The 111,553-nt window shown below is 42.9% G+C and carries 137 protein-coding genes and 2 tRNA genes (1 of these 139 cut by a window edge); 72 read left to right on the forward strand and 67 right to left on the reverse strand.

The features are described 5' to 3' along the window. Positions 1-62: 62 nt before the first annotated feature. The 3 genes from NAQ_RS00005 to cgi121 are packed head-to-tail and all read left to right on the forward strand — an operon-like array spanning position 63 to position 1,971. Complete coding sequence (locus NAQ_RS00005; RefSeq protein ID WP_100183352.1) at positions 63-812, forward strand: TatD family hydrolase; 750 nt, start codon at positions 63-65, stop codon at positions 810-812. A 31-nt stretch (positions 813-843) separates the two neighbouring features. After that, positions 844-1,176: a hypothetical protein gene (locus NAQ_RS00010; protein WP_100181662.1), complete on the forward strand. Its 333-nt coding sequence runs from the start codon at positions 844-846 to the stop codon at positions 1,174-1,176. A gap of 24 nt (positions 1,177-1,200) precedes the next feature. Continuing rightward, positions 1,201-1,971: a KEOPS complex subunit Cgi121 gene (gene cgi121, locus NAQ_RS00015; protein ID WP_100181663.1), complete on the forward strand. Its 771-nt coding sequence runs from the start codon at positions 1,201-1,203 to the stop codon at positions 1,969-1,971. Here cgi121 and NAQ_RS00020 read toward each other — a convergent pair. From NAQ_RS00020 to NAQ_RS00035, 4 genes are all read right to left on the reverse strand, one after another. Beyond that, a complete protein-coding gene (locus tag NAQ_RS00020; RefSeq protein ID WP_100181664.1) occupies positions 1,960-2,481 on the reverse strand; it encodes a THUMP domain-containing protein in 522 nt (173 codons plus the stop codon). The two genes, cgi121 and NAQ_RS00020, sit on opposite strands and share 12 nt — an antisense overlap. Positions 2,482-2,639: 158 nt before the next feature. After that, positions 2,640-2,927 carry a winged helix-turn-helix domain-containing protein gene (locus NAQ_RS00025; RefSeq protein WP_100181665.1) on the reverse strand — a complete coding sequence of 96 codons (288 nt, stop codon included), beginning with the start codon at positions 2,925-2,927 and terminating at the stop codon, positions 2,640-2,642. 93 nt (positions 2,928-3,020) lie between these two features. After that, positions 3,021-3,662, reverse strand: coding sequence for a hypothetical protein (locus tag NAQ_RS00030; RefSeq protein ID WP_100181666.1), 642 nt, complete (start codon positions 3,660-3,662; stop codon positions 3,021-3,023). 31 nt (positions 3,663-3,693) lie between these two features. Then, on the reverse strand, positions 3,694-3,903 hold the full coding sequence (locus NAQ_RS00035) for a hypothetical protein (protein ID WP_100181667.1): 210 nt from the start codon (positions 3,901-3,903) through the stop codon (positions 3,694-3,696). Between the two features lie 74 nt (positions 3,904-3,977). Here NAQ_RS00035 and NAQ_RS00040 point away from each other — a divergent pair, with 74 nt between their 5' ends. Continuing rightward, positions 3,978-4,256, forward strand: coding sequence for a Fe(2+)-trafficking protein (locus NAQ_RS00040; RefSeq protein WP_100183353.1), 279 nt, complete (start codon positions 3,978-3,980; stop codon positions 4,254-4,256). Here the strand turns inward: NAQ_RS00040 and NAQ_RS00045 are convergent. Next, positions 4,253-4,714, reverse strand: coding sequence for a hypothetical protein (locus tag NAQ_RS00045; protein ID WP_100181668.1), 462 nt, complete (start codon positions 4,712-4,714; stop codon positions 4,253-4,255). The two genes, NAQ_RS00040 and NAQ_RS00045, sit on opposite strands and share 4 nt — an antisense overlap. Before the next feature lie 88 nt (positions 4,715-4,802). Between NAQ_RS00045 and NAQ_RS00050 the strand changes: the two genes are divergently transcribed. From NAQ_RS00050 to NAQ_RS00060, 3 genes are read left to right on the forward strand one after another with little or no spacing between them, the layout of a single operon-like run. After that, positions 4,803-5,804, forward strand: a complete 1,002-nt coding sequence (locus NAQ_RS00050) for an adenylosuccinate synthetase (RefSeq protein WP_100181669.1) — start codon at positions 4,803-4,805, stop codon at positions 5,802-5,804. A gap of 53 nt (positions 5,805-5,857) precedes the next feature. Then, positions 5,858-6,517 carry a hypothetical protein gene (locus NAQ_RS00055; protein WP_100181670.1) on the forward strand — a complete coding sequence of 220 codons (660 nt, stop codon included), beginning with the start codon at positions 5,858-5,860 and terminating at the stop codon, positions 6,515-6,517. Next, on the forward strand, positions 6,510-7,250 hold the full coding sequence (locus NAQ_RS00060; protein ID WP_100181671.1) for an orotidine 5'-phosphate decarboxylase: 741 nt from the start codon (positions 6,510-6,512) through the stop codon (positions 7,248-7,250). The genes NAQ_RS00055 and NAQ_RS00060 overlap by 8 nt, the downstream gene beginning before the upstream one ends. On the opposite strand, the gene NAQ_RS00065 is transcribed toward NAQ_RS00060, so the two are convergent. The 4 genes from NAQ_RS00065 to NAQ_RS00080 form a co-directional block, all read right to left on the reverse strand. Beyond that, a complete protein-coding gene (locus NAQ_RS00065) occupies positions 7,233-7,655 on the reverse strand; it encodes a bis(5'-nucleosyl)-tetraphosphatase (RefSeq protein ID WP_100181672.1) in 423 nt (140 codons plus the stop codon). The two genes, NAQ_RS00060 and NAQ_RS00065, sit on opposite strands and share 18 nt — an antisense overlap. Then, positions 7,655-8,371: a polyprenyl diphosphate synthase gene (uppS, locus tag NAQ_RS00070; protein WP_245871784.1), complete on the reverse strand. Its 717-nt coding sequence runs from the start codon at positions 8,369-8,371 to the stop codon at positions 7,655-7,657. Before uppS ends, NAQ_RS00065 begins: the two co-directional genes overlap by 1 nt. Positions 8,372-8,433: 62 nt before the next feature. Next, positions 8,434-9,585, reverse strand: coding sequence for a DUF373 family protein (locus NAQ_RS00075; RefSeq protein WP_100181674.1), 1,152 nt, complete (start codon positions 9,583-9,585; stop codon positions 8,434-8,436). Positions 9,586-9,662: 77 nt separating this feature from the next. Continuing rightward, complete coding sequence (locus NAQ_RS00080) at positions 9,663-10,160, reverse strand: hypothetical protein (protein WP_100181675.1); 498 nt, start codon at positions 10,158-10,160, stop codon at positions 9,663-9,665. Between the two features lie 236 nt (positions 10,161-10,396). Here NAQ_RS00080 and NAQ_RS10310 point away from each other — a divergent pair, with 236 nt between their 5' ends. The 8 genes from NAQ_RS10310 to NAQ_RS00115 are packed head-to-tail and all read left to right on the forward strand — an operon-like array spanning position 10,397 to position 15,954. Then, a complete protein-coding gene (locus NAQ_RS10310; protein WP_245871619.1) occupies positions 10,397-10,540 on the forward strand; it encodes a DUF5679 domain-containing protein in 144 nt (47 codons plus the stop codon). Positions 10,541-10,600: 60 nt separating this feature from the next. After that, positions 10,601-11,023 carry a translation initiation factor IF-2 subunit beta gene (locus NAQ_RS00085; RefSeq protein WP_100181676.1) on the forward strand — a complete coding sequence of 141 codons (423 nt, stop codon included), beginning with the start codon at positions 10,601-10,603 and terminating at the stop codon, positions 11,021-11,023. Next, entirely contained in the window at positions 11,023-11,319 is a 297-nt protein-coding gene (locus NAQ_RS00090; protein WP_100181677.1) for a DUF424 domain-containing protein, read from the forward strand. The genes NAQ_RS00085 and NAQ_RS00090 overlap by 1 nt, the downstream gene beginning before the upstream one ends. Positions 11,320-11,357: 38 nt before the next feature. After that, on the forward strand, positions 11,358-11,669 hold the full coding sequence (locus NAQ_RS00095) for a translation initiation factor eIF-1A (protein WP_100181678.1): 312 nt from the start codon (positions 11,358-11,360) through the stop codon (positions 11,667-11,669). Between the two features lie 12 nt (positions 11,670-11,681). Continuing rightward, positions 11,682-12,476, forward strand: coding sequence for a serine protein kinase RIO (locus NAQ_RS00100; protein WP_245871620.1), 795 nt, complete (start codon positions 11,682-11,684; stop codon positions 12,474-12,476). Next, a complete protein-coding gene (locus NAQ_RS00105; RefSeq protein WP_100181679.1) occupies positions 12,473-13,039 on the forward strand; it encodes a KH domain-containing protein in 567 nt (188 codons plus the stop codon). Before NAQ_RS00100 ends, NAQ_RS00105 begins: the two co-directional genes overlap by 4 nt. Next, entirely contained in the window at positions 13,032-14,870 is a 1,839-nt protein-coding gene (locus tag NAQ_RS00110; protein WP_100181680.1) for a DNA topoisomerase VI subunit B, read from the forward strand. Before NAQ_RS00105 ends, NAQ_RS00110 begins: the two co-directional genes overlap by 8 nt. Then, positions 14,851-15,954 carry a DNA topoisomerase IV subunit A gene (locus NAQ_RS00115; protein WP_100181681.1) on the forward strand — a complete coding sequence of 368 codons (1,104 nt, stop codon included), beginning with the start codon at positions 14,851-14,853 and terminating at the stop codon, positions 15,952-15,954. The genes NAQ_RS00110 and NAQ_RS00115 overlap by 20 nt, the downstream gene beginning before the upstream one ends. On the opposite strand, the gene NAQ_RS00120 is transcribed toward NAQ_RS00115, so the two are convergent. Both NAQ_RS00120 and NAQ_RS00125 read right to left on the reverse strand, forming a co-directional pair. After that, the gene (locus NAQ_RS00120; protein ID WP_100181682.1) at positions 15,941-16,411 is read right to left on the reverse strand and encodes an Hsp20/alpha crystallin family protein; all 471 of its coding nucleotides are present in this window, start codon (positions 16,409-16,411) and stop codon (positions 15,941-15,943) included. The genes NAQ_RS00115 and NAQ_RS00120 overlap by 14 nt on opposite strands. 42 nt (positions 16,412-16,453) lie before the next feature. Next, entirely contained in the window at positions 16,454-17,644 is a 1,191-nt protein-coding gene (locus tag NAQ_RS00125) for a sensor histidine kinase (RefSeq protein WP_100181683.1), read from the reverse strand. Between the two features lie 112 nt (positions 17,645-17,756). Between NAQ_RS00125 and NAQ_RS00130 the strand changes: the two genes are divergently transcribed. The 4 genes from NAQ_RS00130 to NAQ_RS00145 are packed head-to-tail and all read left to right on the forward strand — an operon-like array spanning position 17,757 to position 19,078. Continuing rightward, positions 17,757-17,972, forward strand: coding sequence for a hypothetical protein (locus NAQ_RS00130; protein WP_245871622.1), 216 nt, complete (start codon positions 17,757-17,759; stop codon positions 17,970-17,972). 37 nt (positions 17,973-18,009) lie between these two features. Further along, positions 18,010-18,363 carry a hypothetical protein gene (locus tag NAQ_RS00135; RefSeq protein WP_100181685.1) on the forward strand — a complete coding sequence of 118 codons (354 nt, stop codon included), beginning with the start codon at positions 18,010-18,012 and terminating at the stop codon, positions 18,361-18,363. Between the two features lie 22 nt (positions 18,364-18,385). Beyond that, positions 18,386-18,784: a hypothetical protein gene (locus NAQ_RS00140; RefSeq protein WP_100181686.1), complete on the forward strand. Its 399-nt coding sequence runs from the start codon at positions 18,386-18,388 to the stop codon at positions 18,782-18,784. Positions 18,785-18,793: 9 nt separating this feature from the next. Then, positions 18,794-19,078 (forward strand): hypothetical protein, encoded by a 285-nt coding sequence (locus NAQ_RS00145; RefSeq protein WP_100183355.1) that lies wholly within the window; start codon positions 18,794-18,796, stop codon positions 19,076-19,078. Here the strand turns inward: NAQ_RS00145 and NAQ_RS00150 are convergent. The 4 genes from NAQ_RS00150 to NAQ_RS00165 all read right to left on the reverse strand — a co-directional run bounded on the left by NAQ_RS00150 (position 19,075) and on the right by NAQ_RS00165 (position 24,711). Then, entirely contained in the window at positions 19,075-19,863 is a 789-nt protein-coding gene (locus NAQ_RS00150) for an S-methyl-5'-thioadenosine phosphorylase (RefSeq protein ID WP_420887485.1), read from the reverse strand. The two genes, NAQ_RS00145 and NAQ_RS00150, sit on opposite strands and share 4 nt — an antisense overlap. Continuing rightward, positions 19,863-20,375: an adenine phosphoribosyltransferase gene (locus NAQ_RS00155; protein WP_100181688.1), complete on the reverse strand. Its 513-nt coding sequence runs from the start codon at positions 20,373-20,375 to the stop codon at positions 19,863-19,865. Before NAQ_RS00155 ends, NAQ_RS00150 begins: the two co-directional genes overlap by 1 nt. 42 nt (positions 20,376-20,417) lie before the next feature. After that, entirely contained in the window at positions 20,418-22,559 is a 2,142-nt protein-coding gene (locus tag NAQ_RS00160; RefSeq protein WP_100181689.1) for a biofilm-associated protein, read from the reverse strand. Positions 22,560-22,623: 64 nt separating this feature from the next. Continuing rightward, complete coding sequence (locus tag NAQ_RS00165) at positions 22,624-24,711, reverse strand: AAA family ATPase (RefSeq protein WP_100181690.1); 2,088 nt, start codon at positions 24,709-24,711, stop codon at positions 22,624-22,626. Between the two features lie 101 nt (positions 24,712-24,812). Between NAQ_RS00165 and NAQ_RS00170 the strand changes: the two genes are divergently transcribed. The 3 genes from NAQ_RS00170 to NAQ_RS00180 are packed head-to-tail and all read left to right on the forward strand — an operon-like array spanning position 24,813 to position 26,507. Continuing rightward, on the forward strand, positions 24,813-25,247 hold the full coding sequence (locus tag NAQ_RS00170; RefSeq protein ID WP_100181691.1) for a hypothetical protein: 435 nt from the start codon (positions 24,813-24,815) through the stop codon (positions 25,245-25,247). A 37-nt stretch (positions 25,248-25,284) separates the two neighbouring features. Next, a complete protein-coding gene (locus NAQ_RS00175) occupies positions 25,285-25,914 on the forward strand; it encodes a helix-turn-helix transcriptional regulator (RefSeq protein ID WP_100181692.1) in 630 nt (209 codons plus the stop codon). Next, the gene (locus NAQ_RS00180) at positions 25,911-26,507 is read left to right on the forward strand and encodes an RlmE family RNA methyltransferase (RefSeq protein WP_100181693.1); all 597 of its coding nucleotides are present in this window, start codon (positions 25,911-25,913) and stop codon (positions 26,505-26,507) included. Before NAQ_RS00175 ends, NAQ_RS00180 begins: the two co-directional genes overlap by 4 nt. Here NAQ_RS00180 and NAQ_RS00185 read toward each other — a convergent pair. Then, positions 26,499-27,635, reverse strand: coding sequence for a tRNA (guanine-N1)-methyltransferase (locus NAQ_RS00185; protein ID WP_100181694.1), 1,137 nt, complete (start codon positions 27,633-27,635; stop codon positions 26,499-26,501). The two genes, NAQ_RS00180 and NAQ_RS00185, sit on opposite strands and share 9 nt — an antisense overlap. 58 nt (positions 27,636-27,693) lie before the next feature. Here NAQ_RS00185 and rnhB point away from each other — a divergent pair, with 58 nt between their 5' ends. Next, positions 27,694-28,317, forward strand: coding sequence for a ribonuclease HII (gene rnhB / locus NAQ_RS00190; protein ID WP_100181695.1), 624 nt, complete (start codon positions 27,694-27,696; stop codon positions 28,315-28,317). On the opposite strand, the gene NAQ_RS00195 is transcribed toward rnhB, so the two are convergent. Then, complete coding sequence (locus NAQ_RS00195) at positions 28,302-28,982, reverse strand: fibrillarin-like rRNA/tRNA 2'-O-methyltransferase (protein WP_100181696.1); 681 nt, start codon at positions 28,980-28,982, stop codon at positions 28,302-28,304. The genes rnhB and NAQ_RS00195 overlap by 16 nt on opposite strands. Beyond that, on the reverse strand, positions 28,963-30,465 hold the full coding sequence (locus tag NAQ_RS00200) for an NOP5/NOP56 family protein (RefSeq protein WP_100181697.1): 1,503 nt from the start codon (positions 30,463-30,465) through the stop codon (positions 28,963-28,965). Before NAQ_RS00200 ends, NAQ_RS00195 begins: the two co-directional genes overlap by 20 nt. A 76-nt stretch (positions 30,466-30,541) precedes the next feature. Here NAQ_RS00200 and NAQ_RS00205 point away from each other — a divergent pair, with 76 nt between their 5' ends. The 15 genes from NAQ_RS00205 (at position 30,542) to NAQ_RS00265 (ending at position 40,263) form a co-directional block, all read left to right on the forward strand. Beyond that, positions 30,542-31,450 carry a dihydroorotate dehydrogenase gene (locus NAQ_RS00205; RefSeq protein ID WP_100181698.1) on the forward strand — a complete coding sequence of 303 codons (909 nt, stop codon included), beginning with the start codon at positions 30,542-30,544 and terminating at the stop codon, positions 31,448-31,450. Beyond that, positions 31,434-32,246: a dihydroorotate dehydrogenase electron transfer subunit gene (locus NAQ_RS00210; protein ID WP_245871624.1), complete on the forward strand. Its 813-nt coding sequence runs from the start codon at positions 31,434-31,436 to the stop codon at positions 32,244-32,246. The genes NAQ_RS00205 and NAQ_RS00210 overlap by 17 nt, the downstream gene beginning before the upstream one ends. A gap of 64 nt (positions 32,247-32,310) precedes the next feature. Then, on the forward strand, positions 32,311-34,041 hold the full coding sequence (locus NAQ_RS00215; RefSeq protein ID WP_100181699.1) for a B12-binding domain-containing radical SAM protein: 1,731 nt from the start codon (positions 32,311-32,313) through the stop codon (positions 34,039-34,041). A gap of 52 nt (positions 34,042-34,093) precedes the next feature. Next, positions 34,094-34,276 carry a 30S ribosomal protein S30e gene (locus NAQ_RS00220; RefSeq protein ID WP_100181700.1) on the forward strand — a complete coding sequence of 61 codons (183 nt, stop codon included), beginning with the start codon at positions 34,094-34,096 and terminating at the stop codon, positions 34,274-34,276. A gap of 236 nt (positions 34,277-34,512) precedes the next feature. Then, entirely contained in the window at positions 34,513-34,671 is a 159-nt protein-coding gene (locus tag NAQ_RS09930; RefSeq protein WP_162858537.1) for a hypothetical protein, read from the forward strand. Positions 34,672-34,706: 35 nt separating this feature from the next. Beyond that, the gene (locus tag NAQ_RS00225) at positions 34,707-34,895 is read left to right on the forward strand and encodes a hypothetical protein (RefSeq protein ID WP_100181701.1); all 189 of its coding nucleotides are present in this window, start codon (positions 34,707-34,709) and stop codon (positions 34,893-34,895) included. Positions 34,896-34,951: 56 nt separating this feature from the next. Continuing rightward, positions 34,952-35,332, forward strand: coding sequence for a fluoride efflux transporter FluC (locus NAQ_RS00230; protein ID WP_100181702.1), 381 nt, complete (start codon positions 34,952-34,954; stop codon positions 35,330-35,332). 591 nt (positions 35,333-35,923) lie between these two features. Next, positions 35,924-36,055, forward strand: a complete 132-nt coding sequence (locus NAQ_RS10355) for a hypothetical protein (RefSeq protein WP_256387154.1) — start codon at positions 35,924-35,926, stop codon at positions 36,053-36,055. Continuing rightward, positions 36,052-36,426: a hypothetical protein gene (locus NAQ_RS00235; protein WP_100181703.1), complete on the forward strand. Its 375-nt coding sequence runs from the start codon at positions 36,052-36,054 to the stop codon at positions 36,424-36,426. Before NAQ_RS10355 ends, NAQ_RS00235 begins: the two co-directional genes overlap by 4 nt. 384 nt (positions 36,427-36,810) lie before the next feature. Beyond that, positions 36,811-37,809: a DNA repair and recombination protein RadA gene (gene radA, locus NAQ_RS00240; protein ID WP_100181704.1), complete on the forward strand. Its 999-nt coding sequence runs from the start codon at positions 36,811-36,813 to the stop codon at positions 37,807-37,809. 41 nt (positions 37,810-37,850) lie between these two features. Continuing rightward, the gene (locus tag NAQ_RS00245) at positions 37,851-38,153 is read left to right on the forward strand and encodes a 50S ribosomal protein L21 (RefSeq protein ID WP_100181705.1); all 303 of its coding nucleotides are present in this window, start codon (positions 37,851-37,853) and stop codon (positions 38,151-38,153) included. Beyond that, a complete protein-coding gene (locus tag NAQ_RS00250) occupies positions 38,153-38,479 on the forward strand; it encodes an RNA polymerase Rpb4 (protein WP_100181706.1) in 327 nt (108 codons plus the stop codon). The genes NAQ_RS00245 and NAQ_RS00250 overlap by 1 nt, the downstream gene beginning before the upstream one ends. Positions 38,480-38,497: 18 nt before the next feature. Then, positions 38,498-39,064: a DUF655 domain-containing protein gene (locus NAQ_RS00255; RefSeq protein ID WP_100181707.1), complete on the forward strand. Its 567-nt coding sequence runs from the start codon at positions 38,498-38,500 to the stop codon at positions 39,062-39,064. After that, a complete protein-coding gene (rsmA, locus tag NAQ_RS00260) occupies positions 39,051-39,752 on the forward strand; it encodes a 16S rRNA (adenine(1518)-N(6)/adenine(1519)-N(6))-dimethyltransferase RsmA (protein WP_100181708.1) in 702 nt (233 codons plus the stop codon). Before NAQ_RS00255 ends, rsmA begins: the two co-directional genes overlap by 14 nt. Beyond that, positions 39,736-40,263 carry a HemK2/MTQ2 family protein methyltransferase gene (locus NAQ_RS00265; protein ID WP_100181709.1) on the forward strand — a complete coding sequence of 176 codons (528 nt, stop codon included), beginning with the start codon at positions 39,736-39,738 and terminating at the stop codon, positions 40,261-40,263. The genes rsmA and NAQ_RS00265 overlap by 17 nt, the downstream gene beginning before the upstream one ends. Here NAQ_RS00265 and NAQ_RS00270 read toward each other — a convergent pair. Further along, positions 40,252-41,286, reverse strand: a complete 1,035-nt coding sequence (locus NAQ_RS00270) for an isocitrate/isopropylmalate dehydrogenase family protein (RefSeq protein WP_100183357.1) — start codon at positions 41,284-41,286, stop codon at positions 40,252-40,254. The genes NAQ_RS00265 and NAQ_RS00270 overlap by 12 nt on opposite strands. An 85-nt stretch (positions 41,287-41,371) precedes the next feature. On the opposite strand from NAQ_RS00270, the gene NAQ_RS00275 reads away from it, so the two are divergent. Continuing rightward, a complete protein-coding gene (locus NAQ_RS00275; protein ID WP_100181710.1) occupies positions 41,372-42,118 on the forward strand; it encodes a metallophosphoesterase family protein in 747 nt (248 codons plus the stop codon). Between the two features lie 40 nt (positions 42,119-42,158). Next, a tRNA-Ser gene (locus tag NAQ_RS00280) sits at positions 42,159-42,242 on the forward strand. 19 nt (positions 42,243-42,261) lie between these two features. Here NAQ_RS00280 and NAQ_RS00285 read toward each other — a convergent pair. Genes NAQ_RS00285 through NAQ_RS00295 form a run of 3 tightly spaced genes read right to left on the reverse strand, consistent with a single transcriptional unit; the run spans position 42,262 to position 43,710 of the window. Beyond that, complete coding sequence (locus NAQ_RS00285) at positions 42,262-42,540, reverse strand: hypothetical protein (protein WP_100181711.1); 279 nt, start codon at positions 42,538-42,540, stop codon at positions 42,262-42,264. Continuing rightward, positions 42,519-43,064, reverse strand: a complete 546-nt coding sequence (locus NAQ_RS00290; RefSeq protein ID WP_100181712.1) for a hypothetical protein — start codon at positions 43,062-43,064, stop codon at positions 42,519-42,521. Before NAQ_RS00290 ends, NAQ_RS00285 begins: the two co-directional genes overlap by 22 nt. Before the next feature lies 1 nt (position 43,065). Next, positions 43,066-43,710, reverse strand: coding sequence for a response regulator (locus tag NAQ_RS00295; RefSeq protein ID WP_162858538.1), 645 nt, complete (start codon positions 43,708-43,710; stop codon positions 43,066-43,068). 131 nt (positions 43,711-43,841) lie between these two features. On the opposite strand from NAQ_RS00295, the gene NAQ_RS00300 reads away from it, so the two are divergent. Both NAQ_RS00300 and NAQ_RS09935 read left to right on the forward strand, forming a co-directional pair. Next, positions 43,842-44,003, forward strand: a complete 162-nt coding sequence (locus NAQ_RS00300) for a hypothetical protein (protein ID WP_162858539.1) — start codon at positions 43,842-43,844, stop codon at positions 44,001-44,003. Positions 44,004-44,065: 62 nt separating this feature from the next. Next, the gene (locus NAQ_RS09935) at positions 44,066-44,236 is read left to right on the forward strand and encodes a hypothetical protein (protein WP_162858540.1); all 171 of its coding nucleotides are present in this window, start codon (positions 44,066-44,068) and stop codon (positions 44,234-44,236) included. On the opposite strand, the gene NAQ_RS00305 is transcribed toward NAQ_RS09935, so the two are convergent. Both NAQ_RS00305 and NAQ_RS00310 read right to left on the reverse strand, forming a co-directional pair. Further along, entirely contained in the window at positions 44,226-45,047 is an 822-nt protein-coding gene (locus NAQ_RS00305; protein WP_245871626.1) for a SirB1 family protein, read from the reverse strand. The genes NAQ_RS09935 and NAQ_RS00305 overlap by 11 nt on opposite strands. Further along, positions 45,047-46,246: a hypothetical protein gene (locus NAQ_RS00310; protein WP_100181715.1), complete on the reverse strand. Its 1,200-nt coding sequence runs from the start codon at positions 46,244-46,246 to the stop codon at positions 45,047-45,049. Before NAQ_RS00310 ends, NAQ_RS00305 begins: the two co-directional genes overlap by 1 nt. 97 nt (positions 46,247-46,343) lie before the next feature. On the opposite strand from NAQ_RS00310, the gene NAQ_RS00315 reads away from it, so the two are divergent. Genes NAQ_RS00315 through NAQ_RS00325 form a run of 3 tightly spaced genes read left to right on the forward strand, consistent with a single transcriptional unit; the run spans position 46,344 to position 48,433 of the window. Then, on the forward strand, positions 46,344-46,817 hold the full coding sequence (locus tag NAQ_RS00315; RefSeq protein ID WP_100181716.1) for a hypothetical protein: 474 nt from the start codon (positions 46,344-46,346) through the stop codon (positions 46,815-46,817). 28 nt (positions 46,818-46,845) lie between these two features. Further along, positions 46,846-47,712, forward strand: coding sequence for a methyltransferase domain-containing protein (locus NAQ_RS00320; protein WP_100181717.1), 867 nt, complete (start codon positions 46,846-46,848; stop codon positions 47,710-47,712). Positions 47,713-47,743: 31 nt separating this feature from the next. Further along, a complete protein-coding gene (locus NAQ_RS00325; protein WP_100181718.1) occupies positions 47,744-48,433 on the forward strand; it encodes a DsbA family protein in 690 nt (229 codons plus the stop codon). On the opposite strand, the gene NAQ_RS10360 is transcribed toward NAQ_RS00325, so the two are convergent. Both NAQ_RS10360 and NAQ_RS00330 read right to left on the reverse strand, forming a co-directional pair. Further along, on the reverse strand, positions 48,430-48,558 hold the full coding sequence (locus NAQ_RS10360) for a hypothetical protein (RefSeq protein ID WP_256387155.1): 129 nt from the start codon (positions 48,556-48,558) through the stop codon (positions 48,430-48,432). The two genes, NAQ_RS00325 and NAQ_RS10360, sit on opposite strands and share 4 nt — an antisense overlap. A 190-nt stretch (positions 48,559-48,748) precedes the next feature. Continuing rightward, positions 48,749-48,946 carry a hypothetical protein gene (locus tag NAQ_RS00330; protein ID WP_100181719.1) on the reverse strand — a complete coding sequence of 66 codons (198 nt, stop codon included), beginning with the start codon at positions 48,944-48,946 and terminating at the stop codon, positions 48,749-48,751. Positions 48,947-49,361: 415 nt separating this feature from the next. On the opposite strand from NAQ_RS00330, the gene NAQ_RS00340 reads away from it, so the two are divergent. Then, positions 49,362-50,429, forward strand: coding sequence for a zinc-binding dehydrogenase (locus NAQ_RS00340; RefSeq protein WP_100181721.1), 1,068 nt, complete (start codon positions 49,362-49,364; stop codon positions 50,427-50,429). Between the two features lie 19 nt (positions 50,430-50,448). Here NAQ_RS00340 and NAQ_RS00345 read toward each other — a convergent pair whose 3' ends face one another. The 9 genes from NAQ_RS00345 to NAQ_RS00385 form a co-directional block, all read right to left on the reverse strand. Then, on the reverse strand, positions 50,449-50,829 hold the full coding sequence (locus NAQ_RS00345; RefSeq protein WP_320410623.1) for a carbonic anhydrase: 381 nt from the start codon (positions 50,827-50,829) through the stop codon (positions 50,449-50,451). Positions 50,830-50,976: 147 nt separating this feature from the next. Then, a complete protein-coding gene (locus NAQ_RS00350) occupies positions 50,977-51,516 on the reverse strand; it encodes a hypothetical protein (RefSeq protein ID WP_100181722.1) in 540 nt (179 codons plus the stop codon). A 252-nt stretch (positions 51,517-51,768) separates the two neighbouring features. Further along, positions 51,769-51,871: transfer RNA gene (locus NAQ_RS00355), tRNA-Met, on the reverse strand. Between the two features lie 60 nt (positions 51,872-51,931). Continuing rightward, positions 51,932-53,497 carry a DNA topoisomerase I gene (locus NAQ_RS00360; RefSeq protein ID WP_100181723.1) on the reverse strand — a complete coding sequence of 522 codons (1,566 nt, stop codon included), beginning with the start codon at positions 53,495-53,497 and terminating at the stop codon, positions 51,932-51,934. Between the two features lie 66 nt (positions 53,498-53,563). Beyond that, on the reverse strand, positions 53,564-54,391 hold the full coding sequence (locus tag NAQ_RS00365) for an SDR family oxidoreductase (RefSeq protein WP_100181724.1): 828 nt from the start codon (positions 54,389-54,391) through the stop codon (positions 53,564-53,566). Positions 54,392-54,437: 46 nt separating this feature from the next. Then, a complete protein-coding gene (locus NAQ_RS00370; RefSeq protein ID WP_100181725.1) occupies positions 54,438-55,010 on the reverse strand; it encodes a hypothetical protein in 573 nt (190 codons plus the stop codon). Positions 55,011-55,070: 60 nt separating this feature from the next. Beyond that, the gene (locus NAQ_RS00375; protein ID WP_100181726.1) at positions 55,071-55,568 is read right to left on the reverse strand and encodes a winged helix-turn-helix transcriptional regulator; all 498 of its coding nucleotides are present in this window, start codon (positions 55,566-55,568) and stop codon (positions 55,071-55,073) included. A gap of 1 nt (position 55,569) precedes the next feature. After that, on the reverse strand, positions 55,570-55,959 hold the full coding sequence (locus NAQ_RS00380) for a hypothetical protein (protein WP_100181727.1): 390 nt from the start codon (positions 55,957-55,959) through the stop codon (positions 55,570-55,572). Between the two features lie 78 nt (positions 55,960-56,037). Next, on the reverse strand, positions 56,038-57,222 hold the full coding sequence (locus tag NAQ_RS00385; RefSeq protein ID WP_100181728.1) for a hypothetical protein: 1,185 nt from the start codon (positions 57,220-57,222) through the stop codon (positions 56,038-56,040). Positions 57,223-57,334: 112 nt separating this feature from the next. Between NAQ_RS00385 and NAQ_RS00390 the strand changes: the two genes are divergently transcribed. The 4 genes from NAQ_RS00390 (at position 57,335) to NAQ_RS00405 (ending at position 62,544) form a co-directional block, all read left to right on the forward strand. After that, positions 57,335-58,015 carry a hypothetical protein gene (locus tag NAQ_RS00390; protein WP_100181729.1) on the forward strand — a complete coding sequence of 227 codons (681 nt, stop codon included), beginning with the start codon at positions 57,335-57,337 and terminating at the stop codon, positions 58,013-58,015. 221 nt (positions 58,016-58,236) lie between these two features. Next, positions 58,237-60,339, forward strand: a complete 2,103-nt coding sequence (locus NAQ_RS00395) for a hypothetical protein (protein ID WP_100181730.1) — start codon at positions 58,237-58,239, stop codon at positions 60,337-60,339. Between the two features lie 175 nt (positions 60,340-60,514). Then, positions 60,515-62,242 (forward strand): hypothetical protein, encoded by a 1,728-nt coding sequence (locus tag NAQ_RS00400; RefSeq protein WP_162858541.1) that lies wholly within the window; start codon positions 60,515-60,517, stop codon positions 62,240-62,242. A 23-nt stretch (positions 62,243-62,265) separates the two neighbouring features. Then, positions 62,266-62,544, forward strand: coding sequence for a hypothetical protein (locus NAQ_RS00405; protein WP_100181732.1), 279 nt, complete (start codon positions 62,266-62,268; stop codon positions 62,542-62,544). 2 nt (positions 62,545-62,546) lie between these two features. Here NAQ_RS00405 and NAQ_RS00410 read toward each other — a convergent pair whose 3' ends face one another. Continuing rightward, positions 62,547-65,057 carry a DEAD/DEAH box helicase gene (locus tag NAQ_RS00410; protein ID WP_100181733.1) on the reverse strand — a complete coding sequence of 837 codons (2,511 nt, stop codon included), beginning with the start codon at positions 65,055-65,057 and terminating at the stop codon, positions 62,547-62,549. Positions 65,058-65,228: 171 nt separating this feature from the next. Between NAQ_RS00410 and NAQ_RS00415 the strand changes: the two genes are divergently transcribed. Next, a complete protein-coding gene (locus tag NAQ_RS00415; protein ID WP_100183360.1) occupies positions 65,229-65,435 on the forward strand; it encodes a hypothetical protein in 207 nt (68 codons plus the stop codon). Between the two features lie 39 nt (positions 65,436-65,474). Here NAQ_RS00415 and NAQ_RS00420 read toward each other — a convergent pair whose 3' ends face one another. Together NAQ_RS00420 and NAQ_RS00425 are read right to left on the reverse strand one after the other, a co-directional pair. Continuing rightward, a complete protein-coding gene (locus tag NAQ_RS00420; protein WP_100183361.1) occupies positions 65,475-66,212 on the reverse strand; it encodes a DNA-methyltransferase in 738 nt (245 codons plus the stop codon). Positions 66,213-66,247: 35 nt separating this feature from the next. After that, the gene (locus NAQ_RS00425) at positions 66,248-66,583 is read right to left on the reverse strand and encodes a Sec-independent protein translocase subunit TatA/TatB (RefSeq protein WP_100181734.1); all 336 of its coding nucleotides are present in this window, start codon (positions 66,581-66,583) and stop codon (positions 66,248-66,250) included. Positions 66,584-66,699: 116 nt separating this feature from the next. Between NAQ_RS00425 and NAQ_RS10275 the strand changes: the two genes are divergently transcribed. Further along, positions 66,700-68,136 carry a CFI-box-CTERM domain-containing protein gene (locus tag NAQ_RS10275; protein ID WP_177585537.1) on the forward strand — a complete coding sequence of 479 codons (1,437 nt, stop codon included), beginning with the start codon at positions 66,700-66,702 and terminating at the stop codon, positions 68,134-68,136. Here NAQ_RS10275 and NAQ_RS00435 read toward each other — a convergent pair. The 3 genes from NAQ_RS00435 to NAQ_RS00445 are packed head-to-tail and all read right to left on the reverse strand — an operon-like array spanning position 68,133 to position 70,736. Next, positions 68,133-69,281, reverse strand: coding sequence for an MFS transporter (locus NAQ_RS00435; protein ID WP_100181735.1), 1,149 nt, complete (start codon positions 69,279-69,281; stop codon positions 68,133-68,135). The genes NAQ_RS10275 and NAQ_RS00435 overlap by 4 nt on opposite strands. Beyond that, positions 69,278-69,967, reverse strand: a complete 690-nt coding sequence (locus tag NAQ_RS00440; RefSeq protein WP_100181736.1) for a class I SAM-dependent methyltransferase — start codon at positions 69,965-69,967, stop codon at positions 69,278-69,280. The genes NAQ_RS00435 and NAQ_RS00440 overlap by 4 nt, the downstream gene beginning before the upstream one ends. Positions 69,968-70,007: 40 nt before the next feature. Next, entirely contained in the window at positions 70,008-70,736 is a 729-nt protein-coding gene (locus NAQ_RS00445) for an archaeal proteasome endopeptidase complex subunit alpha (protein ID WP_100181737.1), read from the reverse strand. Positions 70,737-70,889: 153 nt separating this feature from the next. On the opposite strand from NAQ_RS00445, the gene NAQ_RS00450 reads away from it, so the two are divergent. After that, positions 70,890-71,240, forward strand: coding sequence for an ArsR/SmtB family transcription factor (locus tag NAQ_RS00450; RefSeq protein ID WP_100183362.1), 351 nt, complete (start codon positions 70,890-70,892; stop codon positions 71,238-71,240). Here NAQ_RS00450 and NAQ_RS00455 read toward each other — a convergent pair. Beyond that, positions 71,231-71,599: a PPOX class F420-dependent oxidoreductase gene (locus tag NAQ_RS00455; RefSeq protein WP_100181738.1), complete on the reverse strand. Its 369-nt coding sequence runs from the start codon at positions 71,597-71,599 to the stop codon at positions 71,231-71,233. The two genes, NAQ_RS00450 and NAQ_RS00455, sit on opposite strands and share 10 nt — an antisense overlap. A gap of 87 nt (positions 71,600-71,686) precedes the next feature. On the opposite strand from NAQ_RS00455, the gene NAQ_RS00460 reads away from it, so the two are divergent. The 8 genes from NAQ_RS00460 (at position 71,687) to NAQ_RS00500 (ending at position 79,563) form a co-directional block, all read left to right on the forward strand. Further along, positions 71,687-72,958, forward strand: coding sequence for a Glu/Leu/Phe/Val family dehydrogenase (locus NAQ_RS00460; protein ID WP_100183363.1), 1,272 nt, complete (start codon positions 71,687-71,689; stop codon positions 72,956-72,958). Positions 72,959-73,011: 53 nt separating this feature from the next. Next, positions 73,012-73,530, forward strand: coding sequence for a hypothetical protein (locus NAQ_RS00470; RefSeq protein ID WP_162858542.1), 519 nt, complete (start codon positions 73,012-73,014; stop codon positions 73,528-73,530). Further along, the gene (locus tag NAQ_RS00475; RefSeq protein ID WP_100181741.1) at positions 73,530-74,213 is read left to right on the forward strand and encodes a type 1 glutamine amidotransferase; all 684 of its coding nucleotides are present in this window, start codon (positions 73,530-73,532) and stop codon (positions 74,211-74,213) included. The genes NAQ_RS00470 and NAQ_RS00475 overlap by 1 nt, the downstream gene beginning before the upstream one ends. 43 nt (positions 74,214-74,256) lie before the next feature. Then, positions 74,257-76,368, forward strand: coding sequence for a 3-hydroxypropionate--CoA ligase (locus NAQ_RS00480; protein ID WP_100183364.1), 2,112 nt, complete (start codon positions 74,257-74,259; stop codon positions 76,366-76,368). A gap of 34 nt (positions 76,369-76,402) precedes the next feature. Continuing rightward, a complete protein-coding gene (locus NAQ_RS00485) occupies positions 76,403-77,164 on the forward strand; it encodes an enoyl-CoA hydratase/isomerase family protein (RefSeq protein WP_100181742.1) in 762 nt (253 codons plus the stop codon). An 80-nt stretch (positions 77,165-77,244) separates the two neighbouring features. Then, a complete protein-coding gene (erpA, locus tag NAQ_RS00490; RefSeq protein ID WP_100181743.1) occupies positions 77,245-77,595 on the forward strand; it encodes an iron-sulfur cluster insertion protein ErpA in 351 nt (116 codons plus the stop codon). Between the two features lie 108 nt (positions 77,596-77,703). Further along, the gene (gene dnaG / locus NAQ_RS00495) at positions 77,704-78,852 is read left to right on the forward strand and encodes a DNA primase DnaG (RefSeq protein WP_100181744.1); all 1,149 of its coding nucleotides are present in this window, start codon (positions 77,704-77,706) and stop codon (positions 78,850-78,852) included. A gap of 33 nt (positions 78,853-78,885) precedes the next feature. Next, entirely contained in the window at positions 78,886-79,563 is a 678-nt protein-coding gene (locus NAQ_RS00500) for a DUF120 domain-containing protein (protein WP_100181745.1), read from the forward strand. On the opposite strand, the gene NAQ_RS00505 is transcribed toward NAQ_RS00500, so the two are convergent. The 10 genes from NAQ_RS00505 to argC form a co-directional block, all read right to left on the reverse strand. Then, the gene (locus NAQ_RS00505) at positions 79,560-80,174 is read right to left on the reverse strand and encodes an FAD synthase family protein (protein ID WP_100181746.1); all 615 of its coding nucleotides are present in this window, start codon (positions 80,172-80,174) and stop codon (positions 79,560-79,562) included. The genes NAQ_RS00500 and NAQ_RS00505 overlap by 4 nt on opposite strands. Before the next feature lie 37 nt (positions 80,175-80,211). Then, positions 80,212-81,246: a diphthine synthase gene (gene dph5, locus NAQ_RS00510; RefSeq protein ID WP_100181747.1), complete on the reverse strand. Its 1,035-nt coding sequence runs from the start codon at positions 81,244-81,246 to the stop codon at positions 80,212-80,214. Continuing rightward, positions 81,246-82,376, reverse strand: coding sequence for a M20/M25/M40 family metallo-hydrolase (locus NAQ_RS00515; RefSeq protein ID WP_100181748.1), 1,131 nt, complete (start codon positions 82,374-82,376; stop codon positions 81,246-81,248). The genes dph5 and NAQ_RS00515 overlap by 1 nt, the downstream gene beginning before the upstream one ends. Positions 82,377-82,380: 4 nt before the next feature. After that, positions 82,381-83,226, reverse strand: coding sequence for a lysine biosynthesis protein LysX (gene lysX / locus NAQ_RS00520; RefSeq protein WP_100181749.1), 846 nt, complete (start codon positions 83,224-83,226; stop codon positions 82,381-82,383). Next, on the reverse strand, positions 83,223-83,390 hold the full coding sequence (gene lysW/argW / locus NAQ_RS00525; protein ID WP_100181750.1) for an alpha-aminoadipate/glutamate carrier protein LysW: 168 nt from the start codon (positions 83,388-83,390) through the stop codon (positions 83,223-83,225). Before lysW/argW (NAQ_RS00525) ends, lysX (NAQ_RS00520) begins: the two co-directional genes overlap by 4 nt. A gap of 2 nt (positions 83,391-83,392) precedes the next feature. Further along, on the reverse strand, positions 83,393-84,574 hold the full coding sequence (locus NAQ_RS00530) for a LeuA family protein (protein WP_100181751.1): 1,182 nt from the start codon (positions 84,572-84,574) through the stop codon (positions 83,393-83,395). Positions 84,575-84,692: 118 nt separating this feature from the next. After that, the gene (gene lysM, locus NAQ_RS00535; RefSeq protein ID WP_100181752.1) at positions 84,693-85,112 is read right to left on the reverse strand and encodes an HTH-type transcriptional regulator LysM; all 420 of its coding nucleotides are present in this window, start codon (positions 85,110-85,112) and stop codon (positions 84,693-84,695) included. After that, entirely contained in the window at positions 85,099-86,283 is a 1,185-nt protein-coding gene (locus tag NAQ_RS00540; RefSeq protein ID WP_100181753.1) for an aspartate aminotransferase family protein, read from the reverse strand. The genes lysM and NAQ_RS00540 overlap by 14 nt, the downstream gene beginning before the upstream one ends. After that, complete coding sequence (locus NAQ_RS00545) at positions 86,280-87,080, reverse strand: [LysW]-aminoadipate/[LysW]-glutamate kinase (RefSeq protein WP_100181754.1); 801 nt, start codon at positions 87,078-87,080, stop codon at positions 86,280-86,282. Before NAQ_RS00545 ends, NAQ_RS00540 begins: the two co-directional genes overlap by 4 nt. A 3-nt stretch (positions 87,081-87,083) precedes the next feature. Continuing rightward, the gene (argC, locus tag NAQ_RS00550; protein WP_100183365.1) at positions 87,084-88,136 is read right to left on the reverse strand and encodes an N-acetyl-gamma-glutamyl-phosphate reductase; all 1,053 of its coding nucleotides are present in this window, start codon (positions 88,134-88,136) and stop codon (positions 87,084-87,086) included. Between the two features lie 84 nt (positions 88,137-88,220). On the opposite strand from argC, the gene NAQ_RS00555 reads away from it, so the two are divergent. Further along, positions 88,221-88,472, forward strand: a complete 252-nt coding sequence (locus NAQ_RS00555) for a hypothetical protein (RefSeq protein WP_100181755.1) — start codon at positions 88,221-88,223, stop codon at positions 88,470-88,472. On the opposite strand, the gene lysX (NAQ_RS00560) is transcribed toward NAQ_RS00555, so the two are convergent. Genes lysX (NAQ_RS00560) through NAQ_RS00570 form a run of 3 tightly spaced genes read right to left on the reverse strand, consistent with a single transcriptional unit; the run spans position 88,473 to position 90,697 of the window. Further along, positions 88,473-89,330 (reverse strand): lysine biosynthesis protein LysX, encoded by an 858-nt coding sequence (gene lysX, locus NAQ_RS00560; RefSeq protein ID WP_100181756.1) that lies wholly within the window; start codon positions 89,328-89,330, stop codon positions 88,473-88,475. Then, a complete protein-coding gene (gene lysW/argW / locus NAQ_RS00565) occupies positions 89,331-89,498 on the reverse strand; it encodes an alpha-aminoadipate/glutamate carrier protein LysW (RefSeq protein ID WP_100183366.1) in 168 nt (55 codons plus the stop codon). Positions 89,499-89,509: 11 nt separating this feature from the next. Then, on the reverse strand, positions 89,510-90,697 hold the full coding sequence (locus tag NAQ_RS00570; protein ID WP_100181757.1) for an argininosuccinate synthase: 1,188 nt from the start codon (positions 90,695-90,697) through the stop codon (positions 89,510-89,512). Between the two features lie 167 nt (positions 90,698-90,864). On the opposite strand from NAQ_RS00570, the gene NAQ_RS00575 reads away from it, so the two are divergent. The 3 genes from NAQ_RS00575 to NAQ_RS00585 are packed head-to-tail and all read left to right on the forward strand — an operon-like array spanning position 90,865 to position 93,391. Continuing rightward, positions 90,865-91,878, forward strand: coding sequence for an ABC transporter substrate-binding protein (locus NAQ_RS00575; protein WP_100181758.1), 1,014 nt, complete (start codon positions 90,865-90,867; stop codon positions 91,876-91,878). Continuing rightward, positions 91,866-92,636, forward strand: a complete 771-nt coding sequence (locus tag NAQ_RS00580) for an ABC transporter ATP-binding protein (protein WP_100181759.1) — start codon at positions 91,866-91,868, stop codon at positions 92,634-92,636. Before NAQ_RS00575 ends, NAQ_RS00580 begins: the two co-directional genes overlap by 13 nt. After that, positions 92,633-93,391, forward strand: coding sequence for an ABC transporter permease (locus NAQ_RS00585; protein ID WP_100181760.1), 759 nt, complete (start codon positions 92,633-92,635; stop codon positions 93,389-93,391). The genes NAQ_RS00580 and NAQ_RS00585 overlap by 4 nt, the downstream gene beginning before the upstream one ends. A gap of 288 nt (positions 93,392-93,679) precedes the next feature. On the opposite strand, the gene NAQ_RS00590 is transcribed toward NAQ_RS00585, so the two are convergent. The 4 genes from NAQ_RS00590 to NAQ_RS00605 all read right to left on the reverse strand — a co-directional run bounded on the left by NAQ_RS00590 (position 93,680) and on the right by NAQ_RS00605 (position 98,478). Further along, positions 93,680-94,462, reverse strand: a complete 783-nt coding sequence (locus NAQ_RS00590) for a 2OG-Fe(II) oxygenase (RefSeq protein WP_100181761.1) — start codon at positions 94,460-94,462, stop codon at positions 93,680-93,682. Further along, positions 94,463-94,747 (reverse strand): hypothetical protein, encoded by a 285-nt coding sequence (locus NAQ_RS00595; RefSeq protein WP_100181762.1) that lies wholly within the window; start codon positions 94,745-94,747, stop codon positions 94,463-94,465. Positions 94,748-94,837: 90 nt separating this feature from the next. Next, complete coding sequence (locus NAQ_RS00600) at positions 94,838-95,932, reverse strand: MFS transporter (RefSeq protein ID WP_100181763.1); 1,095 nt, start codon at positions 95,930-95,932, stop codon at positions 94,838-94,840. Between the two features lie 56 nt (positions 95,933-95,988). Then, a complete protein-coding gene (locus NAQ_RS00605; protein WP_100181764.1) occupies positions 95,989-98,478 on the reverse strand; it encodes a methionine synthase in 2,490 nt (829 codons plus the stop codon). Positions 98,479-98,679: 201 nt separating this feature from the next. Between NAQ_RS00605 and NAQ_RS09940 the strand changes: the two genes are divergently transcribed. Beyond that, entirely contained in the window at positions 98,680-98,838 is a 159-nt protein-coding gene (locus NAQ_RS09940; RefSeq protein ID WP_162858543.1) for a hypothetical protein, read from the forward strand. 8 nt (positions 98,839-98,846) lie between these two features. On the opposite strand, the gene NAQ_RS00610 is transcribed toward NAQ_RS09940, so the two are convergent. The 3 genes from NAQ_RS00610 to NAQ_RS00620 all read right to left on the reverse strand — a co-directional run bounded on the left by NAQ_RS00610 (position 98,847) and on the right by NAQ_RS00620 (position 100,990). Beyond that, the gene (locus NAQ_RS00610; protein ID WP_162858544.1) at positions 98,847-99,122 is read right to left on the reverse strand and encodes a hypothetical protein; all 276 of its coding nucleotides are present in this window, start codon (positions 99,120-99,122) and stop codon (positions 98,847-98,849) included. 139 nt (positions 99,123-99,261) lie between these two features. After that, positions 99,262-100,206: a homocysteine S-methyltransferase family protein gene (locus NAQ_RS00615; protein WP_100181766.1), complete on the reverse strand. Its 945-nt coding sequence runs from the start codon at positions 100,204-100,206 to the stop codon at positions 99,262-99,264. 13 nt (positions 100,207-100,219) lie between these two features. After that, complete coding sequence (locus NAQ_RS00620) at positions 100,220-100,990, reverse strand: methylenetetrahydrofolate reductase (protein WP_162858545.1); 771 nt, start codon at positions 100,988-100,990, stop codon at positions 100,220-100,222. 73 nt (positions 100,991-101,063) lie between these two features. Between NAQ_RS00620 and NAQ_RS00625 the strand changes: the two genes are divergently transcribed. The 3 genes from NAQ_RS00625 to NAQ_RS00635 are packed head-to-tail and all read left to right on the forward strand — an operon-like array spanning position 101,064 to position 102,320. Beyond that, entirely contained in the window at positions 101,064-101,621 is a 558-nt protein-coding gene (locus tag NAQ_RS00625) for an NUDIX hydrolase (protein ID WP_100181768.1), read from the forward strand. 56 nt (positions 101,622-101,677) lie between these two features. Continuing rightward, entirely contained in the window at positions 101,678-101,836 is a 159-nt protein-coding gene (locus NAQ_RS00630) for a 50S ribosomal protein L39e (RefSeq protein ID WP_100181769.1), read from the forward strand. Between the two features lies 1 nt (position 101,837). Then, complete coding sequence (locus NAQ_RS00635; protein ID WP_100181770.1) at positions 101,838-102,320, forward strand: 50S ribosomal protein L31e; 483 nt, start codon at positions 101,838-101,840, stop codon at positions 102,318-102,320. 281 nt (positions 102,321-102,601) lie between these two features. On the opposite strand, the gene NAQ_RS00640 is transcribed toward NAQ_RS00635, so the two are convergent. The 3 genes from NAQ_RS00640 to NAQ_RS00650 all read right to left on the reverse strand — a co-directional run bounded on the left by NAQ_RS00640 (position 102,602) and on the right by NAQ_RS00650 (position 106,248). Next, complete coding sequence (locus NAQ_RS00640; protein WP_100183367.1) at positions 102,602-103,546, reverse strand: FtsZ/tubulin family protein; 945 nt, start codon at positions 103,544-103,546, stop codon at positions 102,602-102,604. 70 nt (positions 103,547-103,616) lie between these two features. Then, the gene (locus NAQ_RS00645; protein ID WP_100181771.1) at positions 103,617-104,885 is read right to left on the reverse strand and encodes a tRNA (N(6)-L-threonylcarbamoyladenosine(37)-C(2))-methylthiotransferase; all 1,269 of its coding nucleotides are present in this window, start codon (positions 104,883-104,885) and stop codon (positions 103,617-103,619) included. Position 104,886: 1 nt separating this feature from the next. Beyond that, on the reverse strand, positions 104,887-106,248 hold the full coding sequence (locus NAQ_RS00650) for an aspartate ammonia-lyase (protein WP_100183368.1): 1,362 nt from the start codon (positions 106,246-106,248) through the stop codon (positions 104,887-104,889). 131 nt (positions 106,249-106,379) lie between these two features. On the opposite strand from NAQ_RS00650, the gene NAQ_RS00655 reads away from it, so the two are divergent. After that, positions 106,380-107,714 (forward strand): multicopper oxidase domain-containing protein, encoded by a 1,335-nt coding sequence (locus tag NAQ_RS00655; protein WP_100181772.1) that lies wholly within the window; start codon positions 106,380-106,382, stop codon positions 107,712-107,714. A 69-nt stretch (positions 107,715-107,783) separates the two neighbouring features. Then, on the forward strand, positions 107,784-108,716 hold the full coding sequence (locus NAQ_RS00660) for a D-2-hydroxyacid dehydrogenase (protein ID WP_100181773.1): 933 nt from the start codon (positions 107,784-107,786) through the stop codon (positions 108,714-108,716). A 92-nt stretch (positions 108,717-108,808) separates the two neighbouring features. On the opposite strand, the gene NAQ_RS00665 is transcribed toward NAQ_RS00660, so the two are convergent. Both NAQ_RS00665 and NAQ_RS00670 read right to left on the reverse strand, forming a co-directional pair. Beyond that, positions 108,809-109,186, reverse strand: coding sequence for a hypothetical protein (locus NAQ_RS00665; protein ID WP_162858546.1), 378 nt, complete (start codon positions 109,184-109,186; stop codon positions 108,809-108,811). A gap of 194 nt (positions 109,187-109,380) precedes the next feature. Continuing rightward, positions 109,381-110,652, reverse strand: a complete 1,272-nt coding sequence (locus NAQ_RS00670; protein WP_100181775.1) for an ArsB/NhaD family transporter — start codon at positions 110,650-110,652, stop codon at positions 109,381-109,383. Between the two features lie 180 nt (positions 110,653-110,832). Between NAQ_RS00670 and NAQ_RS00675 the strand changes: the two genes are divergently transcribed. Further along, on the forward strand, positions 110,833-111,553 hold the 5' portion of the coding sequence (locus tag NAQ_RS00675) for a hypothetical protein (protein ID WP_100181776.1). 137 nt of this gene lie beyond the right edge of the window; the window shows 721 of its 858 coding nt (coding positions 1-721); its start codon is at positions 110,833-110,835; its stop codon lies beyond the right edge, outside the window.

Below are 111,553 nucleotides of genomic sequence, written 5' to 3' on the forward strand. Positions count from 1 at the left end.
AAAAATTCCACACACTAATGGATTTCTGCACACTTAAGTATGCAGAAAATTTCCCAAAAATCATGCTTTATGACGCACACATCCACCTATCGGATCCAGAGTATGAAAGCGAAATAGGTCTGATCATCAACTCGATGCACCAAATCGGCGTCAAAACATGCGCAGTATCAATGGATGTCCAGTCATCTAATGTCACACTGGAGCTTGCCAAAAAAAGTAATCATGTCTTGCCGTTCATTGGGATTCACCCAGAAAAGGCATCAGATGATCTGGATTCAATGGTATCGCTAATTGAGCAAAATGCCAAAGTCATTTCAGGAATAGGGGAAATAGGCCTTGATAAAACCTACACAAAAAACGATAACGAGTTTGCAAGACAAAAACAGGTCTTTACCAAATTGCTAGACTTGGCAGAAAAACACCACAAGCCAGTATCGGTACACTCGCGCGCAACACTGGATGAAATATTCCAAATTATTCCATCTTACAAAATTCCAGGATTTTTGCTGCACTGGTTTGCGGGAAGCAAAAAACAGCTAAGGCAAGCAATGGATCTTGGATGCTATGTTTCCTATGGTCCAGTATCTGTGTATTCACAGGACAAACAAGTCCTAATCTCTCTTACAAACAAAGACAGAATCCTAGTGGAAACGGACGGACCGGTAAGATTTTCGCGCTGCTTTGATATGAAGTCCGCTCATCCAAGCTTTATTCCAAGCGTTGTGTTTTGCATATCCAAAATACTTGGAATGTCGTACGGCGAGGCTGAAGAAATGCTTGAAGCGAATTCAAAACAATATTTGGGAATATAGGTATAATATACCCCACAAAGGAATTCCCATCGTGGATAGAATAAAGAGACTCTCAATGCAAGTCCTTGATCAACACAAAGACAAGTTCACAGTAGACTTTGCAGACAATAAAAAAATTCTAGACCAACTAGCAGTTGTACGCTCTAAAGGCCTCAAAAACGAGATGGCAGGCTACATCACAAAGCTTCTCAAGCGTGAAAAAGACTACCTTTCATCAAAGGAAGCACCAGTTGAAGAGGAAGACGTAGAGGAAGTTGAAGAAAACCAAGTAGAGGCAGCCGAAGAGGAAATAGTACAAGAATCAGAAACACAAGAATCCGAGATTCCTCAAGAAATCACAGTCGAGTCCGGCGAAGAATCTTAAGCAATACCTTTCTGTCGTTATACAATGATTACAATCAAGCTCTTAGGTGGCGCAAAAAAATCATTTGGCAAAGACCTAATGCAGGCAGATCTTGACAATACCTCCATTTCAAAATTATTGGAATATCTCTTATCGATAAAGCCGGCAAACACACTGGAGCTAGACACCAAAAACGTCCTAATTGCGGTAAATGGGGCAGACTCATCCGCACTGCAGGGCCACAACACTATACTGCACTCGGGAGATGTGGTAAGTATCATACCAGTAATACATGGTGGTGCAAGAACCCAGTTTGTCATACAATCAAAGAATGTCGAGCTGTTCCATATCAAAAACAAAAAGGGCAAAAACTATGACTATCTGAGTGTGCTGCGAAAAAAGTTTCCAAGCATAACAATAGAGGGTATATCATCGAGACAAATAGCAAGCATACTGCACGTCAAAAAAATACTGAGCGTATCCATGTATGCAAAAAAGAACAATTTGTTATTGTCAAAAAAATTCGAGACTGACATTTTGCTTAGGTTTGCGGCAACCACACAAATCTCGGCCGCAATAAAGCTAGTAGGCATTGAAAAAACAGACACATTTACCATAATTGCAGTTGGCTCAAAACTCCAACTTGACAGGATGCGTTCGCACTTAGAGGAACGTCTAGTGGATGTGATCTATTCCAAGAACATATCACACATCCAAAAACAATCTCACATATCAAAAAAGCATCTGGGAATAATAGATTCAAAAAACCCGCTTGAAGACCTGCTAGCAGAAAAGGCAGCAGTATTATTCCAGTGAGCCGCGTTTTTCTCTTTGTATGCTCAAAATGTCTACTTCTTTGAGCACGGAAACGCCGGTAATTGCGCCCAAGATCTCTACTAGTATGATCCAGTCGTATTTTTCCAGTGAGACCTTGTTTGGGATCTTGTTTGCAATCTGACTGATTATCTCGCCTGATGAAATCTCGGAATTTCTTTTCTCTATTGTTATGCGATATGTCTGGTTTTGTGCAATTTTTTCTGATTGTTTTATTGCAGCATCTGAGATTTCTGTAACATCTGTCCTTGTCACTGAAAATATTGGAATTGCGCGCATTGTGTATCTAATAGACCATGGCTCGTCTTCTAGCTTTTCTCGAATCTTTTTTATCAGATCCAGAGGGTTTGCGCTGGTGTCTATATACAAAATTCCGGAAAATTCTGTCATGGAAATTTTGGGGTCCTCATCACCAAGCTCGGACAACAATTCCTTGATCTCCTCGGTGGTTTCGCCCTCAAAGTGTCTTGCACAAGTAACTAGGACATTCAATGAGTACAAGCTAAAATCCAGTACATATTTAGCTTGATTAAAAATTAAATAAAGAAATTCTATACTAGTATCATGAGCACAGAGCCTGATCTCGAAAATGACTTTGAGGACGACTTTGAAGATGCTGAAGACGAAGAAATAGAAGATGAGGATTTTGATTAGATAGTCAGACCGAAACTGTCTGCGAATTTGTTAAACGTGTTGTATGCTTGCAGGAAATCTCTCCCGGTGCTGCTTATTTTGTACTTGCATGCACCATCGGAATTGGTCTGCTCTAGTAATCCCTGAGACACCAAAGTGCCCAGTATCTTTGATATTCTCCCATGGGAGATGTTTGCCTTTCGTATCAAATATGTGATGCTTGCACCCTCTTCGTCTGGCAAGTCGTCGCGGGTTGTAGTTAGAATATCTCCGATTATTTTCATGTGGGTTCTGTATACTTGCATTTTGACAAATTTTTTGTAAAATTATTGTTGAATATATTGGCAGGATAAGATTTTTTGACAAAATAATGTCATTGAGCTAAATTTGAGCCTGAGCTAGAGATTTTCATCGAACTTTATCTTTGTCAGGGGAACCTTGGTAACCGGAATAAAGAGCAGGCCTAGTCCCGTGATTTTGATGGAAATTGACACTATATTCAGTATGGATTGCGGAAATACAAAATAATACCAACCCAAAAACTCCCCAAATCCCAACAGTGCAAGGCCAGCTGCCACAAATATGGCAGTCTTTCGCCTACTCTCAAAATACGACATCATTGTTTCAATTGCGCCGTACGCTAGCAGGATAAACGAAATGGAGCGAATCACGTTTTCTATTGATGTAAATGAAATCAAAAACAGTGGCAGTATTCCAACTGATCTCAGATAATTTGATCTTGGAAAAAACGACTTGATTGTATGGGAAAACGCAATGAAAAAGTATCCAAGTGTCTGCACCGCAATCCCAATTGTCTGAATCCATCTCTGCGGCTCTTTTGGATCAAATACGTACGCATCAAGTGTTATGCCAAGCCACATTATCATAAAGCCAATTCCAATTGAGAAAAACGCAAGTGTTAGCCGAAATAAAGTTGGGCTGCCAGTGTTCCTAAATCCAATGTATGACAGTATTCCAATTATGATTCCTACGGCAAATCCTACCAAATTCAAAATGCTTTCTAAAAAAAATACTTCCATGTACTTTGTATTGGATATTTGATTTTAAAAGTTAGTCCCATTCATCAAGCGTTCCGGCAGTCTGCCCCTCAGTAGAACCCGCATAATCGCCCAAAATGTCTGAATATGTCACGTCATTATGCGCAACATACTTGACATATTCGCCATATGACATTTCCAAGTTACAGTCTTGGCATGTCACCAAAGTAAAGTCTTGCGCCAAGTCTGCATTGCCTTTGCATTTTGGGCACTTGATCTTCACACAGAATGTACTCTAATTCTGTTATTATTCATTGCCAAAAAAAGAATAAATTGACTACACATGGAGCAAGTTTGATGGCGCGAGTTTGCACAAAATGCAAAAATGAGATACCTGACTCTGAGCAGCTTGACGCAGTGGGCGGAACATATCCGTGCTGTACCAAATGCTGGGAGGAATGGAAGACCTATAGAATAATGGTCATGAATGAGCTAAGGCTGGACATGTCGCTGCCAGACCACAGAAAACTGCTCAAAAAGAACGAAAAGATCTTTGTCGGGGTATTGTCGCCTCAGGGAGACGTAATCGACTTTTCCAATGAGGACAACCGCAAACCAGACAAGCCACAGGCCTAAAGACCGAGCCTTTCCTTTGCGCTATTTGGTATAATCAAGAACAGCTGCCTTTTTTGCTGCTCTGATAATCCAGAAAATATCTTTTGGACAGATTCCGCTATAGAGTCTTGGCTGGACTTGTCCAGCGACAAGAACACCTCGAGAATCCCGTCCAGGTTAAAGAGAATCAGTTTTTGCGGGTTTCTGAGGACTTCGAACACATATGCCGATGCAAGTCCGATTCGCTTCTCCTCAGGCATTGCAGATAGGATCTCAAGCCACGTGGCAAAAAGCTTGGCAAAGTTTGGAAACGGAATTGTGGGGCCTGCCTCCAGCGCATTGTTGATTATCTCCATCTGATCGGGTGCAGACAATGTGAAAAACTCTTCCATTCTTTTTTTGAGGATTGGCTTTCGCAAAAAATCTGGTAGGTTTGCCAAATTTACTATGATGTTTCCTGCAAAGTTTGGGTGCGACAATCAAAAGTCGCTTTGTGTCGGGGCGTTAAAAATTTAGATCGCAATTCCATAACTTGGCTTAAATTAAAGCTCAAAATCTCATCCATTGATGCCCTCGACTGTTGTAGTTGGTGGATTTTTTGGAGATGAAGGAAAAGGCAAAATCATCTCATATCTGGCGCAAAACGACAACCCAAGCATTGTAGTCAGGGGAGGGGCAGGACCAAACGCAGGCCACACAATAGAGGATGGCAACAAAAAATACAAAGTTCGAATGCTGCCCAGCGGATTTTTGAACAAAAAGGCAAGACTGATGATAGGTCCAGGCGTTGTGGTACATCCGGATGTCTTGCACAAGGAAATTGAGGAATTTGGAACTGCTCAGAGATCCTTTGTTGATAATAACTGCGGCATAATAGAAAAAACACACACCGATGCAGACGGCGGAGGCAGGCTAAAGGAAAAAATCGGAAGCACCGGTTCTGGCACGGGTCCTGCAAATGCCGACAGAGCCATGCGTACGCTAAAGATGGCCAAAGAGATTCCCTCACTCAAGCCGTATCTAATTGATGTGGCACAGGAACTCCACACAGCACTGGATGCAGAGGAAAACGTCCTAGTTGAAGGCACACAGGGAACATTTCTCTCACTGTGGCATGGGACATACCCATTTGTCACATCAAAGGACGTCACAGCCTCAGGAATATGCGCAGACATTGGACTTGGCCCAAAAAATGTCGACGACGTAATGGTCGTCTTCAAGTCTTATGTTACACGCGTAGGCACAGGAACACTCCAGGGTGAGCTGCCAATGGACGAGGTGGCAAAGCGTGGCTGGTCGGAAATAGGCACAGTAACAGGCAGACAGAGGCGTGCAGCCGAATTTGACTTTGCGCTTGCCAAGCGTGCAGTCATGCTCAATTCCGCAACACAAATTGCGCTCACAAAACTAGATGTATTGTTCCCAGAATGTGCGCACAAAAATTCATTTGAAGATTTGAGCGCAGCGGCAAAAAAATTCATCACAGATATAGAAGACAAAACAGACGTGGCAGTCATGCTGATAGGCACAGGCCCAGGCGTTACTGATATCATTGACTTGAGAGAATAATTGTTTGGATAATTTTTGCTAAACTTTATTTTGCCAATTGTTTTACTGGACTCGTGGAAAAACCAAAATCTCCTAAATACATTCAACTAGCCTCACAATTAGAATTCTCACGCCTAGTTTCTGCGCTGGAGCGAGTTCCACGCGTATCATTTATGCACGAGCACGACGGCAAAAAAATTCTTGCAATTCAGATGGACCTGCTCAAAGAGCGCCCAATCATATACTATGTACCACTGGACAAAAACGGCCACTATTTGGCATATGGCTTCAAAAACGGCAAAGAGGAAACATCCGTAGTCGATGCAGTATCAGAGCCGACAAAACTATACTCTCCAATAGTCAAAATCAAGGAACTACCGCCATCGCTTCGACAGCACTCTGATGAGCAGCTGGAAAAATACGAGCTAATCGAGCTTGAAGACTTGGCAAGCCTTGCAAAAATAAGCCATGGATACGAAGAAGCGCCATTTCCGCTGTTCTCATTTCCGCGGGGAGACAAGTGGCTAATTGGTGTCTTCATGAACTTTAACGAAGACGGCCCATCATATTTCTGCCATGTCACACTTGATTCCGAGCCGACACAGCCGTTTTTGAAATATTCAATGTTCAATGGCAATGCGCCTGTCTTTACCGACAACCTAAATGAGCACGGCTATTCGTACATCAAAATAATAAAGCTAGTAGAAACACACCCACTAATCCATTATGAATAATTTTTCAGAGCGAATCAAAAAACTAGCTCGACAAAAAAGCCCGCTTATTTTGGCAAATGACTATGACGATCAAAAAAATCTAGAATCTCGAACCCTAAAAAACATCAAGACACTATCTGATTATCTTTGTGCAATCAAGTTTAACTTTCATGTTTTACTACCATTAGGAGAAAAACAAATAACCAAAATCACAAAAGCAGCACATCAAAATGGATTGCAGGTGATTGCAGATATCAAGCTAAATGACATTGGAAACACAAATCTGGTTGCCGCCAAAACATTGTGGGATTTGGGCTTTGATTGTATAATAGTAAACCCAATGATGGGCCCAGGAAACCTCCAAAAACTAATCGAGCTGTCTCACAAGAACAAAAAAGGCGTCATTTCGCTGTGCCATATGAGCTCCCCTGAAGCCAAGGTAACGTACGAGCTAGGCGTAAAACTAGGCTCAAAGAGCACACAACTCTACAAATTATTCCTAGAATGGGCAACAAAAATGTCCGCAGACGGAATCATTGTGGGCGCGACATTTCCAGATATCATACAATACTGCAAAAAGCAAAGCCGTGGCAAGCTAAATGTATTTTCGCCAGGGATCGGCACGCAAGGTGGCGATATTTCCAGTACGGTGTCTGCCGGCTCTGACTATCTGATCGTCGGCAGAACAATTCTTGGATCAAAAAACCCGGCACAGACTGCCAAAGAAATGGTAGGCCTAGCTTGCAAAAACTAGGGATTTTGATTTTTGCAGTAAACTTTTTGCATTCTGGTATGTTGTCTTGGAGTGTGCCAAGTCATATTCGAGCCAAACATGATCCAAGTGCTCGTGCGATATTGTAACGTCACTTGTCTTTGTTGTGCCCAAGAAAAACACCACTTCTTTTTTGACTAGCTTGCCGTCATACTGGTAGGTGTAGTGGATTTTTTCCTCAAAGCCGTCGATAAATTCAATGTCGGTAATTCCAGTTTCCTCTCTTGCTTCTCTAATTGCTGCCTGCCTTTCATCCTCTCCTTTTTCTATTCTGCCCTTGATAAAGTCCCAGTGGCCCGACGGATAGTGCAAAAGCAAAAACAGTTTTCGATCTACGTCTTTTCTAAACAAAACAATTCCGGCTGATCTCTCAGATGTCTCTTGCATTATTTTCCAATCCTTCTGTTTCTTTTCTGAAATGTCCTAATTGCCCGAAGCAGATCAATCTTTCTGAATTCAGGCCACAAAATATCCATAAAAATTAGCTCACTGTATGCTCCCTGCCAAAGCAAAAACCCACTCATTCGCTGTTCTCCGGATGTACGCAATATCAGATCTGGCGACTGCTGGGGCAAGTGCGCAGTATACAGGTTTGCCTCTATTACGTCTTTGTTGATGTCATTGACACTGATACTACCGTCCTTGATTCGAGCGGCAATCTTTTTGACTGCATCTACCAGCTCGTTTTGTCCTCCATATGCAATTGCAATATTCAGATAATGATTGTCGTATCCTTGCGTGGCTTCGTCTAGTCTTTTGAGAACATTATTTATGGAATCTGGCAACAATTCGGTTCTTCCCATAGCCTTGACGCGCATCTTGTTTTTGTGAATTCGCGGGTCTACGTACAATTTTTCCAGCCTTTGCCGAATCAACTCGTAGAGGTATTCCAACTCATTGTCTTTGCGATCCAGATTTTCAGTAGACAAAACATACAGAGTGATGATTTTGATGTCTAGTTCTTCGCACCAATCTAAAAAGTTCTCCACTGCGTCGGCTCCCTTGAAGTGGCCTTCCTTGGACATTGTCAGTGCTTTTTTTGCCCACCTTCTGTTGCCATCCAGTATTACTGCAATGTGGTTTGGGATGGTGCCGCACCTGATCTCATTTTCGAGTCTTTGCGTGTATAATTTGTAAAAATAGGAGAGAAACGGTTTTGCTTTTTCTATTCCGATAAGACTTCTCCTCCCTTCTTTTTCCTGTATTTTCGGAATAAGAAGGTAGCAGATATCAGTGTTATTGCCAGGCCTGCCAAGAATGGCGGAATCAGGGTAAAGGAGCTCTCATCATTGACTAGCAGATTTGTAAACTGGTATACCGTTGGATATACTGAAACTAGCACAATCATGCGTAAAATATCGGTAATCTGCCTGAGGCTTCCCTTTAGCCAGTTGCTTATCAAAATTCCTCCAAATATTGCGCCTATTCCCATCCACAAAAATGGCAATGCGCCTGCAATGAACTGGCCCAGTGTCACCTTGTCTGCAAATATGTTTGGAACACCTGAACCCAAAACTTGTGGGTCCAAAATGTTTGTGTGGATTGCAGAAAATCCAGACAATATCGATGCCAATGCAATTGTAATGCCAGTTACCACTGTGAACATTCGAATCAGGCCTGCAGGTGTAGGCTTTGCCCAGTTGGACCAGGCCCTATCTACATCAAATGCGCGGATCAAAAATGCACCGCCCAATATACTGACTAGTACTGCAAAGATTTCTTGTGTATATCCGGATATGGTGCCGATTCCGCCAATTAATAGCAAAATTCCAGGCAATCCCAAAAAGAACTTTGAATATTTTGAATCATAAACGATCATCTTTAGATATTTTCCAAAGACCGCATAGGAATACTCGACACTCCTACTTACTCGCATCACGCATCTTTGGACAGAAACAATTGGCACGACATTTTGTATTATAGGTATGACACTTTCGTCATCTTCGCCATCTGATACAATGACTGCGCCGTTTGCCGAAAAGCTGGATAGCACCGACTTTACCTCGCGAATTATTTTTTCGTCTGCCTGGACTCCCCTGTCACTTACTCCTGCAACCACGATTACCTCTGTTTGGTAGCCTTTGCTGATCAGGTCTTCGTACGTCTTTATTGCATAGAAAATAGAGTTTGCATCGGCATCCTCTGGGTCCTGCAGTGCAAGCTTTTGTGCAGCTTCGATGCATGCGTTTCTGCCAACTACTGGTGTTAGAACACCAGCTTTATCGCCAACATCGTTGTCCCTGTCTACACAAATCACTAGCAACCTGCTTGTAAGTGGCGTATCCAGTTTCTTTTCTATTTTAGAGTCTAAAGACAATACGACTATACATTGCAAAATTACCTATTAACGATTTCCAACCATTCAAAATATTACAAATAGGAATCTAGGCTCATCTAGGCTGGACGGGAGTCGTTTGATGCGGCAAGCGAGTCCTGTGCCTGGGTTAGGTATTGCTCTAGTTTTGCCTTGTCTTCTGTTATGTCTGATGCCGGGTCTGACTTTAGCTTCTCTGCAATGACTGTCGTCTCTCTGAGATAGGTGTTGTATGCTCGAAGCGAGTCTGCAAGTGCCGAATAGCTTTGCATCCATTGTTCTGGCACATCTGGCTCTGTTATGCTGATTATAATGGAGCGAATCTGGCCTGACGATATTTCTGCAATCGCGATATAGTTTTCCGGTGTGATTTGACCTGATAACATCTTGTCAAATTCAATCTTGTCGGATTCTGAGATTGCCTTTTGCTGATCAATTAGTGCGTCAAGCTCGTCACTGGGATTTGAAATCACAATGCTGGACTGGTTGTTTTGCGGAATGAACCAAACTGCAAAACTTGCCACAGTGATGGCAGCTAGCACCCCTGCAGTTATGATGAATCCTTTTTTTGATTTCAACTCAATCCAAAAATTGCACCCTATAATATAATTGAAATCCACAAAAAATTGACATGATTTTTGCCAAAATTTTGCATTTTGTCTGATTTGATGTCATAATTAGCAAAAACAGGCCAATCCAATTTGGATCGAAATTCGCAACTAACTACATCTCACAAATGCAGACTAGTCCATCGTATAGTAAAATAATTTTTACCGTTTCTTGCTAAATACACGCATACTGTAGACCAATCACAATGGCTCAAGCTTACTGTGTAAAATGCAGAGCAAAAAGGGAAATTAAAGATCCTAAACCAACAAAGCTAAAGAATGGTCGTCCAGCTGTTAAGGGCGTTTGTCCAAAATGTGGTACCAACGTCTTTAGAATCGGCGCTGCTTAAGCTAAACCACTCTTTCTTTTTGACTTAAGCTCATATAGACAGAGCTGTCTCTATTTCTTATTGACCAAGGCAGACTATGAAAAGCTCCTAAAGCGAATCCAGGACAAGATCTCCGAAAAACAGACCGATGTCGTGGAGAGATTTGAGCTTCCATCGCCCAATGTAATGTGGGAAGGCCAGCGCACCATATTGCACAATTTCATGGACTTTGCAAAAAAGCTGAGACGAGACCCAGACAAGGTTCTGCAATATTTGGCAAAGGAATTTGCAACCCCAGCTGAGCGGAGCGGAGACAAGGCAATCTTTGTTGGAAGGCGCGAACCACACGACTTTGTGAACCTGCTTAACATTTACGTCAAGGATTATCTTGAATGCCCAACCTGCAAGAGCCCAGATACCAAAATAGAGCGAGAAAACAGAATCACCTTTTTGATATGCGAGGCATGCGGCGCAAAATCATCACTCAAAGGTAAATACGCATAATGCGATTCTTCGTCAAGACATCTAACTATCAAAACAGCAACATGCTAAACATGTGCGATGAAGACCTTCTAGGCAAAGTAATCAAAAACGGCAAACTGCAAATCAACATCAGCAAAAGCTACTATGGCCAAAGACTAGTTGAAAAAGAAGAAGCAGAAACACTACTACAAAACTGCTCCGTCTTGAATTTGGTTGGCACAAACACCATACAAATGTCTGTTCACCTCAAAATTGGCTCGCAACAAGGAGTCAAGACAATAGACGGCGTTCCATTTTTGATAGTATTCAAAATGTAATACACACAATTATATACAAAAATTTCAACCCAATACCATTGGGAAAGCGTAAGGTTCTAAACGAAAGTGAGCTAAAAGACATCCAGCTGCCACAGCAAGGCGAGATGTTGGGCAGGGTCATCAAACTCTTAGGAAGTGATCAAGTGCTTGTAAAATGCACAGATGAGAAAATCCGAAGAGGAAGAATTCGTGGAACACTCAAGCGCAGAATTTGGATTAGAGACAATGATGTTGTGATCATTGCGCCATGGGATTTCAAACAAGACGACCGCGGCGACATTACCTGGAGATTCACGCTGTCCCAGGTGGACTGGCTCAAAAACAACGGTCATTTGCCAAAAGAATTCTAATGATGTACAAAATTGTCTGAAGACGATTTTTCTGGAATAGAAGAAATAGAAGACTATGACTCTAGGTTTGCAAAAATCTTTCCAAAGCAAAAGCGGCGCAAGCCCCAAGACGGATTCAAAAACAACAAGGTAGTCAACCAAGTCCTTGACAAGACTACAATGTTTACCATGTATGAGATGATAAACGCCAAGATAATCTCATACGTAAACGGCATAGTAAAGGCAGGAAAAGAGTCTGCCCTGTTTTGGGCAGTCGACCCAGAAGGAAAGGATGTGGCACTCAAGGTATATCTGACATCGACTTCGAGTTTTAAAAAACGCGCACCATACATCTTGGGTGATCCAAGATTTTCCCACCTCAAAAAGGGCACGAGAAACATGGTGTACCTTTGGGCCCAAAAAGAGTTCAAGAACCTCAAACAATGCATCCGACACGAGCTGCCTGTGGCAAGACCACTCCACGTATCAAAAAACGTGCTTGCGATGGAGTTTGTCGGCAAAGCCGGAGTACCTGCACCGACACTGCATGAAATCGAAGTCGATGAAAACGATTATGCGCAAATAATTGACTTTATCACAAAACTCTACAAAAAGGCAAAACTCGTCCATGGCGATCTCTCTGAATATAATGTGTTCAAGACAGAAGGCGGCCTAGTCGTTTTTGACTTTGGATCAGCAGTTGACACAATACACCCAAATGCTCAAAACTTTCTTGAAAGAGACATTAAAAACATGTCATACTTTTTTGCAAAAAGAGGACTAACGGTTGCAAATCCGACTGACGTCCTTCACACAATAACATCATGAGCTTTGATAAACTAGTAAGAATTCCAGTGGACCGAGTAGGCGCACTAATTGGAAAATCTGGAAAAGTCAAAGCCCAGATAGAAAAAACATGCTTTGTAAAACTGGAAATAGACAGCGAGACAGGCGAAGTGGAAATAGTAACGGACGGCCAAATAGATCAGATCCAGCCGTTTAAGGCAGTAGAACTAGTCACCGCGATAGGCCGCGGATTCTCGCCAGAAAACGCAATGAAGCTAATGAGGGAAGATTATGTTTTGCATGTGATGGATCTGAGAGACTTTGCAGGTAAATCCCAGCAGCAAATTGAAAGGATAAAAGGAAGAATAATCGGAGAGGGAGGTAGAGCAAGAGCAAACATGGAAAATCTAACCAATACTAGTATCTGCGTTTATGGAAAAACTGTTTCAATAATTGGAGAGCCAATTCAGATCAAGCTGGCAGTCTCTGCAATATCATCAATTTCTTCTGGAAGCAAGCACGGCTCTGTCTATGGAAGGCTGGAAGCAAACAAGAGAAGACAAAAAATAGAGCGAATGCAGTTGTGGGAAAACAAAGATGTCTAAGGAAACCTTTAGCCAGATTTCGCCAAGCGAGTTCTTTTACAGAAATAGGGACCTTGCTGGATTTTCCAATCCCACACGTTCACTATACACTGCTGTTAGAGAATTTGTAGAAAACGCACTGGATGCATGTGACCAAAGAGGCATACTGCCAGATGTAAAACTGATAATTCAACCAGTAGACCCAGAAAAGCCAGACCCAAAACCATACGTCCTAACTGTTAAGGATAATGGCCCAGGAATGGATTCAAAGCAAATCCCGCTTGCGTTTGGAACTGTACTGTATGGCTCTAAATTCGGCCTCAAGCAGGCACGAGGCATGTTCGGCCTAGGTGCTACAATGGCAATTTTGTACGGACAAATCACCACAAACAAACCAGTTGTGGTGTCCAGCTCAGTTGACGGCCAGACTTCACATGAATATTCAATGATGCTTGACATTCAAAAAAACAAGCCGGTCATACTAAAGCACACAACAAAAGAGACTGGCAAAAAAGGTCTAAATGTCTCAATAACACTAGAAGGTGACTATTCCAAGGCAGGCTCTAAAATCAGAGACTATGTGTACCAGACTTCGCTGATTACGCCATATGCAACAATATCGTTTGATGATCCAAAGGGAGAGAAATTCCAATACAAACGAATTGTTGATACAATGCCTGCGCCTCCGACAATAATCAAACCGCACCCGCACGGAGTCGACGTTGAAACCATACGCCGAATGATCGTTGACACTCATTATGAAATCCCGACACTAGATAACTCCATGATAGAAAAGGTACGCAAAGAACTGGGCCTTGCAAAAAAGAATCTAAACTTTGAGGGAATAATGCAGAGGGCAGAAAAAAAATGGGCATCACTATCAAGACCTGTCAGAGTAATAGTTGCACTAATGTCGTTTTTGCAAATGGACTTTGAGAAAGTAATGAAAATAAGAATTGATGACGTGGACTTGGCAAACAAGCACCTCACATACTGGGACTTTGGCGAATCAAAATCTGTAATGATAGACATGCCAAAATCCAGTCCGTACTATAAACAACTTGCAAACACAGTGGCTGGTGAGACACTTGGAACGTTTCTCACAAAAAGATTCCAAAGAGTAGGACCGTCCACCGCAGACAAGTTTGCGGAATTTGCAAGCCTAAAGCCTGAGAAAAGAATCGGCTCCTTTACCAATGAGGAACTAGTACAGCTAAGCGATTCGCTGCAGAGATACGAGGACTTTTTGGCGCCCGACCCGAGCTGCCTTGCACCTCTGGGCGAAGAGCCGTTACGCAAGGGAATTGCCCAGTTTTTCAAGCCTGATTTCTTTGATGTGATACAAAGAAGCGCCTCTGCGTATTCCGGCTTTCCGTTTGTGGTGGAGATGGGAATTGCCTATGGGGGCGAGATCCCGGCAGGAAAAATCAGTGTGTACAGGTTTGCAAACAGAATCCCGTTGTTATACGATGAGGGAAGCGATGTTGTATTGCAGGTGGTAAATGAGACGGACTGGGGCAGGTACAAGCTCAAAAACGACTCACCAGTGGTTATTGTAAGCCATATTTGTTCCACTAGAATTCCATACAAAACAGTAGGAAAGGAAAACGTAGCAGACAGGCCGGAAATTGAAAAAGAACTGCGACTTGCTTTGCAGTTTTTGCTAAGAAAGCTCTCCTCATACATGTCAAAGAAGGGCCTAGCAGAGGCAGAAAAGAAGAGGAGCAACTTATACCAGAAATATCTTCCATTAATTGCGCAATTTGCAACTGAGCTAGCAGGAAAAAATAAAGAGCCTGACTACAAAAAACTAATCAAAGATCTGAATACAAATGTCAAAACCGAAGAATAAAGCAGAAAAAATCGCAGCGGCAAAGTACGAGGCACTACGGGAGCTGCTAAAGTCAGAAGGTACAAAAATCTACAACGACTTGGAAAAAGGACAATTTCCGCAATTCTATGTGCCAAGCAGATCCGTTAGCAATATCGTATATGACAAAAAACTGCGCCAATATGTTCTTGGCAAGGCTGCGGGGCTTCGCAGCTCGCGCAACATGTCACAGCTACGATCATTTACGCAACTAATCTGGCTCGCATTCTTTGCAAACAGGCTGGTCCAAGAAAAAAAATCCTCAACCCTGAGAGACATTTACTATTCATCGCAAGCCTTTGAAATCGACTTTGAGGACCAGCCAGAATCTGACAACATTATTGTGGACTTGGAGGCAGTCTTGGCAAGACCACGAGAGGACCTACACATATTCCCAGAGGAGCGAAGCAGCGTCTTTGGTGATTTGACTATAGAATATACCGTTCCTGGATATGAGGGAAGAAGGACAAATCTGTCTGACCATCCTGACGGCTATCTGATTGGCCCTAGCTTGTCCAGCGCAGAACTAGTAGATACCAGCGCAGAACTAGTCATTGCCATAGAAAAAGGTGGTCTGTTTACTAGATTTGTAGAAGAAAAGGTCGACAAAAAATTCAAGGCAATCATTATAGATACTGCAGGACAGGCTCCGCGTTCCACCCGATACCTGCTAAAAAGATTGCACGAGCAAATGAAACTTCCAGTCGTAATTCTAACGGACGGAGACGTCTATGGGGAGCACATTGCAATGGTAATCAAGTCTGGCTCTGCAAACGCCGCACACCTCAGAGAACTAACTGTTCCTGACGCAAAGTGGGTTGGCGTGTGGGCATCCGACATTGAAAAGTACAAGCTTCCAACCATCCCTATGACAGAATCTGACATTAAGAGAATCTATGATTTGCAAAAAGACCCAAGATATCAGGAGGGGGTCTGGAAAAAGGAGCTGGAAATATTTCTAAAAATAAAAAGAAAGGCTGAACTAGAAGCCTTCTCAAAATATGGTTTGACAAACATCACGGACAAGTACTTGCCAGAAAAACTGGAACTGGCTAAGTCTCTGTAGTCTTTCCGATTCGCAAAGTCAGAACGCCGTTTCTGTACTTAAAGTCAGAAATCTGCATTCCAGAAGCTCCTTCTACTGGAACCTCTTTTGAAAATCCGCCCGCTGCGCGAATATACAATACACCTTCTACTAGTCTTACCATGATTTTATCGTCAGGTCCTGGTACCTCTGCTACAAAGACAATCTCGTTTTCGCCCTTTATGACATCATAAACCCAGTTCTTGCTTTCTGTCTCGCGTGCAGTATACTTGGGCTTTTCAGTCCTAGTCATTTTTTTGATGACAAATCCCCAGTAAATCATGGTGGCAGCTGCTATCCCAATTAGGATGAAACTTACTGCACCCTGGCCGTACCGAAGTGACATGATGTACACTATGCCCAGAAATAGAATAATCATGATCGGGATGATAAAATTAATTGATTGCTCATTAGAGTACGTCCTTTTGTAGCTTGACAACTTGATTGAATTGCGTTTTGCTAAATATAAAGTAATTATGCTCTATAGGGGCAAAGTTATGGTAAATGTAGTGGGGTTGTTTGTAGCTGAAATAGTGCCCCTGTGTTGCTCTATTATGTTCTTGCAGCTGGCAAGCCCTAAACCGGTCCCTTCCTGCTTTGTTGTGACTAGCGGATCAAAGATCTTGCCCTGAACGCTGGATGATATTCCGGGGCCGGAATCTTCTACTTTGATCTCTATATTGTTCTGCTTTTTCTTGGCGCGAATGTTTACCGTGCCCTTGTTTTCGCCTATTGCTTGGATTGCATTTAGTATTATGTTGGAAAAGACGATCTGCATTTTTTGTGAATCGCACAACACAACAATGTCGTCTTTTGGGAAATTGATGGTAACATTTGTTGGAATCATTAGTGTTTGGAGTGCAGAGATGATTGTTTCGTGTAGTGAGGATGGTTGCTTTTTTACAATCGGGCTTCCCTTGACATAGTCTAGGACTCCGTCGATTTGGTGCGTCATGCGGAAAATTGATCTCTCGATCAACTCGATTCTCTTTAGTGTCACTTCGTCTAGATTTTTGTTTGTGACTTTGATCAGCTGCGCAGTTCCCTTTACTACCGACAGTGGATTTTTCAGATCATGGGCAAGCCTTGATGCTAGCTCCCCTATTGCTGATAGTCTCTCTGCCTGGATTAATTTTTCCGTTTTTTCTCTGACTTCGCCCTCTAGGACGGATTTTTGGCCCTTGAGGTTTTTTTCTAGGCTGTTGAATTTTTTGAGATTTTGTTCCAGCATTATCTTGAATTCATCCGAGTTTCTTCGCTCTTCTTGCAGCTGGCTTTCAAGTGCCAAAATTCGATTCTGCACCTGTTTTTCAACTATTTCTGTGATGTCTGTGATGATTTTGTCGGACTCGAATTCCTTTCCTAGGATCTCAAACTCTGTATTGTTTGTCTGAACAGGTATTGGCTTTCCAACCGGGACTAACATTCCTAGCTCCTTTTCAAAATTGGTTTGCATCTTTTTAATAGAGTCTATTTTTGATTTTTGATCTGCAATATGCTTGGTTAATGAATTGATGTACTTGTTGGCATCGCGTATGTCGTCGCCAAGGTTTGTGAACTGTTTTTCTGTGGAATTTTGCGCAGGATCTTTTTCAAAAAATATCTCCTTGCCTTGCTTGTCAGAGGCATCGGTCTTTTTATTATCATCTCTGCTGATGTACTTGCGATTCAATAATCAAATTTCCCTGATGTGAAATTAAGGTGGGTTTTGTACGATCCGAACAAAACACCTTGAACTATGCTTACAAATCTTGATTTTTATTATCGCGCAAAAAACTACACCTGTGGACAAAGCTAAAAGTCCAATGAAGGGAATATTTCTAAGGGGCTCTATTATTGGCGCAATAATCACAGTTCCGTCGCTGGTTGCGTTTTTTGTCGCTTGGTTTGTTACCGGAGACAAGTATACCTCACTCATAGTGGGTGTGGTGGTGCACTTTATTGGAATGGGCTTTACTCTAAAACTATCAAAAAAATTATTCAAAATAAAGCAAAACTAGTTCAGATTTAATTATTCAAGTACAGTCACAAAATACAATGAATCTGGATAAAATAGAACGTGACTTGATTCATGAAGTCAAACTCGAGCCAATTGAGGCAAAGATCTTTTTGCTTGTGACAACCAAGGGTAAAATGTCTGCAGACAGAATCGCATCCGAACTTGGGTTGGACAGCAACACAGCACTGCAGGCGGCAAAAAAACTGGTCTCACTTGGCGGATTCATTGACATGTCTGAGACGGAATTTGAGGCAATGCATCCAAGATTTACTGCAGTCAACATGTATCGCAAAATGTGCGCCAGAGAAAATATTGAATTTAAAAAAAATCTCATAGTGGATAACATTGGCGTTGCCTTGGAGGTGCACTATGAGCGTGCAAGAACTAAATAGTGCCTTTTTGCGCCAAGAACCAATGAGTGTTGACACTGAAACCTGCAAACACGAGATCACTTACTTTGGAGTAACAAACGTAAATGTTGACTCTAGAACAATAGGCTCGGTGGATGTCTGGCGTTGCGCTTTGTGCAAAAAGAGGTTCTGCGAAGAAAAACAACTGGGAATCGACTCCATTGTGGATTATGTCGGCATGCCAAAAATAGAGCCCGATGAGAAATGGGCAGTCTTGGTGCGCAAATTATTCAAAGGAAAAGACAGGTGGAAGCTAGTCCGACTAAAGCAAAACGGCACACTCAAGGTGGAAAATCCGGACGACAAGGTAATTGAGATTCCAGTCCGGGATTTCAAAGTAGATGATCCTCATCATGTAAGCTTTCTAATCGATGATAACATCAACAAGGCAATAGAAATCTAGGTGCAAGGCTTGGACGTTGCGGTTCACATCAATAATGTCAAGGGCAACCAAATGGCGGCCAAAATCACAGGCACGTTTACCATAGACAACAACACATTCAAGTTTTCGGCAATTGCGTTTGGCAGAATTGGCGGGCACAACATTGGCGCAAAAATCTCCAAGGCAACCGAAAAAGCATTGCAAAAGCTAGGCTATGATTCCAACGAAGTAATTGATGTTCTGCAAAAGAACCTAGTCTCCGGCAACATCACGCTACCTGAGGGCTTGAGCAGAGAGTCCTTTGCGGATTCCTAGAACTGGGCTTCTTCTAGGGCTTTTGCGCAGGAACATCCACGATGCTCTGGTATTGCGTCTGGAATTGATGTGAGCAGTCGCTTTGTGTTTTCTACGTTTTTGTGCAATGTCTCGATTACTTCTTTTGCGGTGACTGGCTTTTCTGCCCAGACATCATAGTCAGTGACAGTAGAAATTGACGCATAGCAGATTTGCGCCTCTCGCGCTAGCTGGCACTCTGGTACCAATGTCATGCCAATTATGTCTGCACCAGTTGACTTGTAGAACTTTGATTCTGCCTTTGTGGAAAATCTGGGGCCTTCTATGCAGACATAGGTTGAGTTTTTGTGAACTGAAATTTTTTGCTCGCTTGCCGCATTTAGTATGGCCGATTGCAATTCCGGGCAAAACGGGTCTGCAACCGAAATGTGAATTACTTTACCTTCCTCAGAAAATGTTCCTTTGCGAGATTTTGTAAAATCAATAAACTGGTTTGGCAAAACAAAATGTCCTGGGGCAATCTCTTCTTTGAGACTTCCTACTGCGGACGGTGCAATTATTCTAGTTATTCCCATTTGCTTGAATGCCCAAATGTTTGCTCTGTAATTGATAAGGTGTGGCGGGATGGTGTGCTTTTTTCCATGTCTTGGCATGAATGCAACTTTTTTGCCCTTGAATATGCCAACCGTAATAGAGTCAGATGGCTTGCCAAATGGCGTGTCGACTGTGATCTCTTTTGCTTCCTTTAAGAGGCCGGAATCATAAATTCCGGTTCCTCCAAAAATTCCAATGTCTGCTTGTTCCACTAGTATCTCACCAGGGACTCTGTTCTGTATTTTGAAATCTTTTTGATTCCACCCAATTCTGTTAGCTCCACCATGAATGCAAAGCCGGTTACTTGGCCATCAAGTCTCTCGATTAGCTCAGCTGCTGCCTTTGCGGTGCCTCCTGTGGCAAGCAAGTCATCACAAATGACTACTCGTTGGTCTTTGTTGATTGCATTTTTTTGGATCTCCATTGTTGCCTTGCCATATTCTATTGAATATGATCTTTTGACTGTCGCACCCGGGAGCTTGCCCTGCTTTCTGATCATTATCATGCCCTTGTTGTATCGTAATGCTAGTGCGCATGCAATTGGAAATCCGCGAGACTCGATTCCTGCAAATACATCTACGTCATTTGTATGGTATCGTTTTGCAAATTCATCTATGCAATGCGACATGGCAGACGGATTTTTTAAAATCGGGCTGATGTCTCTAAATAAAATTCCCTTCTTTGGAAAGTCTGGATATTCTGTGATGATGTTTTGAAGATTCACAAGTTTGTGGGTTTGGCAGAGTAATAAAAAGGGTTTCCTGATTTATTGCAGATCAAATACAGTCTCTGCAGTTTCCGTTCCAACGGTTGCCTTGATGGTGTACTTGCCTGGCTCCATTCCCTGCGGTACTGGCCACAATGTCTGGAAACCGCCTTCTTTGGTTGAGCTCATGCTCAGGTCTATTATCTTGTTGTTCTTTGAATCCGATATTGTGATGACTACTGTCTGGGTCTTTCCTCCACCAATACCTGTAATCGTCATGTAATCGCCTGCCTTGTACGGTGTGGTCTTGTCCGTTTTGATGTTGAATGTCTTTGTTGCGGTTCCAGAAACTGTGAACTTGGCATCTGCGAACTTGGCACCGCTTTTTGCTTTTATTATCCAAGGTCCTTGCTTTGCATCGCTTGGAACTCTGAATGTTCCCTCAGAGAACTTGCCTTCCTTGTCGGAGAAGATGTCTTTTTTCTTTATTATTTTGCCCTCTGGGTCTGTCATTTCTAAACTCAGAATTGCGTTTGGATTAGTAGAGCCCAAAACCAAAATGTTGTCGCCTGGGAGATACTCTGGCTTTGTTGCTTGAATTGAGATATTTCCTGTAGTTGTTTGAAGGCCCACGGAGAATACAAGACTCGCCTCAGATTGTGGGTGCTGGATCACTACGGTGTAAACTCCTGACTTGTATTCGCTTAGTACCAAATCGTGTTCTTTACTGCCGTCAAGACCTAATGAGATGCTTTCTGTAAGTTTGACTTTGTCGCCAGGATCAATAACCAAAATGGATATTGTTGATTTGGCAGGACCATTGATTGTAAGCTTGGCAGTCTCTGATGATGCATAATTTAGCTTGTCGAATTTGGCAATAATTTGTGGGCTTGGGAGCTCGCCTAGTCCGACTCGAACTATCTCTGTTTCATCTCCCTGAGTCAAAAACACCACATAGGTTCCTTTGGTGGATGTAGCTACAGTTTGATATTCAAATGCAAATGTGCCGGACTCGTCAAGCTCTAGCAAATCCGAAAAAATTTCTTTTCCTATTGGATCGTTGATCACAACTTGGAGTGTCTGGCTAGGCTTTGCCGTTCCATTGAAGAGGAATTTTTCACCAGGATCGTATTTTGTCTTTGATGAATCTGTTTTGATTATCTTTGTTATGGATATGCTAAGGGATTTTGTAATGGTGTTGATGCCGTCGCTGAATTCTACGTTTCTTGTGCCTAGTGGTGCATCTAGCGGTATTACGGTTTCGTGCTGCCAGTTACCTTGTGTGTCTACTGAGACTACTGCTTGGTATTGCTTGTTGCCTTCCAAGTCTTTGCCTGTTATAGTTACAGAGCTTCCGGGCTTGCCTGTTCCTCTTGCAGTTACTGTCTGGCCTGGCTCTGCTATTGCGACATAATTGTCAACTGTGAGTTTTTTGATATTTTGCGGTGCTGCAATTTCTTCTGATTTATCGATTCTTATGCTGATTGTCTTTTTGTTTCCCTGCGAGTCAGCAAGTGACAGATCGACTCTGTCCGCCTGTATTGTAAGTGGGATCTTGGCAGTCCCAACAACACGACCGCTTTCATCGGTTTGGATGTCTTCTAACCTTTCATTGTTTATTAGGAAGTTGAGCACGGTGTTTTTTGGGAATCCCTCACCTACTATTCTGATACTGTCTCCGGTTTTTGGAGATTCTGGAATTATTTTGAATGTTGCACTTTCAATGTTTACTGGTTGTGCAGGCTTGTCTGGTTGTTGTGGTGTCTCTGGTGTTGTCGATTTTGCTTCCTGACCTGGCGTGACTTTGCCAATTGACAGCTCATTTCCAGCACTGTCAGATGTTTTCCAATTCACTCCGGGGCTTTCGATTTCTGTCTTTATTCCAAACTTGACAGACTCTCCTGGGCCCAATGGCTCCGCTGATGTGAACACTAGGACTCCTTGTGGGTTTTTTATTCCGGTCCAACCCTTTTCTGCCTTGAATGACTTGAAGGTGCCAGAATCTTTGCCGAGCCATAGCTTTACCGTATAAACTGGAGATGAATCATTGTTTGTAAATTCCAAGAGTGTGGTTTTTTCAAAAGCTGTACTTTTTGCGCCAGTCTCTGCGCTTGCTAGGCCAGAAGCTGAAAATATGAAAACGGTAAAAATTCCTAAAATGGCAAAAACGGAATAATTCACGTGCAATCTACCTGCCTTCACGAATATTGTTTATTTACTCTTTTTGAGCGTTGGTGATGACTTGTGCGTAAAATACTTTAAGCAGCTATCGAGGCTTGCTTCGCTGGAACTTGGTCAGGCCCACATGGGCAGTCATGTTTTGGTGCTGTCTTATCCTCTCTGCAATAAGTCTGAACAATCCTCGGAACTGGTCCTTTGTCTTGTCTGAGAGGAAATCCGCTTCTTTTAGTGCAATTTTTTCGCAAATGTATCGAGCGATTTCTTCAATGTCAAAATCGTTCCAGCCGTCGTCTCGGTGTTCGTACCAAATGTCTTTGAGGCTTTCGATTATTCCTTTTTTGTTTCTAGCCAGAACCTCTTCTCTTGTTAGGTTTCGGAATCCTTCCTTTCTTAGCTTGATTTCATATGTCTGGTTTACTGCATGCAAATAGTCTTCTGGTAGTATGAGGTCTTCTATTGACTCAATTGACTTTCCGCCCTGTTCTAGGTATATGATTTGCATGTCTGTAAACTCGTTTGCCTTGAGCTGTTCTGCTATTTTCTTTGATTCTAGGGTGTTATCTAAAATCACAAAGACATTGTGGCCGTGGTTTCTGTAGAATATGGCAAGTGGTAGCGTAGAGTTTTTGCTGTATGACGCAACAACGTTTAGCGGATTCATCGAAATATTTGGATCCTCTAGGAACTTGTCAAATGAATTCAGAAACATTGCATCTGACATTGTCTCTACTATTATGACTGGTCGAGAGTTGGTGCCAATTTCTCTGTCCACAATAGATTCTACTAGTCCTCGTGACAAGCCATACAAAATTGGGATTAGTGTGGCGTCGTCAGCATTCCAGTAATCATAGTGGATTCTGCTGAGGTGCTTTCGTTTGTCCAACTCCACTACAAGCAGGTTGCCTGGAGTGTAATCAAATATCATAAATGGCGAATGGGTTGCATATAGGACCTGGTTTGAGCCTGCCAAATTCTTGAGAAGGTCAGATATTCCCATTTGTTGTGCTGGGTGAAGGTTTCTTGCAGGCTCATCCAAAAGCAAAATTGCCTCTTTGAGCTCTGCTCGCTGTGTTTCTGCTGCAAAGTTTACAATGAATGAAAATGTCCACTTGAATCCTTCAGCTCTTCTGCTTAGAAGACCTGTGTTTGTCACGGTTCCATCCCTGTGCACATCAGATATTACGACACTCATGATGTTGCCTGGGTTGTATCGCAGATCAACATGGATTGGGTCGCCCTTCCACGCCGGATTTAGTCTGTCAGTTAATCTTCGGCTTGCAGTGTTTAGGAGCTTGATCAGCTTTGGCGGGCTGGATTTGTATTCTTCAAGTTTTTCAGTGTCCAGCTCTGCCAGATAGAACAAGTTTCGGACTGTTTCGGCCTTGTCAAATTCCTCATAACCTGCACCTTCCAGCTTTTGTGTTTCCTTGATGTATTCGTCGAGATTTATGTTGCCATAGATTTTCTTATAGTCAGAAAAGTAGACAAATCTTGGATGCAGGTGTTCTAGGACAAAGTTCTCTAGCGCTGTTTTTTCCGTAGCTCCAACTAGTAGCTCATCGTAGGTCTTTTCTCGCTCTTGGTAGAATCTTGACCACTCTGAGAGAATGTATGGCTCATCAGCTGCAAGCATGTTCAACGAATTGTTAAAGACTGTCATTTCGCTGAGGAATGTCTCTCTGTCCTTTGGTGGAGGACCTTCGAAGAACTTGGTGTCAAACTGAATCCTAATGTGGTTTGGTATCGCGGAGATAAAGTTTAGAATTTTCTCTGTATAATTTTCCCAGGAATTTAGCGCCTTGTCTTTTTCCTCGCTTATTTTTACAGAGCCAAAGTCATACTGGATCTTCTGACTCTTGTTGGTCCTAAAGATCCTCATGGCTGTGATCTCTGGCAAGTGCGGGAATCTTTCCTTGATTAGTTTGGTTTCTTGGCCGGTTAGATGAAAGTCGCCTTCGACTATGACTATTTCTGACTTTAGCTCCTCTGTCATTTCATCGCACAAATCCAACTCAGATACTCGCTCGTCTCGGTTTAGCAGAGTCAATGCCTGCAGAATTGTGGTCTTGCCGCTTTCGTTTCGCCCAACAAATGCTGCCAGGTCGCCAACTTTGATTTCGCCAGAATCGTGAATGCATCGATATGCACGCACTCGGAATTTTCTTAATCGCATCTAGCGCACATCTGGGGTGGCAACGATTTAACTTATTCGTCATTGTGATACGCACAAAAATTGCTATAGATATAAAAACACAAGATGCCAAGAAAAACTAAATGGCATCAAAAGGCATCGCGATTTTCATAATTCCAATAATTTTCTCATTTGTGTATGGGGGAGCAGTCCTCGGAACGGCGCTTTCTGGACAAATGGACGCAGTGCAGACACACTCTGGTGGCGCTATTGATATTTTGGACTTGCAATCTCAGTACTCTAGTGGAGAAAAGACTAGTGTGCAAATCTCAGTTGATGACTCTGCATATGATTGCGGGGATCTGTACATTACCATTTATGATGTCTCCGGAGGACAAAAAAAGGCAGTGAAGCAGGGTGCATTCTTTGATCAGTGTTATGGAGAATCTGGAACCCTGCCAATCAATGACAAATTTTCAGAAACAATTGACGCAGGACAATACTTGCTTGAAGTTCAATTATTTGACAAAAACGGAGACAAGTTCCTTAGCGCATCTCAGAGATTTAGCGTACAATAATGCGATGTTATATATTGTAAAACAAGCGTGATTCATCATGGCAAAAAAGGCTGCTGAGAAAGATTCTAAGAAAGACAAGAAAAAAGAAGAAAAGAAAACCAAGCCTGCAAAGGAAGAAAAAAAGACAAAGGCGGCCAAAGAAGACAAGAAAAAAGACAAAAAAGAAAAACTGGTCAAAAAGGAAGCAAAAGAAGAAAAAAAGAAAAAGAAGGAAGAAGAGGAACCAGAAAAAACACTAGAAGAGCAACTAGAAGAAGAATTAACAGATGAGGAAATTGAGAATTTCCAAATCGATAAAGTTGACATGGAAAAGCTCACAAACCGTGTCTGTCTGTTTTTGGCAAATTATGATGACGGCATTGTTCAAAGCGAATTATGGAAGAAATTCAAACTTACTAGCCGTGATGGCTCTAGATTGGCGCTAAAACTAGAAAGAATGGGAATCATTACCCGTGAAAAAATTCTTGAAAACAAGAGATGGACCTATGTTCTAAAAATCAAAAAGACTCCTGTCAGCACTGACTCTATTGAGAATGCACCGTGCTTGGTGTGTCCTGTAGAACAAAAATGCTCGCTTGATGGCGAAGTGAGTCCACGAACATGTCAGTGGATTGAAGAGTGGTCAATCAATGAACTCTCTAAACCAAAGAAAAAGAAAGAACAATGAAACTACTAGATGCAAAACGTGATCATTATAGAAAGCTAGCAAAAGAGCAAGGATATAGAAGCCGTGCAACATACAAACTGCTTGAGCTAAACAATTCGTATAGGATAATTGGTCCCGGATTCAATGTTGTGGATTTGGGATGCGCACCGGGTGGATGGTTGCAGGCTGCAGTAAAGCTTGCAGGCAACAAGGGACGGGTCGTTGGAATTGACACATCATACATGGACGAGGTAGATGGTGCTCACTTTATCAAAGGAAGCGTAGAGGACGAATCCGTTGTCGATGAAATCATCGAATATCTTGGAACAAAGGCAAACGCCGTAGTCTGCGATATTTCTCCGCAAATTACTGGCCACTGGTCAATGGATCATGCAAAACAAATCTCTCTGAATTATTCCTGCTCCAAAATAATGGATAGAGTATTGGCGCAAAAAGGAAATGCACTGTTCAAGGTTTTTGATGGCGAATACTCTATGGAGTTTCGTGATTATCTGAAAAAGAAGTTTGCCAAGGTTCATCTAAAAAAGCCAAACGCCAGCAGAAAACCAAGCAGCGAACTGTATTTTGTCTGCCTTGGATATGGCCTAGGCTGAAAAAATCTCTTTGATCTTGTCTATTTTGGAATTAGTCCTAAATCCAGTTGGATTAAACGAGGTGGGGCTGGCAGAAAATCCGTTTTGCTGCAGTCTTGATATTATTTGGTCTAGCGGAATTGGTGCTGACTTGAGACGCTCGGCAATCTCATCTAGGGTGTAGTAGCAAGCAGGCATCTCGGATTCAAGTAGTGCTTTTTGGATTGCCTTTTCGCATTTTTTATCCACATAATCTGGAATGTTCTGAATCATCTGCGCAACAAAGTCTTTGTCAAATAATTTGCCGATCCAAAGGGGGCCTGCCAACTCTATTGTACTAGAACACAGCTCACAACTGGATATTGACTCTGATGTTGCGCGTCTATTTCCACAGTTTTTGCAGTGGGCAATGTATCCGATTTGGTCACGCGTGTCTGGCTTGTTTAGTATTCTAAGATAAACCCGATAATAATGCTGGTTTGTCTCTACAAACATTGGCGTTGCCTCTACGTCTAGTCTGGCTGCAACAGAAATCGTTAGGCCTAGGATCAATCGAATTGATATTTCGTTGCTGTATGCTGTCTTGACTGGAATTCCGTGGTATTTTTTCTTGCAGGCATCCTTGAACAATCCGTGCAGTACCTGTAGATCTGTTGCGGAAACTGATAACATCCCCTTGTGAACGGTTGCCCTAATTCCACAGTCAATGTATTTTGCAGGAGAACCAAACGGATCAATGTCTACAATTGCCCCGCGACTGCCCTTTTTTGAAAATGCGTTGAAAAACTGGCAAATGTCGTTTTTTGATACTTGATAATTTGCCAGATTGTTTATCTCGGCAGATTTTTTTGATAATTCTAGGGCACTTGGGTTTAGGTCGTTTACAAAGACCTCAGTACCTGGTATCTCGTTTGCCACACGCAGTCCGCGTGCGCCAAGGCCAGAGAGTCCATCTAAAAATAACTTTTGACCTTCAAAGTTTTTCAAAAACGTGGAATAAACAATAATGGAAAAATCGCGGCTCAGCTTTGCCCTTGGGTTGAAAAACGCAATGTCTCGCGGTGGGACCTTTTGCTCCAAAGCCCCCCTTGGAATTAGGATCTGCGTTTTTCCCTCTGTAATGGTTGTGATTTGGTTGTCTATCTGCAATTGATCGCAAGTATTTTTCTCTAAAACGGTTTAATACGTATCTGTTCGAGTCAGACTCGTGCTGGTTTGTGGCGTAGATGAGGCAGGAAGGGGCTCCATGCTAGGTCCTTTGGTTGTTGCAGCAATTGCGATAGAAAAATCAAAAATTCCGGAACTAGAAAAAATTGGAGTCAAGGATTCCAAGAAACTATCTCCAAAGACACGAGAAACACTATACAAGAAAATAATCAAAATTGTAGATGATTATCAAATATCAAAGGCAACCCCAAAACAAATAGATCTGGCAGTAAACCAGCACAAGCTTAACAACTTGGAATTGATTCACATGGCCAAAGTCATAACAAAACTGCAACCTTATGTTTCATATGTTGATTCATGCGATGTGAATGCAACACGATTTGGAAAAGAGATCGCCAAAATCACACACAGTAAAATAAAGTCATACCATCATGCAGACTCTAAATTCGTCGTAGTCTCTGCGGCGTCAATTATTGCCAAGGTGACTCGTGACAGAGCAATTGCAAGCCTTGCAAAAAAACATCCAGTGGGAAGTGGATATCCTTCTGATTCCAAGACTGTATTGTTTGTAAAAAACTGGTTTTTGCAAAACGGCAAGCTGCCCAACTATGTTAGAAAGAGCTGGGCTCCATCAAAACTGATTATGTCTCAGCCCTTGGCGTGATATTTTGCCACGACTAAGCCGTGGTCTTTGTCGTATGGTTCTAGCGTCATGTCTTGTATGATCTCAAAGTTATTTTGGAGTTTTTTCATCTCGCTTTGAATGACGTTTTTTGGTGACTGGGTGACATCAATGCTTCTTGTTTTGATTACTAGGAAGAGATATCCGCCGTCTTTGAGGTATGCCTGGCAGTTTGTTATGGCGATCTCTGTTTGATCTGGCTGTGCTATGTCAGAATAGACGACATCTACCTTGCCGTACACGGAAAAATACTGTTTTGGGTGTCTTGCGTCCTGCAATATTGGTACGACATTTTTTCTAAAATTTGCAACCCTGTCTAAAAAGTCCCGAGCTACTCTGCTTGCATGCTCTACTGCAAAGACTATGCCATTATATCCCACAATGTCTGATATGTGAGATACTGTTGTACCTGTAGATGCGCCTAGATACAAAACCTTGGTGCCATGAGTGATGGGAAATACATCTAATCCAATATACAGAGCAGCTGCTAGCTTGCTTCGAAACGGATCCCAAATTCGATATTCTATTTTGGACTTTTTGTAGAGTTTCTCACCATAAACAGTATTTCCTTCAACATAATTTTCAGTGGCTAGTCTTTTTTGGCCGTCAAGTCTTAGCCAAATAAAATCAGAATCTTCGCTTTCCAAACTTTTTTCGCTTGCCGGAATCCCCTCTAAATTCTCTACGAGGGCCGTCTGATTCTCCTCTGGATCTGAATCCGTCACGTCTAGAATCCCTATCTCTGAAGCTTTGATGTGGCTTGTCATCTCTGAATCCTTGGCGTGATCTATCATCTCTATCTCTGAAACTATCACGCGGCCTATCGTCCCGATTTCTATTCCTAAAACTATCACGCGGCCTATCGTCCCGATTTCTATTCCTAAAACTATCACGCGGCCTATCATCACTTCTTCCAAAACCTCTAGAATCTCTATCTCTTGGTCTTCTGTCTCGTCTATCGTCTCTTCTTCCAAAGTCGTGATGTCCTTCTCTTTGTGGTTGCGGTGGACGCTCTGTTGGCTCTTTGTATTTTTCTCCAATCTCTGTGACTCGAACATTTAGCTTGTCCAGTAGAGTCTGGTTTAGACCTGCACCGTATACATCAACACGTGCAGCAATTGCTGCCTTTGATGCAATGGCTCGAGCCATCTTGCCTCTCTGCCATCGTGGTGCGGCATGAACTATTGGATGCTGGAACAAAATTCCATGTTTTGGTGGCTGAGTTCCGGTCTTTAGTGCCCGGAATAGAGCTTTTTCTGCGCCAAGGACTTGGATAGTGCTTGCAGGAAGTGTCGCCAATTTCTTGATGCTGCCCGCTTTAGCCAAAATTCTTGCCCCTACTGCAGTGCCAAGTATAGCTGCAACGTTTGGAGCAATGACATTCATCTGAGATTCAATATGGGATTCAATTGCATTTCTTGCCTTTGCCATGTCAAGAATTTGTCTTGCTATGGATTGCACTATGGCAAGATTTTCTTGGGAAATGTCGCCACCCTTGCTCTTTTGCTGAATTACAGAAAGCATCTGGACTTTGGAATCCGGAAAGCCTGCGTCTTGGTAGACTTTGTCTGAAAGAGAAGATCTGTTTCCTGCCATGACAATTTGCGCATAACCATTTATGCTGTCTATAATGTTGTCTAGCTCCGGAAAGTGCAGGCCGTACCATTCTCGCAGTCTTGATGATAAACCGTTAATCATTACGTCCATTTCGTCCAGCGCATTGATTGCCTGGATGATGTGCAGGTCTGGACTCTGGGATACCTCAGTAACTCTTGATGCCGATAGCGATAATGCAAAGTCTCTAAGCTTCGACATGGCGTCGCCGATATTTTTTGCAAAGCCAGCGTCAACTAGGACTTGGGGCTTGTTTGCCTGGATTTCATCCATCTGCTTTTCGTCCATTATCTGGACGTCAAGCGATTCTTTTTTGAGCGCCTTGAGCAATGCGTCATCGCTTATGAAAAATCCTGCGTTTAGTTCTCTGAGATAATTAATGACGGAATTGTTTTTGAGATTGCCCTTTTTTGCTTCCACAAATTCCGATGCTGGGTTATCAAAGGCAAATGATTTGGAAACTGTATTGTTTTGTGAAACTACAATGCCAAGCTCTGTTACTATAACAAAATACACAATGCAGGTTTGATCTTCGGATTAAAAAAGCTACCATAAATCAACTATTATAAGACAACAAAATCAACTCAATCAAGTGACGCCTGACCTTTCTGTATCGATTGGCCCAATCAAATTTGGCAGGCCTGCAATGCTTGCTTCGGGAATTTTGGGCATATCCCTTGAGGTTTTCAATCGAATTTATCGTAGCGGGGCAGGTGCAGTAGTATCAAAATCACTTAGCAAAGAGCCATGGGAAGGCTATCCAAATCCTACAATAGTTGGAATCAAGGGAGGATACCTAAATGCGGTCGGACTCTCAAATCCCGGTGCTCCATATTTTGCAAACATGATAAAGTCAAACAAGGATGTGCCAATCATAGTTAGTTTGGTTGGCTCTATTGAAGATGAATTTGAATTCATGGTGCAGCAGTTTGAAGGTTGCAACGTTGCGGCGTACGAGCTAAACCTGTCTTGTCCCCACGTGGAAAAAGTCGGCCTCGAAGTCGGCGATGATCCAAAACTGGTGACGAAGATTGTATCTCGAGTCAAGTCGGTCGCAAAAGCACCAGTGATTGGCAAGGTAGGCCTTGGCACTACAAACTATCTGGATACAGTCAAGGCGGCAATCGACGGAGGAGCAGACGCAATCACAGCAATTAACACATTGCGCGCAATGGGAATAGATGTAGAGACGCAACGACCAATACTGAGCCACAAAATTGGAGGGCTGTCTGGTCCTGCAATAAAACCCGTGGCAGTCAGATGCGTCTATGAAATCACATCAAAATACGACATTCCAGTAATTGGGTGCGGGGGCGTCTCTACATGGGAGGATGCACTAGAGTTTATCTTTGCGGGGGCATCTGCAATCCAAGTGGGCAGCGCAATAGGTGATGGGTGGATTGACGTTTTTGGAAACATCAATGACGGTATTGCAAATTACATGAAGAAAAAAGAATATTCAAAAATCTCGGAGATGGTGGGCCTTGCAAAGCGTTTCTAAGACCCCATCCATTAGAACAATTGAAAAGGTAATAGACGAAACCCCGACTGTCAGAACTATAATAATATCTGATTCAAATCTGGCAAATGTTCTGCCTGGACAATTCGCAATGGTGTGGATTCCGGGTGTGAATGAGCTGCCAATGAGCATAATGATTACCGAAGAAAACGGCAAAGCCGCATTTACTGTTCGAAAGCGTGGCGTGTCATCTACTGCCTTGTATGACCTAAAGGTAGGCCAGCAAATCGGAGTACGTGGCCCATACGGCAATGCATTTGACATCCGTGACGGCAAAATTGTACTCGTTGGTGGCGGCACAGGCCTAGTCCCACTGATGAGGCTGGCAAAATTTGCAAAGCCGACAAACGATATCACAATACTGATGGGCTCTAAATCCAAAGACGAAGTATTCTTTGAAAACCTGGCAAATAGAATTCTCAAGGACAAAAAGCACCAAGTAATAGTAACTACTGAGGATGGCTCGTACGGGGAACGAGGATTTGTAACAGATGTCCTAGAAAGACTAGTTCAGAATACCAAGTTTGACGCAATTTACACATGTGGTCCTGAGATAATGATGCACAAAATCGTCCAGCTTGCAAATTCAAAGGGGATCTTTGTCCAAGCGTCACTGGAAAGAATGATGAAATGCGGAATTGGAATCTGTGGAAGCTGTTGTATGGATGAAGTATTGGTGTGTCATGATGGTACGATCTTTGATGGAAAATTCCTGGCAAGCTCGCAAGAATTTGGTCACACTCATCGAGCCAAGTCTGGAATCTTGGAAAATTACTAATCCGACAAAATACCGGCGTAAAACTACCTAAAGGTTTAAAATAAATAAAAAAAGAGACGCGTCAATGGCAAAACCAAAGATCGTACTGACAGCAGACCGCACTCTGATGTCTAACTATAGGGGAATCTCACTAGCTACCTTCTTTGGATGCGCGCCAGCACTGGATCCAAACCGAGATCACAATTCTTTTTGGTACAAAATTCTAAAAAACCAAGTAACACCGAAGGTTCTCTTTGACTTTATTTGTAATCCCATTCCGCACAACAACGGAGTTGCAGCTTATGCCCCATATGGCCTTCGAAAAGTAGAGGCGGGTTTGTTACGTGATGGATTTGCAAGAGAGGACGTGGTAGTTGCCCATCCAGACCATGTTGAGAAATTCATTGGTCCTGAAACCCAAGTAGTTGGCACATATGAGATGGACCCACTTGGAATGGGACCAGTCACCATGACATTTACCTATGGAAGAAAGCAAATGTCATACGACGAATATTACAATATCTATTTACACAAAAAAATCATAGAGGCAAAGAAAAAATCCGGCAGCAATGCCAAAGTGATATCTGGCGCTTCTGGAACATGGCAGTACAACTATGACCCAGAAAAAATAGAAGAGCTTGGCATCTATGCTATTTTAGAAGGTGAGCTTGGAGGAATTGCACCAGAAATCGACGGCCATGCAGGACGATTCTTCAAGTACCTAATTGACGGCGAATTTGAAAACATGAATCCATTCCGAAAGCGAAGCGATTTCAAAGTTGATATCAAGGAATTTGAGAGAAACGGAAGAAAACTGCATGGAAGATTTGTGAATTTCTGGGACAGACCGGAAATTGACGAAATCCCTGAGATTGTCGAGCCATCAATGCACGGCATGATAGAAGTAATGAGGGGATGCGGACGTGGATGCAAATTCTGCGATGTGACCCTTAGAGCATTAAGGTATTATCCTCCAGAGAAAGTAAAGCGCGAAATTGAAATCAACATCAAAAAGGGTGGACTGCGTAACGCATGGCTTCACTCTGATGATATTTTCGTATATGGAATGGATCCGAGAACAAACAAGCAGATGGAGCCAAACCGCGAGGCGCTAGAGGAACTATTCCAAGCAGTAATGGACGCAGGAGTAACACACACCAACCCCACACACGGAACACTAGCAGGAGCTATAGCAGACGAAAAATTGATTCCAAATCTCTCAAAAATAATTCATGCCAGCCCATCAAATCTCATTGGGGTACAATGTGGATTTGAGACAGGCAGCCTAAGACTGATCGGCAAATATGCAGACCGCAAACTTGCGCCATTTATGCCAGAAGAATGGCACTGGGTGGTAAAAGAGGGAGTAAAGACGCTAAACGAGAACCACTGGGTTCCGGCATTTACACTGATTATGGGCCTTGACAATGACGAAACCCCAGAAGATTCCTGGGAGACAATTCAGCTAATCAGCGAGCTGGAGCGAGAGCAGCCAGATTCCATGTTTACAACAACCCCGCTGACATTTGTCCCAATCGGACTACTGGAAAAATCAGAATTCTTTAACATTGGCAACGAGATGAGTCCTGCACAGCTAGGTGTCATGTACAAGACCTGGCAGCACAACTTCAAGTATGGAATCCAGAAATTCATGACCAAGACTGGAACCCGCCAGACCTCTGTCCAAAAACAGTTCTTTAACATGCTTGCCCGCTCTTTGGGCGGCGTCCCGCTGACTGCGATGGAAAAATACGCAAGAAGAAAGGGCAAAGAGCACGAAAAGGTAATCGAGACTGTCAAGGCAAAGTACTGGTAAACCACAATTACCACTCGCATTTATAAAACCGAATTTCTAAACAAAATACACAATGGCAACCCACGGATCTATTACAAAAGCAGGAAAGGTAAAGGGCCAGACACCAAAAGTTGAGGGTCGAAAGCGAGTAGGAACAATATCCATATTGCGCAACAAGAGCAACTTTAGGAAGAGATTTGCACTGCACCGAACTCCTGGTCAAAACAAACCTGGCCAAAGAAAACGAAAACGCTAGGACTATTTCTTTTTCATAATTCATACGCAATCCTAAATTACTAGGTGTCGCCACACTGATCAAACAGAATTGGCAAGCTAACCGTTTGGCGGTTAAAATGGGCCAAGACTTGGGACGTGCGAATCCCCGAGTCTTTGCTCATATTTCCAAAATTGAAAATGCATCCATGATTTTAGCTAATAAGCTGGCCTCGTGGACAACACATTTTTTAATTAACAATATGAACTTCATATCACATGAAACAATGCAAGACCTGCGGAGAACAATTTGACGGAAACGCCCGCGAGTTTTGCTCTTGGCAGTGTGAGGAAAACCACGTAAAATCACTGCGAAAAAAACTGGATGATGCGGTAAAGACCGACCGCGGCCACACGCAAAAGCTGAGCAAACAGTAGAAGACTTTTTATTTCATTTTTGGATTATAGAAAACATGAATGGCAAGCTGAAATTCTTGGTATTGCTAATGATACTGCCACTATTGACAATAGCAGTAACCAGCATGCCGGAAGCAGACGCAGAGGGTGGGGAAAAATCTTGCTCAAAGAAGGACAAGTCTGGAAAAACCATGTCTTCTAGCGCATCTAAAATGTCATATAAAATGAGCAAAAAATCACTCTGACTGGTCTGAATTATCAAACCTTCATTTAGAAATCTCATTGATTTTTGTTATGTGTAATGAAAGGACTGGAACTTGGCCTGCTTGCGGCAGGCGGAATATTGGGCACATTTTTGCGATACAAAATTACCGAGTCGCCAATACTGTTTGGCGCGCTCCAAGTAAATGTCCTAATTGTAAATGTGATTGGCAGCTTTATTCTGGGCTTGTTTTTTGTAGCATCGACGCAATGGAGCCTTGATACAAAATACGTATTGTTCTTGGCAGTTGGGTTTTGCGGGTCTTTGACTACCATGTCTGCATTTGCATTGGAATCTGGTAGTTTAATTGAGAACAAGCAGTTTGGCCTAGTTGCACTTAACATCTTGGCAAATGTAGGGCTGTCAATTGGTGCAATATTTGCCGGAAAATCCATCATGGGTCTTGCAATGCACGCCTAGGCATCAAAACTAATTATTGATTGATGCTGTATTGGGGTGTAATTGGACAAAAAATGTGTTAGATGTGGTCAGTCCTTTGAGTGCCAGGAAAACGAATCTTGCTGGTGTTTTAAGGAAGATAGAGTCAGTCCGGAATATTCGGATTGTGTGTGCAAGAATTGTCTGAAATTACAGTATCGCAAGAAACTGATGGGGATCTAGTTTAAACCCAGTAACACAGGTGTTAATTTTTGATTGTATCAAAACATTCGTAACTCATGGGATATGCTAAAATGTCAACCTAAGTGTGATTAGTTGTAGGTCAATCTTAAATCAAAGATTGGCGTATTATACTATCATGCCAGATGTAAAAGGTTACGTGTTCTGGGCATGAGCAAGTCCATTTACTATCTACCTTGATTACATCATAATCTCGGTTAGTGGTCTGCGAGTGAACGTGATAATGATAGTCTGAAACTCTGATTAGGTCTGATTTCAAGGCTATTTCTTTGCCTTTCTGCTCTCTCATGTTTTCCATACTACTAGTAGTATTGTAACATTATATTAATATTTCTGTAAATATTTAAATAATGTTAGTAGTATTTGTTATCCATGGGTGAGAAGAAGGTCACATCTATCAAAATAGAGGAAAGCCTACACGATAGAGCCAAAATCGAAGCTATAAAGCGAAAGATCACTCTAGCCGAACTGATAGAGGAAGCGTTGAAGAAAGAAATCAAATGAAACTCTTTGAAGATTATGAAGATATTTTCCACAGGGCGTTAGACCATTACGAAGATAAGCTGAGAATGGTTTCCAAAGAAGACGGTTTAGAATCTCTTGTTAGTAATGATCTAAACAAAAATGCGGATGATGTGAAAGAGTTAAGAGAAAATCTGGCCCGATATGATGATACTGATTTAACAGAATGGGCTAGAAAAAACCTCTGTTTGGCGTTAACTTACTATGTCGATTATCTGAAAAAATCCATTGAGGAAACTAGAACAAATCTTAATGATCTCAACTTAGAGTTTAAACAAACTCAGAAAGAGATCGATCTGGCTGACGAGGCTAAGAAAAAATACTGCCCCGCTGGTTGGAATACCAAAAATTAGTACCGTATAACAAAGTAATGGTACTGAAACATACCAACTTTTTTAAACTAGTAGAACCATGTCTTGATCGCCATGGCAGACAACTGTTCATGCAAAAAAACGTACACCTACGTGTGCAAAGATACCTCGACAGGCACATCTTGCACGCGTATTGACACAGCACCAAAGTGCTCTAGTCAAAGGGTGACTACGTTCATCAAAGTCTGATTAGTTTCTTGAATATTCAAGAACTTTCAGCTACCCCTTATTTTTTCTAGGGGTATTTAGCTTTTTTGGTGGTCTTGGTGGCTATCAACCGAAACTTTACACCTCATAGATCAACCACAGATTTGACAGAATCCTAAATCGACATCTTTAATTAGGTAAGGTACCGTACCTTACGGTATGGTAGAAGAATTAAGACTTGACAGTCTTGACGGCGTAGGCCCAGTCACCACTAAAAAGATGACTGACGCAGGCATACACAACATTATGGACCTAGTTGTCAGAGGTCCAGTCGATATCGCTGAAGTAACTGGCATGGACAAGGAGACAGCAGAAAAGATAGTGACCAAGGCAAGGCAGGTTCTAGTCGAACAGGGCCTAATTGCCAAGGATTTTGTCACTGCAACTGAAATCTACAAAAGAAGACAGGACATTGGCAAAATCTCAACCGGTACACAATGCCTTGATCAGCTGCTAGACGGCGGAATCGAAACCCAGGCACTAACCGAAGTATATGGTGAATTTGGCTCTGGTAAAACCCAGTTCTGTCACACTGCATGTGTGATGGTACAAAAGCCAAAGGAAGAAGGCGGACTTGGCGGCGGCGTACTATATGTCGACTCTGAGAACACCTTTAGACCAGAAAGAGTCGTATCAATCGCAAAAGCAAAGGGATTGGATCCAGAAAAAGTACTGGACAACATCATTGTTGCTCGCGCATACAACTCTGCACACCAAACACTGATCCTCGAGGAAGCTGGCGCTATCATAGAACAACACAACATCAAGCTAATCATTGCAGACTCGGCAGTAGGTCTGTTCAGATCCGAATACCTCGGAAGAGGCACACTATCTGAGAGACAGCAAAGACTAAACCGATTCATGCATCTGTTGGTTAGAACAGCAGAAACATACAACTGTGCAGCAATTGCAACAAACCAAGTTCAGGCATCCCCAGATGTCTTCTTTGGCGACCCAATCAAGGCAATTGGCGGAAACGTAGTTGCACACACCAGCACGTATAGAATCTACTTCAAAAAATCTGGCAAAAAGAGAATTGCTCGTATGGTAGACAGTCCTCACCATCCAGAGGAAGAGGTAATCTTTACGGTTACCGAAGGCGGAATTGCCGATCCTGAGGATGATACCAAAAAGAAGAAGAAAGCCGAAGAGGAATAGGTCTAAGGTTTAAAATAAGGGCTCCAAACCCCTTTTTTTGTATGACTACAAAGAAGCCATCTGGCCACTCTCATGGATTTAGACACAAGTCCAGATCCGCACTAACAAAACAACAACCACGTGGAGTGGCGTTTTTGATGAGAGAATACAAGCAAGGCGACCAGGCACTGGTGATTGTAGATCCAAGACAGCACAAGTCTTTGCCACACAGAAGATACCACGGTAAAGTGGGAACAATAACCGCAGTTGGAAGACGTGCAGTAACCATAGATGTCAAGCTAGGTAACAAGACGAAAACCTTAATCACTAGATTGGACCATATCAAACCGTTCGGTGTGAAATAATGGAACAAGTAAAGAAAAGCCAGCCAATTTCATTGGCGGAAGTAAAAGAGATTTTGGAAAAAGAGGATCCAGAGAAAATGGACCAAATCCAGAGATGGACTCATGATTATGTTACCAAGTTTACCAAGCTTGATTCAAAATCTGCAAAAAAGATCAAGCAGGAACTCAAAAAGGAATGCGGACTAACAGAAGAAGAGGCAGTAGAAATTGTCAATATAATGCCAACAACACTTGCCGAGCTTAGAGCATTCACATTTGGATGGAAAAAACTCATCCTAGCAGAAACACTAGAAAAAATTCTAAACATCATCAAGGGGAACTCTTAGAGAATTAGGTGATCTTTTTTGGAAAGGAGTCATGTACCACCACGCAAGTATGAAGAATATGCATATGTCCTAGACTATGTCACGCGTGGCAGAGCAACCACAGTGCGTGGACGCGAAGGAATAATCATAACCGCAATAGGTGAAGACAGACTGACATTATTAGAGGTCCTGGGAATGGAGGGCACTGCATTTGACATTGGCGAGAGAATCTATATTGGAAAAGAAGGCAGAACAAAAATACAATCGGTACTTGGAAAGCTAGAACACTCGCACATTTCAGCGGCAGCCCAGAGTGAGCTCAAAAATGTCATTACCAGTATTGTATCAAACAATGAAAAAAGATTTGTAGACTACATCAACAACGCACAACCACTGACGCCGAGAATTCATGCACTGGAGTTGATTCCGGGAATTGGAAAAACCTACATGAAGACCATCCTAGAAGAGCGAGAAAAGACAAAATTTACCAGCTTTGCGGACTTGCAGGAGCGAGTTGGCCTCAAAGAACCAATGAAGCACATCATCGACAGAATCATGGATGAGATAACTGGCGAAGTCAAAGTGACACTGTTTGTCAAAAAATAGGCGCCAGAGACTGGGCCAACACTTTCTCAAATCGCAAAACATTGCTCAAAAAATAGTCGACTCTGCACAAATCACGCCGCAAGACACAGTATTTGAGATAGGAACTGGTCCTGGAATTCTCACGCCATTGTTGTGCGAAAATGCAAAATCCGTCATAACAATAGAGGCAGATGAATCATTATACTCTGATGCCATACTCAAATTCTCCAAGATTCCAAAACTGGAGATAATGTACGGTGATGGATTTGGAATAGATGTCGATTTTACCATATTTGTGTCAAATCTGCCATACTCTGAAAGTAAAAGAGCAATAGAGTGGCTAGGACAGAAAAAATTCAAGTGCGCCATAGTAATGGTCCAGAAGGAATTTGCAGAAAAACTGGCTGCCAAAGGCAGAAACATCCATGCAATCTCTGTGATTGCAGATTACTGCTTTGATATTAAGAAAATTGTAAAGGTTGGCAAGAGTAATTTCTCTCCCCCACCAAAGGTTGACTCTGTGGTACTGAGACTGACGCCAAAAAAGCAGATCGGCCAAGAATTGATAGATTCAGTGGAAAAATTATTCTCGCAGAGAAGAAAGACCATATCAAATATTGCAAAATCATTTGGCAAGTCCATACAATCAGATAAAAGACTAGAGGAGCTAAGCACAGACGAGATAATCAAAATTGCAAAGCAACTCTAGGTATGATCCAGCAGAGGACACTTTTTTTCTGGCAGATCACATACAAGACGAAAAAGGCAAAGCGGCGCTAGAAGTTGGCACAGGCTCTGGCTATCTGGCTAAAATTTTAGAGAAAAACTTTGATCTGGTCGTTGCAACCGACATTGACTATAATACAATATCAAGACAGGGCTCGAAAATCCAAAACGGAGTATGTTGTGTTGGTGCAGATGCACTAGGAGCGCAATTTGATTTTATTGTGTGCAATTTGCCGTATCTACCATCAGATGATGTTGTAGATAGAACAGTTGATGGTGGACGGGAAGGCCTCGAAATTCCAATCCCGATAATAAAATCTGCAAAATATAGGCTCAAGCCTGGAGGCAAAATGCTGTACTTGACTTCATCTCTTGCAAATTACACAAAGCTGATGCGAGAGACAGAACTACTTGGATTTGATGTTAGGGTATTGGCAAAAAAGAAACTATTCTTTGAAGAATTGATACTTGTAGAGGCAAAATTATTTTCTTAGCTTTGTCTTTGCAATTCTGCAGATCTCGTCAGTCATTTGCTGTGTTGTGGCAGTTCCGCCGATATCGAACGTGACTGATTTTCCCTCATTGATTACCTGTTCTGTTGCCGCAAAAATTGCATTTCTTATGTCTCGCTCGCCAAGATATTCAACCATCCATGCTCCAGATAGTATAGCTGCAGTCGGATTTACCTTGTTTAGTCCCTTAAACGACGGCGCGCTTCCATGTGCTGCTTCGAACATTGCGTAATTATCACCCATATTTGATGAATACACCAGTCCAATAGAGCCGATGATTCCAGATGCCAATTCCGATACAATATCCATGAACAGATTAGTGCTTGCTAAAACTGCGCCGTTGAATTGTGATGGGTTTACCACTAGTTGCTGCATCATATTGTCGATGTATATTTCAGAAACCTCTAGGCCTGGAACCTGAGCGCCTGCCTTGCAGACCTCGTCCCAGAAAATTCCGTCTGTCATTTTGAGAATGTTGCGTTTTGTAATTGCAACAAACTTGTTCATATTGTAATTTTTTGCCCAACTCATTGCAGAATTGATGAATCTGCGACAGCCAGGACGTGTGATTTTTCTAATTGCAATTGCCGCGTCCTCTGTTAGCTGGACTTCTATTCCGGTATAGAGGCCTTCGGTTGCCTCCCTAAAGCAGACAAAATCCAAGTCGTGGTTTGGAGTGACTCTCTTGTATGTCTTGATTGGCCTGATGTTAGAGTATAGCTCAAATTTCTGTCGCAGTGTTACTGCAACGCTTCGAGGCGCACCTGGCTTTGGTATTGTGGTAGTTGGGCCCTTGAAGCACGCATTCGTCGTTTCCAGTAACCTCATGGTGTTTTCTGGAATGTATGTTGGGTCTTTTTCGCCGTTTTTCTGCCACTGCTCCGAGCCTGCATCAGCTAGTACCAATTCTACCTGGGAGTTGCACTCTTGCAACACCTTGATCATTGAATCGACTACCTCTGGTCCTATTCCGTCGCCCTTGATCACGGTTGCTTTTTTGCCCAATTCAGCTTTGTTGGGCAAAATTTGATTATTTAACTCTAGGCTTGAAAGAAAACTACATTAGCTGATTTTTCTAAAATTACATCAAATGATAATTGTTCAGCTTTCAGACATTCATGTGGGCTCGCAGTTCAAGGAAGAAACATTTGAGCAGGTAATAGAGGAGGTAAACGAGCTCAAGCCGGACGCAGTAATACTTACGGGCGACCTCACAAATGAAGGCCTCACAAAGGAATACGAAAAGTGCAAATCATTGATGGCAAGACTGAAAACCAAAAAAATCATCGCGCTTCCTGGAAACCACGATTACAGAAACACCGGTTATCTATTGTTCAAAAAGCATTTTCCATTTGAGACTGTAAACGACCTTGGCGACGGAGTAGTAGTAATAACAATAGGGACAGCTCGACCCGACAGGGACGAAGGCGAAGTAGGATACAGACAAAACCTCTGGCTAGAGCGAACCATGAAAAAATATGAAAATAAAATAAAGATTCTGGCAATGCATCATCATTTGGTTGGTATTCCAGATACTGGCTCCGCACGAGTAGAGGTAATTGATGCAGGCGATGTTCTAAGAACTATACTTGCAACAAAGGTCAATCTGGTGTTGTGCGGCCACAAGCACAGGCCGTGGATCTGGAACTTCAAAGGATTATCCATAGTGAATGCAGGCACTGCATCGTCTGAGCGAGTCCGGGGATTGTTCGAGAACACCTACAACATCATTACTATAAAGAACAAGAAAATCCACGTCGACCTCAAAATTGTCGGCGGCAAAAAAATCCCACTGGAAAGCATAGTGGAACACTATACTCGTTCCGGCGAAGAATAACGGCTGAATTTATTTACAGATTGGTATTTTCAGACCTTGAGCGGGGGTCGCCTAGCCTGGTAGGGCGTGGGATTGCTAATCCCATGTCCGCAAGGACCCGTGGGTTCAAATCCCATCCCCCGCGCTTACGATTTTTCCTATAACTAACGGAACTTTTCCTGAAAATTGAACCTGTTCTCATCATTTGGCCTTGTAAACATTCTTGAGCGGTTGTATGCCCCAAACACAAACAAAAGATATGCCCAAAGATACGGAATGTCAATTGGGTGTCCTGTGTAGTATGTCTCATCTAAAGACAAAACAAGAAAACCATAATCAGCTGCAACAAAGCAGAGCATGCCGATCAAAAGACATGACAAAAGAAAATTCATCTCACCCCTGAAGAAAAGAACCAGCCCCACTATGATTGGTACAAGTGACATGGCATCTGCAAGTGGATATGAAAGACCAAACACAGTCTCAAAATCATCAAGTTGGATTCACTCCATGTATGGTATATTAGAAATCCAGAAATTACTAGGGAGACTCCTATGGCAAAGACGACCGTCTTGAGTGATATTGCGTTTTTGAACGGTTTGAGGTAGAAAATTGCAAATGCGATGTAAAAAGGATAACCTGCCAACCAGAAAAAGTCTGCCTCCGATGGCCAAGGGTCTACTCTGTATATTATCTCGTAGACTGTCCAGATTCTCTCTGCAATATACCAAAGAACAACAAAAACGACAAAACAAATCCAACCTCTTCCAAAATCCCCGCGGTTTCCTTCTTTGATTAGTAAAAAGATGGATATTGCAACCAATGGAGTTGTTATTATCAAATTCAAAATGTTAGATGTTATCTCTGCATAATCTTGGCCAAAATAGTTAGCAGCTAGAATACTAACTGTGATTGTGGCAAGAAGTGACACAAGGGATTTTCTGCTTGTTAGCAGTATACTGGCGTTCAAACTAGCTGCATATCACTTGTAAAAAATTGGCAATTGGATGCTGGTCTTTGACCTCGGATAGACTTTCTCTGATCGTCTTTATTATTGCTAAAGAACCATTGCCAAACATTTCATGTAGTATATCTTTTAGATATTCTGGGTGTTCTAGACAATCAGAAAAATAACAACCATGCTTTGCATGCAGACGCCTTCCGACCTCTTCTACTGTTGAAGGACTTAGTTTTTGGAGGGCTTGTGTTATTGTAAAGCTGATTAGCGCTTGTTTTTCGTTACTTACCACACTGTTTGTTTCTAGGGCTCTACCCAATAATGATTTTATTTTATTTATCTCAAATGGTTTGAGGAGAATGGCGGTAGGGTTGAGCTGGTCTAGTTTTTCATGATCGTCAGAATCTAAATCTGCAGCTATGATGACTATTTTGGCATATGGACTTGTTTTTCGAATTTCTTTTAGGGCATAAATTCCATCATAGTCAGGCATTGACAAGTCCAAAAACACAAGGTCGGGTTTGTATTTTTTGTGTATCTCGACTGCATCTTGTCCATCATGTCCAACCGCAATGACTTTGACATCCAGCATTTCAAGATATTCTGCAAACACCTTTGCGGTATCCTCATCATCGTCTATGACCGCACTAGTCAGCATTGAATAATGGGGAGCAAATTTAACTATAAAAAACATCGTTTAATTTCAAGGAATCTTCTTTGATCATGCCAACACAGGTATGCATGGCCAAATCCTTAAACTTAATAGACGATTCACAAACCCTTCCTATAATGGGACGTCGAAAGACACAGAAGATAATCAAGACAGGTCCAAAAAATGTCACAACCGGATTTTGCCCAAAATGTCAAACCGTGGGTCGTATTTTCATCATAGGCCAAGTTGGAGCCGAGCACGCAAAATGCGCCTCGTGCAACCAAGAGTTTGATTTGTAGAGCAAACTGGCAAAAAAGTTAACCCATAAATTTTTAAGCTCTTTTTCTGATTGTACGGTGTAATGAGTACTGAAGGCGAGACAATTTATGAGCGCGTAGCCAAACTGGAAGACGAAATAGCGTCACTGCGCAACGAAGTAGATGTCCTCAAAAAAGCACTACGCAACAAGCTGGCACGACACGAAATCTCACAGATAAAGCGCGGCCACGACGTCACATCTATTATTGACTAGACTTTTCCCTAGTGTTTCTGATCAATTCCAAAATAAAATCAACATCTTGAGCCTCTGGCGCAATTTCCAGATACTTGTTTAGGTGGTCTAGTGCCGGCTGGTATTTTTGCAGCCGCTCCAGAATAATTCCCTTGTCGCGTATTTCATCAGGTGATTCTGGCTCTACAGCTAGTATCATATCTGCGCATCGCAGTGCTTTCTCATATGCATAGGACTGGGCGTACGAGTTTTTCAGGTTGCGGATTATTCTGACTAGGATTTTATCCTCTGGTAATTCGTCTAGGAACTCTGGGGAAAACTCGATCTCCTCTCCAAAGTTTCTAAACAAAATGTCCTCTAGGTCGTCTATTGATAATAGATGCCCGCCACTAAACGGATCTAGGATCATCTCTTCATTATGCTTTACCACGACATGGCTTGGAAATCCGCATATTTTCAAGTCAAGGCCTATCCTTCTTGCAATTTCTACATAAAGAATTGACAGCGTGATTGGAATTCCGCTCTTTTTTTGCAGTACCTCGTTGAGGAAATTGTTCTTTGGATTGTAATAGTCGTCGGCGTCTCCATGGAATCCTAGCGTGTCAAAGAGGTGCTCATTTAGCATCGATATTAGGTACGTGGGATTTTTTACATCAGATAGTATCACTTTGAGTGATTTTGCAATTTCGTTTATTCTTTGAATGTTGGATTCAATGTCCAAATCCGGATATTCCAGAATTTGCGCAAGCTTGAGGCATTTTTCGACTAGGTTGTATTTTGGGTCCTGCGCAAACGCAACCCATTCTGCAACAAACGGATCGAATTTTTCCATTATTTCTGGTTGATTCTCTTTAGATATAACTGAGGATCTTTGAGCTCGCGCGTGCTTGGCGGATTTTGCAACAAAGTCTGGAACGTGTTTTTGCCATGACTGGAATAAACCAGACTTGTTAGGTCTTTGCCCATGTGTTTTCTTACCTGGTATGATGAAATGTCTGTCCCCATGAATGTCGTGAGGTACTGGGCAAAATCCTCGTCGTTTGATAAAATGTTTTGAACGCAAAATTCTGCCATTCCCTCCATTGTGGAAAATATTGCGTGATGTCTCTGTATTGGAACGAGCCATCTCTGGTAAATGCCCAATAATTGCGGAATCATTGCTGATATGGTAGGGTCTATCTCTACTTTGGTAAATGTCATCACGTCGGGCCCAAGAACATTGACAATGAAATTGTCAGGATTTAGCGTAAAGAACAGGTTTGCCATTTTTGCTATTGGAAATTCCGGTGGAACGTCTGGCAGCTGCAGATATTCTGATAATTTGCCTGCGGTGGAATCATCCAGATTCAGGATGATTTTTGCCAATTCCTCGTTTATCTGGTTTACCTCGATTACTGCCTGCTTGTTTTGCTCGTATAGGTCATTTTGTATAGAGTGGACCAGCTCTTCTAGAATGGTCATTTTCAGCGCACCGACATAGCCAGACCTTACTCCCTCATATCGAAGTGAATATGGTTTTCCCTGCTTGTACAAAATTATCTGCGGATAGCTGGACAGAACAAAATTATTTACAAATATTGTATCATCCAGATAGTCGCCATAGGTTGTGGAGATTTTTGAAATGTAGGATTTTGCATATGTGGAATAGACCAAAAACTTGGCAGTGTCCTCTTTTATTATTCCTGCAATGGACTGGCGTTCCTGCTTTGCCAGTGCCGCAAATAATTTGTCGACAAATCCTCGAGCGTCCTGAGTTGCAAAAACCTTGCGGCCCTTGATTTTTTTGAGCTCTTCGAGGTCTGGGAACTCTACTCTGATGGTATTATTTGGCGCAATTCCGGTAAATTTCATTATTTTTTGCGCAAGATCTGGCATGATTTTTTGTACGATTTGTTGCGGCGTATCGAACCTTATTGTAAATTCCGGATCCTCTGAGATTCGCGCAGACAAGTTTGCAATGTCTTTTTCCTCATTGATTTCTACGGAAATCTGATCCAGTAGTGCATCTGCAAACTCTTCAAGCTCTGTCAACGAGAATCAGCTTTTGGCAGACAATTTAACATTAACTGGGGTTTGTTTACTTGGTACAACATTGTCCCTATATGACTTGGATTGGTATTGTGATTTAATGCAAGTAAACCAAGAGAAAAAATCAGAATGGGCAAACCTGGAGGACAATTTGGGAAAAGAACCTGCACCGCAATATCTCTCAGTATGCGATGTGTGGAAGGACAGTGTCCATAAGGTTGTAACCAAGCTGGAATATCAAACTCCGATTTACCTGCAAGCATATACTCAGATTCACACGGAATTTCTGCACTGTGTGGACAATCTTTTTGGCACGTGTTATTTGTGGCAAAAGCAGTACTTTGACCGACTGGGACTAGACAAGGGAATAGTCAATGCATACGGCCAGCTCTACAATTCATGGGTTGATCAATACATGCAAGGCCTAGATGCATATGCAAACTACAAAAAAGTCCAGGCAGACATGGCAGTTGATGCCATGAAAGTTGGCAACGAGATGCTGCATTCGTGGATGGACATGTTTGGTAGAATAGTGTCATCTTGGAATTCCTGGGTTGGGCGCACCAACGTTTAATTCGTTTTAGTATTTTCTGAGATTTGGTTTGCTCAAGTCCAGCCTGAGTTATCTGAGATGTGTCAGGTGTCACTCCAAGCTGGAGCTAGAGTCATACAAAGAAAAGGAGCAAATCATAGAAGGATTGTTATCATGCACAAAATGTGGTCTGACATATCCTGTCATTCACGGCATAGCGGTGTTGTGGGATGATTTTGCAGAATATCTGTCAAATCGCGCAAAGCTTGGAGGTGAATTGCTCCTCTCGGCAAAAACCGCACAAATCAAGTCTCTTGTAAAATCTGCATTATCCAAGGCTTCAAAATCCCAAGACCTCTCCATAATTGAAAAAAGATGGGCAGTCATATATCGGAATAATAAAAAATCAAGATTTTATGGTATGATTCAAAAAATACTGCCAAAGGCAAATCTTGCACTAGAACATGGCTGCTCTGTTGGTATGATGACTGGATTCCTTGCAGGAAAATGTGATGTGGTGTTTGGAATTGACAAGTCGTTTTATGCAATACTTGAAGCAAAAAAGACAGGCAGGGAAAATCTGGATTACTTTGTGGCTGATTCTATGGAGCACCCATTTGGCAAAACAAAGTTTGATCTGGTGCTTGGATTGAACCTCTTTGAGCTGGTAGAGCCAAAAAAACTAATCAAAACGCTTGCAAGCCAGGTTCCAAAACACGGCACACTGGTACTATCGGACCCATATGACTATGAGCGTGGCGCAAAATCAGTCAAAGAACCCTTGTACGAAGATACCATACGAAAAGAAATTACCAAGCTTGGATTTTCCATAACCAGCACGACAAAAAAGCCAAGCCACATACAGTGGAATCTAAAGTTGCACCAAAGAGCGAATCTGCAATACCTAGTTGATCTGGTGGTAGCCAAAAGATCTTAATGTTTTTTAGACAAGACAAAAAACCGTCCCTGTGGGCAAGAACAAAAAGGAAAAACCGGTCCGCAAATCAAAGACAAAATTCATAGGAATCGGGATCATTGCCACAATTGCAGCAATAATTGGTATTGTGGCGGCAAGCGGCGGAGTGGATCTTAGCCCAACTAAAACATTGATGGACACAAACAACGGCTCACCAGTACTTGGCTCTGATGATGCACCTGTCACCATAATAGAATTCGGCGACTATCAGTGCCCGTTTTGCCAGAGATGGAACCTGCAGACAAAGCCGTTAATTGAGCAAAACTATATCGATTCTGGCCAAGTCAAGCTCATCTATATCGACCTACCAATAGTTGGAATTGATTCTCCAAAGGCGCACGCATCAAGCTATTGCGCAGACGAGCAAGGCCTGTACTGGCAGTATCATGATCACTTGTACAAGAACCAGGGGCATGAAAACGACGGATGGGCAAGAGCAGAAAAGCTCAAGGACTTGGCATCAACACTGCCTGGCCTGGACTCGGCAAAATTCAACGAATGCCTTGATTCTGGAAAATATGACAGCAGAGTACAACAAAACAAAAATGTTGCAACAAAAAGCGGCGCACGCTCTACTCCGACATTTATCATAATTGGCCCAGACGGGGATGGCACGCAAATCAGCGGGGCACAACCGTATTCAGTATTCCAGTCGGTAATTGAAGAAAAACTAGCCTCCTAGGCAAGCGGCTTGCCACAGGATGCGCATTTTAGGTGTGTTGCAAGTATTGCATATTCCTGAGATTCATTTACGCTGACGCATTGTTTTCCGCCCTCTTTGCAGAGGTGGCAAAATTCTTTAGTCATTTTGTTTATGGGTCAAAAATTGGATAAAGCAATTTGGATGTTTGATGTCAACAAACAATTCAATGTGGTTTTAAAAAAAACATATGGAAAAGCCTGGAAATGACTCCACTATGGTCGGGCATGGTATGGCTTTTCTATAATTGGTTTCTAATTGTGATATTTGAGAAAATTGGTAGATTTGACAAATGTACTATTGCCCGTAATACAAAATTAGGTATTCGTCTTGGCTCTTGCGGGACTTTTTTGCTTTGAGCGCATCTTGGTACAAATCAAAGTGCTCAATTAAGTACAGTCTATTACCTGGTGCGGCAAAGGGGTCGACACCAACCAGATTGAATCCGGATTCTGGCGTCAGTGCCTTCTTTTCATCATCGGTGATTTCTTGCAATTTGATTTTGTTTGTGCTATTGTATTTTTTAGATTTATGTCGACCCTGCCTCTGAATTTAGTATGCCTCGATGGCTTGCCCTAGTTTGATCTTAAATTTTGTGTTTCTTGGCTTTGTTCTTAGCATAAAATTACAACACGGGCATCGCAATCCATCCCATGTGACATAAACCTCGCAAACCTGGCACCTCTTTTGCCCAAAACGATACTTGCCCTTGTTTGGACTGCCCTTTGTTACTCTGTGTTGGTAACACACTCCATTACATGTGCTGCCCAATCTATTACCACCAATCGGAATTTGCTAAAATTCTAATCTTCATATTTTTGATCTCAGAAAAATCGCACTTAAACTGAAGCGTTACAACACATTACAGTGTATTCTTTGTTACTAAATACTGGTGCATGGAACTCAACTCGTGAAGGCACTAGTATACGAAGAATATGCTCCTGACGATAATTATGCAAAAATTCTCAAAGTAAAGGAAATCCCTGATCCAAAACCAAAATCAAACGAAATTGTTCTCAAGCTCAGGGCAGCTGCTCTGAACTATAATGATATTTGGGGAATGAGAGGGGTCCCAATTGCAATTCCGTTGCCACACATCTCTGGCTCTGATGCAGCAGGAGATGTTGTCGCAGTAGGCGAGGATGTAACTAATTTCAAAATAGGAGACAGAGTGGTGACACACTCTAATCTTGCCTGCAGGACATGTGATCTGTGTACATCGGGAAGGGAATTTGACTGTACAAAAAGGCAGGTCTGGGGATTTCAGACAGGACCGTTGTGGGGAGCATACAGTGAGCTAGTTCACCTGCCGGAGACAAACATTTCCAAGATCCCAGAGGGGGTAAGCTACGAGGAAGCAGCGGCCGCATCCATGACAATTCTTACCTCATGGCACATGTTGGTGGGAAGGGCAAAGATAACGCCAGGCCAAATAGTACTCATTATGGGCGGCGGCTCTGGAGTTGGCAGCTTTGGCATACAAATTGCCAAGCTGTACGGGTGCCATGTGATAGCCACATCCAGCAAGGACAAGCTAGACAAGTGCCTAAAACTTGGTGCAGACTACGCAGTGGACCACAGAAAGGAAGACTGGTCCAAAGAAGTCTACAAGATAACCAAGGACATTGCCGCAAAAGAGGGCAGAAGACCCGGGGTGGATTTGACATTTGACCATATCGGCGAGACTCACTTTAACAAGCAACTATCACTGCTCAACTATGGCGGCACGCTTGTAACGTGCGGCGCAACAACTGGCTATGACGCAAAAATTGATCTAAGACAAATCTTTTTCAAAGGAATCAATGTTCTTGGCTCGACTCAGGGAACAAAAGCAGAGATGGAGGCGGGACTGTACTGGATGAGCAAGGGCAAAATCAAAGCAGAGATAGATTCAACCTATTCGTTTGAGAATGCAGCCGAAGCTCACACAAAAATGCTCAAGGGCAATTTCTTTGGCAAAATTCTGATGAAGCCGTAATTATCAGTGTGAATTGTATCTAGACTACTTCTACTTCCCAGTCTTCGTTTATCCATGCACCGACTATTTTGGCCGGGAATTTCCATGATTCAACAATCTCCATGGTGTTCTTGATGTGTCGTATGTGCTCTTGCTTTGAAACCGGGTTTCCTGCGCAATCGTGATGGCCGGAAACTAGGATTAGTTTTGAGCCGTGTTTGCTAACTGAGATTGATACCTTTGACTTGATTTCTTCCATTTTGGCAAAATTTGCAAATAATCTGTCAATTCCTGGCTCTGTTATGGTGTCGACGTGGCCTACGTTGTATTTTTCTTGGAGCCAATGTATTATTGGAAGTTGAATTCTTCCATCCATACAACTAACGGATGTGCAGAACTTGTTAGATCGAAGCATTTCCATCAATCCTCAAATCAAATTTGAAAAAAAGGCGAGAGAGCAAAGTAACTGTCGGTACAGGGAGAATGACTTGATTACCTGAGTGTTCTCTCACAAAATACTAGTGCAGTTAATTCCACTTATACTAGTAGCATTACATTGTATTACAGATTATTCAATCGGAAAAATCAGCGTAATGTTTCCTCGCTTTGATTTAATTTCTAATTTTTTATTAATAATGTCATAGAATAGCTCCCGCACCAGCGTTTCGACATACAAAGACCATTTCTCACCAAGCTCGTGCTGAATGGTGAAAATGTACGAGTCTTGGCTTTGTTCTACATTGTGCTGCATCCATGCCACGTTGAGCCATGCGCGCAAGATTTCTATGAAGTCATTAACAGTGTAATCCCTTTTCATAAAATGCAGAATATTTGAGAATGTTTCCTTTTCAATCACTTTGGCAAGGGTGACTATCTCCTTGTCCTCTAGTCTGTGTATTGCGGCATTGACAAATGGCTTTGTCATTGGAAGTAGTCCTACCTTTCTCTCATATCTGCCCCATAACACGTGATTTGAGAGTATTTTTAGTATGAGTGAATTGAAATTTACTTTTTCATAGTTTGACTCTTTTTTTAGTTCTGCAATCAGTGATGCCGGAAGTCGCAGCGTGCAAACCTGGCTTTTCTTATCAGGCTCTGTGACTACCATGTTTAGGAAACCAGTAATCTCGCATTAAATAGATTCTTAATGTTTTGATTCATGTTTTTGACAAGCCTTTATGGTTTCCTAGTGTGCAATGTATGCATATTTCATAGTAATTATTAGAAATGATTCTGGTACATTTGCAATTGCATTTGCACGCCTTTGTCTGCAATAGCACTGTATTGTATGTACCAGATTAAATTATTCGTTTTATTCGGAATTGCTGGATTAGGACCCGCGACTAGAAACCGTAATGTATGCCGGGGGTGGGTTTTGAACCCACGACCTCCAGATTATGAGTAATGCCCTTTTATCGGAGGGATAGAAGACTGGCACTCTAACCAGGCTGAGCTACCCCGGCACAAAAACGGCTAATTTTATGGCGCAATTAAATGATTCTGCTTTGAAATTATTCCAAAAATTACTGAGCTGCAATATCTTTCCATTTGGCGTCAACGGACTTGACCCAAAGGAATTTTCTCTGCAGCGATGATGTGTAGAGCTTTTCCCAGTCTGCCTTTACTTCATTGGTCCAGGCCTTGAATACGCGCGGATCGATATAGTTTCTAAGCGACGTTCCAAGGTTATAGTCGCGAGTTTTCTCTTGTAGTTCAATTGAGAGTTTTAGCTTTTCCTGTCGGAGCTTGAGTGCTTCTTTTTGCTTTGGTGTTTTAGGAACAGATTCTTTTAGCTTTTTTAGCTGTTCTTTTTTCTTTTCTAGGCCTGCCTCGAAGCTCTTTGGAATCGTCCTTTTGTGATTACACATGATTGCCGCCTGCAAGTTTGCCATTTTTGCAATGTAGAGTTTTTCGTTTTCAGTCTTGTCCTTGACATTTAGCTTATCAGACAGATATCGCTTGACCTCAGTTGTTGCCAAATAAGTTCTGAAAACCTTGGCAGTGAGGCCCTTGACTATGCCACTTAGGAACTCGTTTACGTGCCTTGATGTTACACCGTCAAAGATTTCATCGCTTGGCTTTTTGTTTGATACCAGCTTTTTGATGTTTTCAAATAACATGGCGTCATTTCCCTGCACTGGAATGGTCTCCTCCCATCGGACGCTGTCTTTGCCCAAAAAGTCAAAGTGGATTCCCTTGTCATCTAGCTTGACATGTTCTTTGCGTAGTGTCGTGGCACCTACGGTATCTGCTTCGTCTGGGTCTTTTTCGTCTCCGACTCTCATCGACGTTCTGTATATCAAATAGCAGGCAGTGGCAATCTTGGCCTCTTTGGGATCCTTGGATTTCATGGCGGCAATTATCTTCTGCTCTACTTTGTCTATCTCCTTGCCGAGCTTGGCAGCTTTGTCGTATTTTGCCATGTCGCGCTCTTGCTTGAGGCCTGCAGTGTCTGCAAGCCAAACGTATTTTATCTTCTCAGACAATACATCGGTCCAGCATGCAAGCCACATGGAATCATGCTCGTGCACAATTTTGCCCCAGTTTCCTGGCGGGACCTTTGCTTCTTTTCCTAGGTTTAGCGTAACGTCCTTGTGTGTGATCTTGGGCTTCCATTTTCCGCGCATCGGGTGATCTCCGCGACCAATGAAGATTCCTGGAGGCTCTGCCATGTAGTTGGCCACTTCGACTTCTTTTCCATCCATGATTGCTTTGCCGTAAATTCCCTTCATTTTTTCACGGAGTTCTTTTCGTTTTTGAGCAATTGCCTTTTTCTCTTCTTTAGTTACCAATAGTCTTGAGTCTTTTTCTCGGTCTACAATTTTGAATGCGTCTGAAAAATCAATATCTGAAATGTTCAGGCCCTTGTACTTTCCACCAAAGGTGGCAGCAAAGTCTGCAACAAAGTTCTTCTGAAAAACGGCATCCTGAACATATGGAGTGTCCTTTTTCTTTGCCCACTGATAGATCATCTCCTCTTGGAGCAAGTCTAGCTTGACTGGCTCGCCTTTGATCTTGACTTTGATTCCGCGGGTCTCATAGTCTGGCGGAAAGATGATCCCATTGTGTTGTAGCGTTTTCCATTTCATAATTCGTACCTAGTCTCTGCGGACTTTGATAAAAACTGCCTTTTCTGGCTATATCAAGTTAACCCATCAAAAGAGTTCTTTTTTGAGATAGTTCTCAAACTCAATGTCAGTCTTCATTTTCTTTGCCTCCAAAAACATAATCGCATCATTTCCTACTGGATAGCGCGGCAACGGATTTTTCTCCTTTAGGGCTTTGACTATTGTCTCTGCCACTTCTTTTGGAGGGGTGCCCATTTCTGCCATCATCTTGACTCCTGCCACTACCTTGTTTGTAATATCCTTGTATGGCGAGTCTGGTTTGGCGTTCTTTGGCATTCTCATTGAGCCAAAGAAATTGGTCTTGATCACGCCAGGTTCTATGATTATTGTGTTTACTCCAAACGGTGATAATTCGTATCTGAGGCATTCTGATAGGCCTTCCAGCGCAAACTTTGAGCTGATATAAGCTGGGGATCCAGGAAAGCCAATTCTGCCTGCAACGGAACTCACGTTTACTATGGCACCTGACTTTTGTGATCTCATAATTGGCGCTACCTCCTGGATTAGTCTTGCCACAGCAAAAAAGTTCGTTTCAAACTGCGCCTTTAGCTCATCAATTGTGAGATCTTCGAGACACCCAAAAATTCCATATCCCGCATTATTTACCAAAACATCGATTCGCTTTTTTTCTGTCATGACTTGCTTTATTGCCGATGAGATGGATTCTGGCTTGTCTACATCAAGCGGTATTATTGTAATTGGAAGGTTTTCCTTTTTTACGATTTCTTGGATTTTTGCGCCCTTTTTTGTGTCTCGCATTGACGCGTAGGTGTGATATCCTTCTCTGGCCAGCGCCAAGGCAGTCTCAAAGCCAATTCCGCTAGAGCATCCAGTGACTAGGGCAACTTTGTCCATGATGTCCTTGGTATCATGTTCTTAATTAATCATAAAAAAAGAAAAATTATCTGGCTTCGACTTTTTCCGGATGGAACGAGCCTTCGATTTCCGCATTCTTTATTTTGGCATAGATGTGTACTGTTGGATGTCCTTCACTATCTGGTGTGTATTTTGCGGTGTAGCGACCTGGCTGTTTTTTGTCTTCGACTACTTTGAGTGTGGTCTTTTTGTCATTAAGAGTGATGTCTACTTCCAGTGACTTTGCTAGACCTTTGACTCCAGCGGATTTGTGGTTGTGAGTGTCCTTTGCTTTTTTCTTGGTAGGTTTTTTCTCATCATGGGAGTGCTTTGTTTCCTTCTTGGTTATCTTTTTCTCGTCCTGGCTGTGCTTTGTGGTCTTTTTGTCAGTCGATTTGGCATCATGGCCCTCATGAGATGTGGTTGATTTTTTGTCTGTGGCTGAGGCCTTTGAGATGTTGATCTCAATTGCGTTGGCTTTTCCTGCCACAGGAGGCTCTTTTGTCCAGCCTACCTCTACTTTGTAATCGCCAATTACCTGGTCCTTGTGGGCATAAGCATTGCCTACTAGGCCAATTGCTACTGCAAATACGACTAGGGTTGCTAGTTTTGTATTCATCAAGGTAATTTTGTAAATAAAATAAATAATAATTCTGGTAGAATTATCAAAATAGAATCTCTAGATAGAGCTAAATATGTCTGAGATGTTGTCTGCAGTCCTCTCAAACAGCGAGGTCTGGTGCTTGGCAATTATCTCTCTGATATAGTTAGAGTCTGCCAGACAAAAGACAAGCTCGTTCTCATGCAGTTTTCTGGTTACGATGCCCTGCTCTGTCATTTCTTTGAGGTATACTGATACGGTTCCTTGAGATTTTTCTGCTTTTCTTGTAATCTCTTTGAATGAAAGTTCTTTTTCTAACAGTGACACTATAATTTTCTTCATGGTTGGGTTTCGAAGATCCTTGATTAGCTGAGCTTCCTGATCTTGGATTCCACATGGATAAATCCGTGCAACTCGCGGACTGCGCTGGATTGTTATCTTGCCTGATTCTTCAATTTTGGATAGGTGGTGGCTCAGAACGCCGTTTTTGAATCCAGTCTCGCGCATTATCTCAGAATAGCTGATTCCGGGATTCTTGCTTACTAGTTCCAGTATGGCCTCGACGCGAGTTTCCATTTTAGTCTCTCCTGAATACTCCTATTGAAAATATGCCCAACATTCCTATAATAAGCATATGACTAATTTGCTCCATGGTAATGGTTCCAAAATAGAAAGTGTAGGGCCAAGTCACGTCGATAATCTTGATTATCTCAGATACTACAAACATTGAAAACGCAATTGCGGTTATTGCAAGCTTTCTTGTCTTTATCTTGGTATATGCGTATGCTGCAGATATTGTCAGAAATGTCGCAAGCGAAATTCCTGCTATGTGTAGCGATATGTGGGCAATGTGAAATCCATGGAAAATGTTTGGAATTATGATTGGCAAAAATAATATCCCAATTACTGCCAGTACGCTTACTACGAACATGTTGCTTTTGTGCTCGATAAATGCAGTCAGTGACAACTGGCATTATTGCCAAATTTTGCAATTTAAGGCGACTGGTAGAACTATCAAAAATAAAGAAAAAGAGTGAACCTTCCCTTATGGGAATGTATACTGACCGTTGCTTGTAGGTCCAGAATTGGTATAGTTCCTTGGCGCCTGATCAGCTATTGGGTTTGCTGGGACCGGATTGAGCGTATTGATTGCATTTGCAATGTCTTCTAGAACATTCCAAATGTCCCAAGTGTTGTCTCTGATCTGTCCTATTGCAGTTCTGATGTCTGTTGGGTATGTCTGCTCGTTTGTTCCTGCACTGTTGTCAGGCCAAGCTATTCCCTGAGAGTAACCGTTAGTAGTTGGGCTGGATGTAAAGTTGCCCAGTCCAAATCCTCCGCTGATAGTAGCTGTTCTGTTTGATACGGTTCCACCTGAGTGGGCCTGCAATACATTATTTGTGTAGTTTGTTCCCTGAGACAAAGACAAAGTTTTGATGTTCTTACCGTCAGTCCACATGTTGATGTTTGTTAGCCCTATGCTGGTGTCGTTGTAGTAGTTGAGGCTGCCGTATATGTGGTAAAGAGTCAGGCCTTGCTGGGTGTAGTGCTGTCTGATGCTTTGTCTGTATGTGCCATCGAGTACAAATCCTGTTGGGACTTCGTGTGCTGCTAATGGCCTGGCAAACATGCCAGTTCTGCTATCAGTGTAGCCAAAAGCTCCACCTGAATTTGGTACGCAGTTACGCGCATTTCCAGTCAACACATTGCTGCTTACAGTACCAGAGCTGTTGCACCAAAACCCTGCAGTATTTGCTCCTGGGTTCGTGCCAGAATTGTCATACTTTACACCTCCATAGAGTGCCTTTCCATTATCTGTATAGCTGTAAAGTGTGGATGCTGGGTAAAAGTACGTGTCAACTTTGAGAACTTTACCTGTCGGCGTAAAGTCGTTCTGCTGATAGGCGCTCTTTGTTTGATCCCTGTGAGCATTGTTTAATCCAAATGATGTTTGCATGTGGGTCATTCTGATCTCTAAATCATGAATTCCACCCGTGTATGCTGGCTCGTCAGTCTCGCCTATTACAATTCTGAGCGTATGGTTGCCATTTGTCGGAGCGATACCTGTGCCTGAACTAATGGATCCACCAGAACCCTTGAAAACTCCACTTCCTGGAACAATATCGAAGCTCATATGAGCATATACAGCATCAAAATTAATCATAAACATGACTGAAGAAGCCACAATAGCAACTATCAATAGATGCTTGATGTTTTTTTGCGTTGTCATATTTTGATTTTTAAAAAATTTATACGTATTAAACAAAATTGGTAGAATCGAAAAATTTGTTTGAAGATTCTACTAGAAATCATATAAACAAAATCTCAAGTCAAAAACTAAAATGAAGACCTTTGACACCAAAATGATAATTGCAGTAGTGGCTACTGCTGTGGCATTGGGCAGTTTTACTTATCATTATGCAACTGCCAGTCATGGTTTTGAAACAGGAGCGATAGGTGGAGGGCTGCCTAGTGTTACAAATGTCTTGTTGGCAGGACAAGTTATGAGGCCTGGAGACTATCTTGCAATTGCAGACTTTAGTCCTAACTACGTCAGTGGACATTTACTAGTCAGAATACCATGTGATCCCACGACAAAGAAGCCACTGGTCACCCCGGTTGCTGGGCACATCGATGAGCTTCTTGATAGGACATGGGTTGCTCCAGCACAGCTAAACCTAGTTCCACATGCAAGTTCTGGCGGAATTCGAGGAGTTACGGGAACATGCGTGTATCACTCACACATTCCAGCATTGGATGTTTCCGGCGTAGGCAATCCCGGTGCACCAAGGGTAACTGATATTGGATTGTTAAATCAAGGACAGATTAATGTGGTGTTTAGAACAGCAAATTCCGCATCATTTACGTTACTACGAGTAATGGGCGACATAAATCCGCCAAACCAATATGGTCCAACAGGGTCAATGCCCGCACCATACAACACTGTGAACTTCCCTGAAGTGAATCTTTCAAACCCTCAGGCAAGCGTCAGTATAGACACTGCTGCACACAGCGGCCACTAAAAATGGCTTTTTTTTCACTTTTTTTGATTAGACTATTTGAACAACAATTATCATACGATAATCAAAGTACGAGATCTAACTCACCAAAGATTGACACTCGATTTTTAGCATTGGGAGTTTTACTAGCTCTTGTCTGTTTAGCTCCAACATTAAATGAAGTGCATGGTCTAACTACTGCCAAAAACTGTTCTGGATGTGTTAATAACACAAGCACCCAAATCTTGACAATTTTTAATTTCCAGACAGAGGCTAACCCCTTTCTTGGCGGCAATGCCACATTCATCATAACTCCAAATCCTTATTCCCACACAACCAATGCGACTGATTATCTGGATCTTACTACTTGGTTTAATTTTGTGGTTTCAGACAATGGTCAATTTGATTCAGATCCAATGCCTGGAATAATAGAGCTAGTCGGGGTAAACAATGGCACGTATGGTATAATGCAGATCAAAGGAACTGCTGGATTTGGAACAGCCGTTTATCCCGTGGCATCAGATGAAATCCTGGGAACAACTGGATTCAGCTATGTGATTCAAACCTTTGTCAACTTTACCACGACTACGTCTACTACAGTAGAGCCTCCGTTAATCAGCGATACCATATATGACAAACTCAAAAACACGGGCGGTGCCAAAATAAATGGCGTTGCGATATCTAGCAAAAATGACCTTCCGCCGGCCAAGGTTGTTGTGGCATCTCAGAAACTGACTGCAACTCCGCCTGACCATGTTGTTTTCACCCAGACGTTTTCAACTTCTGCGACTCCATCCACATTAATTAGTACGCTTGGAATTCCGACATATTCGCCTCCAACTGACATCTCATCTGGTACCAGTACTGTGTTCATCCCACCAGTGTATGTGGCACCAGTTGCCAGTAATGGCGGAAATTTCATCCTTACGCCTGTAATGGATACGATAGTGCCTGGTTCCAACATTGTGATCAGAGCAGACAAGGTATCTCAGGGGAGTGATCATCCAATGTTGGAATCAATTGAGCTGCCAATGAACACACAAGGAAGCAATGTTGGAATCAGTGTTAAAGTAGATGATGCTATTCCCTCCAGTTCGCCATCTATTCCTTCGGGATTTGCCAAAATATACTTGGATTTTCAAACAAGTGGCGACATTGATTTTTCTAATCCAAATGTTTACACTGAAGATCCAACCATTCGATTCACATTAGAAAAGGTAGGCTCTGATTGCCCGACTGGTGTGACACTGTATCTTCAACAAGGAAGCAGTTGGAGTACTGTAGGATCTAGTCTGTCTCCATCTTCAACAGGTACTCATACATGCACGTATTCAAAAACAGTTGATCATTTTTCATCATATTTGGTTGGAACAGGAAACACATCAGTTCACACCCATGGTGATAGCTCACACAGCTCTTCCCATTCAAGTACACATGATTCCACATCACATGATGGTCATTCTGGACATTCACATGCTTCCTTGGCAGAGCACGAGCCTGGAGATCACCCGTACGAGCATGCAATACTGCAAATAACAAAGCAGCTGACGATCTATGAAATCCAGTATTCCTTGGAAACCGGAACTGCCCAAATCATAATCGGAACCGCAGGCAGTCTGGATGACATCGAAGTCCAAGTTCACGCACGAAAAACTGGATTATTTACGGCAAAGCTTGCCAAAATGAATCCATTTGAGCTGTTCAACAAGCAAAGCCATGGTGATCTTAACAAGTATGTCTTTGAGTTTCCACTGGATCCCAACGAGACTTACTTTAGAGTATCAGTAGATGATGCAAAATACACACTGGCGCAAACAGTCAACATTGATGGAATCAGAGGCAAGGTTGTGCCGTGGTATGCAGATGCGTCTGAATCATCTGATCACTTGGATCATGATTCTCATGTGACGACCAGTCCAACAGAATATTCCACCAAATTCGATGGGGGAACAAAAACCGTATCGTACAATGACGTGCAATTCCCAATCAAATATGAGATGGCTGGCGCAATCTCTGGCATTACTGTAGATGAAACATCAAAGTCAGTTACATTTCTCTTGTCGGAAATATCTGGAGGAATAGCAACCATTCAAATTCCAAGAAGCCTAGTTGATGCAGTTGGCGATAATTTCATAATCCTAGTTACCGCATCACCGCAAGAGCAAATCAATTATCAAATAATATCCTCGACATCAGATCATTACACGCTGCAAATGGATCTGCCAGAGGGTGCATCATCGCTTACTGTAGTCGGTACCGCGGTTGTACCGGAGTTTGGATTTTTAGCACCACTGGTACTAAGCTTGGCAATAATTCCTATTGTAATATCAAAAAGATTTCGATTCTAGAAAAAACGGGTGAGACGCCAAATGAATGCCAAGAGACTTTCAACAAGCATGTGTCTCACCGAGATACTGCATAAATTATCTATTCAGAATAATTAAGGAAATTGGCAGATTTGCCAAATCCACTGTGTTGAAATTCGTTTCTTCGTTTATTAGATGGATTTACCAATGGCAGACTGTGAAATTACCAATATTGCTTGTTTTTGGCATAATTTCTGTACTGTTTTACGCGCAGCCCTCATTTGGGCACGGAGTTGGAGGAGAAACTCTGCCTCCAGTAGTAATTGATGGCAAAAATGCAACACTTTCGCTTTTTGTAAATCCGCCAACATTTGACAAAAACACAGGTGAATACGAAATTTTACTAAAACTATACGAGACCAACACCCAAGCAGTAATTCCACATGTAACGTATTTTGTGGAAATTAGCAAGGATGGGGAGAAATTACTCAATGAGCGATTCCACGATGACTCTAGCAATTTATCTATCAAGGTTACACCAAAAAACACTAATCAAGTAAAGATACAGGGAAGCAATTTCGGCGAACTGGGATGGATGAAAAACACTGATCTGTTTCCGCTTAAAGTGGAAGGGCCGATTTTTCTCTCAGGCGGATTGTACAAATTCCACATTCAGGTTCTAACTATTAATGCAGATTCGAACAAGCTGGATCCGCCAGTAACGTTTGACGTATCAATTAGCCTTGCAGAAAAAACTGATCATCCAATATCTTACCAAAACAAGGACTATTCCCTTGGTATAATGTCATATTATGATACAATAAGTGAATTTGAGTTTGACGAGCAATCAAGAACAATATCGTTTTCAATGCCGTATGACTGGAGTCAACAAAACATTGCGCAAACAAATGTGGTGCACCAAGAAATCCACGTGCCAAAAACATTTCCGGAATTACTTGTCACGAAATATGACGGCCTAGTCAACGGGATTCCAGTTCCTGAATATGCAATAACAATTGATGACTATACTACAGACAGCAGAGTGGTGCATTTGGTATTGAATCAAAAGGAACTACTCTCAATTGTTGACTCGATACAGGACAAGTCCAAAATGGAGTTTGTCGTATCGCCTAGCGCAGAAGACAAGTTTCCACTCTCTGCATATACTCAGAACGCCGTCTTTCAGGTGGGGTTATCGTGGGAGCCTACGCCAATAATTCCTGAGCAAAAAACGCGATTTTACATAGACATTACCAGGTATTTTGCGCCCAAAATCCAAGAGGACGCAAAATTTGACTTTGTAGTAAAGCAGCACGGAAAGGAACTGTACAGAAAGCCAATAACGGGACTAATTGGCGCACAAGAAAAGACCAATTTCCATGATTACACATTCACAAAGGAAAATCTGGGTCCTGCCATAATATCAATAGAGAGCATCAATGGAGAAAAAATGTCATCTGTTGATTATGTGATTGTGGTGAGGCCGCAGGAAGAAAAAAGAACATTTCCGATTAGAATCCCAAGTACCACCCCTGATGGCACTCAGGGCAAGCACTTTGTTGACCTGACTTGGATTCCAGAAAACCTTCAACCAGGAGAGGCGGAATTCATTTTTACCATTTATGATAGAAATCTGCAGCCAGTACCCAATGCAGAATATGACTTTGTTCTAATACAGAACGGCCAACAAATCTATGAAAATTCAGGAATTGCAAAGGCAGGTGGCAGCTTTGAGAATATGGTATTTTTTGAGCAGCACAAAGGACCAGTAACACTTGCAATACGAAATATAGATCAAAGCGGCGAATCTGTAGATCTTCCAATAGTAGTGACACCTGAATTTCCACTAGGCTTGATACTGGTAATGGTATCGACGTTCTCCGTTGTTATTGTACTTTCAAAACTAAATAAGAAAACCGGACACATTCTACGTTACCCTTTTTAGTCCGATCTCAAGGTCATATCTAAATGCCAAAATCACTAATCGTATTTTCTGTTCTAATGTCCGTTTTGTTAATTACCAGCTATTCTAGCAATTTTGTTTTTGCGCAATCTAACACAAAGATCAAAAACATATCAAGTGATGACAAAAAGAACACTAGCAAAGCAAAGGTGTTTGCAGACGAAATGCGAAAAAAGGTTCTAGAAAAATACCATAATGATTACAAATCAAAAAAGTTAGACTCTAAAAAACAGATTGCGCTAGAGGCAAAGAAAAAGCTAGATTCTAAAAAGTACTCAAAATAGGCTCAAACCAGAGGCTTGTCGCCTTCCGTGGGTTCTATTATTTCTGTAATTTCACCGTCGTTTATTTTCTGCAAAATTTCCTGTGACGCCTTTTTGTGCAAAAACTCGTTATTGTTTCCACACCTGTATGAAAAAGTACATCGAGGACATCCGGCCTCGTTATTGCACGGACATTCTTTTACAATGGAGAGGCTTCGCTCAAATGCCTTTTCGAGTCTGTCGTAGAGTGCATTGCTTGCACCATTTCCGCCAATTGCTCCATCATAGATGAAGATCAAGCCTGATGTGCCAAGTGAGATTCCACCTAGGTCCTGTGACACTCCTCCTGTGACCATGTTGCTTCCTTCTATTATGATGTGCTCTGTTGCATGATATCCGCTTGCCTCTACGTATTCTGGATTCTCAGATGACTCCATTTGTGAGCTGGGCCTTGGTGCATGAATTACAATCCCCTTTGTCACAAAATCATATTCTAACGGCTTGTCCAGCAGTACTTTTTGGCCTTGGGTTACCTCTTGACCCAATTCAATATTGACATAGCCGTAGACCTGTTTTTGTATGTGCAATTTACAAAAATACACCTCGATTCCAAATGCACGCCTTTTTTCGTAAACAGTTTCTATTGTTGGCCACTCCTCAGTTAGTGCTTTGGTGTAATACGGATAGTCGCGTGGTATTGCAGCAAGCTTGGCGTATTGCTTTTGCGGATAATCAAATTCCTTTACCTTGTATCTGGTTCCGGCCAGAAAATAAATCGCAGATTCGTGCAGCTCCTCTAGCGCCATTGGCAAGACTCGCTCGCCTAGCTTTTTGTCGTTATAGAAAATGTCAATGGATTTGCCTATTCCCCTAATGGAATACTCTTCCAGCATTTCTTTGATGGAATCATAGTTTGGCACATAGCGGTTTTCCTGCAAAACCAGCCTGCCAGAGTCAATGTGCTTTTGGATTGTCTCGGAATGCTCTGATAATTCGTGTTTCACAATGGGCTTGTCGCACGCCATCGCAAGGACGTGAAACTCCTCAACAAAGGGGTTTTTGGGGTCAATGTAGGTTTTCTCCACATCCTCAAAGTAGTTGTCTGGGTGGTTCTTGTAGTATTGCGATATTGGGTCATTACCCAATGCCAAAAACGCAAATCCTCGCTGCCCCTTTCTTGCAGCACGACCAATTCTCTGCATCAGCCTGTTTACTGGAATGGTGGATGAAATGACGCCATCCACATTTCCAACATCAATTCCAAGCTCCAGTGTTGGGGTGCACGATATTGACATTATCTTGTCGTCCTTGAATGACTTTTCAACAAAGCTCCTATAGTTTGCCATCAGGCCTGCACGGTGAACTCGGATGTCGATTTTTTTCTTTTTTGCCTGCATTGCCACAAGCTCGGAATTCAGATGTGAGTTTGAAAATACCATTGTTTTGTGTTTTTTTGCCACCAGTTTTTCAAGCAAGTCAATTGTCAGTGCGCGTTGCGTTCGTAGTGATGGAAATACAATTACAAAGTCGGTCTCTCCTTTTTTGCCAGATCCTGTGACTAGATGCATTTTCTCGCCAAAGAGATGCTCGCAAAACTCTAACGCATTATCCAGGGTAGCAGAGGCTGCTACGAACTGGATCTTTTTGCAGACCCGCTTTAGTCTTTTTATGATGTAATGCACATTAGAGCCAAAAATCCCAGAATACACGTGGGCTTCGTCCACTATGAGAAACTGTGTGCTCATCAACAAAGATGCAAACTTTGTTCTATACATCAAATGATAATGTATGACATCAAAGTTTGTCACAATGATGTTTGGCGGATTGTCCAAAATCTCCAGTCGCTCTTTTTGTTTTGTATCACCATCAAAGACTGCGGCAGACAGGCCTGCCCTCTTTGCAATTTCCTGTATTTTTGGCAGCTGGTCGCGCGATAATGCCTTTGTAGGATAGACAAAGACTGCAGAAATTGTGCCTGATTTTGCGTCTCTGGCTATTTTGTGTATGACTGGTATTGCAAAGGCCTCTGTTTTGCCAGACGCCGTAGGTGCAGTGATTACGACATTTGCGCCAGAGATTATCTCTAGTATCGCATCTTCTTGGAATTTGTAGAATTTTGCAATGTTTTTCTCATGGAGGTATTGTGTTACTCCATCAGACAAGCCCATCTTGTCTACTGGTAGGCCAAATTCCGGCTCTGGCTCCTTGATCGTTTTGTAATACGAGATATAGTCCTTGTTTGAAAATAAAACGTCCCTTGTTATGGAGTCTGGCGTGTTGTTGCCTATCATGGATTCTATTTCCTTTTTGTCGCGAATGATTCCTTCTTCTTTTAGCTGGGAGTGCATTTCTTTTTTGTCTGGTGTCTGTCCGCAATCATAGCGGGCCAAAAACTCCAAGTATACTTCGTCAATGTTTTTTGCATAATCGACAATGTCTTGCAGTCCACATTTTGAACATGCAATCATGAATTTTTTGTTAAATGTTTTTTGAATGGAAATGCCGAACTCGCATTTGGGGCAGGAATACCTCAACTCACGCCCCATTAGGGGCAGTATGGATTTATGGTTTGGGTATAGTATTGTAACCCTCCCTACCTGCTGATCGCATGCCTATCATACAAAAAATGGTCAATCTAAGCTCAGCAAAGATGGCAACAACATACACTTGGCCAAGTTATCTATTTGGTATCACACCACGATAGCATGGGAAGTAGTTCTGGAAGCTACCTAAGAGGAGTAGCTGGAATTCACAGAAAGTACCAGGCAGCCCTCAAGCGCGCAAAAAGCAGACAACAAGTTCTTAATGCTTATTGGAAGCACAAAAAAGAATCTGAACGCCTGCTGGCAAAGCATCTCAGAGACGAGATGGGCGAAGTAAAGCGCATCAAGGGCAAAATGGAATACAGATAGGCAAATTGGAATTGGGCTAAAACCCAAATTCCGCACTTTTTATGCCTTGAGCCGATACAGATTCTTTTCTAGTCTCTTTTTTGCAAAGGCGTGATATTTTTTGACAATCTCAAATCCAAGATAATTTCGCCTTAACTGCTTTGCAATCATTGCCACTTGACCTGATCCCAAGAAAGGATCAAAGACAACATCTCCTTCCTTACTGGAATATTCTAGGATTTTTTTTACCAGTTCTGCAGGAAGCTTTGTCGGCGTTTTCTGATCCCCTGTCCAATATTCGCGCTTGATGTCCCAAACATCTTCTTTGTCCATATAGTGCATCGAGCGGCCTTGCTCGGTCTTTTCATTTTTGCCAAATCTCACAAATGGATAGAATCTGCGCTTTTTGTCGTTTTTGCACACATAAACACAATGATAATGCGATGTGACAAACTTTGTCTTGGTCACTACGCCAAACTGGTATTTCCAAATTATGTGATTAATTGTGATAAATCCAACATCGTCTAGTGCATTTAGAATGTCTTTGAGGTTATTCCAACCAGAAAAAACGTACATGCTTCCCGAGTCTCTGAGGATTCTATGCGCTTGCTTCATCCATTTTACGGTAAAATCATAATAGTCCTTTTGCTTGATCTCATTATACCCTTGCATCACTCGAGACGCGGTTCGATTGTAGTTCTGCTTTGTTGCTCTAAAGTCAATTGCAAATGGCGGATCTGTAACGATTAGATCAATTTTGTTTTGGGGCAAAAGCTGCATCCCTTCAATACAATTCATGTTGTAGATCTGATTCAGTGCTAGCTTGGCCAAGTCTAGTTATCCTTTGTGTTTGGTCCAGACATCTTAGATGAGATCATCTTTTGCAATTCTTCGTCTGTTCTTCCAGCAAAATCAATTCCAAGCGTTTTTGCAATAAACTCCATTTTCTGTCGCTCGTTTTGGACTGGCGCTGTAATGTTTGGCGTCGTATTTGTAATGCCTGCAAGCTGGTTTTGAATGTCATTTTTGGTCTTGTTGTATTCACCCATTGCGCGTCCCAGCTTTTTTGTAATCTCTGGAAGCTTGTTTGTACCAAGTAGGGCAAACAGTCCTACAAAAATGATAATTATCCATTCGCTTCCGGCGATGTTTAGCGAATATTCCAGCATGGCATGGTTAGGCTATCTGCAAAAATAAGCCTAGCGAAAGTCTAGATCTGTCTAGCAGTCACTATACAATTCTACACAATCTAATTAAAGATCCAAACACCCCTTGAGAAACTGAATTGAAGGCAATTCTGGCAATTTTAGCCGTACTGATAGGCACAATGATAGTAATTCCAGCCTATGCCACTATAGTCGAGTTCAAAACAGACAAGACCTCCTACATCAAAGGCGACAAAATCCAGTTTACCGGCAAGACAGATGCCGCACATGCAAACAAGATGGTCTCTATCAAAATTTATGGTCCACAAGGCGAGTTTGTCTCGCTTACCGGTGGTCGATCAGACTTTGATTCTATTATTGTCGTAAATCCATTAGACACAACAAAAGGAAAATTTGCAGAAAAATCCGCACAACAGGGAAAGGGAATCTACAATGCCACCATAATTTATGATGATGAGCCGAACTACAAGGGTAAATGGACGATTTTTGATTATTCCTTGGATGGCTCTCCAGTTTCACCATCTGCTGCTCAAATTATGGCACAACAATCGCAACCAAAACCTAGCACACCTACACCCAGTACACCACCTGCTAGCACACCAACCCAACCAACCACTCCTGCCCAGCCAACCCAACCTGCCCAGCCAACTACGCCTCCCACAACACAGCCGGTAATACCAAAATGTGGAACAGGAACCGTATATGACCAGGCAAGCGGCACATGCATTGTTGCGCCAGCTGCAGAACCTGAACCTGAATTAGAGCCAGAAGTAGAACCGGCACCACAAGAAGAAACTAGCGGTCCAAAGAAAACACACATTCCGGGATTCCCAGATCCGACCAAAGACCCACAATACTATATTGACCGATACAACAACGAACCCACATACAAGGAATGGTTTGACAGAAATTTTCCAGATGACTCCATTTATGAAATTCTAGGAGTCAAGGGTCCAAAGAAAACACACATTCCGGGATTCCCAGATCCGACCAAAGACCCACAATCATACATTGACCGATACAACAACGAACCCACATACAAGGAATGGTTTGACAAGAATTTCCCAGATGACACAATCTATGAGATTGTAGGAGTAGACGAGCCGGCACCGCCGGGAGTTTGCGGCCCTGGAACACATGATGAAAACGGAGTCTGTGTCTTGGACAAAAAGCAGGGCCTAGGCCAGTGTGCTATAGCAACTGCCGCATTTGGCACAGAGCTTGCCCACCAAGTCCAGATGTTGCGTGAAATCCGGGACAGCTCATTGCTTGGAACAAATTCCGGTACTATTTTCATGGCAGGATTCAACGACTTTTACTATACATTTAGCCCGACAATAGCAGACTGGGAAAGACAAAGCCCTGCATTCCGCGAACTAGTAAAAATCACAATCACTCCAATGTTATCAACATTGTCAATTTTGCAGTTTGCTGACATTGATTCAGAGCAGGAAATGCTTGGATATGGAATTGGACTCATTCTACTAAATGCAGGAATCTACTTTGTAGCACCAGCTATCATACTGGTAAAAACAAGAAAATATCTGAAATTCTAGGCAGCCCGTGGCTCTAGGTATTTCTTTTTTGCAGCAGAGACTGCTGTTATGCCAAGACCCAATGCAAAAAACACCAGGTACGGCATGGCGTTTCCGGAAAACTCTGAGATCAAGCCTGCAGCAATTGGGCCAATCGACCAGCCTATTCCAAATGTAGTCTCGTACGCACCAATTGTGATTCCTTGCGTTTCCTTTGATGTCTTTCTTAGAATTATCTCCAGTGTAAGTGGAAAGATAATGGAAAACCCAAAGCCCATCAGTAGCATTGCAACAGAAAATTCTAGCATGGAATGAGACACAAACGATATTGCAAGGCCTGCAGCTATGGTGCCAGTTGACGCAACCAAGGTGGCACTAGTGTGGCGCGCAAGTCTGTCTGTTAGTGCCAGTGTTACAACACGAGATGCGCCAAAGACAAAATACAATATTTCTATTTCCGTTGCCGACATGGTCCTATCATTTAGAAACGCAGGATAAATTGTCAAAATCATTCCAAACGAAGAAGCACAATAAATTAAAATCATGATAATGACTGGGAATTTTACCACCTGCTTTATTGCAGAAAGCGAAAACGTGCTGTTTTCTTTTTGGATGTGCTTTTTTGTCAGCTGTATGGAAAAGATAATTGCGGATGCCATCACAAACGTTGCAATCTCAAATAGTGCTCTGTATGATACGTCGAGGCCTTCCAAAAGGAACGTGCCAATTAGCGGCCCAATCATGAATCCTGCGACAAAAAACCCTGTAAACCTTGCAATGTTCTTGACCCTGGCGTTGCCCTCACTTGCACCAGAAATGATTGCCTCTGCAGGTGGCCAAAAAAAAGCATGCGCAACTCCTGTTATTGCACGCAAGATCATCACCTCTGGTACTGTCTTTGCCAAAGAAAGCAAGAACACGGATGCGGTGTTTATTGTAACTCCTATGCACAGCAACACTCCACTGTTGAATCTATGAAGCAACATTCCAACAAAAACCGGAATCAGCATGTATGGGACAAAGTTTGCAAGGCCGATAAGGCCCAGCTCTGCATATGATGCGCCGATTTCGTTTTTGGCAAAAATTGGCACGATTGGATTATGAATACCATAGGATACTCCAATCAAAAGACCCGTGATGTTTAGCAGTAGAATAATTCTATTCATTTGTATGCTGCAACCATTATTGCGCCGCCCATCAGATCAGTGTCAAATTCCACATGCGAGAATTTCTCTAAGAGTAATCCTTTCAGCTTTTTGTTTTGCGGCCAGCGCTTGTATGTGCCGTATAGCGTGCCAAACTTGAGCCCAAGCCTTCCGCCTACAATAAACGCAATTATGGGCAATATTGCCCTCAGATAAAATGAGACACCAGCCCGCGCCACTGCACCATCTGGCTTTCCCAAATCCACTATGACAAACCGTCCGCCTTTTTTTAAAACTCGGTGGATTTCTGAAATTGCAATTCTCAGGTTTATTGCATCGCGCAATGAATATCCGCACAACACTGCATCGAATTGTTCTTCCTTGAATGGAATGTGCTCAAAGACACCACATGACATGTCTGGCGTTTTTGCAAAATACGTGCTGGTGTTCTTTAGCATCGGTACCAACGGATCATAAAGAGTAATGGTGATGTCTCCATTGCAGATCTTCTCTGCGGTCTTGGACATGTTGCCAAACCCCGAGCCCGCATCCAAGATATTATTTCCTGGAATGACTCTGTTTGTGATTCCGCGGATTCGATGTTCTTTGTCTTTTCCCAGTGAAATGTACGAGTTTACCTTGTCATAAATTGGAATTATCTGGCGCAGTACCTCGATTACCTCGCCCCAATAGCTACCTAGGCCCATTGGCTTGGATAAAACTCTGACATAATTTGTAGTAACTAGACTAGTTTGGCTTGGGGTATTTGGTCTTGGCTGCAGCAGAGTATTTTTCAACATCTGCGTCGCTTACCTTTTCTAAAATTCTGTTCTGTTTTGTGATTCGGGACATTTTGATGCTTTTTTCCTCCTTTGCCTCTGCTCGCAGTTCTATTGCGGCAATTGCTAGAGCAGATGCGTCCTCTAGCGACATCTCGTCGGCATAGTTTTTCTCCAAGAATGTGTTTACGTCGTCGGCTCCTGCGCCAATTGCGACTGCTGCATACGAGACAAACGTTCCTGAAGGGTCGGTAACGTAGATTCTGTTTCCACTCTGGTCCACGCCAGAAATGATTAGTGCTACGCCAAATGGCCTCACACCTGAATACTGAGTATATTGATGGCATCTGTCTGCTAGGTGCTTTGCCACTGTTTCCACTTCGACTTCCTCGTCATAGATCAGCTTGTGGCTTTGGGAAAATGTTCTTGCATCATCGACTTGGACTCGGGCATCTGGGATGTAGCCGGCTGCTGCAATTCCAATATGATCATCTACTTGGAATATTTTTTGTGTAATGCCGGAAACTTGGAGTTTTCTTGGGATCTCTTCTACTGCCATTACTACTCCGTCCTTGCTTTTGACACCTACTGCGAGTGTTCCGCGCTTTACTGTTTCAATTGCGTACTCTACTTGGTATATTCTTCCATCTGGTGAATACATCGTAGGCGTCATGTCGTATCCGCGTGCTGGCATCATAATACAAAAACTAAATTTTTTGTCAATTTAAGCGTTAGTTGGGTGATTCAGCCTCCGGCCAGTGCAAATTGGAAGAGATTTGGAAATAGTGTTTTAAGCAAAACCCGTCTTGATCGTATCGTGAGCCTAGAGCAGCTGGATCAGATCAAAGAAATGGTTGCCCGCAAATCTGGATCTGCAAGGATACCGGATCGCGACGCAAAGCGGCTTCTCCTCTATGTCTTTACAGGCACTAGGGGCGGATTTACCAGACTTCAGATAATTAGGATATTATCCGATACTCCAATGAACCCAAACCAGCTTGCACAGGAAATGGGCCTGGACTACAAGGCAATTGCGCATCATCTCAATGCTTTATCCAAAAACAACCTGGTCACAAAGCTTGGAGAAAAATACGGAGCTACGTATCATTTGTCTAATTATTTGGAGGCAAACATCTTGGCGCTAGATGACGTAGTTGCAAAACTTGCACGACAAATGTCCCGCAAAATAGTCTATATCTGAATCGCAATTACAACTGGGTCTTCTTTTTTGATGAACATGCCTACAAGCTTTGCTCGCAGGCCGTACTTTTTGTGACGCAGTTTTATTGCGTTTTGTGTCTCGGATTCGGTTGCAAATCTTGCTGTTCCGTCAATCCACTCTCCTTTTGACTCGCCGCGCATTCCGCAAGGCATTATCTTTACTGACTGGTTGTTTTTGAGTCGCTTTACCTTGCCGGTATTTTTTGTGGTCAGAACAAACACTAGCCCGTCTGAAACCATAAACCAGACTGGTGTCTTGACTCCCTGGCCATTCTTTTTGTAGGTCTCCAAATTGATGTACTTGTGTTTGTCTAGGATTGCCAAGTTATCAGAGCTCATCACTATGTGATGATGCGATCAAATATTTTAGGGTAAACAATTCTCAACAGACTTAAATAGAATTTGGATTCAGGGATCTCGATCAAATTGGTTCAGGCAGATCCATTCAAGAATGCATTAAAACAACTCGATGATGCTTGCTCAATTCTGAAAATTGACAAAGGCACTAGAGACTATCTTGCAGAGCCAAACAAAGTCTTGCGTGTAAAGCTTCCAGTGAAAATGGACAACGGAAAAATCCGAACATTCATTGGATTTAGAAGCCAGCACAACAACGACCGCGGCCCATACAAGGGAGGAATCAGATACTTTGATCCAGAAGGCGGAGTCGAATACATGGAAAAGGAAGTTAAGGCGCTGTCGTCTTGGATGACTTGGAAGTGCGCAGTAGTCGACGTACCTCTGGGCGGGGGAAAGGGCGGAATCTTTGTCAATCCCAAAAAAGAAAAGCTATCAGAAGGCGAACTTGAAAGACTGACAAGAAGATTCGCGTATGCAATCTCTGAGATAATCGGCCCACAAAAAGACATTCCAGCACCCGACGTGTATACGACAGGCAAGGAAATGTCACAGATAATGGATGTTTACGGCAAACTAGCTGGCAATGAATATCAGCCAGGAGTAATCACCGGCAAACCACTATCGCTTGGCGGCTCTCTTGCAAGAAACGTTGCAACAGGATTGGGATGCGCATACTGTATCCGAGACGCTGCAAAGACAATTGGGCTGAAGCTCAAGGGAGCAAAGGTTGTCATTCAGGGATATGGCAACGCAGGAACATTTGCTGCAGAATACCTAGAGAAGATGGGTGCAAAAATAATCGCAGTAAGTGACACAAAAGGCTCTATCATAAATCCAAAAGGCTTGGATTCCAAAAAGGTCCTGGAATTCAAAAACAAGACAGGCTCCGTAGTGGGATATCCAGGAAGCAAGAAAATCACAACAGAACAACTGCTCACAACAAAGTGCGACGTCTTGGTTCCAGCAGCATTGGAAAACCAGATCAACGCATCGATTGCAAAAAAACTGCAATGCAGAATCATTGCCGAAGCTGCAAATGGTCCGACAATGCCGGAAGCAGACCCAATCATTTACCAGAAAAAGATCCTAGTCATTCCCGACATCTTGGCAAACTCTGGTGGTGTTTGTATCTCTTATTTGGAATGGGTACAAAACAACATGGGATATTATTGGTCGTTTGACGAAGTGGCAAAAAAGATGGAAGACCACATTACACGCGGACTGCGCGACACACTAGCACTGTCCAAAAAGCACAAAATCGACATGAGACGTGCAGCAATGGTACTTGCAGTGGGACGAGTTGTAGAAGCATTCAAAGCTAAAGGCCTCTGGCCATAAACTTTTCTATTTTTATCATAACCTAAAATTATGCCTAGTCTGACGCTAAATCCATGGCAAACAGGCACACCATAATAGTAATTGCGTCAATTATCGTAATTGCAGGCTCACTTGGATATTCGTCAGTTAATGCCATTTCCGCCCACGGCTTGGAGTTTTCGTGGCCTGGCAAGTCGTTTGACTTTCTCTCTGTTATGACTGACAAGACTGTAAATGTGTGCAATCCATCTGGCTTGCCTGCATCGTTTTCCAAATACTCTTTTACGATATTCTATGACGGAAATGATCTTGGCACATTTAGCACCGGCAGGGGAGGCCTGGGGCCAAACAGCGACGGAGTTGTGTTTGGCAAATTCGAGTCAGGCGACGACAGAATGGCAAGCCTGTTCTTTTCATTTTTGGACACTGAAACAGGCGGAACGGATGTGACTAGAATAAACACTGACAAAATCAAAGTTACCACACAGCTGGAGTCCACCATACTTTGGGTAGTGCCGCATATTATCACACAGGAATATTCTGGCGTGGAATTCATTAATATGATAAACAAGCCGACAAGCTGCGAAAAATAATGTCTGACGTGCTGGTGATAAAAAATGCGGGCCTAGAAGGCCCAGGTACAATAGGGGAGCTGTTAGAGTCTGACGGATATAATCTACAGATAGTTTCTGCAAAAAGGCAAAAGATTCCAGAACTGGATCATGCAATGGTCTTGGTCCTGGGCGCACCAGAGAGTGCAAACGATGATCTGCAGTATCTCAGAGACGAGATGTCGCTAATACAAGCAGCAGTGCAAAAAAACATTCCGACACTTGGGGTCTGCCTTGGCTCGCAGCTCATCGCAAAAGCATTTGGCGCTAAAGTATATCCTGGGCCAAAAAAAGAGATTGGATTCTACCATGATGTAACACCAGACAAGGCGGCAAAATCGAGCCTGTTTTCTGGCATGTCTGATCCGTTTTCTGTATTTCACTGGCATGGCGACACATTTGACATTCCTTCAGGCGGGCAGCGCCTTGCATATTCTGAATTATACAACCAGGCATTCCAGTATGGCTCGGCAGTAGCGGTGCAATTTCATCTGGAAGTGGATTCGGAGATCATACGATCCTGGCTTGATAACACGCAAGAAAATCTGAATGTGTCATATCTGGATCCAAAAAAAATCCGATCAGACATTGATGATAATATCAACACAATACAACAAAACATGAAATTATTTTACAAAAACTTCAAGTCAGAATTCAAGCTCTGACACAAAATTTAATATATTGAGCGAGGGTGTGTCCGATCACCTTATGAACACGCAAAAAATTTTTGATGAAACAATGAAGACAGACCACAAGGTCATAACAGAAGAAGTCTCTAAATCAATTCTAAAATCATACGGAGTCAAAGTCCCTCCATATGCACTTGCAAAGACTGCAAAAGAAGCAGTCAAGGCATCGAAGAAAATAGGTTTCCCACTAGTAATGAAAATTGTCTCGCCGCAAATCCTGCACAAAACAGATGCAGGGGGAGTCAAAGTCGGCGTTGCAAATGAAAAAGAGGTAAGAAAAACTTTTGATCAAATTCTAAAGAGCGTCAAAAAATACAACAAGAAGGCCGAAATCAAAGGAGTCCTCCTAGAAAAGATGGTCCCAAAAGGAGTCGAAATGATTGTAGGACTGCAGGTAGATCCGCAGTTTGGTCCAGTTATAATGGCAGGCCTGGGCGGTGTCATGACAGAGGTATTCAAGGACGTGGCATGGAGAATGCTGCCAATCACGGAAGCAGACGCAAAATCCATGATAGAGGAACTAAAGTCATCCAAATTATTCAAGGGCTTCAGAGGAAGCGCGCCAATCAACATGGACATGGTGGCAAAGGCCCTAGTCCAAATAGGCAAAATAGGCACGTACAATGCTTCCTACATCAACAGCATTGACTTTAACCCTATAGTGGTGTATCCAAAGTCCTACTATGTCGTTGACGCAAAGATAATCCTGGCAAAAGAGCCAAACAAAAACGCAATATCTACTGCACAGCCAAACGCCGAATTCATGGAGAAGTTTTTCACTCCTTCCTCAGTGGCGCTGGTTGGCGCATCTGCAACACCAGGCAAAGTGGGCAACTCTGTACTAGATAGCCTTGCAAAGCACGACTACAAGGGTACAGTATATCCGATTAATCCAAAGTCGGAGGAAATACTTGGGGTAAAGTGCTATCCTACAATTGAGGCAATCCCGGGAAACGTAGACCTAGTAGTGGTCTGTGTTGATCTTTCTGTAACACCGCCAGTACTGGAATCCTGCGCAAAGAAGGGAATCCACAATGTCGTCATAGTATCTGGTGGAGGAAAGGAGCTTGGTGGCGAGCGAGCTGCATATGAAGCCCAAGTAAAGGAACTATCAGAAAAGCACAAAATCAGAATTATCGGTCCAAACTGCATTGGAATGTTCAATGCCGCAAACAGGCTGGACTGCGCATTTCAGGGCCAGGAAAGAATGGTCCGAGCAAAACTTGGAAACGTCGCGTTACTATCGCAATCTGGAACCATGGGGATCAGTTTCCTAGAATCTGCTGACTCGTTTGGCCTATCCAAAATGGTCAGCTATGGAAACCGCTCTGATGTAGATGAAGCAGACATGATCTGGTATCTGGCATCAGACCCGCAAACCAAAGTAATTGCTCTATACGTAGAAGGCTTTGGAGATGGACGAAAATTCATCGAGACTGCCAAGCGAGTAATGGCTGAAAAGAAAAAACCAGTTGTAATCTGGAAGAGCGGAAGAACAGAGGCCGGCGCAAAGCAGGCAGCCTCTCACACCGGATCCCTTGGAGGCTCCAATGCTATAATCATGGGCGCATTCAAGCAGGCAGGAATCATCTCAGTTGATAGCTACCAAGAGCTAGTGGCAGTAACAAAAGCACTTGCATGGCAGCCAGCTGCCAAAGGAAACCGAGTCGCAATGTGTAGCAACGGCGCAGGCCCAATGATTGGAGGAATAGACCAGTTTGAGAGACTAGGACTACAACTTGCAACAATCTCTCCAAAAATCCTAGAAGAGATGAAAGCACATTTCCCACCTACATATGTCATCGGCAAGGGCAATCCGGCAGATGTCACAGGAGGCGCAAACGCTGAAGATTACAGATACACCATAGAGAAATTCTATGAGGAGCCAAACGTGGATATTGTGATGCCTTGGTTTGTATTCCAAGACGACCCACTAGAGGAAACCATCATACAACACTTGGCCAACTTCTCAAAGCAACAGAAAAAGCCACTGCTTGTAGGCGGAAACGGAGGCCCGTACACAAAGAAAATCTCTGCGCTAATCGAAAAAGAAGGTGTGCCGGTATATGACGACCTTCGAGACTGGATGGCAGCTGCCTCTGCACTTGCTCAATGGGGCAAGCACCTCTAAAGGTTTATTTCAAGTGTGAATTTTTCCTAGGATCATGGCTTTAGTTACGACTTCAAAATCAAACGGAATTGCTACAGTCAAGATCAACAGGCCAGACAAGCTAAATGCAATGAACACTGATGTTGCACGCGAACTCGTCTCTGTGTTTACACAACTAGACACTGACAATGACGTCAAGGTCATAATCCTCACAGGAGAGGGCGAAAAGGCATTCTCGGCAGGAGCAGACATTGAATACATGTCAAAGATTTCTGCAGACGAATCAGTAGAATATGCAAAACTTGGACAGCTAGTCACCAATACAATAGAGCTGGTGTCCAAGCCGACAATTGCAGCAATCAATGGATTTGCATTGGGCGGAGGATGCGAAGTTGCAATGTCTTGCGATATTAGAATTGCAGCAGACACTGCTCGGATGGGCCAGCCAGAGGTAACAATCGGCATTCCACCAGGATGGGGGGGAACCCAGAGACTGATGAGAATTGTAGGAATTGCAAAGGCAAAGGAGCTTGTCTATACTGGAAAGATGATTAAAGCTGATGAGGCACTGCAAATTGGCCTAGTCAATCAGGTGGTACCGCTGGCATCACTGATGGAAGAGACACTAAATATGGCAAACCAAATTGCGGCAAATTCCGTTTCCGGCGTAAAAATGTCCAAAATAGCAATCAACAAGGGACGAAATGCAGATCTCGACACGGGCCTAGGAATAGAACTGTTGGCGTGGAGAAACTGCTTTACCGATCCAGACAGAGAACAGCGCATGACTGCGTTTGTAAACAAGTCCAAAAAGTAAGCTATACCTAACTTTTCTTTATTATTACTACTATACAATGGGTGAAAAGCTTATTATAATTTGGAACGACTTTGCACTTTATGGCAACTGAACAAACACAAAAACTCGTAACAATCACTCCAAAAGCAGCGGAGAAAATCGTCGAGTTTATGAAAGAAGAAGCAGACAAGCCAGAATACCTGCGAGTATATGTTCAAGGCGGTGGATGCTCGGGCCTTTCCTATGGAATGGGCTTTGAGGCAAAGCCGGAAGAAGATGACACTGTCATCGAAGAGCAAGGAGTCAAACTACTAGTTGACAGCTACTCACAAGAACACCTCAAGGGCGCAAACATCGACTACATCGAGTCTCTGATGGGATCCGGATTTAAGATCAACAATCCAAATGTTACAAAATCCTGCTCTTGCGGACACTCTTTTAGCACCGAATAACTCTTTCATTTTCTCATTTTTGTAATTTTTTACGCGTGGATCATCGTAAGCACTTATATCTGCGAACCGAAGACCAAAGCTATTGATCTTTAGGAGGAGTATTTTCATATGCCACCAACAGGAATTGTCAAATATCACGTTAAGCTATCCTTTGAAGTTGATGGACTCGTTGAAAGAGCAGACATCATAGGCGCAATCTTTGGCCAGACCGAAGGTCTGCTAGGCCCAGAGATGAACCTAAATGAGCTCCAACGGCTATCCAAAGTCGGAAGAATAGAAGTAACTGCGACAAGTACTACGAACACCACTAAAGGCGATGCACTAATACCAATGTCGACTGACGTTGATACCGCATCGCTAATAGCTGCGGCAATTGAAAGTATAGACAAGGTAGGCCCGTTTGACTGCAAGTTCAAGCTTACTGCAATTGAGGATGTACGTGCCACAAAAAAGGACGACATTATCAAGCGCGCAAAAGAGATCAAGCAGCAGTGGGCTACAAAGACCATTTCAGAAGGCGAAACAATGCTCAAGGACATCCACGAGGGAACCTCGACGTCTGGAAAGCTCACTACATACGGTAGGGGCAAACTTCCATGCGGACAGGGAGTCTTTGAGTCTCCTTGGATTATCCTAGTTGAGGGAAGAGCAGACGTCATCAATCTTCTCCGGGCAGGAATTGACAACTCGCTGGCAATAGACGGCGCACGAATCGACGAATCAATTCGGGAATTGTGCGACCAAAAGGACAAAATCGTTGCATTCCTAGACGGAGACAGAGCAGGCGGATTCATACTCAAGGAGCTCAAAAGTGTAGTCGATATTGACGTCGTACACAGAGCACCAGAGGGAGTCGAAGTAGAAGAGCTCACACCGCAGCAAATAGCTGACATACTAAAGCCAACAATTGAGGAAATGAACAACCCCAAGGCAAAGCCAACGCTGACTGACCCCAACGACAAGCCAATGGCAGAGATTGCGGGAAAGACATTTTCGCAAATCAACGAAACGCTAGAAGCAATCGGCCTTGACGCAAGCAAAAATGAGGTCTTTAGGGTTCCAATATCGGAGCTTGTCTCTAAACTTTCAGTTCAAACCGGCATCAAATACCTGATACTTGACGGAATTGTGACACAGAGATTGGTAGATGGAGCAAAGCAGGCAGGCATCGAGTGTGTAATAGGACACAGAGTTGCCAACCTGACTAATAAGGACGGAATCTCGCTCAAAACATTTACCGAACTTGGTGTCGCATAAACTCTTTAACTCTTTTTTCTTTTTTGTTATACCATGACAGAGCTAAAAATCCAGCACCTGATCACGCTTACTGAATTATTATCAAAGGGTGCAAAAAACAACTATGTCACTATTACTACTACAACACTGGGAAAACAAATCGGAAAATCCCAGCAGGCAGCATCAAAACATCTATTGGAGCTAGAGCAGGGCGGATTCATATCTAGAATTACTGCCGGCAGAAAGGTCTCTGTGAAACTCACGCAAAGGGGGCACGAGCAAATCTCTGAAATCTATGGCATTCTAAAAAACAGCCTAGAGGCAACGCCGTCCACAATTGATGTTGACGGTGTACTGGTTGCGGGAATGGGAGAGGGAAAATACTACATGTCGCTCAAGGGATACACAAAACAATTTTTGCACAAAATCGGCTATATTCCTTTTCCTGGCACGCTAAATGTAAAGCTGGACAAAAAAGAGCAGATTGAATCGCTGCGCCAGCTTGCAAACCTGGAAGGAGTCAAAATAGATGGATTCTCTGATGGAAAAAGGACATACGGGTGGGTCAGGTGTTTTACGTGCAAAATAAACGGCAAAGTCGACGCGCAGCTCATACTATTAGAGAGGACTCACCATGATCTGTCCACAATAGAAATAATATCGAAGGCAGAGATTCGCAAAAAACTGGGGCTCAAAGACGGCGCAAGCCTCTCAATTAGAATCACAGTCTAGATTCCGTGCAGCGCCTCGCCGTACTCTTTTTCTATCTTGGAGCTGGAATATTCCGGAATTGGGGACTGGAGCCTTGCCACCCGAACATTTAGGCCGAGGCTCTTGCAGCCATCAGTGATGAATTTTTCCTGGTGTACCTGGTCGTATCCCAGTGCGATAATGTCGGGCTTTACCCGCGATACTGTCTTGAAAATGTCACCTTCGCTACCAATCAAGCACAGATCCACCATTGAGAGCGAACCAATGAGTTCCTGTCTCTGTTCTTCTGCGTGGAGAGGCCTTCTTTTTTTCATTTTTACTGCGGTGTTGCCTGTGGCAATTACTACTACTAGCACATCGCCAAGCGCTTTGGCAGCATTTAGTGTGTAAATGTGGCCTGGATGTATGATATCAAAGACTCCGCCAGCCAAGACAACGTGCAGTGCGCTTCTGCCAAACTCTGTTAGGGCGTTGTTTTCTGATATCATTAGATTTTTTTTCAATACTGTAATTCTTTCTTGGATGTAGGATTCTGAAAGATTTGTGCGCCTAATTGTGTGCTCTATTGGGTTTTGTCCTGTCAGCGAGCAGACATAGAGCGATGATAAGATTCCCTTGTCTATTACGTCCAAAGCATTAGCTCTACTTTGTTGTGGTTTTTAATTTGTTCTATAGTTCTGGCTCTATTCCCTTGGCCATTCGCAGTGCATCTACCAGTCCGTCTGCATACCCTATAGACAATATTGCAAGCTCGTCCTGGCCTTGCGAGTAGAACCGCTCTGCGTCCTTGATGTACAAGTCTGCATTTTCTAGAACACCTGCAAATTCCTTTGAATCCTTGTAGTGTGGGGTGATCTGGTCCAGTGCTCGCCGGACCATCGGGATGTATTTTTTCATCATCTGCGCAGAAATCTTTTCTATTTTTGGAGTGTTGTCATCTGGAATAGTAATACAATGCCCTAACACCTTTAGTGCGTCGGATTCTGTAAAGTGCATTATTCCTGGAATGATTATTGTGTGAGGCGGTGCACCAAAGTCCTGCTCTACCAAATCCGAGAATTTTGCAGCAATGATTTTTTGGTCGTCTTGGCCTATTCTTGATGCGACAATTCCGTATGTGTCGCCAGAGAAAACTTTGCGGTTTTGCTCTTTTTCCTGGTCCAATAGACTTGATATGGCGTCTTTGGGATCCAAAAAGAAATTCTTGTTTTGGTTCCATTCTAATAGTACAATGGTGTGGTTTCCCAACTTCAAATTCTCAAATATTGTGTAATATGCAGTAGATGAGGGAATCCCGCTCATTATGGTGACTGTTTTGCCTACTTTGTAAAAGTGGAGGCCGCACTCGCCAACCAGTGATGTTATGGCTGATGATGCGTGGATTGTGTCAGTTTTTATTCCATCTTGGATTGCGCGCACACGCAACTCGATATGCGTTGTGGCAATGTATGGGTCACCATACGACAATAACGCGACATTGCAGTTCTTTGCTGCCTCTAGGATTTCTTTTCCGTCCTCGACTAGCCACCTTGGCGCCAGCTTGAACTGTCCATTTGTTATTTCTTGGAGAAACTTTGTCTGGTTTTCTGGCATGGGGCTTGTAAACTGCTCAAAATACACAACGTCTGACTCTGAGATTGTTTTTCTTGCCTTTTCAGATAGTGCTTGCGAGCCGCCAATTCCTAGGCCAACAAAGACTAGCATTACTTTTCGGTCTTTGCGTCGTGCAGTCGTTTTAGGTGATGCAGAGTGTTTCGGATTACTTCGATGCCACGGAGGTATTCATTCATGGATACTCGCTCATCTATTGTGTGAGATGCGTGCGGATCTCCTGGGCCATATGTTACAACAGGAATGTTCCACAGTGTGCCAATAATGTTCATGTCGCCTGTCCCTGTTTTTCTAATCAGTGCTGGACGCTTGCGCTCTACGTCCATTACTCCAAGTGTGAATGCTCGAACCAGGGGTGAGTTCATTGGCGCCTCAAACGGCTCGGTTTCGTCTATTACAGAGTATAGTGCTTCTACTTGCTGCTTTGATGACAGCTCTGCTACCTTGGTTGCAATTTTTTCTCCCACTGCCTTGCAGTTGAGCGTTACTGGGATCCTAATGTCCATTATGGTGTTGCATTCCTTTGGGGTGACGTTGTGGCTGTCACCTCCCTTGATTTCAGTAATGGTTGCAGTCAGCATCATTCCTTTTGATTGGCCTTCCTGGTTTTCCTCCAGTGCTTTTTTGAGCTCTGTGGTGAACTTCATGGATTCTTCGATTGCGTTTCTTGCAAGCCATGGGGCGGATGCGTGTGCCGAATCACCCACGTTGATTCTGAGATTGATTGCAATTCTTCCCTTGTAAGCTATTGTGACATTTGTAATTCCTGATGGCTCGCCAAAGACGGCATAGTCGATGTCGAGCTTTTGCTTTGCCAGGTTTTTGATTCCTGTTGCATTTCCTTCCTCGTCTACTGCTCCAACAAAAATTATGGTGCCATTATTTTTGTGGACAGTGGATGCTGCAAGTAACATTGCCATCAGTGGCGCCTTGGCATCGGATGCTCCCCTGCCGTATAGAAAGTCGCCTTCCTTTCGGACCTTTACTTTGCCCGGCACTGTGTCCATGTGGCCGCAAAGCAAGACTCGAGGAGAACCAGAGCCTATAGTTGCAATTAGGTTTCCCACTTCGTCGATTTTGATGTTGTCAAATCCCAGATCGTCGCACTTGTCTGCCAGAAATTCTGCCATTGGCTTTTCAGCTAGTGACGGCGTGTACAGACGCAGCGCTTTCTCTAGCATTTTAATAGAGAACCTTGGGGTTATTGTAAATGACGAGTCCATTTTTTTAATTTCCTGATTTTACTGCGTATTCTAAAATCTTTGCGGCAATGTTGACGCCGGTGACCCGGGCAACGTTTCTGTATTCGGTAGTGTTGTTTATTTCGTGAATTACTAGGCCGCGCTCTTTGCTCTCCATGAGGTCAATTCCAACTATCTGACCCTTGACGCAGTCCTTTGCCTTGATGCAGACTTCTTCTAGTTCTGGGGTTATCTCGCATACTTCGGCAGTGCCTCCTAGGTGGGTGTTTGTCTTCCAGTTTTCTGTGGTGGAATTGCGATATATGGCGCCTACCACCTCGTCTCCAATTACTATGGCTCTAATGTCGCGTGGTGGCCTTTGCACAAATTCTTCTAAATAATGAATCTGGTAAATTGGGTACATTTTTTCCCGCTCTTCTATGATTCCTTCGGCTGCCTCTCGGTTGTTGAGCCTCTGGACCATTCTGCCCCAACTGCCTACGGTTGGCTTGATCACCTTTGGATAGCCAATCCTATCCAGTGCATCTAGTGCAGAATCCTTGGAAAATGCCACACTCACATATGGCGTTTCAATTCCTGCGTTTCTTAGCAAGGTATGTGTGAATAATTTGTTGCCGGCATAGACTCCGCAGTACAAATTGTTAATTACATTTGCGCCCATCCCCTCCAGTGCCGCAGTTGCGTGCAGATTCCTGTAATAGCTGACGCATCTTTGAAGTACTGTATTGTATTGGGATTTTTTGTCAATGTCTAGCACGAGATTCTTACAGTCTACCATTTCGATTTTGATGCCAAGTTTTTCGGCCGCCTCGGTGAGGGCTTTTTCTTCTGGTCGAACAGTATCGTAGAGAATCGTTATCGGGTGGCTCACTGGCCCCAGTCCTCTCCGACGCTTTGAGCTGGCTTTAGCCCAAATCCGCCTGAGGCCTTGGTTATCTCAAAACTTGCACCACAATCTGGGCAAGTTACCAGTTCGCCTTCTACGGCATCACTTGGAATTGAAATATCCGAATCACATTCAGCACATTTTGCCATGGTTAATCCTTGCTGTCCTTTGCGTCATTAATTATCTTTCTTTCAAGTTTGTTGTCAAGTGGGATTTCCAGCAGGTCGCCCATTCTGAGGTTTTTAAGACCTGCAGCTACTGCCTTTGCCTGGTTGTCGTCCTTTGGCAGTCCAAGTAACGACATTAGGTATGCCGAGCCGCTTTTGCCGGCTAGCTCCCCAAAGACGATTCTTCGCCTGTTGCCTACTACTCTTGGCGGAATTGGCTCGTAAGCTGCCGGGTTTCTTAGAATGGCTGCCAGGTGGGTTCCTGCCTTGTGCTTGTATGCTGTTGGGCCCACAATTGGCTTGGAGTCATATGGTGGAATGCCGGTGTATTCTTCGATTAGTCTTGATAGGTCAGTTAGCATGTCTAGTCTGAAATCATTTGGAGACCTGTACAGATACGTCATTGCAACTGCTACTTCTGCCAAAGACGGTATGCCCGTTCTCTCGCCAATTCCGTCTATTGTGGTGTGGATTTGGTCTGCCCCTGCATCAATTCCTGCAAATGCGTTTGCAACGGCTAGGCCGATATCATTATGGCAGTGCACATCAAGTGGGACCTTGATTTTTTCTTTGACCATTTTTACAAAGTTAAACATGCCCTTTGGCCTCATTATTCCTACAGTGTCTGGCAGACTAATTCTGTCAACGCCTGCTTCCTCGATTGCCTTGCATACTTTGAGCAGAAATTCCGGATCTGCACGGGAACCATCCTCTACAGTGAATCTCATTTTTAGGCCATGTGATTTTGCATATTCTACTGTCTCTACTGCCCTGCGCAATGCTTCCTCTCGGGTGATTCTCAGCTTGTCCTTCATGTGAATATCAGATATTCCAAGATAGGTTGCAGTCCACTTTGGATCACACTTTAGTGCAACGTCTACGTCTTCCTTTAGTGCGCGAACATGCGCTACAATGTCTGCCTTGAGGCCTTGCTTGATGATTGTCTTTGTCGCTTCGAAATGATCCTCAGATACTACTGGTGAAATCTCAATTTGGTCTACGCCAAAATAATCAAGCATCCATGCAATTTGGATTCTCTGCTTGTTGGTAAATGTCACACCTGGGTGCTGTTCGCCCTCTCGAAGCGTACTGTCCAGTACGTGGATTTTTCTCGGCTTTTTGTCGTATTCGTTGTGCAGGTGCGCGTAATAGTTTGGGTCGCTCATTTGCAGAGATAGCAAGCCGTAATACTAGTTATAAACAATTCGTACTAGAAACGGCATAAATCAGAGTAAAGCATGGTGAATTTCGGCTAGAAGCGAAAAAACTGGTTCGAATTTCGCTTTACGTTACTTCGCGCAGTATTATTACGGTGTTTGTGTCTGATACGCCTGGCACTTTGCGTAGTGAGTCAATTGCCAAATTAATCTCTGTGATATTTGGAGATGAAATTATCACTGCAATGTCGTACTGTCCAGTGATTTCGTACACTGTCTTTACTCCGTCTAATTTGGTGAGTCTTGCAGACACCTTTGATGTGTCCATTGATGATTCCACTGATATGAGTACGATTGCCTTGGTAGAATTTTGCTCGCCGATTTCTATTGTGAATTTTTTGATTATCTGGTTGTCGGTGAGATTTTTGACTCGACGTCTAACTGCGGACTCTGAGAGCTTGAGTTTCTTGCCGATATCAACAAATGATTCCCTGGAGTCGTCCTTTAGGATTTTTAGAATTTCGTCGTCTACTTTATCCTTGTACATTCTTTCTTCTCTCCGATTCCTTGGTAAATAACCTATCTAGTACTTCTAATACTTTTGTTATTTCTGCCTCACTCATTACTAGAGGTGGTAGGAATCGGAGTATGTTTCTGCCTGAATACAACAGCAAGACTCCCTCTTGTATGCCGTCTAATAGTATGTCCTTTACTTCGAATTTCATCTCCACTCCAATCATCATGCCTTTACCTCGGACATCTCGGATGATTGGGTGTTTTTGTTTTAGCTTTTCTAGGCCTTCCATGAATATTTTGCCCATCTTGGCTGCATTGTCGACTAGTCCGTCTTGGGTTAATGCCTGGATTGTTGCAATTCCAGCTGCGCATGATAATGGGTTTCCGCCAAATGTGGAGGAATGCTCGCCCTTGCTCATTGCTGCCAATATATCTGGCCTAGTCAGCGTTGCACTCATTGGAACGCCGCCTGCAATTCCTTTTGCCAAGCACATGATATCTGGGATCGTATTCCAGTGGTCCGACGCCCACATCTTGCCAGTTCTGCCAAGTCCAGCTTGGATTTCGTCAAAGATTAGCAGGATTCCGCGCTCATCGCACAGCTTTCGAACATCTTGGAGGAATCCGTCTGGGGCTACATTGATTCCGCTTTCTCCCTGGATTGGCTCCATTATCACAAATGCGGTATCGAAATCAATTTTGGTTCGCAGTGTTTCAATGTCGCCAAATGGTGAGAACGCCACTTTTTCTACCAGCGGCATGAATGATTTTCTGTATTTTGGATTAAATGTTACAGACAGTGATCCAAGTGACTTTCCGTGATATGATCCGTTCATTGCAACCATTCCTGATTTGCCGGTGAACTTTCTTGCAAATTTTATTGCGGCCTCTACTGCCTCTGTGCCACTATTACCCATGTGCACCTGTGTTAGTCCCTTTGGCGCAATTCTCATTAAATTGTCAAGGAATTCTTCTCTGGTCTTGTTGTATAATGATGTGTGGACCGTGATTATTTTGTCTAATTGTGCCTTGAGTGCGGCCACTACCCGTGGGTTTCTGTGGCCTACCAGTGCAACGCCATATCCGCCCATGCAGTCGATGTATTCTTTGCCGTTGATGTCGTAGAGTTTTGCACCTTCGCCGCGCTCTATAGTAACTGGGAAGCGCTGGTACATATTTCCAAGATAATTGTCTTCAGTCATTTTGTGATCACCGTGCATTTTGTGTGGGATATGGCAGATGAGATTGGGTTTTCTCGCTGGCCGTTGCCGATTAGTGCCTCTTTTACTCCCATGTCTAGTGCCTCTGTTGCAGCCAGGATTTTTTTCTCCATGCCAAAGCCCACCTTTGGCCTAATCTCTTTGGCTTCTGCATTTGTCATCTTTTCCACTAGCTTGTCGTTCATTAGCAGGCCGTCGACATTTGTGATAAAGAGAATCTTGTCGCTCTGGATTGCGCCTGCAACGTTTGCAGCTGCGCGGTCTCCGTCGATATTTAGCATGTCGAATTCCTTGGATACGGCAATTGGGGAGATTACCGGCGTGTAGCCTTTTTCTAATAATAATTTGAGCAGGTCTGCGTTTACCTTGGTTACTTTACCAGTATAGCCGCCGTCGATGATCTGCTTTCTGCCCTTGTCGTTTATGATTACTAGCTTTTCCTTTCGCTCTGCAACAAAGATCTGGCCGTCAATTCCTGACAGTCCTATAGCATTGATTCCGTGCTTTTGCAGCATTTGTACAATGGATTTGTTGATTTTGCCAGACATTACCATGGTGAATATTTCTGCAGTTTCCTTGTCGGTGTATCTTGATTTGATTCCGCCGGGGGACACTACGAACTTGGGCTCTTTTCCAAGCAATTCGCATGTCCTGGTTACCTCTTTTCCTCCACCGTGTACCAAAATGACTCCTTCTTGCTCTGCAACCTTTTTGATGTCAGATATGGTACTTGGATGAAGATTTTCTACGACGCTTCCGCCGATTTTGATTGTAATCATTTCTTAAACTGGGGTTAGTGGCGAATATCTTAGTCCGTCCATTTCATCAAAGCCTGCCATAATGTTCATGTTTTGTATGGCAGAGCCTGCTGCGCCCTTCATTAGGTTGTCTGATGCAGATAATGCGACTAGTCGGTGGTTGTCCTCATCGATATCAAATCCAATGTCGCAGAAATTAGAGCCTACCACAAACTTTGGATCTGGGAACTTGTAGAGGCCTTTCTTGTCTCGGATTAGTCTGATGAATCGCTCGTTTTTGTACATTTCACGGTACATTTTCCAGAGATCAATTTCACTGACCTCCTTTGTGAGAAATGTGTGGTTTGTACATAATATTCCTCGAACAATATCCACTGCGTGTGGGCTCATTGATACTTTGATTGGCTTTCCTGCGATCTCTGATAATTCTTGCTCTATTTCGCCTGTGTGTCTGTGCTTTGCTGGCTTGTATGGTCGAATTACACCTGAACGCATTGCGTGGTGTGTTCCTGCAACACTGCCTGCTCCCGCACCTGAAGAGCCGATTTTAGAATCTACTACAATATGCTCAGTGTCGATAATGTTGTTTTTGACAAGTGGTGCTATAGCTAACATTGATGTTACTGCCATGCAGCCTGGGCATGACACTAGTTGTGCATTTCTGATCTTTTCTCGGTGCAGTTCTGGCACGCCAAAGACTGATTTTGCTAGATACTCTGGGTGTGGGTGCTCCCATCCATACCATTTTACGTATGCTTCTTTATTGTGTAAACGATAATCTGCTGACAAATCCACGACCTTGAGACCTCTGTCGTACAAGGCCTTGACAATTTCTGTTGCTGTTCCGTGTGGGACTGCAGTAAACACTAGGTCGCACTTGTCTGACATTCTGTCATAGTCTAGCTCTGAAAATGTCAGCTCGGTAAATCCTTTGAGTGCCGGCTGGACTCGATGTAGGTATTCTCCAACATATTGACGTGATGTAACTTGGGTGATCTCTACTTTGGGATGTGTGACTAGTAATCGTAGCATTTCTCCTCCGACATAACCTGATGCTCCGACTACACCTACTCGCAACATGTTCCTACACTGAATATGGTATAATTTATTGTATTCTGCATCAGAAAAAAATTTATTCAATTTCATATAGTTCAGTTTTTGTTGGCAAAATCTGATCGCGATTTAATCAAAAAACGAAAAGCTGACTATAACCGAAGCCGGTACAAAAAAGACCCCGAGTTTAAGGCCAGGCTAAAAGAGTCGTATAGGAAATGGTATGCCAAAAACAAAAAATCCGTAATAGAGAGAATTTCTAGGAATCACCAAAAAAACCATGATGATTATTTGCAATACCAAAAAGAACACTATCGATATCTCAAGTACAGACGAAAATATGCTTCAAAATCTGGTTAGTTATTTTCTGATTTGACTTACTGCGAATTTTACCATTTCCTGCGGGATGTTTTTCTTTGCCACTCTGGCTAGTCCCTTGAATTCCACGGTGTTGTTCACTTCATGACATACAAGGCCCCGAGTTTTATCCTCCATCAAGTCAATTCCTAGAATTCCGCCGCCGACTGCTTTGGAAGCCTTGAGGCAAATGTCTTCTACTTCTGGTGTGATCTCACATAATTCTGGGTCTCCACCTAGTGCAATGTTTGTCTTAAAATCGCCTTGCGATTTGCGATACATTGCTGCTACTACCTGGTCGCCAACTGTGATAGCTCGAATGTCGCGTGGGGGCCTGTCTATCATTTCTTGCAAATAGTATATTCTGTCATGCGAGCCGTCTTCGATGTCGCGCATTTCTATTATGGCTTCAGTAGTGTCTTTGTCGCGCAATGGCATGACGCCCCTGCCCCAGCTTCCAATTACTGGCTTTATCACAATTGGATAGCCGACTTTGTTTATCAGATTCATTGCCTCTTCTGATGAAAATGCAAAGTATGTCTTTGGTGTTGGAACGCCTGCTTTTTTTAGCAATAATGATGTGACCATTTTGTTTCCGCAGTTATCAGCTACCTTGTGGGAATTGATAACCGGGACATCCAAAAATTCTAAACAAGAGGTAAAGTGCAAGCCTCGAAAATAGCTTACACATCTTTCTAGGACTACGTCGCCAAAGTCAACATCAGCTCGCTTGCTTTCTGTGCTTAGCTGCGTAATTTTTGCATCCAGCATTATTGTATCGTGCCCAAGGGCGCTTGATGCATCTTGGAGCATCTTCTCTTCCAGCCTTATTCTGTCAAAGACGATACAGACTCTGGACAACTATTCTCCCCAGTCTTCGCCTACGCTTTCTGCTGGTTTTAGCGACACGTTTGATCCACTTTTAGTTGCGATTTCAAAGTCCGCGCCACATTCTGGGCAAGAGACTATTTCGCCTACTGCTGCGTCATCTGGGATATTGATTCCTGCGTCACATTCTAAACAATTCATTACGATCCTTCTCACCTCTTGTTTGATAATTTATTAGCTTCTGTTGTTTGCAGTCCCCACAGCTCTACAAATCCTGTTGCCTTTCTTTGATCAAAGGCGGATCCCTTACCGTAGGTTGCAATGTCATGGCTATACAAAGAGTACTTGGATTTTCTTCCAACCACTCGGAAGCTTCCCTTGTATAGCTTGAGTTTAACTGTGCCAGTCACTACCTTTTGGGACTGGTCGATGAACTTGTCCAAGTCTCGCTTCAGTGGGTCTTGCCACAGTCCGGAATAGGCAAGCCATGTCCACTCTTGGTCTACTAGAGCCTTGAACTTGTTTTGGTGCTTTGTGTGCACCATTTTCTCCAGGTCAGAATGTGCCTCAATTAGGCACAGCGCAGCTGGGGTCTCGTAGACTTCGCGTGATTTGATTCCGACTACGCGGTCTTCAATGTGGTCTACTATGCCTACTCCGCACGAGCCTGCTACTTGGTTTACATATTCGATTAGTTTGATTGGCGATAATCTCTTTTTGTCAACTGCAACTGGGATTCCCTGATCAAATTCAATCTCTAGGTATTTTGCCTTGTCTGGCAGGTTCTTTGTCTTTACCCAGATGAATGCGTCCTCTGGCGGTTCTGCGTATGGGTCTTCTAGGTTCCCACCTTCTATGGCACGTCCCCAGAGATTCTGATCAATAGAGAACTTCTTTGATACCGAGTCAATTGGAATTCCGTGTTTGTTTGCAAATTCTAGCTCTGTGGTTCGATCCAGATTTAGGTCTCTGATTGGAGCAATGATTGGCAGATTAGAGCCAGAGCCAAACGTTACATCAAATCGCACCTGGTCATTTCCTTTACCTGTACAGCCATGTGCCAGCGCATCTACTTTTTCCTTTTTTGCTATCTCTAGTACTTTTTGCGCAATTAATGGTCTTGCCAGCGAAGTTGCAAGACAATATTTTTTCTGGTATAGGGCGTTTGCCTTAATCGACGGATGAATAAAGTCGTCAACAAACTCTTGCTTTGCATCAATATTGTAATGTCGTAATACTCCTAGGTTTTTTGCCTTGGCAGCGATTTTTTTCTGGTCGCTTCCCTCTCCAACATCTACCGTAACAGTGATGACATCCATTCGGTGTTTTTCTTGTAGGTATTTGATAACAACCGAAGTGTCCAGTCCTCCAGAAAAAGCAAGCACTGCCTTTTGTTTCATTAGAGCTTTTTCGTTAAATGATTTGCATTTATCCTTTTTGTTGATCTGGTTTGATTTGAAACATTTCTGATTCTAAAAATTTGGAAAAAATAATCGAGCCGAAAAATTAGCTATAGCTGCAGCTAAAATCCGATCACTATTTAACCAAAGTTTCATAACGCTGTTTTATGAAAATTCTGCCTTTGGCTGGTGCAGCAGTTGCGGCAATAGTTGCGATTTTTGTGATTTTGAGCGTGGTTTCTGCCAATGATCCGAACAAAAACGAGGTCCGAGTCGCCTTTTTTGCAAACATCTCACATGCAGTTCCTATAGTTGGGATGGAAAATGGGTACTATAGCGATCAGCTTGGCGAGACCAAAATCAAGACCAAAATTGTTGATTCCGGCCCAGAGGCAATAGAGGCATTATTTGCAAATTCAATAGACATAGCATATGTCGGACCAGCACCATTTGTCAATGGATATGTAAAATCTGGAGGAGAGGGAATCAAGATTATCTCTGGTGCCGCAAACAATGGAGCTAGCTTTGTGGTGCAAAAGGATTCTACTATATCTGGTCCGTCTGACCTTGCTGGCAAAAAAATTGCAGCTCCATTTGTTGGAAACACGCAAGATGTTTCCCTGAGAAATTACTTGGCAGAAAATGGACTAAAGCCAGCTGAAAAAGGAGGAAACGTCATTATCTATAACATAGCAAATGCAGAAATCAACACCATATTTGCCAAAGGAGAAATTGATGCGGCGTGGGTTCCAGAGCCGACAGCTACGATGCTAGTTGAAAACCTTGGAGGAAAGCGACTCTTCCAAGAAGAGGAACTGTGGCCTGCAAAAAGATTCCCCTCTGTCGTGTTGATTGGCAGGGCTGACTATATCGAAAAGCATCCTGAAGTGATACAGAAATGGCTTGTGGCGCACCAGCAGGCAATAGACTGGATAAACCAAAACCCGCAGCAAACAGAATCTACATACATTAAATTCTACAAATCTCACACTGGAAAAACACTCAAAGAAAACATTGTTCACAATTCCTTTTCCAATATAGTGTACACTTCGGAAGTCGATGTTGATGCAATCAAGATTTTTGCAGAGCGTGCCTATTCACTTGGATATCTGGGAAGAGACGGATACAACCTAGATGACATTTATGCTGACACAATAGAGGAGATACCATGGCAAAGCTAGAGGCAAAAAACATTGTCAAGTATTTTGAGCATGATGGCAAGCCGCTCAAGGCACTGGGCGGAATCAACCTCACCGTAGAGGATGGCGACTTTGTGTGCTTGGTAGGGCCGTCTGGATGTGGCAAGTCTACATTTTTGAGAATTGCGGCCGGCCTGCAAAAGCCAGACGAAGGCCAAATTCTGCTTGATAATAGGCCAATTACAAAGACAGGCCCTGATAGAATCATGGTGTTCCAAGAAGGTGCACTATTCCCATGGCTCAAGGTTCGCGACAATGTTGAATTTGGCTTGAAAATAGCTGGAATTCCGGAATCAGAACGACACCAAATATCTGACCGATATCTGGACATGATGCAGCTATCAAAATTTGCCAATTCGTACACGTATCAGCTATCAACCGGAATGAGACAAAGAGTAGCGATAGCTAGGGCATTGGTGATGGATCCGGAAATTTTACTGATGGATGAGCCATTTGCAGCACTAGACGCACAGACCAGAGATCTATTGTTAGTTGAAATGCAAATGATCTGGCAGAAAACAAAAAAGACCATAATATTTGTCACGCACAGCATTTCAGAATCGACTGTTCTTGGAAACAAAGTTGTGGTGTTTACTCATCGTCCTTCTACTATCAAGAAAACAATTCCAATTGATCACAAAAGACCAAGACTGGTAGAAGACGAAACCCTGATTCCATATCAGAGGGAGATTTCTGCATTGCTGCGACCGGAGGTAAAAGCTACGGAGGACTCGCAATGAGGGCAAAGTCGCTAGGCAAGAAAATTGGATTCTATGTGGGTATAGTTCTGGTGTGGCAGGCATTGGATATGGCAAATGTCTGGCCAGACAGTGTGTTTCCGTCTCCATATGAGGTAGCCGAAGACTTGGGGTATGGTGCAGCTGATGGCACACTATGGATTGGAATAGGAACCAGCCTTTGGAGGCTGGCAGCTGGCTTTGCAATTGCGGTGGCAGGCGGAATAATGCTTGGAATATTCATGGCGCGAGTCAATACCGTCAATGAGACAATTGGCTCTATTGTACTTGGATTGCAGTCAATTCCCTCTGTTGCGTGGGCACCACTTGCAATAATCTGGTTTGGCCTAACTGATGCCGGAATTATTTTTGTTACAGTTGCTGGTGCATTGTTTGCAGTTACTATCAATACGTATACTGGTGTTAAGAGCATCAATCCTGACTTTATTGCGGCTGCTCAAAACATGGGTGCAAAAGGCGAGCAGCTAATCACCAAGGTCTTGATTCCAGCAGCATTTCCATATCTGATCACTGGATTCAAACAGGGATGGGCATTTGGTTGGCGTGGTGTGGTTGGTGCAGAATTACTGTTCTCATTTTTGGGTCTTGGGTTTTTGCTAAATGTTGGACGTCAATTATCCGATGTGTCCCAAGTAATTGCGATGATGATTGTAATAATGATTATTGGTATTGTAATTGATGGACTGATCTTCAAGCGGCTGGAAGACAAAGTCATGGCAAGATGGGGCTTGAGATAGTTCTAATCTATCTGTGCCGAAACGGTTATTGAGTAAAAAGTGCAAAACACATACCGCCACTTGATGTGACTGAATCCTGTTGAAGTTGAATCCGAATTAATTATTTTTTAAAAAGCATCCAAATTCTAGAGCCGATAAAAATTGCAACAGCTGCAACAATTGCAGCAATCATAATTATTTGTCCTAAATTTTCCAACATTCACACCTCTGTTTTTGTATGTTCATAATTTCTGATTATTGTTTCAAGCCTAGTGATTCCAATTGTCACTAAACTCGATGATTTTTCTATCAAGACCAAGTTACAACTTTATCTCCATGTCTAGAAAAAGCTAAAAACAATCCTAATGTTATGCGCCTATTTGCCCTCACAGGAAGTATCTCGTGATAATAAATTGGATTAATTATCACCAAATCTCCTTGGTTTGGCTTTATTTTGACAGATTGGTTGCAATCTGAAATCACATTCTTTGAATAGCCAAAATTGATGTTACGATACTTTTCATCTGATTTTTTCCATGATTTTTTGTGTAATACTAATTCTCCCCCTTTTTGAGATTGTTGAATGTATAATACTGTAGATAATTGAATTGGAAATTTAGAAACATCAAAACTTCTTGCTTCAAACCTTGCACTGTCTCTGTGTATTGGAGCAAAATCTCCTAATTCATGCAGTCTGATTACTCCACATGCATATTTTTTGCCGTTCTCAACTGCAATGGTGACCTGCTTTTCAGGAAAGAGCACTTGTAATGCATTGTGAATTTTTTTTCTTGGATCCTCCAAATCCGAAAACAGTTCACATATTGTTTTTCTTAATGCATCTGCTTGAATAAAATATTCTGATTTTCTAGAAATAAATGATACAAGCGAAACACCTATTTTCTTAATTTTTTGATTATTTTCAAAGGTTTTTGCCTCAATTCTTTGGGCTATTGTTTTACATGAATCATCATTGTAAAAATTTTTAATTATTAATGCAGGAGACTCCCCCGTGATGATTTTCTCTAGGGTTTTTTTATTTTGACCTATCTCTTTGTACTCCATTTCTATTGGGTTCCATTGCAAATTCATCTAATACCCGCCTTGTCCCGAATGTGAAACAACTGATTTAAGAGTCCCATCATTTTCTCTGTTTTTGATTTCACATTTTACAAATGATCCGCCCAAATTTTGTTCTAATTGCTCTATTGTACATTCATTGAGATCTACAGGAAGGCTCATTATGTCAGTTTGAAAAACTTTTATTTTCTCAATTTCTGAATAATCGTTTTTATTCCCATTTTTTTTGTGTGTTACATTTAATTCAAAAATCTGGCCTGACAAAACTTTTCCTACATTTCCCCAAATTATATCCATAAGTCCATTTGTATTTTCTAATATTTAGGAAATGACTTCTTTTTACATCTAGTGGTAACTAATTACAATTAGCGGCATGATCATTTCAAATCATTTCTTAATCTTTAACGAAACCAAAAACGCAACAACACAAATCCCGACTGCAAAATACATCACAGCAACCTGGTTATACCAAAATGCTATGGAACCAGCAACAACAGGTCCTATCACATTTGCAATTGATATGGTGGAATTGAACACTCCAGTAGACGTCGACTTTGGATTATTCTCCATTAGGTGAATGCTTCCACCAATATACAAAAACGCCCATGTTACCCCAACTAGTGCCATACATGGAATTGCCATCCACCATGAATTCATCACGGCCATTCCAGCAAAGACAAACACAGTAAGACCAATCCCAATCTTGAATTTAGTCACATTTTTTGTGCGGATTTTAGTTCCCATCAGATTCATCAAAATAAACGAAGTAGCAGTGTTTGCAACATACACCATGGACACTTCATACAATTTGGCGCCAAATGTCTGCGTCAGAACCAGTGGAAGTATGGTCCAAACCGATGTTGCACCAATGTGGCGCAACAAAAGCGACAAGAACAGATACTTGTTTTTTGCAATGACTTTTTTTGTAGCGCCAGATTCTACCTCCTTTGGCATCGTATAGTTTGGCATCTTGGCAGAAAATGCAAGGCCTGCCAAAAACAAGCCGGCACTGATCAAAAATATTGTCTTTTCATTGTTTGCAACACCAGCAGCTACAATTCCAGCAAGCCATCCTAATGCATGAAATGAAATAACTGATGCTACTTTGGACTTGTCCTTGCCAGATTCATAGGTGTATGCAAGCATTGCAGGCACCATCATACCACTTGCAACACCAGCTCCTAAACGCACCAAAAGCAGGTAAAACGAATTATCTGCAATATAGTGAAGGCCAAACATTACCGCACAGCTAACAAAGCCAATTCGAATGAATGTCAGCCTTACTCCTTTAGCATCAGAGATTCTGCCAAAATACAGGCTGGATAGAATTTGTGCTAGAAAAAATGATGCTATGGTAAGGCCTACTTCGAATATGTTGCTTGTGAGAGATTGCGCCAAAATTGGCATGAAAACGTAAATGATGGATACGCCAGCATGTTGGAAAAATGTGGCGCCTCGCAGTAGATTGTTTAGTTGTTGCATGAATTTTTTACTTGTATACGATCATAACTCTGATTAATTTAATTCAAAGTGATGATCTATAGCACAAAATATTCTGCATCTGGATGGTGTACAACTATTGCCGCAGTGGATTGCTCTGGTATTATTTGACCTGCCTCAGTTAGCGTCATGCCAGATTTTGCAGGATCAATTAGATTCCACACCAAATGGTGCTGTGAGACATCTGGGCAGCTTGGATAGCCCCATGAATATCGCAGGCCTCGTTTTCCACTGATTTTCAACTCTTCTCGGATTCTCTGGTTTATCAGCTCAGCCATTGCCTCAGCCGTCTCTACTGCCAAACCATGCAAATAGTATGCGTCGGTATAGCGGTCCTCCTTGTTCCATCTGTCGATTATTTCTTGGACTTTATTTCCAACAGTCACTGCCTGAAATGCAACAAGATCGTTCTCACCAAAGTAATCAGTCAGACACAGGTGCTTGCTTTGCGCAGATCTTGGAAAGTCAAACTCCACAGTTCCATTTGGGCCATCCACTAGGAGCTTGTCTCTTCCATGACACACAAAATATCCGTACACTGCACGAGGCTCAAAGAGATTTTCATCCATCACCTTTTTCTTCCATTCTGCAAGCATCTTTTCACCTTCAACATCTGCATTTTCCATTCCTCGACCTCGCAGACCCCACGACAGCACAAAGAGCGACTTTTTTGACAGCTTTTCCCAGATTTTGTTCAGATCAAAGTCCTTTGGTTCTAATCTGATTGGTTGGCCCAACACTGGCGCTACCGGCGGAGTCACCGGTTTTACATCGGATCGTGGCAGCTCGCCCTGTGATTTTTCTATTTTAGTTTCCTTCCAGTTTTGGATCTTTTCTTGCCATTCTGAAATGAATTGTGATCTTTGCGGCGAAACCAGTCTGTCCATTGTCTTTAGGCCATCAAACATTGTCTTGCAGTAAAACACACCATGCGGGTAGATTGCGCCTTCCTTTGCAATTCTGTTGATATAGTTGGAGTTGATTGCAGCACCTCCACACAATACTGGAATCGCAAGCTTGTTTTCTCGCGCAAATTCTACAAAATGTTGCATTTGCTTTGATGTAGATACCAATAATGCAGAAAGGCCTATTGCGTCTGGCTTGACTTCGTTGATTTTTTCCACAAATTTCTGTAATGGTACCTGCTTTCCCAAATCGTACACAGTATAGCCATTGTTTTCAAAGATTGTTTTCACTAGGTTCTTGCCAATATCATGCACATCGCCATATACAGTACCAAGTACAAGCTTGCCCTTGCTTGTTCCTTCTTCCTTTAGCAGATATTTTTCCAATTCTACTACTGCCGCCTTCATACATTCGGCAGACTTTAGCACAAACGGTAGGATCAATTCACCTGCACCAAATTTGTCGCCTACTTCCTTCATTGCAGGCAACAGATCATCGTTTAGCGTGGTTATGGCCGCATCATGCGTTGTTTCTTTTGGTGCATCAATGATTTTTCTGCCATCCTTCTCTGATATGGCGATTTTTTGAGTAATTTTTTCAGCTATTGCAGATACAACATCGTTTTCAATTCCATCCTTGAGGCGATTCACAATTCTGAAATTGGCTCGTTTTCCTGCAGGCCAGCTTGGGTCGACTTCAACCTTTTTGGCACTGGCAACCTGTGTGCCGGCCTTTTCAAAGTGAGCAATCACCTCTGCCAGGGCATTGGGGTGCGTATTGAATATTAAGTCCTCCACCAGCTTGCGCTCTTTGGCATCAATTTCCGGATATGGGACTATCTCCTTGGCATTGACTATTGCGGAATCAAGGCCTGCCTTTACAGCATGATACAAAAACACGGAATTGAGTATCTTGCGTGCAGCAGGAGCCAGGCCAAACGAAATGTTGCTCAAGCCCAAAGTGGTAAATGCATTTGGGAATCTTTTTTTGACTAGCTTGATTCCTTCCAGTGTGTTTTTTCCGGCATCCAAAAATTCCGCCTCGCCAGTGGCAAGTGTAAATGTCAGCACATCAAAGACAAACTGGTCCTCTCGCAGGCCGTATTTTTTTCCAGTCTCGTACAACAGTTCCGCAGTTTCCAGCTTTTCCTGCGGAGTCTTTGCCATCCCCCTTGGGCCAATGCACAGCGCAATTGCCGGCAGGCCGTATTTTGCCATGATTGGCGCAAGCTTGTGAAATCTGGAACCGTCGCCTTCCAGGTTAATCGAGTTTATCATGGGCTTGCCAGGAATCTGGCGAATCGATGACTCTATCACGTTGGGATCAGTTGAATCAATTACAAGTGGCGCATCGATTTCCAGCGACAGTCTTTTTACAAGTTTTTTCATAAATTCAAGCTCATCAGATCTCTCTGTTGTCGCAACGCAAACATCAAGACAGTGCGCACCATCCTCCACTTGGGTTCGAGCCAAGTCGATTAGTCCGTCAAAGTCATCAGACAGTACCAGCTGCTTTGCCTTCTTGGAGCCCTGCGTGTTTAACCTCTCGCCTATTATCATTGGCGCAGGCTCTTGTCGTAGTTCTACTGCCTTTAGTGATGAGCTTACTCGTGGAATCTTCATCTTGTTTCAAAAATTCTTGCTTTTTGTAAATATATGACGGTTTTTCTATTATTTACCGTGTAGTTAGGGTATATTGCGCAATAATATGAGCCTCGTATGATAATATCGAAATTTTTTACAATTTGATATGCTTTTTCCATATTTGTTATAAACAATACTTTTATCAGAGTATGAGATTCGCACTTTTAGTGCGAAAATCCCATGTCATCATATGATAAACCCCACAAAAGCGATGACATCGTGACAGTATGCTACAAGTTCCTAGGCCAACCAGAGGACAAAATCCAGTGCACCTATTTCCAGTACAAAAACCTCAAAGAGCTACCGGACATGGAGTATTGTAAAATAATAAAAGAATAAGAATAGGTTTACTCGGACATTTTCTTGACAAAATCCGAAATCAGTTCATCGCCAAATGTAACTGTCTTGTCCTCAACTAGTGTCTTGATTTTCTGCCAGTCTGCGCGACTCATCTTTTTTGTCTGCATCAGGCCAGCCGTTACCAGTATGTTTAGTACCACTGAAAGACTCCATGTCTGGTCTGTCTTTTCAATTAGTCGGGCTTGGATTCTGCGTACCTTTGTCTCTATTTCTTTTTCTAGTGTGATGCTTTTCTTGCTTTTTGGAACTGATTTTGTTGTCATTGGGTTTCCTCTGGGATCTTGATATAAAAATCCCATCTGCCAAATGTGGAAAAGTCACGCTTTACTCCATTGTGATGGTATTTATGAACAGCACCAACCCTATATTGTGCAGTTCCCTTTTTTGGTAATTCACACGGTATTATTTTCGCGCATCAATTACTTTGCGCAGTGCGGAAATGTGGGCAGGATTTGTCCCACAGCAACCGCCGATTATTCGCACCTTTTTGTATTTTGACAAAAAGTCGCCTAGCGCATCAGACATCTTCTCCGGCGTCATCTTGTACACTGCATGGCCTCCCTCGTTTTCCGGCATGCCGGCGTTTGGCACCACAAGCAAATTCAGGTCGTTTTGCTCATCCAGCCACTGGACGCTGGACGTCATCTCTATTGGCCCAGTAGAACAGTTGAGGCCAAACACGTCAATCCCCATGTCAGATACCGTAGTGTATGCAGCCTGGACGTTTGTGCCCAAGAGCATCTTTCCGTACTGGTCTAGCGTTACATTTGCAATGAGTGGAATTTTTTTGGTTTTTGCCATTGCCTCATGTGCGCCTTCGATTGCAAGCTTTACTTCTAAAATGTCCTGGCTGGTCTCTATTAGTAGCGCATCCACTCCTCCCAAGATCAGCCCTTCTGCCTGTAATGCATATGCCTCTCTGATTTTTTCTAACGAAATTTGGCCCAAGTCTGGATCGTTGGAGCTTGGCAAAAATCCGGTGGGACCCATGCTACCAATGACGTATCGCGGCTTGTCGGTGAACTCAGATGCAACACTGCATGCAAGCTCGGCAATTTTTTTGTTCATCTCTATTGTCTTGTCGCCAAACCCGTATTCGTCGAGTTTTAGCTTGTTAGAGCCAAACGAGTTTGTCTCGATGCAGTCGGCACCTGCCTCCAGATAGCTGCGATGAATTTTTTTAATCCATTCCGGTCTTGTCAGTACTAGTCCGTCATTGAATCCGTCCTTGCCGTCTGGAAAGTCCTCTGGTTTTGGGTCGAATTTCTGAATTTCAGTCCCCATTGCACCATCAAACAGCAAAATGTCATTTTTTATCGCATCCAAGAATGGACGTTTTTGCGCCATGGAGTGGTTCTGGTTATTTTCCTTTTAATTCTTTGAGCTGCGACAAGACCTTCAGTGCGGCCTTTGAGTCATTAGGCGATGTAATGAGGATGTCGCGCGCAGACTTGTGAATTTCCCTGATGAAATCGAGCACAATTTCCTCATATTGCGCAAAGTCGATTCCAACCATCTTTGCAGAGTTGGCGTTTTTCACAGACGGGATCATCACACATGGTATAATCTTGAATCCATGGGGCTTTAGCTCATCCACAATTCGGTGAACCTGCGCAGGATCCTGTATTACCTGCGTGACAAACCCTGTGGGCTCAGCATCGATTTTTTTCTGAATTTTATCAAAATTGGGATACGCAGATATGGACAAAAAAAAGTCCAAGTTCTTGCCAAACCCCTGCTTTGTAAAATGCTTTACAACCTGGCTTGGTATCAGCTTAGAGTCCTTGGGTCCGGCAGGCGGCTCGTCGCCCTTTAATATCAACAAGCCGTCCAACCCTAGCAGGACGGCATCATACACCGACTGGGTCAGGGCAGTAATGTTTCGATCCCGCACACGCAGACTGGCAGTAATGTCAAGCCTTACACCATTATTTCGAATTATGGCACCCGTGGTAATCGGCGAAATTCTTGGAACGCCCAGTACTGAGTCAGTCAGGTGTATCCCATTGCAATATTTAGAAGCAGAAATGATTCTTTTCTCGACTTTACCCAACAATCCCTTGACCTGCTTGTGGGACAGTACACCGTCCTGGATAACTCTAGGTGGATTTATCTCGTATCGAATGGTCAATTTCAAAAATTATCTAATTTTCTTGATTAATAACCTTTGAAGGAATAAATCGTCGAACCGTCACTAGTACATCATGAACGGCCAAACCTTACGCCAAATTCTCAGCTCTGATATTATCCCACATCTGGATGATCACACCACAAAGCACGCAGCCGTTCTTATTGTGATTTATGGAGAGGACCACAAAATAATCATGACTCAAAAACCACTCAGCATGCAACAGCATGCAGGCGAGATTTCATTTCCCGGCGGAAAAATTGACGCAAGCGACGAAAACCTCCTGGAGACAGCAATTCGCGAAACACTAGAAGAAATCGGCCTAGCTGTACCGAGGCAAAATGTCATTGGGCAGCTCAAGCCAGTGCAGACAAGAAATTCAGGATTCACAATTATACCATTTGTCGCAATGCTGGACCAAATAACGCAGCTACATCCAAACTCCGAAGTCGACGAGATACTGCACTTTCCAATCATACCGTTACTGCAAACACTACGGGACGATGACGATCCAGGCCACAGGTCCCTCTTTGAGGCGTACAAGCTCACATACGATAACAAGATGATTTGGGGCGCATCTGCTAGAATGCTAAAACAAATCGCAGACATTTTCCACTCTAACCAGATTTTGTAAAATTACACGCAAAAACTCAGATTCATTTAAAAATAGGGTAAAATGCCTCAATTTTCATGGCGACAAGAAAGCACTCTGGACGCAAGATCAGGCTTCAAAAGAAAATGAAGCAAAATTCTGCAGTGCCGGCGTGGATTATTCTCAAGACCAAAAGACAGGTCCGCTCCAATCCAAAGCGCAGAGCTTGGAGAGCAACAGACGTGGAGGTAGGATAACTTGTCCCAAGAAGCAGAGCGAGTCTATACGATTAATCTGGGCAAAGTCTGGCTTTCGCCAAACAACCAGAGAGCCAAGCGCGCAATCAACATGATTCGCGAGTTTACCGAACACCACATGAAGACAGGCCAGATCAAAATCGACCAGGATTTGTCCCATGCAATCTGGGAGAGAGGAATTCGCAGCCCGCCAAGAAAGATCCGAGTAAGGATGGCAAAGACCGACGACGGCTATGTGATGGTCTCGCCATACGAGGAAGAGGAAAAACCAAAGGCAAAGAAAGAGGAGCCAAAGGTAGAAGCCAAAGAAGAAAAGACTGAGGAAAAGCCAACAAAAGAGGAAAAGAAGGCAGTAGAAAAGCCGGCAAAAAAAGAAGAGAAAAAGGCAGAAAAGAAAGCCGAAGAAAAACCAAAAGAGAAAAAGGCAGAACCCAAAAAGCCATCCAAAAAGAAAGCAAAAAAGTCAGCAAAGAAATCTAAATAATTTTTAGAATAATTTTATTCATCAGTGTCTCAACAACATTGGCCAAATTTGAAATGCCATAAAACTTAGATTATCTAGCAGGCTTGATGTTTGGCGCTGAGCAAAAAATCAAACAATTTGCATTTCATGGATTAAATCCTTGAACTGCATTTACCTGACCAATTATGGTATGATTTTGTGCGTAATGCCAAAAAACCTGACCAGTTTACAATTTTGAAGATTTTTGCCTTTTATGTGATTTGTATTTGTAAAATAAGCTCTAAAATATTATCGCAGAAATTTTATTCTAATTGGTATAGTTCAATTCCAGTTTTTATTGACGATTCCGGAACATCCCAGTCTAGAGTGTTCTCCTTTGGAATCATTCCGAGTGGATCATAGGAATCAAACTTCATTGTGCCTTCAACGGAGCTTACCATTACGACTTGGGAGTTTTCGCCTTGTGTTGTTGCCAGTGATACGCCAGTATTGTTCTCATTGAATATGCCAGATATTGTGTTTACTGCGGCATTTATTTTACCAACAGAAACATTGTCAGAGCCAAACACGTACAGCATTGTCTTTTTGACAGAGCTTGGCGGGGCGTCCTCGTACAGCATTTGCACTGATTCACGCAGTGATGCCTCTATGTCTTTTTCATTTTTGCTAGTAGACAAAATGTTTAGATCGTCCGAGATGCTAGATGACGCCAATGCATTTACGACATACATTACTGCGTGGTTTGTTATGTCATAGCATTTTGATACTGTCAAGTCCGGATTTGCCTCTAGCAGCGCATCGTTATCAATTACAACAGTGGAGTCCGAGCTAGCACGCAGTCTTTTTAGCGAAACGCCAGACAAAAACAATTTCTCTTTTTCAAATCTAAATGGCATTATTCCAAATGACAAGACTCGCTTTTTCTCCTCTTTGGCTATTGTTGCAACCAATGGAGACACGGCACAGCCTGACTTGCCTGCTAGGTTTGCAAAAATTACTATAGTGTTATAGTTTGCAAACTTGTCGCGAATCCTGTACATTGACTTTTGAGCCTCTGCCCTAATCAGGTATGCGGATGGGTTGACATAGGATTCTGCGTGAATTTTGATGTCATGATGGGAGCTCAGATCATTGCTGTCATGGCTGATTGCAAAGACGTCTGCTCCAATCAAGGAGGCCGCATTGTTTGCCATCTTTGAGCCTGCGCCACCTATTCCGACCAAAAGGACGGGCTGTACAAAGTCCATGTGAGCCTCTCGCAAAATTCGATAAAAAACCTTCTTACTTAATTTTGATCCAAACTCCGATCTAAAACTTTTAGCTAGCGATCACACCGTACAGTCCATGATTGGTTGCACGGGTTATGGTGACTTGGACGGAATCACCTACTTTGACTGGCTCCTCCACAAAGACCGGCTTGTAGGCAAAGTTCCTGCCCCGTACCATGTCGTCTGTCTGCTCATCAAATAGTACAATGCCAGTCCAGCCAATCCATTCCTGGTTGTTTTGCAGAGCAATCTTGTTTATTACATCAAATAATTTCTTGGAGCGATTCTTGACTTGTGCCACTGGAATCTGGACTAGTTCTGCCGCTACAGTTCCAGGCCTCTGGCTATACCTGGACAGATTCACGACATCTGGTCTTGTCTCCTTGATTAGCGATACAGTATCAGAAAAGTCCTCCTCTGTTTCTCCAGGAAATCCGACTATGACATCAGTAGATATTGTAAATCTTGGGAACTTTTCCCGGAATTTTTTAACTACATCTCGGAATGTTTCCGCAGTGTGGCCACGCTTCATCTCGTGCAGTATTTTGTTGCTTCCAGACTGCACAGGCACGTGCAAGAACTTGAAGACTTTGTCGCTTTCAAATGATTTTACCAAGTCTTGTTTTATTTTTGGCATGTACATTGGGTTCATCATGCCGACTCTGATCATAAAGTCATGCGGAATCTCTGATACTTTGTTTACAAGTTCTGGCAGACTGGTGCCAATGTCCAGTCCATAGCAACCATTGTCAGTCGATGTGAGCCAGACTTCTTTGCATCCGTCTTGGATTTCATACGTTACCTGGCGTACTATGTCACCGAGGCGATACGATTGAAGATCACCCCGCGCAAGCTTGGTCTGGCAAAACGTGCATTCACTCATGCACCCGGATGCTATTTCCACTATTCCAACAACCGGATTGAGCCTGACTTTGGGTAGGCCTGTCTTGGTAACATCAGAATCTTCAAGCTCAATTTTCTTTTTACCTGATAGCGTGGTGTCTATTATCTGCAGAGTTTTTCCAATGGAATTAGGTCCCATCAGGCTGGCGTTTGGGGAAAACCTTTGCACCGATTTTGACTCTGTCTTTGCCAGACACCCCGCAACAACTAGGGGCTTGCTCTTTAATCGCTTTATTCTGTTTACCATCTTGTTTGCAGTGGCATCCTTGACAGAGCATGTCACTATCAAGTTCAAGTCCGCATCGCGAGAATTCTCTGCCAAAGTGTGGCCGCCATTGACAATTAGCCCTGAGATCATCTCAGCGTCTGCAAAGCTAGCAGAGCAACCATAGGACTCGACCCAGATTTTTGCCATATTACTTGAATAGTGCGTTGATCTCTTTTTCGGATAATAGTTTCTGTTCCACTACCAATTCCCGAATGGTTTTTCCAGTCTTTAGCGATTCCTTGAACAGATCAGCCGACTTTTGGTAGCCAATCTTTGGCGCAAGAAGCGTAACAATCACCGGACTTTTTTCTATGTTTTGCCTGAGTCGCTCCTCGTTTGCAGTCAGGCCGTCTATTAGATTCTTTGAAAATATTGGCAGAAAATTCTTGAGCATGTCTGTTGAATCAAGGACCGCCTTTAGCATTCCTGGCAACATCACATTCAGCTCAAACTGTCCACCTTGTGCAGCGTTTGCAACTGCAGTGTCATTTCCTATTATGCTAAAACAAACCATGTTGAGGCATTCAGCAAGCGACGGGTTTACTTTTCCAGGCATTATAGACGAGCCTGCATGAACCGCCGGTATTCCAAGCTCGGACAGTCCCGCAATTGGGCCTGACGCCATTAATCGAATGTCGTTTGCAATTTTGTTCAGCTCCAGTGCGAGATTTCTGATTGCTGCAGATACGTTTGCCACCGCAAACTTTGATTGCAATGAGTGCTGCATGTCTGGCTCTGGTCGTAGTTTTAGTCCAGAAATCTTTGCCAGCTCTGCAATTGCAATTTTGCGGTATCCCTTTGGGGTGTTGGCACCATTGCCCACCGCTGTTCCGCCAAGGCCTACCATCTCCAGTTCTTTTATTGCTAGTGTGATTGCGCCCTTTGCCTTTGTAATCGATGTAGCATATGCCGCAAACTCGCTACCCAATGTTACTGGCAGCGCATCCATCAGGTGGGTGCGGCCGATTTTTTTGTAGCCGGAAAATTCTCTTGCCTTTTTGTTTAGCGATTTAATCAAAACATCAACTGCTGGTAATGTCTCTTTTAGATTCAGCAGAATTGCAACATGCATTGCAGTTGGAAATGTGTCATTGCTGGACTGCGACATGTTCACATGATCATTTGGATGCAAAAACTCGGTTTGTCCCTTTTTCTTGCCAAGAATTTCTAGTGCGACATTGCAAATCACCTCGTTGGAATTCATGTTAAACGCAGTTCCTGCGCCGGAGTTTATTTCCTCAATTACGAACCATTCCTGGAATTTTCCTGCCAGAATTTTATCGCATGCAGATATTATGGCGTTGCCTAGTTTTTTGTCAATTGCTTTACATTGTATGTTGGCAACTGCGGCAGAGCGCTTTATCATTACAAATGCCGAAATTAGATGCTTGTGGGATTTTCTGCCTGTGACGTGGTATTGTTGTATGGCGCGGCCGGTAAATGCACCATAGTACGCATCAGATGGGATCTTGACCTCACCCAAGGAATCCCTATCAATTCTATATTCCAACAAAGAATCCAATTCCAACTAAAATAAATTCTCAGCGAAAAACATCAAAAAATTCCAAGTCCGCATGGAAATAGGGGGAATTATTATAAAGGGTGGTAGAAGTCCCAAACATAATGAATAAGCGTTACAGTATGCTATTTTCCGTTACAGCAGTAGCGGTATTGGCAGCAACCTTATTCGGAAGCACATACACAAATTCCCAAGTTGTCGGTACAACTCTGGCAGCTTCCTCAAACGATAGCATGTCTCAAAAAATCCATGACATGGGTGGATTGAAACTTGTTATGCCTCAAGCATTTGCCGCAGTAGACTGCGACAACATCGAAGAGGGAAGAAATGTGGTTAGCTTTGATCTTTACGCAAGAAGTGCTGACCTCCCAATTCTGGGCGGAAAGACTTACCAAGCCATGACTTTTAGCGGCCAAGTCCCAGGACCAACCCTTAGAGTCACACAAGGCGACGTCGTAATGATGACACTGACCATCCCAGAGGATGAGCCAACTCCACACGGAAACGACATGCATGCATCACAAATGCACTCTGGCCCATTTGGCAAAGTAATGCCCGGTGAATCCAGAACATACTGCTATGTTGCCGAAGTACCTGGTACCTTCAAGTATCACTGCTCTGGCGTTGACATTGCAGCAATGGATCAACATGTATTGTCCGGCATGTACGGAATGACAATTGTTGACCCAATCAAGGGTTACAAGCCACTAGTTGTCGACAAGACAGCAGTCAATGAAGATGGCAACATCGTAATTGACAGACAAAGACATTCCGCAGATGCACTTGAATTCCAACTTCAATACGCTCAGCTATACCTGAACGATGAAGGTGGATATGACCAAGGAAAAATGTTCAGACACGAGACAACCTACACAGTTGTTAACGGTATGTCATTTGGATATGTTCCAAACGCAGCTCACAACGAGCTTATCTTAGGAGATGCAAAGAAAAACATCTTTGTAGTCCAACCATGGAACTCTCCAGATCTGGCACAATACCAATCACAACTATTGTTCGTTGAAGCAGGCCAACACGTAAGAATCTTCATTGAGAATCAAGCCAATGAACCAGTGTTCTGGCACATCGTGGGTGAAATCATTGACCGTGTCACACAAGGCAACGTTGTACAAGCAAAGGGCACAGAGACATACGAGATTGGCGGCTCACAAGGCGCAATCATGGATGTTGTCTTTGATGAACCAGGTGTATATGCAGCAGTCAACCATGACTATGCAGCAATCTTTACAGGTGCGGCATCAATTTTTGTTGCAGGCGATCCATTTGGTCTAAATGAGCAATTGGGCACAAATGCACAATCATATGCTGAACTTTTGGGCAACCCAAGCGATGCAATTCCACCAAGTGGAAAGAACACAATTGAGCATCCAAAGGTGAACTTGCACGGATTGTACACCGATGAACGTGCTGACGAATTAAAGTCAGAATTAGGACTCTAAAACCCCTATTTTCTTATTTTTGTATTTTTAGTAAATGATTATATTTCGTACTCCAAGAGGCAACACTACATGAGTTTTTCAGACAAGGTCTTGATCTGCGATCAGGTTGATGCAGTTCTCAATAACACCTTGCAAAAAAACGGACTAGCTGTAACATACGAGCCGCAAATCACACCGGAAGAGCTGGCAAAAAAAATAGACGACTATGAGATAGTTATTGTTCGTAGCAGAACCACCATAACAAAAGATCTCATAGAAAAAGCAACAAAATGCAAGATTTTGGCGCGAGTCGGAGTCGGTCTGGATAACATAGACACAGAGGCAGCCAAGGCAAAAAACATCCGAGTCATAAATGCTGTAGAAGGCGCAATGAACGCCGTAGCGGAATTGGTAATTGGCCTGATGCTTGCAATGGCTCGCGACATCCCAAGGGCAGACAGAGAACTGCGCAATGGCAACTGGATAAAAAAAGAACTGATGGGAACAGAACTTGCAGGAAAATATCTCGGTATAGTCGGGTTGGGCAACATTGGAAAAAGGCTGGCAAGGCTGGCACGAGCACTCAACATGAACATAATTGGATTTGATGTAGTGCCAATTGATCCAGAATTTGCAAAAGAGGTAGGCCTGATGAAGGCGGACTTGGACACACTACTCCAAAGCGCAGACTATGTTTCATTGCATGTACCATTACTGGATAGCACGAAAAATCTAATCAATGCACAAAGGCTGGCATCGATGAAAAAGACTGCAAGGATAATCAACACTTCTCGCGGAGGAACCGTGGATGAAAACGCGCTATACGAAGCACTAAAGTCTGGAAACCTTGGCGGGGCAGCACTTGATGTGTTTGAAAAAGAGCCAGCAATAGGCAACAAGCTAATCAGTCTGCCTAACTTTATTGCAACTCCGCACATTGGCGCGCAGACAAAAGAAGCACAATCCCTTGCAGCAACCGTGATTGCAGAAAAAGTAATCCAGATTTTGCGCGGCGTAATCTAGTCGTCACCACTACATCCAAAATAACAACTTGCCTAGTTTTTGCTAGCTTCATCAGAAAAGCAAACGTACTGGGGTGCTCTATTCTCTAAATTTTATGTGCTTGGCTTTTTGTTGACTGTTAATCTGAATTCTTTTTTGATTTGCGGTTTGTTATTATCATCAGTAAAAACTTCTACTGTGATCCTAAATAACATCTTGTTGAGCGGGATGTTGTAGGGAGTTATGAGAACTGAATGATCCCCCGTGTTCCGATTTTCAAAGTCTAATGATGGCAACTCGATTTGCGGTTTGTCGATTCTTAGGTATTGGTTTTGCACATCGTCTGTTTTTGTTATGGCGGTAATTTTTGCAAACACATCCTTGAAATTTCTTATATTGAATGTAATAGTGCAAAATTCATTAGAGTTTATTTTTGTACTAGTTATCTTTATTTTTTCAAATTTTAGCTTTTTTCTGCTTAATAGACCCAAAATCACCCATCCCACTAATCATACATAATTTATTCCTGAGTTTTCAAACTTTTTTTATTGTAACCCATCCTGAAACCACATGATAATGGATGTGCCAAAAAAGACAATCTGATGACTCGTTACATGTTGGAAATCCTGTCTAATTCATATTGATTGATTCATAGAGCAAGGAGCAAATGGATTGAGGCACTCAGTTATCTGACTAGGACCAAGAAAAATATCAAAATTGCAACATTTGTCGCAGTAACAATGCTTCCTATTTTGAAAAATTCTATAAATGAAAAGCTAGTGCCGTTCTTTTTTTGTGCAGCCTCTAGTATTATTACGGTTGACGCCGCCCCAAGTATGGTTAGGTTTCCAGCTATTGTACTACCTGCGGCAAGTGCAATCCAGGATATGGTATCTGTAAACCCAGCATCCTGCAGTGTTGGCAGATAAATCGCAACAAAAGGAACATTGCTGACTAGCTGACTGAGTGCCACGCTTGTGCCAATTATGTTGATTGTGGACAGTGGCGAATCAGGCGAGGAATCAAATGGCAATAATCTCTGGAATACTTCTATTACGCCACCATCGGCCAGTCCCTGCACAAACACAAACATGGCTGCAAAAAACACCAATATCTGCCAGTTTATCCCAGAAACGACCCGTCTTCTGTTGTTTCCAATTATCAATAATACAATGCCGCCAAGTATTGCAACATGCGCAAAGTTCAGCCCTGTCTGTATGCCAAACATCTTGGTTATCCCTATTGCAAAAAATCCAACCACGGTAATTATTATCAATACAGATGATTTTTTTGCCAGGGATTTGTCCAAGACAACACTTTGTGTAATGGATGGCATTGTTGCCTGCGCAAGTTCCTTTTTGTAGTATTTTTTTACAATATAGTACGTGCAAAAAAGTGATGCAACTGTCGGCAGGATCAAGTATCTAAGAAATGTCAATATTGGAAACTCCATGCCACTGTGCAATGACACCAGCAGGTTTTGCGGGTTTCCAATCGGAGTCATCATGCTTCCAAGTGTGACGCCAAATGCCAGCGAAATCAAAAGCGGTGCAGGCCTTACATTCATCTGCTTTGCCAAGCCAATTACAATTGGCGTTGCAACAAGTGCAATGGTGTCATTTATCAAAAATGCCGACAACACACCCATTACACAAATCACAAAAAATAGAACCTGGTTTGGGGTTTTGGCGTATGACAAAATTCTATTTGTAATGTGTCCTAGCATCCCAGATGACTCTAGGCCTGACACAAGTACAAACATCCCCAAAAGAAACAAAATGACATCGACGTTTATTGCAGATATGGAATCATCCAGTCTAGTGCTGCCTGTTGCCAATACTGCGATTGCGCCAAAACACATGCTTGCCCAAATTGGAACGCTTACTCCGCGAATGTTTCTAAAAATTATCAGCCCATACACTATGCCAAATACTGCCAGCGTCGGGATATAGTCCACTTGGGAATTGCCATAAAATCATGATTTGAGGCTAGCTAAAGTGCTATTTTTGACCAAACAATCACAATAAAATCATCCCGCAATTTATCAAAAATTCTGCAAATTCCATATTGATTTGAGCCTGAATATAGCTAAACTAGGAAATAAACAATTAATACAGAATTTGGGGGAAAAAACCCAATGAAATCGCTTCTTGCCTTCGCACTGTTATCTATAATTCTAGTATTGCCCGGCGCATATGCGTCGACTGCCTCAATTGAGGTAAACGGCAATACACATGAAATAACATACGAGGCAACAGGACTGACTGTCGAAGGCCTAGAAGCTGACACTAGCACTGCAACACTGTCTGTTTTGGTCACGACAACCGAAGTCGAAGGCACACTTGTAATTACATTGGATAGGGCATTTTTTGATTCCAGAACAGACGGCGCAGACGATGATTTTCTGATACTGGCAGACACCGAAGAAGCAGTCTTTGTTGAGGAAAAATCCGACTCTTCCCGCACACTGGCAATTACAGTTCCTGTTGGAACAAATTCTGTTGATATTATATCTCTTGGAACAACCAACTTTGGAACAGGACAACCTGTAGCTGAGGAAACCCCTGAAGAGATTCCAGAAACCACAGAAGAAACCCCAACCGAACCAGAGCCGACAGAAGAGCCAACAACTCTGTGTGGCCCAGGAACAGTACTTGATCCACAGACAAACGCATGTGTCCTAGAAGCAACACCAGAGCCAACCGAAGAGCCTGCACCAGTAGAAGAGACACCAGAAACACCAGAGGCCTCAGAATCCCAACAATGTGGTCCGGGAACCGTGCTCAAGGACGGCCAATGCATACTGGATGAGACGTGCGGGCCTGGAACAATCCTCAAAGACGGACAATGTGTCTTGG

It is taken from the genome of Candidatus Nitrosotenuis aquarius (genome assembly GCF_002787055.1).
GTDB classification, from domain to species: Archaea; Thermoproteota; Nitrososphaeria; order Nitrososphaerales; family Nitrosopumilaceae; genus Nitrosotenuis; species Nitrosotenuis aquarius.

What these genes read in the sequence shown, in the direction of transcription:
- NAQ_RS00595 (WP_100181762.1), bottom strand. Translation starts at nt 94,747, where the DNA reads ATGGATATAATTTGGGGAAATGTAGGAAAAGTTTTGTCAGGCCAGATT.
- NAQ_RS00170 (WP_100181691.1), top strand. Translation starts at nt 24,813, where the DNA reads ATGGCATCAAAAGGCATCGCGATTTTCATAATTCCAATAATTTTCTCA.
- lysM (WP_100181752.1), bottom strand. Translation starts at nt 85,112, where the DNA reads ATGTACAAGGATAAAGTAGACGACGAAATTCTAAAAATCCTAAAGGAC.
- NAQ_RS00105 (WP_100181679.1), top strand. Translation starts at nt 12,473, where the DNA reads ATGAGCTTTGATAAACTAGTAAGAATTCCAGTGGACCGAGTAGGCGCA.
- NAQ_RS00655 (WP_100181772.1), top strand. Translation starts at nt 106,380, where the DNA reads ATGCTATTTTCCGTTACAGCAGTAGCGGTATTGGCAGCAACCTTATTC.
- NAQ_RS00230 (WP_100181702.1), top strand. Translation starts at nt 34,952, where the DNA reads ATGAAAGGACTGGAACTTGGCCTGCTTGCGGCAGGCGGAATATTGGGC.
- NAQ_RS00060 (WP_100181671.1), top strand. Translation starts at nt 6,510, where the DNA reads ATGAATAATTTTTCAGAGCGAATCAAAAAACTAGCTCGACAAAAAAGC.
- NAQ_RS00050 (WP_100181669.1), top strand. Translation starts at nt 4,803, where the DNA reads ATGCCCTCGACTGTTGTAGTTGGTGGATTTTTTGGAGATGAAGGAAAA.
- NAQ_RS00135 (WP_100181685.1), top strand. Translation starts at nt 18,010, where the DNA reads ATGAATCTGGATAAAATAGAACGTGACTTGATTCATGAAGTCAAACTC.
- dnaG (WP_100181744.1), top strand. Translation starts at nt 77,704, where the DNA reads ATGCCACCAACAGGAATTGTCAAATATCACGTTAAGCTATCCTTTGAA.
- NAQ_RS10360 (WP_256387155.1), bottom strand. Translation starts at nt 48,558, where the DNA reads ATGACTAAAGAATTTTGCCACCTCTGCAAAGAGGGCGGAAAACAATGC.
- NAQ_RS00415 (WP_100183360.1), top strand. Translation starts at nt 65,229, where the DNA reads ATGGGAAGTAGTTCTGGAAGCTACCTAAGAGGAGTAGCTGGAATTCAC.
- NAQ_RS00315 (WP_100181716.1), top strand. Translation starts at nt 46,344, where the DNA reads ATGCAAGTAAACCAAGAGAAAAAATCAGAATGGGCAAACCTGGAGGAC.
- NAQ_RS00250 (WP_100181706.1), top strand. Translation starts at nt 38,153, where the DNA reads ATGGAACAAGTAAAGAAAAGCCAGCCAATTTCATTGGCGGAAGTAAAA.
- NAQ_RS09935 (WP_162858540.1), top strand. Translation starts at nt 44,066, where the DNA reads ATGAGTACTGAAGGCGAGACAATTTATGAGCGCGTAGCCAAACTGGAA.
- NAQ_RS00420 (WP_100183361.1), bottom strand. Translation starts at nt 66,212, where the DNA reads ATGAATTGTATTGAAGGGATGCAGCTTTTGCCCCAAAACAAAATTGAT.
- NAQ_RS00110 (WP_100181680.1), top strand. Translation starts at nt 13,032, where the DNA reads ATGTCTAAGGAAACCTTTAGCCAGATTTCGCCAAGCGAGTTCTTTTAC.
- NAQ_RS00040 (WP_100183353.1), top strand. Translation starts at nt 3,978, where the DNA reads ATGGCGCGAGTTTGCACAAAATGCAAAAATGAGATACCTGACTCTGAG.
- NAQ_RS00305 (WP_245871626.1), bottom strand. Translation starts at nt 45,047, where the DNA reads ATGGAAAAATTCGATCCGTTTGTTGCAGAATGGGTTGCGTTTGCGCAG.
- NAQ_RS00220 (WP_100181700.1), top strand. Translation starts at nt 34,094, where the DNA reads ATGGCAACCCACGGATCTATTACAAAAGCAGGAAAGGTAAAGGGCCAG.
- NAQ_RS00540 (WP_100181753.1), bottom strand. Translation starts at nt 86,283, where the DNA reads ATGACTGAAGACAATTATCTTGGAAATATGTACCAGCGCTTCCCAGTT.
- NAQ_RS00610 (WP_162858544.1), bottom strand. Translation starts at nt 99,122, where the DNA reads ATGACAACAAAATCAGTTCCAAAAAGCAAGAAAAGCATCACACTAGAA.
- NAQ_RS00645 (WP_100181771.1), bottom strand. Translation starts at nt 104,885, where the DNA reads ATGGCAAAAATCTGGGTCGAGTCCTATGGTTGCTCTGCTAGCTTTGCA.
- NAQ_RS00140 (WP_100181686.1), top strand. Translation starts at nt 18,386, where the DNA reads ATGAGTGTTGACACTGAAACCTGCAAACACGAGATCACTTACTTTGGA.
- NAQ_RS00435 (WP_100181735.1), bottom strand. Translation starts at nt 69,281, where the DNA reads ATGAATAGAATTATTCTACTGCTAAACATCACGGGTCTTTTGATTGGA.
- NAQ_RS00545 (WP_100181754.1), bottom strand. Translation starts at nt 87,080, where the DNA reads ATGATTACAATCAAAATCGGCGGAAGCGTCGTAGAAAATCTTCATCCA.
- NAQ_RS00405 (WP_100181732.1), top strand. Translation starts at nt 62,266, where the DNA reads ATGCCAAAATCACTAATCGTATTTTCTGTTCTAATGTCCGTTTTGTTA.
- NAQ_RS00660 (WP_100181773.1), top strand. Translation starts at nt 107,784, where the DNA reads ATGAGTTTTTCAGACAAGGTCTTGATCTGCGATCAGGTTGATGCAGTT.
- NAQ_RS00630 (WP_100181769.1), top strand. Translation starts at nt 101,678, where the DNA reads ATGGCGACAAGAAAGCACTCTGGACGCAAGATCAGGCTTCAAAAGAAA.
- radA (WP_100181704.1), top strand. Translation starts at nt 36,811, where the DNA reads ATGGTAGAAGAATTAAGACTTGACAGTCTTGACGGCGTAGGCCCAGTC.
- NAQ_RS09930 (WP_162858537.1), top strand. Translation starts at nt 34,513, where the DNA reads ATGAAACAATGCAAGACCTGCGGAGAACAATTTGACGGAAACGCCCGC.
- NAQ_RS00515 (WP_100181748.1), bottom strand. Translation starts at nt 82,376, where the DNA reads ATGGACTCGTCATTTACAATAACCCCAAGGTTCTCTATTAAAATGCTA.
- NAQ_RS00275 (WP_100181710.1), top strand. Translation starts at nt 41,372, where the DNA reads ATGATAATTGTTCAGCTTTCAGACATTCATGTGGGCTCGCAGTTCAAG.
- NAQ_RS00385 (WP_100181728.1), bottom strand. Translation starts at nt 57,222, where the DNA reads ATGACAACGCAAAAAAACATCAAGCATCTATTGATAGTTGCTATTGTG.
- cgi121 (WP_100181663.1), top strand. Translation starts at nt 1,201, where the DNA reads ATGATTACAATCAAGCTCTTAGGTGGCGCAAAAAAATCATTTGGCAAA.
- NAQ_RS10310 (WP_245871619.1), top strand. Translation starts at nt 10,397, where the DNA reads ATGGCTCAAGCTTACTGTGTAAAATGCAGAGCAAAAAGGGAAATTAAA.
- NAQ_RS00570 (WP_100181757.1), bottom strand. Translation starts at nt 90,697, where the DNA reads ATGAAACAAAAGGCAGTGCTTGCTTTTTCTGGAGGACTGGACACTTCG.
- NAQ_RS00030 (WP_100181666.1), bottom strand. Translation starts at nt 3,662, where the DNA reads ATGGAAGTATTTTTTTTAGAAAGCATTTTGAATTTGGTAGGATTTGCC.
- lysW/argW (WP_100181750.1), bottom strand. Translation starts at nt 83,390, where the DNA reads ATGGCAAAATGTGCTGAATGTGATTCGGATATTTCAATTCCAAGTGAT.
- NAQ_RS00440 (WP_100181736.1), bottom strand. Translation starts at nt 69,967, where the DNA reads ATGGGCCTAGGTAGCTATTGGGGCGAGGTAATCGAGGTACTGCGCCAG.
- NAQ_RS00165 (WP_100181690.1), bottom strand. Translation starts at nt 24,711, where the DNA reads ATGCGATTAAGAAAATTCCGAGTGCGTGCATATCGATGCATTCACGAT.
- NAQ_RS00295 (WP_162858538.1), bottom strand. Translation starts at nt 43,710, where the DNA reads ATGCTGACTAGTGCGGTCATAGACGATGATGAGGATACCGCAAAGGTG.
- NAQ_RS00370 (WP_100181725.1), bottom strand. Translation starts at nt 55,010, where the DNA reads ATGAATACAAAACTAGCAACCCTAGTCGTATTTGCAGTAGCAATTGGC.
- NAQ_RS00065 (WP_100181672.1), bottom strand. Translation starts at nt 7,655, where the DNA reads ATGCAAGAGACATCTGAGAGATCAGCCGGAATTGTTTTGTTTAGAAAA.
- NAQ_RS00375 (WP_100181726.1), bottom strand. Translation starts at nt 55,568, where the DNA reads ATGGAAACTCGCGTCGAGGCCATACTGGAACTAGTAAGCAAGAATCCC.
- lysW/argW (WP_100183366.1), bottom strand. Translation starts at nt 89,498, where the DNA reads ATGAATTGTTTAGAATGTGACGCAGGAATCAATATCCCAGATGACGCA.
- NAQ_RS00365 (WP_100181724.1), bottom strand. Translation starts at nt 54,391, where the DNA reads ATGGACAAAGTTGCCCTAGTCACTGGATGCTCTAGCGGAATTGGCTTT.
- NAQ_RS00180 (WP_100181693.1), top strand. Translation starts at nt 25,911, where the DNA reads ATGAAACTACTAGATGCAAAACGTGATCATTATAGAAAGCTAGCAAAA.
- NAQ_RS00115 (WP_100181681.1), top strand. Translation starts at nt 14,851, where the DNA reads ATGTCAAAACCGAAGAATAAAGCAGAAAAAATCGCAGCGGCAAAGTAC.
- NAQ_RS00345 (WP_320410623.1), bottom strand. Translation starts at nt 50,829, where the DNA reads ATGGAAATGCTTCGATCTAACAAGTTCTGCACATCCGTTAGTTGTATG.
- NAQ_RS00500 (WP_100181745.1), top strand. Translation starts at nt 78,886, where the DNA reads ATGACAGAGCTAAAAATCCAGCACCTGATCACGCTTACTGAATTATTA.
- NAQ_RS00585 (WP_100181760.1), top strand. Translation starts at nt 92,633, where the DNA reads ATGAGGGCAAAGTCGCTAGGCAAGAAAATTGGATTCTATGTGGGTATA.
- NAQ_RS00350 (WP_100181722.1), bottom strand. Translation starts at nt 51,516, where the DNA reads ATGGTAGTCACAGAGCCTGATAAGAAAAGCCAGGTTTGCACGCTGCGA.
- NAQ_RS00025 (WP_100181665.1), bottom strand. Translation starts at nt 2,927, where the DNA reads ATGCAAGTATACAGAACCCACATGAAAATAATCGGAGATATTCTAACT.
- NAQ_RS00390 (WP_100181729.1), top strand. Translation starts at nt 57,335, where the DNA reads ATGAAGACCTTTGACACCAAAATGATAATTGCAGTAGTGGCTACTGCT.
- NAQ_RS00300 (WP_162858539.1), top strand. Translation starts at nt 43,842, where the DNA reads ATGGGACGTCGAAAGACACAGAAGATAATCAAGACAGGTCCAAAAAAT.
- NAQ_RS00245 (WP_100181705.1), top strand. Translation starts at nt 37,851, where the DNA reads ATGACTACAAAGAAGCCATCTGGCCACTCTCATGGATTTAGACACAAG.
- NAQ_RS00605 (WP_100181764.1), bottom strand. Translation starts at nt 98,478, where the DNA reads ATGAAGATTCCACGAGTAAGCTCATCACTAAAGGCAGTAGAACTACGA.
- NAQ_RS00575 (WP_100181758.1), top strand. Translation starts at nt 90,865, where the DNA reads ATGAAAATTCTGCCTTTGGCTGGTGCAGCAGTTGCGGCAATAGTTGCG.
- NAQ_RS00485 (WP_100181742.1), top strand. Translation starts at nt 76,403, where the DNA reads ATGGCTTTAGTTACGACTTCAAAATCAAACGGAATTGCTACAGTCAAG.
- NAQ_RS00445 (WP_100181737.1), bottom strand. Translation starts at nt 70,736, where the DNA reads ATGATGCCAGCACGCGGATACGACATGACGCCTACGATGTATTCACCA.
- NAQ_RS00455 (WP_100181738.1), bottom strand. Translation starts at nt 71,599, where the DNA reads ATGAGCTCTGATAACTTGGCAATCCTAGACAAACACAAGTACATCAAT.
- NAQ_RS00090 (WP_100181677.1), top strand. Translation starts at nt 11,023, where the DNA reads ATGCGATTCTTCGTCAAGACATCTAACTATCAAAACAGCAACATGCTA.
- NAQ_RS00425 (WP_100181734.1), bottom strand. Translation starts at nt 66,583, where the DNA reads ATGCTGGAATATTCGCTAAACATCGCCGGAAGCGAATGGATAATTATC.
- NAQ_RS00480 (WP_100183364.1), top strand. Translation starts at nt 74,257, where the DNA reads ATGAACACGCAAAAAATTTTTGATGAAACAATGAAGACAGACCACAAG.
- NAQ_RS00590 (WP_100181761.1), bottom strand. Translation starts at nt 94,462, where the DNA reads ATGAATTTGCAATGGAACCCAATAGAAATGGAGTACAAAGAGATAGGT.
- NAQ_RS00600 (WP_100181763.1), bottom strand. Translation starts at nt 95,932, where the DNA reads ATGCAACAACTAAACAATCTACTGCGAGGCGCCACATTTTTCCAACAT.
- NAQ_RS00530 (WP_100181751.1), bottom strand. Translation starts at nt 84,574, where the DNA reads ATGAGCGACCCAAACTATTACGCGCACCTGCACAACGAATACGACAAA.
- NAQ_RS00175 (WP_100181692.1), top strand. Translation starts at nt 25,285, where the DNA reads ATGGCAAAAAAGGCTGCTGAGAAAGATTCTAAGAAAGACAAGAAAAAA.
- NAQ_RS00450 (WP_100183362.1), top strand. Translation starts at nt 70,890, where the DNA reads ATGGTTGCCCGCAAATCTGGATCTGCAAGGATACCGGATCGCGACGCA.
- NAQ_RS00615 (WP_100181766.1), bottom strand. Translation starts at nt 100,206, where the DNA reads ATGGCGCAAAAACGTCCATTCTTGGATGCGATAAAAAATGACATTTTG.
- erpA (WP_100181743.1), top strand. Translation starts at nt 77,245, where the DNA reads ATGGCAACTGAACAAACACAAAAACTCGTAACAATCACTCCAAAAGCA.
- NAQ_RS00215 (WP_100181699.1), top strand. Translation starts at nt 32,311, where the DNA reads ATGGCAAAACCAAAGATCGTACTGACAGCAGACCGCACTCTGATGTCT.
- NAQ_RS00360 (WP_100181723.1), bottom strand. Translation starts at nt 53,497, where the DNA reads ATGAAATGGAAAACGCTACAACACAATGGGATCATCTTTCCGCCAGAC.
- NAQ_RS00285 (WP_100181711.1), bottom strand. Translation starts at nt 42,540, where the DNA reads ATGTCACTTGTACCAATCATAGTGGGGCTGGTTCTTTTCTTCAGGGGT.
- NAQ_RS00225 (WP_100181701.1), top strand. Translation starts at nt 34,707, where the DNA reads ATGAATGGCAAGCTGAAATTCTTGGTATTGCTAATGATACTGCCACTA.
- dph5 (WP_100181747.1), bottom strand. Translation starts at nt 81,246, where the DNA reads ATGCTAGTCTTTGTTGGCCTAGGAATTGGCGGCTCGCAAGCACTATCT.
- NAQ_RS09940 (WP_162858543.1), top strand. Translation starts at nt 98,680, where the DNA reads ATGTCATCATATGATAAACCCCACAAAAGCGATGACATCGTGACAGTA.
- NAQ_RS00475 (WP_100181741.1), top strand. Translation starts at nt 73,530, where the DNA reads ATGTCTGACGTGCTGGTGATAAAAAATGCGGGCCTAGAAGGCCCAGGT.
- NAQ_RS00580 (WP_100181759.1), top strand. Translation starts at nt 91,866, where the DNA reads ATGGCAAAGCTAGAGGCAAAAAACATTGTCAAGTATTTTGAGCATGAT.
- NAQ_RS10355 (WP_256387154.1), top strand. Translation starts at nt 35,924, where the DNA reads ATGGGTGAGAAGAAGGTCACATCTATCAAAATAGAGGAAAGCCTACAC.
- NAQ_RS00235 (WP_100181703.1), top strand. Translation starts at nt 36,052, where the DNA reads ATGAAACTCTTTGAAGATTATGAAGATATTTTCCACAGGGCGTTAGAC.
- NAQ_RS00470 (WP_162858542.1), top strand. Translation starts at nt 73,012, where the DNA reads ATGGCAAACAGGCACACCATAATAGTAATTGCGTCAATTATCGTAATT.
- NAQ_RS00640 (WP_100183367.1), bottom strand. Translation starts at nt 103,546, where the DNA reads ATGGACTTTGTACAGCCCGTCCTTTTGGTCGGAATAGGTGGCGCAGGC.
- NAQ_RS00625 (WP_100181768.1), top strand. Translation starts at nt 101,064, where the DNA reads ATGAACGGCCAAACCTTACGCCAAATTCTCAGCTCTGATATTATCCCA.
- NAQ_RS00005 (WP_100183352.1), top strand. Translation starts at nt 63, where the DNA reads ATGCTTTATGACGCACACATCCACCTATCGGATCCAGAGTATGAAAGC.